General features: G+C 38.4%; 101 protein-coding genes, 2 pseudogenes and 1 riboswitch (1 of these 104 cut by a window edge). Of the genes and pseudogenes, 33 read left to right on the plus strand and 70 right to left on the minus strand.

The features are described 5' to 3' along the window. Positions 1-13: 13 nt before the first annotated feature. The 5 genes from PQ460_RS17940 to PQ460_RS17960 form a co-directional block, all read right to left on the minus strand. Positions 14-769, minus strand: coding sequence for a hypothetical protein (locus PQ460_RS17940; protein ID WP_273615299.1), 756 nt, complete (start codon positions 767-769; stop codon positions 14-16). A gap of 1 nt (position 770) precedes the next feature. Further along, entirely contained in the window at positions 771-2,027 is a 1,257-nt protein-coding gene (locus tag PQ460_RS17945) for an SPFH domain-containing protein (protein ID WP_274170642.1), read from the minus strand. 183 nt (positions 2,028-2,210) lie between these two features. Then, positions 2,211-2,702 carry a ferric iron uptake transcriptional regulator gene (gene fur / locus PQ460_RS17950; RefSeq protein ID WP_373461906.1) on the minus strand — a complete coding sequence of 164 codons (492 nt, stop codon included), beginning with the start codon at positions 2,700-2,702 and terminating at the stop codon, positions 2,211-2,213. A 323-nt stretch (positions 2,703-3,025) separates the two neighbouring features. After that, complete coding sequence (locus PQ460_RS17955) at positions 3,026-4,099, minus strand: SDR family oxidoreductase (RefSeq protein WP_274170643.1); 1,074 nt, start codon at positions 4,097-4,099, stop codon at positions 3,026-3,028. Between the two features lie 70 nt (positions 4,100-4,169). Beyond that, entirely contained in the window at positions 4,170-4,751 is a 582-nt protein-coding gene (locus PQ460_RS17960) for a TetR/AcrR family transcriptional regulator (RefSeq protein ID WP_274170644.1), read from the minus strand. 249 nt (positions 4,752-5,000) lie between these two features. Between PQ460_RS17960 and arfA the strand changes: the two genes are divergently transcribed. The 4 genes from arfA to PQ460_RS17980 all read left to right on the plus strand — a co-directional run bounded on the left by arfA (position 5,001) and on the right by PQ460_RS17980 (position 9,807). After that, positions 5,001-6,488, plus strand: coding sequence for an arabinosylfuranosidase ArfA (gene arfA, locus PQ460_RS17965; protein WP_274172961.1), 1,488 nt, complete (start codon positions 5,001-5,003; stop codon positions 6,486-6,488). A 96-nt stretch (positions 6,489-6,584) separates the two neighbouring features. Beyond that, complete coding sequence (locus PQ460_RS17970) at positions 6,585-7,928, plus strand: ABC transporter substrate-binding protein (RefSeq protein WP_273615295.1); 1,344 nt, start codon at positions 6,585-6,587, stop codon at positions 7,926-7,928. 117 nt (positions 7,929-8,045) lie between these two features. Beyond that, positions 8,046-8,936, plus strand: coding sequence for a carbohydrate ABC transporter permease (locus tag PQ460_RS17975; protein ID WP_204825221.1), 891 nt, complete (start codon positions 8,046-8,048; stop codon positions 8,934-8,936). Positions 8,937-8,964: 28 nt separating this feature from the next. Next, on the plus strand, positions 8,965-9,807 hold the full coding sequence (locus PQ460_RS17980) for a carbohydrate ABC transporter permease (RefSeq protein ID WP_069326116.1): 843 nt from the start codon (positions 8,965-8,967) through the stop codon (positions 9,805-9,807). Between the two features lie 95 nt (positions 9,808-9,902). Here PQ460_RS17980 and PQ460_RS17985 read toward each other — a convergent pair whose 3' ends face one another. Continuing rightward, the gene (locus tag PQ460_RS17985; protein ID WP_274170645.1) at positions 9,903-10,856 is read right to left on the minus strand and encodes an ArsR/SmtB family transcription factor; all 954 of its coding nucleotides are present in this window, start codon (positions 10,854-10,856) and stop codon (positions 9,903-9,905) included. A 173-nt stretch (positions 10,857-11,029) separates the two neighbouring features. Between PQ460_RS17985 and PQ460_RS17990 the strand changes: the two genes are divergently transcribed. From PQ460_RS17990 to PQ460_RS18010, 5 genes are all read left to right on the plus strand, one after another. Then, entirely contained in the window at positions 11,030-12,511 is a 1,482-nt protein-coding gene (locus PQ460_RS17990) for an alpha-N-arabinofuranosidase (protein WP_274170646.1), read from the plus strand. Between the two features lie 19 nt (positions 12,512-12,530). After that, positions 12,531-12,818: a DUF6171 family protein gene (locus tag PQ460_RS17995; protein ID WP_274170647.1), complete on the plus strand. Its 288-nt coding sequence runs from the start codon at positions 12,531-12,533 to the stop codon at positions 12,816-12,818. Positions 12,819-12,897: 79 nt separating this feature from the next. Continuing rightward, entirely contained in the window at positions 12,898-13,425 is a 528-nt protein-coding gene (locus PQ460_RS18000; RefSeq protein WP_274170648.1) for a hypothetical protein, read from the plus strand. Positions 13,426-14,895: 1,470 nt separating this feature from the next. Beyond that, positions 14,896-15,282, plus strand: a complete 387-nt coding sequence (locus PQ460_RS18005) for a hypothetical protein (protein ID WP_274170649.1) — start codon at positions 14,896-14,898, stop codon at positions 15,280-15,282. 20 nt (positions 15,283-15,302) lie between these two features. After that, the gene (locus PQ460_RS18010; protein WP_274170650.1) at positions 15,303-16,349 is read left to right on the plus strand and encodes a ParB/RepB/Spo0J family partition protein; all 1,047 of its coding nucleotides are present in this window, start codon (positions 15,303-15,305) and stop codon (positions 16,347-16,349) included. Positions 16,350-16,616: 267 nt separating this feature from the next. On the opposite strand, the gene PQ460_RS18015 is transcribed toward PQ460_RS18010, so the two are convergent. The 3 genes from PQ460_RS18015 to PQ460_RS18025 form a co-directional block, all read right to left on the minus strand. Further along, positions 16,617-19,886 carry a S8 family serine peptidase gene (locus PQ460_RS18015; RefSeq protein WP_274170651.1) on the minus strand — a complete coding sequence of 1,090 codons (3,270 nt, stop codon included), beginning with the start codon at positions 19,884-19,886 and terminating at the stop codon, positions 16,617-16,619. A gap of 395 nt (positions 19,887-20,281) precedes the next feature. Beyond that, positions 20,282-23,512: a S8 family serine peptidase gene (locus PQ460_RS18020; protein ID WP_274170652.1), complete on the minus strand. Its 3,231-nt coding sequence runs from the start codon at positions 23,510-23,512 to the stop codon at positions 20,282-20,284. A gap of 322 nt (positions 23,513-23,834) precedes the next feature. Continuing rightward, positions 23,835-24,389 carry a GbsR/MarR family transcriptional regulator gene (locus PQ460_RS18025; RefSeq protein ID WP_274170653.1) on the minus strand — a complete coding sequence of 185 codons (555 nt, stop codon included), beginning with the start codon at positions 24,387-24,389 and terminating at the stop codon, positions 23,835-23,837. 333 nt (positions 24,390-24,722) lie between these two features. On the opposite strand from PQ460_RS18025, the gene PQ460_RS18030 reads away from it, so the two are divergent. Both PQ460_RS18030 and PQ460_RS23570 read left to right on the plus strand, forming a co-directional pair. Further along, the gene (locus tag PQ460_RS18030; protein WP_274170654.1) at positions 24,723-25,925 is read left to right on the plus strand and encodes a quaternary amine ABC transporter ATP-binding protein; all 1,203 of its coding nucleotides are present in this window, start codon (positions 24,723-24,725) and stop codon (positions 25,923-25,925) included. Continuing rightward, positions 25,918-27,753: pseudogene (locus PQ460_RS23570) on the plus strand (glycine betaine ABC transporter substrate-binding protein). Before PQ460_RS18030 ends, PQ460_RS23570 begins: the two are co-directional and overlap by 8 nt. A 132-nt stretch (positions 27,754-27,885) precedes the next feature. Here the strand turns inward: PQ460_RS23570 and PQ460_RS18045 are convergent. From PQ460_RS18045 to PQ460_RS18055, 3 genes are all read right to left on the minus strand, one after another. Next, the gene (locus PQ460_RS18045) at positions 27,886-28,044 is read right to left on the minus strand and encodes a hypothetical protein (RefSeq protein WP_161594229.1); all 159 of its coding nucleotides are present in this window, start codon (positions 28,042-28,044) and stop codon (positions 27,886-27,888) included. A 54-nt stretch (positions 28,045-28,098) separates the two neighbouring features. After that, positions 28,099-28,545, minus strand: a complete 447-nt coding sequence (locus PQ460_RS18050) for a NucA/NucB deoxyribonuclease domain-containing protein (RefSeq protein ID WP_204825230.1) — start codon at positions 28,543-28,545, stop codon at positions 28,099-28,101. Positions 28,546-28,736: 191 nt separating this feature from the next. Further along, positions 28,737-30,425 (minus strand): methyl-accepting chemotaxis protein, encoded by a 1,689-nt coding sequence (locus PQ460_RS18055; protein WP_274170656.1) that lies wholly within the window; start codon positions 30,423-30,425, stop codon positions 28,737-28,739. A 435-nt stretch (positions 30,426-30,860) separates the two neighbouring features. Between PQ460_RS18055 and PQ460_RS18060 the strand changes: the two genes are divergently transcribed. Next, positions 30,861-31,637 carry a sporulation protein gene (locus PQ460_RS18060; RefSeq protein ID WP_273615282.1) on the plus strand — a complete coding sequence of 259 codons (777 nt, stop codon included), beginning with the start codon at positions 30,861-30,863 and terminating at the stop codon, positions 31,635-31,637. 174 nt (positions 31,638-31,811) lie between these two features. On the opposite strand, the gene PQ460_RS18065 is transcribed toward PQ460_RS18060, so the two are convergent. After that, positions 31,812-32,573 carry an MBL fold metallo-hydrolase gene (locus tag PQ460_RS18065; protein WP_273615281.1) on the minus strand — a complete coding sequence of 254 codons (762 nt, stop codon included), beginning with the start codon at positions 32,571-32,573 and terminating at the stop codon, positions 31,812-31,814. A gap of 117 nt (positions 32,574-32,690) precedes the next feature. Here PQ460_RS18065 and PQ460_RS18070 point away from each other — a divergent pair, with 117 nt between their 5' ends. From PQ460_RS18070 to PQ460_RS18080, 3 genes are all read left to right on the plus strand, one after another. Beyond that, a complete protein-coding gene (locus tag PQ460_RS18070; RefSeq protein ID WP_274170657.1) occupies positions 32,691-33,101 on the plus strand; it encodes an Lrp/AsnC family transcriptional regulator in 411 nt (136 codons plus the stop codon). Positions 33,102-33,172: 71 nt separating this feature from the next. Beyond that, positions 33,173-33,490, plus strand: coding sequence for a hypothetical protein (locus PQ460_RS18075; RefSeq protein WP_273615279.1), 318 nt, complete (start codon positions 33,173-33,175; stop codon positions 33,488-33,490). A 208-nt stretch (positions 33,491-33,698) separates the two neighbouring features. Further along, the gene (locus tag PQ460_RS18080; protein WP_274170658.1) at positions 33,699-34,814 is read left to right on the plus strand and encodes a PsbP-related protein; all 1,116 of its coding nucleotides are present in this window, start codon (positions 33,699-33,701) and stop codon (positions 34,812-34,814) included. 94 nt (positions 34,815-34,908) lie between these two features. On the opposite strand, the gene cls (PQ460_RS18085) is transcribed toward PQ460_RS18080, so the two are convergent. Further along, positions 34,909-36,363 (minus strand): cardiolipin synthase, encoded by a 1,455-nt coding sequence (gene cls / locus PQ460_RS18085; RefSeq protein WP_274170659.1) that lies wholly within the window; start codon positions 36,361-36,363, stop codon positions 34,909-34,911. Between the two features lie 279 nt (positions 36,364-36,642). Between cls (PQ460_RS18085) and PQ460_RS18090 the strand changes: the two genes are divergently transcribed. After that, a complete protein-coding gene (locus PQ460_RS18090; RefSeq protein ID WP_274170660.1) occupies positions 36,643-37,428 on the plus strand; it encodes a DeoR/GlpR family DNA-binding transcription regulator in 786 nt (261 codons plus the stop codon). Positions 37,429-37,454: 26 nt separating this feature from the next. After that, positions 37,455-38,594, plus strand: a complete 1,140-nt coding sequence (nagA, locus tag PQ460_RS18095; protein WP_274170661.1) for an N-acetylglucosamine-6-phosphate deacetylase — start codon at positions 37,455-37,457, stop codon at positions 38,592-38,594. 144 nt (positions 38,595-38,738) lie between these two features. On the opposite strand, the gene groL is transcribed toward nagA, so the two are convergent. The 9 genes from groL to PQ460_RS18140 all read right to left on the minus strand — a co-directional run bounded on the left by groL (position 38,739) and on the right by PQ460_RS18140 (position 50,968). Next, positions 38,739-40,379 (minus strand): chaperonin GroEL, encoded by a 1,641-nt coding sequence (groL, locus tag PQ460_RS18100; protein ID WP_204825240.1) that lies wholly within the window; start codon positions 40,377-40,379, stop codon positions 38,739-38,741. 85 nt (positions 40,380-40,464) lie between these two features. Next, positions 40,465-40,746 carry a co-chaperone GroES gene (groES, locus tag PQ460_RS18105; protein ID WP_069326136.1) on the minus strand — a complete coding sequence of 94 codons (282 nt, stop codon included), beginning with the start codon at positions 40,744-40,746 and terminating at the stop codon, positions 40,465-40,467. A 290-nt stretch (positions 40,747-41,036) separates the two neighbouring features. Beyond that, a complete protein-coding gene (locus PQ460_RS18110; RefSeq protein ID WP_274170662.1) occupies positions 41,037-46,400 on the minus strand; it encodes a diguanylate cyclase in 5,364 nt (1,787 codons plus the stop codon). Further along, entirely contained in the window at positions 46,400-47,569 is a 1,170-nt protein-coding gene (locus tag PQ460_RS18115; RefSeq protein ID WP_273615272.1) for a small-conductance mechanosensitive channel, read from the minus strand. The genes PQ460_RS18110 and PQ460_RS18115 overlap by 1 nt, the downstream gene beginning before the upstream one ends. A gap of 342 nt (positions 47,570-47,911) precedes the next feature. Beyond that, positions 47,912-48,679: a twin-arginine translocase subunit TatC gene (gene tatC / locus PQ460_RS18120; RefSeq protein ID WP_274170663.1), complete on the minus strand. Its 768-nt coding sequence runs from the start codon at positions 48,677-48,679 to the stop codon at positions 47,912-47,914. Positions 48,680-48,744: 65 nt separating this feature from the next. Beyond that, positions 48,745-48,978: a twin-arginine translocase TatA/TatE family subunit gene (tatA, locus tag PQ460_RS18125; RefSeq protein ID WP_273615270.1), complete on the minus strand. Its 234-nt coding sequence runs from the start codon at positions 48,976-48,978 to the stop codon at positions 48,745-48,747. A 173-nt stretch (positions 48,979-49,151) separates the two neighbouring features. Beyond that, positions 49,152-49,649 (minus strand): MogA/MoaB family molybdenum cofactor biosynthesis protein, encoded by a 498-nt coding sequence (locus PQ460_RS18130; protein WP_204825245.1) that lies wholly within the window; start codon positions 49,647-49,649, stop codon positions 49,152-49,154. 121 nt (positions 49,650-49,770) lie between these two features. Beyond that, on the minus strand, positions 49,771-50,292 hold the full coding sequence (gene moaC, locus PQ460_RS18135) for a cyclic pyranopterin monophosphate synthase MoaC (RefSeq protein WP_274170664.1): 522 nt from the start codon (positions 50,290-50,292) through the stop codon (positions 49,771-49,773). A gap of 52 nt (positions 50,293-50,344) precedes the next feature. Further along, positions 50,345-50,968: a 5-formyltetrahydrofolate cyclo-ligase gene (locus PQ460_RS18140; RefSeq protein ID WP_274170665.1), complete on the minus strand. Its 624-nt coding sequence runs from the start codon at positions 50,966-50,968 to the stop codon at positions 50,345-50,347. A gap of 246 nt (positions 50,969-51,214) precedes the next feature. Between PQ460_RS18140 and PQ460_RS18145 the strand changes: the two genes are divergently transcribed. After that, positions 51,215-53,158 carry an ABC-F family ATP-binding cassette domain-containing protein gene (locus tag PQ460_RS18145; protein ID WP_274170666.1) on the plus strand — a complete coding sequence of 648 codons (1,944 nt, stop codon included), beginning with the start codon at positions 51,215-51,217 and terminating at the stop codon, positions 53,156-53,158. 625 nt (positions 53,159-53,783) lie between these two features. Here PQ460_RS18145 and tsaD read toward each other — a convergent pair. The 11 genes from tsaD to thpR form a co-directional block, all read right to left on the minus strand. Next, the gene (tsaD, locus tag PQ460_RS18150) at positions 53,784-54,863 is read right to left on the minus strand and encodes a tRNA (adenosine(37)-N6)-threonylcarbamoyltransferase complex transferase subunit TsaD (protein WP_274170667.1); all 1,080 of its coding nucleotides are present in this window, start codon (positions 54,861-54,863) and stop codon (positions 53,784-53,786) included. Positions 54,864-54,865: 2 nt separating this feature from the next. Next, on the minus strand, positions 54,866-55,372 hold the full coding sequence (gene rimI, locus PQ460_RS18155) for a ribosomal protein S18-alanine N-acetyltransferase (protein ID WP_273615264.1): 507 nt from the start codon (positions 55,370-55,372) through the stop codon (positions 54,866-54,868). A gap of 15 nt (positions 55,373-55,387) precedes the next feature. Further along, positions 55,388-56,224, minus strand: a complete 837-nt coding sequence (tsaB, locus tag PQ460_RS18160; RefSeq protein ID WP_274170668.1) for a tRNA (adenosine(37)-N6)-threonylcarbamoyltransferase complex dimerization subunit type 1 TsaB — start codon at positions 56,222-56,224, stop codon at positions 55,388-55,390. Then, positions 56,221-56,718: a tRNA (adenosine(37)-N6)-threonylcarbamoyltransferase complex ATPase subunit type 1 TsaE gene (tsaE, locus tag PQ460_RS18165; protein ID WP_274170669.1), complete on the minus strand. Its 498-nt coding sequence runs from the start codon at positions 56,716-56,718 to the stop codon at positions 56,221-56,223. Before tsaE ends, tsaB begins: the two co-directional genes overlap by 4 nt. Before the next feature lie 160 nt (positions 56,719-56,878). Continuing rightward, positions 56,879-58,309 carry a cardiolipin synthase gene (gene cls / locus PQ460_RS18170; RefSeq protein WP_273615261.1) on the minus strand — a complete coding sequence of 477 codons (1,431 nt, stop codon included), beginning with the start codon at positions 58,307-58,309 and terminating at the stop codon, positions 56,879-56,881. A gap of 220 nt (positions 58,310-58,529) precedes the next feature. Beyond that, positions 58,530-59,306 (minus strand): ABC transporter permease, encoded by a 777-nt coding sequence (locus tag PQ460_RS18175; RefSeq protein ID WP_274170670.1) that lies wholly within the window; start codon positions 59,304-59,306, stop codon positions 58,530-58,532. Beyond that, positions 59,303-60,259 (minus strand): ABC transporter ATP-binding protein, encoded by a 957-nt coding sequence (locus tag PQ460_RS18180; RefSeq protein ID WP_273616252.1) that lies wholly within the window; start codon positions 60,257-60,259, stop codon positions 59,303-59,305. Before PQ460_RS18180 ends, PQ460_RS18175 begins: the two co-directional genes overlap by 4 nt. Before the next feature lie 278 nt (positions 60,260-60,537). Then, positions 60,538-65,139, minus strand: a complete 4,602-nt coding sequence (gltB, locus tag PQ460_RS18185) for a glutamate synthase large subunit (RefSeq protein ID WP_273615259.1) — start codon at positions 65,137-65,139, stop codon at positions 60,538-60,540. Between the two features lie 589 nt (positions 65,140-65,728). Continuing rightward, the gene (locus tag PQ460_RS18190; protein WP_274170671.1) at positions 65,729-66,415 is read right to left on the minus strand and encodes a metal-dependent hydrolase; all 687 of its coding nucleotides are present in this window, start codon (positions 66,413-66,415) and stop codon (positions 65,729-65,731) included. 133 nt (positions 66,416-66,548) lie between these two features. After that, positions 66,549-67,376, minus strand: a complete 828-nt coding sequence (locus PQ460_RS18195) for a cell wall hydrolase (RefSeq protein WP_274170672.1) — start codon at positions 67,374-67,376, stop codon at positions 66,549-66,551. Between the two features lie 275 nt (positions 67,377-67,651). After that, entirely contained in the window at positions 67,652-68,224 is a 573-nt protein-coding gene (gene thpR / locus PQ460_RS18200; protein WP_274170673.1) for an RNA 2',3'-cyclic phosphodiesterase, read from the minus strand. A 203-nt stretch (positions 68,225-68,427) separates the two neighbouring features. Here thpR and PQ460_RS18205 point away from each other — a divergent pair, with 203 nt between their 5' ends. Then, the gene (locus tag PQ460_RS18205; RefSeq protein WP_274170674.1) at positions 68,428-69,381 is read left to right on the plus strand and encodes a D-2-hydroxyacid dehydrogenase; all 954 of its coding nucleotides are present in this window, start codon (positions 68,428-68,430) and stop codon (positions 69,379-69,381) included. Positions 69,382-69,522: 141 nt separating this feature from the next. On the opposite strand, the gene PQ460_RS18210 is transcribed toward PQ460_RS18205, so the two are convergent. The 5 genes from PQ460_RS18210 to PQ460_RS18230 all read right to left on the minus strand — a co-directional run bounded on the left by PQ460_RS18210 (position 69,523) and on the right by PQ460_RS18230 (position 75,775). After that, the gene (locus tag PQ460_RS18210; RefSeq protein ID WP_273615254.1) at positions 69,523-70,470 is read right to left on the minus strand and encodes an MsnO8 family LLM class oxidoreductase; all 948 of its coding nucleotides are present in this window, start codon (positions 70,468-70,470) and stop codon (positions 69,523-69,525) included. Between the two features lie 62 nt (positions 70,471-70,532). Beyond that, on the minus strand, positions 70,533-71,945 hold the full coding sequence (locus tag PQ460_RS18215; RefSeq protein WP_273615253.1) for a deoxyguanosinetriphosphate triphosphohydrolase family protein: 1,413 nt from the start codon (positions 71,943-71,945) through the stop codon (positions 70,533-70,535). Positions 71,946-72,225: 280 nt separating this feature from the next. Then, positions 72,226-73,119 (minus strand): ABC transporter permease, encoded by an 894-nt coding sequence (locus PQ460_RS18220; RefSeq protein WP_273615252.1) that lies wholly within the window; start codon positions 73,117-73,119, stop codon positions 72,226-72,228. An 11-nt stretch (positions 73,120-73,130) separates the two neighbouring features. Further along, entirely contained in the window at positions 73,131-74,135 is a 1,005-nt protein-coding gene (locus PQ460_RS18225) for an ABC transporter permease (RefSeq protein ID WP_273615251.1), read from the minus strand. 20 nt (positions 74,136-74,155) lie between these two features. Next, a complete protein-coding gene (locus PQ460_RS18230) occupies positions 74,156-75,775 on the minus strand; it encodes an ABC transporter substrate-binding protein (RefSeq protein ID WP_274172962.1) in 1,620 nt (539 codons plus the stop codon). A 484-nt stretch (positions 75,776-76,259) separates the two neighbouring features. Between PQ460_RS18230 and PQ460_RS18235 the strand changes: the two genes are divergently transcribed. Then, positions 76,260-78,170, plus strand: coding sequence for a 5'-nucleotidase C-terminal domain-containing protein (locus PQ460_RS18235; RefSeq protein WP_274170675.1), 1,911 nt, complete (start codon positions 76,260-76,262; stop codon positions 78,168-78,170). Between the two features lie 370 nt (positions 78,171-78,540). Here PQ460_RS18235 and PQ460_RS18240 read toward each other — a convergent pair whose 3' ends face one another. From PQ460_RS18240 to PQ460_RS18340, 21 genes and pseudogenes are all read right to left on the minus strand, one after another. Next, complete coding sequence (locus PQ460_RS18240; RefSeq protein WP_273615249.1) at positions 78,541-78,816, minus strand: holin; 276 nt, start codon at positions 78,814-78,816, stop codon at positions 78,541-78,543. Positions 78,817-78,921: 105 nt separating this feature from the next. Beyond that, on the minus strand, positions 78,922-79,887 hold the full coding sequence (locus PQ460_RS18245) for a glycoside hydrolase family 25 protein (RefSeq protein ID WP_274172963.1): 966 nt from the start codon (positions 79,885-79,887) through the stop codon (positions 78,922-78,924). 420 nt (positions 79,888-80,307) lie between these two features. Then, a pseudogene (locus tag PQ460_RS18250) lies at positions 80,308-80,715 on the minus strand (phage holin family protein); the annotation flags it as partial. Positions 80,716-80,820: 105 nt separating this feature from the next. Beyond that, positions 80,821-80,940, minus strand: coding sequence for a CD1375 family protein (locus PQ460_RS18255; protein WP_274170676.1), 120 nt, complete (start codon positions 80,938-80,940; stop codon positions 80,821-80,823). A 1-nt stretch (position 80,941) separates the two neighbouring features. Further along, entirely contained in the window at positions 80,942-81,370 is a 429-nt protein-coding gene (locus tag PQ460_RS18260) for a hypothetical protein (protein ID WP_274170677.1), read from the minus strand. 15 nt (positions 81,371-81,385) lie between these two features. Further along, a complete protein-coding gene (locus tag PQ460_RS18265; protein WP_274170678.1) occupies positions 81,386-83,956 on the minus strand; it encodes a hypothetical protein in 2,571 nt (856 codons plus the stop codon). After that, positions 83,946-84,542 (minus strand): YmfQ family protein, encoded by a 597-nt coding sequence (locus PQ460_RS18270; RefSeq protein WP_274170679.1) that lies wholly within the window; start codon positions 84,540-84,542, stop codon positions 83,946-83,948. The genes PQ460_RS18265 and PQ460_RS18270 overlap by 11 nt, the downstream gene beginning before the upstream one ends. Continuing rightward, on the minus strand, positions 84,535-85,674 hold the full coding sequence (locus PQ460_RS18275; RefSeq protein WP_274170680.1) for a baseplate J/gp47 family protein: 1,140 nt from the start codon (positions 85,672-85,674) through the stop codon (positions 84,535-84,537). The genes PQ460_RS18270 and PQ460_RS18275 overlap by 8 nt, the downstream gene beginning before the upstream one ends. A 1-nt stretch (position 85,675) precedes the next feature. After that, complete coding sequence (locus PQ460_RS18280) at positions 85,676-86,134, minus strand: DUF2634 domain-containing protein (RefSeq protein WP_274170681.1); 459 nt, start codon at positions 86,132-86,134, stop codon at positions 85,676-85,678. Further along, on the minus strand, positions 86,127-86,498 hold the full coding sequence (locus PQ460_RS18285; RefSeq protein WP_274172964.1) for a hypothetical protein: 372 nt from the start codon (positions 86,496-86,498) through the stop codon (positions 86,127-86,129). The genes PQ460_RS18280 and PQ460_RS18285 overlap by 8 nt, the downstream gene beginning before the upstream one ends. A 31-nt stretch (positions 86,499-86,529) precedes the next feature. Beyond that, complete coding sequence (locus tag PQ460_RS18290) at positions 86,530-87,513, minus strand: XkdQ/YqbQ family protein (RefSeq protein WP_274170682.1); 984 nt, start codon at positions 87,511-87,513, stop codon at positions 86,530-86,532. Next, entirely contained in the window at positions 87,510-88,154 is a 645-nt protein-coding gene (locus tag PQ460_RS18295; RefSeq protein ID WP_273615242.1) for a LysM peptidoglycan-binding domain-containing protein, read from the minus strand. The genes PQ460_RS18290 and PQ460_RS18295 overlap by 4 nt, the downstream gene beginning before the upstream one ends. A 38-nt stretch (positions 88,155-88,192) precedes the next feature. After that, positions 88,193-90,121 (minus strand): tape measure protein, encoded by a 1,929-nt coding sequence (locus PQ460_RS18300; RefSeq protein WP_274170683.1) that lies wholly within the window; start codon positions 90,119-90,121, stop codon positions 88,193-88,195. A gap of 46 nt (positions 90,122-90,167) precedes the next feature. Then, the gene (locus tag PQ460_RS18305; protein WP_274173006.1) at positions 90,168-90,290 is read right to left on the minus strand and encodes a hypothetical protein; all 123 of its coding nucleotides are present in this window, start codon (positions 90,288-90,290) and stop codon (positions 90,168-90,170) included. 35 nt (positions 90,291-90,325) lie between these two features. Further along, the gene (locus PQ460_RS18310; protein WP_273615240.1) at positions 90,326-90,760 is read right to left on the minus strand and encodes a phage tail assembly chaperone; all 435 of its coding nucleotides are present in this window, start codon (positions 90,758-90,760) and stop codon (positions 90,326-90,328) included. Positions 90,761-91,026: 266 nt separating this feature from the next. Further along, positions 91,027-91,434 (minus strand): phage tail tube protein, encoded by a 408-nt coding sequence (locus PQ460_RS18315; RefSeq protein WP_273615239.1) that lies wholly within the window; start codon positions 91,432-91,434, stop codon positions 91,027-91,029. Between the two features lie 94 nt (positions 91,435-91,528). Further along, on the minus strand, positions 91,529-93,007 hold the full coding sequence (locus PQ460_RS18320) for a phage tail sheath family protein (protein WP_273615238.1): 1,479 nt from the start codon (positions 93,005-93,007) through the stop codon (positions 91,529-91,531). A gap of 1 nt (position 93,008) precedes the next feature. Beyond that, positions 93,009-93,263 (minus strand): YqzN/YkzM domain-containing protein, encoded by a 255-nt coding sequence (locus PQ460_RS18325; RefSeq protein ID WP_274170684.1) that lies wholly within the window; start codon positions 93,261-93,263, stop codon positions 93,009-93,011. 69 nt (positions 93,264-93,332) lie between these two features. Beyond that, complete coding sequence (locus tag PQ460_RS18330; protein ID WP_274170685.1) at positions 93,333-94,241, minus strand: hypothetical protein; 909 nt, start codon at positions 94,239-94,241, stop codon at positions 93,333-93,335. A gap of 520 nt (positions 94,242-94,761) precedes the next feature. Then, positions 94,762-94,914 carry a hypothetical protein gene (locus tag PQ460_RS18335; RefSeq protein ID WP_274170686.1) on the minus strand — a complete coding sequence of 51 codons (153 nt, stop codon included), beginning with the start codon at positions 94,912-94,914 and terminating at the stop codon, positions 94,762-94,764. Between the two features lie 128 nt (positions 94,915-95,042). Then, on the minus strand, positions 95,043-95,549 hold the full coding sequence (locus PQ460_RS18340) for an ArpU family phage packaging/lysis transcriptional regulator (RefSeq protein ID WP_273615234.1): 507 nt from the start codon (positions 95,547-95,549) through the stop codon (positions 95,043-95,045). 418 nt (positions 95,550-95,967) lie between these two features. Here PQ460_RS18340 and PQ460_RS18345 point away from each other — a divergent pair, with 418 nt between their 5' ends. Beyond that, a complete protein-coding gene (locus PQ460_RS18345) occupies positions 95,968-96,405 on the plus strand; it encodes a helix-turn-helix domain-containing protein (RefSeq protein ID WP_204825285.1) in 438 nt (145 codons plus the stop codon). A 166-nt stretch (positions 96,406-96,571) separates the two neighbouring features. Then, positions 96,572-96,985: an ImmA/IrrE family metallo-endopeptidase gene (locus PQ460_RS18350; RefSeq protein ID WP_204825286.1), complete on the plus strand. Its 414-nt coding sequence runs from the start codon at positions 96,572-96,574 to the stop codon at positions 96,983-96,985. Between the two features lie 102 nt (positions 96,986-97,087). Here PQ460_RS18350 and PQ460_RS18355 read toward each other — a convergent pair whose 3' ends face one another. Together PQ460_RS18355 and PQ460_RS18360 are read right to left on the minus strand one after the other, a co-directional pair. Next, entirely contained in the window at positions 97,088-98,515 is a 1,428-nt protein-coding gene (locus tag PQ460_RS18355; protein WP_274170687.1) for an alpha-L-fucosidase, read from the minus strand. A gap of 113 nt (positions 98,516-98,628) precedes the next feature. Further along, positions 98,629-99,342 (minus strand): metal-dependent hydrolase, encoded by a 714-nt coding sequence (locus PQ460_RS18360; RefSeq protein WP_204825288.1) that lies wholly within the window; start codon positions 99,340-99,342, stop codon positions 98,629-98,631. 337 nt (positions 99,343-99,679) lie between these two features. Between PQ460_RS18360 and PQ460_RS18365 the strand changes: the two genes are divergently transcribed. Then, a complete protein-coding gene (locus tag PQ460_RS18365; RefSeq protein ID WP_274170688.1) occupies positions 99,680-100,612 on the plus strand; it encodes a M23 family metallopeptidase in 933 nt (310 codons plus the stop codon). A 135-nt stretch (positions 100,613-100,747) separates the two neighbouring features. Here the strand turns inward: PQ460_RS18365 and PQ460_RS18370 are convergent, their stop codons facing one another. Continuing rightward, positions 100,748-101,596 (minus strand): EcsC family protein, encoded by an 849-nt coding sequence (locus tag PQ460_RS18370; protein ID WP_274170689.1) that lies wholly within the window; start codon positions 101,594-101,596, stop codon positions 100,748-100,750. Positions 101,597-101,849: 253 nt separating this feature from the next. Continuing rightward, complete coding sequence (locus PQ460_RS18375; protein WP_273615229.1) at positions 101,850-102,017, minus strand: hypothetical protein; 168 nt, start codon at positions 102,015-102,017, stop codon at positions 101,850-101,852. Between the two features lie 246 nt (positions 102,018-102,263). Here PQ460_RS18375 and PQ460_RS18380 point away from each other — a divergent pair, with 246 nt between their 5' ends. Both PQ460_RS18380 and PQ460_RS18385 read left to right on the plus strand, forming a co-directional pair. Next, entirely contained in the window at positions 102,264-102,677 is a 414-nt protein-coding gene (locus PQ460_RS18380) for a hypothetical protein (RefSeq protein ID WP_273615228.1), read from the plus strand. 93 nt (positions 102,678-102,770) lie between these two features. Continuing rightward, positions 102,771-103,448: an AIM24 family protein gene (locus PQ460_RS18385; protein ID WP_274172965.1), complete on the plus strand. Its 678-nt coding sequence runs from the start codon at positions 102,771-102,773 to the stop codon at positions 103,446-103,448. Between the two features lie 71 nt (positions 103,449-103,519). Here the strand turns inward: PQ460_RS18385 and PQ460_RS18390 are convergent, their stop codons facing one another. The 6 genes from PQ460_RS18390 to fosB form a co-directional block, all read right to left on the minus strand. Continuing rightward, positions 103,520-104,119: a hypothetical protein gene (locus PQ460_RS18390; RefSeq protein WP_274170690.1), complete on the minus strand. Its 600-nt coding sequence runs from the start codon at positions 104,117-104,119 to the stop codon at positions 103,520-103,522. A gap of 263 nt (positions 104,120-104,382) precedes the next feature. Beyond that, complete coding sequence (locus tag PQ460_RS18395; RefSeq protein WP_274170691.1) at positions 104,383-104,679, minus strand: hypothetical protein; 297 nt, start codon at positions 104,677-104,679, stop codon at positions 104,383-104,385. A gap of 39 nt (positions 104,680-104,718) precedes the next feature. Beyond that, positions 104,719-104,976: a hypothetical protein gene (locus PQ460_RS18400; RefSeq protein ID WP_274170692.1), complete on the minus strand. Its 258-nt coding sequence runs from the start codon at positions 104,974-104,976 to the stop codon at positions 104,719-104,721. 29 nt (positions 104,977-105,005) lie between these two features. Then, positions 105,006-105,335 carry a hypothetical protein gene (locus PQ460_RS18405; RefSeq protein WP_273615225.1) on the minus strand — a complete coding sequence of 110 codons (330 nt, stop codon included), beginning with the start codon at positions 105,333-105,335 and terminating at the stop codon, positions 105,006-105,008. A gap of 31 nt (positions 105,336-105,366) precedes the next feature. Then, positions 105,367-106,038, minus strand: a complete 672-nt coding sequence (locus PQ460_RS18410) for a VOC family protein (RefSeq protein WP_274170693.1) — start codon at positions 106,036-106,038, stop codon at positions 105,367-105,369. Between the two features lie 198 nt (positions 106,039-106,236). Beyond that, positions 106,237-106,632, minus strand: coding sequence for a metallothiol transferase FosB (fosB, locus tag PQ460_RS18415; RefSeq protein ID WP_420540664.1), 396 nt, complete (start codon positions 106,630-106,632; stop codon positions 106,237-106,239). A 462-nt stretch (positions 106,633-107,094) separates the two neighbouring features. Beyond that, positions 107,095-107,138: riboswitch (PreQ1 riboswitch) on the plus strand. Positions 107,139-107,359: 221 nt separating this feature from the next. On the opposite strand from fosB, the gene queC reads away from it, so the two are divergent. The 8 genes from queC to PQ460_RS18455 all read left to right on the plus strand — a co-directional run. Continuing rightward, positions 107,360-108,043 (plus strand): 7-cyano-7-deazaguanine synthase QueC, encoded by a 684-nt coding sequence (gene queC / locus PQ460_RS18420; protein WP_274170694.1) that lies wholly within the window; start codon positions 107,360-107,362, stop codon positions 108,041-108,043. Further along, the gene (gene queD / locus PQ460_RS18425; protein WP_204825297.1) at positions 108,040-108,528 is read left to right on the plus strand and encodes a 6-carboxytetrahydropterin synthase QueD; all 489 of its coding nucleotides are present in this window, start codon (positions 108,040-108,042) and stop codon (positions 108,526-108,528) included. The genes queC and queD overlap by 4 nt, the downstream gene beginning before the upstream one ends. Positions 108,529-108,686: 158 nt before the next feature. Beyond that, positions 108,687-109,418, plus strand: a complete 732-nt coding sequence (gene queE / locus PQ460_RS18430; protein ID WP_274172966.1) for a 7-carboxy-7-deazaguanine synthase QueE — start codon at positions 108,687-108,689, stop codon at positions 109,416-109,418. 87 nt (positions 109,419-109,505) lie between these two features. Beyond that, positions 109,506-110,003 carry a preQ(1) synthase gene (queF, locus tag PQ460_RS18435; protein ID WP_273615221.1) on the plus strand — a complete coding sequence of 166 codons (498 nt, stop codon included), beginning with the start codon at positions 109,506-109,508 and terminating at the stop codon, positions 110,001-110,003. 682 nt (positions 110,004-110,685) lie between these two features. Further along, on the plus strand, positions 110,686-112,404 hold the full coding sequence (gene alsS / locus PQ460_RS18440; RefSeq protein ID WP_274170695.1) for an acetolactate synthase AlsS: 1,719 nt from the start codon (positions 110,686-110,688) through the stop codon (positions 112,402-112,404). Between the two features lie 83 nt (positions 112,405-112,487). After that, entirely contained in the window at positions 112,488-113,204 is a 717-nt protein-coding gene (budA, locus tag PQ460_RS18445; protein WP_274170696.1) for an acetolactate decarboxylase, read from the plus strand. A gap of 343 nt (positions 113,205-113,547) precedes the next feature. Then, complete coding sequence (locus tag PQ460_RS18450) at positions 113,548-114,510, plus strand: S8 family peptidase (protein ID WP_274170697.1); 963 nt, start codon at positions 113,548-113,550, stop codon at positions 114,508-114,510. 387 nt (positions 114,511-114,897) lie between these two features. Further along, positions 114,898-115,343 carry the 5' end (the start) of an MFS transporter gene (locus PQ460_RS18455; protein WP_273615218.1) on the plus strand. The gene runs 811 nt beyond the window's last position, so 446 of the gene's 1,257 nt are visible here — the first part of the coding sequence; its start codon is at positions 114,898-114,900; the stop codon falls past the right edge of the window.

Below are 115,343 nucleotides of genomic sequence, written 5' to 3' on the forward strand. Positions count from 1 at the left end.
CTATTTATGTGTATCAAGACTTTACAGTAATAAGCTTACGATTACGTTGTTGCAGTACAGTTTGAACTGAATCAAATAATGCTTTTACATTCTGTACTTGCTGAGTAGCTTTGTGTTCGTCTTGCATTTGGCTTTGCATCATTTGTTCTTGTAAACGTCTGACTTCATGCATTAACTGCTCTTCTTCTTGCCAAATATCAGGATGAGTCACAGGATCACTAAAGCGTACATTTTCTTCAAGATTAGTGAGTAATTGTTTGAGTTCGCTGCGATAAGGTTCTTGCCAACCTTTTAATTGCAGATTCGATTCGCTAAGTATAGAACGAATTTCTTGAATACCGAGCATTTGCAATCGTTCTTCTTTATCAATGCCACGTTCTGTCTGCATAAACCAGATCAATAACCCACCAATTACAAAAACAGCACCAAACGTAATCAATTGAATCCAAATATACAAGCTAGCCGGTACAGCGATCACTAACCAGAGCACTACAGCATACAGAATCGTTAAAGCTTGATACAAAACAGCTACAACAGCCAATCCCATAAAAGCAGGAACTGTCTTTTTAAATTGTTCTGCTCGTAATGCACCCCAGCCTGCTAAAGACCATACACATGTTTCTGCCAACACAATCGTAGCCAATGACACCCAGAAGCGAACATCTAATATATGAAAAGAAGCTAACAGAAAAAAGCCAATCACTGTAATCGTCAAAATAACACCGTATAGTAATGTGATGATTTTGATTCCTAAGCGGTTATCAGTCATATTATTGTTCTCCTTCTGGTGTGACCCGTTGACCACATTCAGGGCAGAACTTTTGACCTGGCTGAACAGCATGCCCACAACTACTGCATGTCATCACAGCTGAAGCTCCACATTCCGGACAGAATTTGACGCCTGCTTTGAGTGCTGTCCCGCAACTACGACAAGGCTTAGCAAATGCTTGTCCACAGCTTTTACACGCTGTAGCGTTTTCTGGATTATCTGCTCCACAGTGTTCACAAGAGTGATATTTATCTCCACAATGAGCACAAAATTTGGAACCTGGTGTTAACGGTTGACTGCATTTATCACAAGTTTGTGTAGCTGCCGAATTGGATGATGTAGAACTGTTAAATTGCACATGACCTGATCCACCATTAATATCCATTACGCGTCCAAGACCTGCCATTCCTTGTCCAAAAGCACCACCCAGACCAAAGCCCATCCCCATGCCTAGTCCAGCACCCATCACTCCTGCTTGTGTACTACCTTCATTTTTGGCGGCACCTTCTAACGTATCAAAGCTACGTTCTTGCTGATAGGTATATCCGACAATATCCATTTCAGCTTTGCGTGCTAAAGCTTCTTGCAATCTTTTGACCGAGGGATCGTCATCCGGTGTATTGACTGAATCCATATACAGATTAACAATCTCAATCCCAAAGTCTGCGAAAACCGGCATCATTTTTTCTTTTACATGATTAGAAATTTCGCTTATGTAAGCATTAATTTCCAGGATACTGATCTGCTTGTGAACCAGATAAGAAGAAATACTCTCATTGATATTCATTAACAATAGTCCGCGGAAATAACGTGAAATATCTGCCTGATCAAATTGAGCTAATGTCCCGACCAATTTCACCAAAAATTTACGTGAATCTTCAATGCGAATACCCATCTGTCCAAAAGCACGTACTGGAATAATAATTTTATACTTAGGGTCTTGTAGTTGAATCGGTGCCGTTGTGCCCCATTTCATATCTAAATTGCTAATTCGATTCACATACCATATTTCTGCTGCAAATGGAGAATGTCCACCAAACGGAATATTAACAATATTATTAAGTAGTGGAATATTGAGCGTGCTCAGTGTATGTCTGCCTGGCCCAAAAGTATCAAATGCTTTACCGCCTTTGTATAATATAGCTTCTTGAGATTCGTTAACGATCAGTTGCGTCCATGTGCCTAACTCTTCATTAGGATGTTTCCAAGCATATACATCTGGTGTTCCGTCGTATTTTATTACTTCTACTAATGCCATCTTTCTTCCCCTTTTCTCTATCTTTATATTCGTATTATTACATACGTACGACCTATGAGATAAGTCTCAATTTTGGCAAATGAAGGACAAACTGTTATTTCGCACTATCCTTTATTTCGGTTGCGTATTTGTGAAAATAAAGATAAACACAAAAAAAAGAGCCATTCATGGCTCTTTCTGGAATTAAGAAACTGCTTTGCATTTGTTGTTTGCTTTATTTTTGTCACGTTCTTTGACCCGACACTCTGTGCAGATACCCTGAAAATCAAGACGATGATCGGTAACAGTAAATCCATATTCACGTTCAATACGCTTTTCAAGCGGTAGCAACCAATCATCCATAATTTCTTCTACATTTCCACATTCTGTACAGATCAGATGATGATGCAAATGAGGGCTATTTGCTTGACGAAGATCGAATCGAGCTGCTCCATCGCCGAAATTCACTTTCTGAACGACATGAAGTTCAGTCAACAGATCAAGTACACGATACACCGTCGCCATACCAATCTCAGGAAACTGCTCTTTTACTAATAAAAATACTTCTTCCGCACTTAAATGATCTTTTTCATGTTGGAGTAATACTCGAATTGTTGTTTCACGTTGAGGTGTTAGTTTGTAGCCTTTTGATTTTAAGCGCTCTTTAATCCGGTTCAATTGTTCTGTCAGTATCATTATGTGTTCACACCTTCCGGTTAAATTTGCAAGATATCTACAGATTCTAAGATGAGCATAATCTGGTTTTCACGATAAATCTATATGTTCTAGCACAACTTGTTATGCAATTATTATAATACGATAACAATATATAGTATTTATACTTAGAATAATTATAATTCTATAATAACTAAAATGTAGACGTCTTGTAAAGCATATTGGATAAAAAAGTAAATTTCTTACGCAAAAAAACGTCAATAAAAAAAGATAAAATCTAAAATCGATTTTCATCCTTTTCTTGACGTTGTTATTACAAGCTATTCTATCTCTATCGTTGTCATTTATATATGAGTCTGAAGTTGAAGACGAGCATGTAGATTATGTATCACTTTTTGCAATCCATTGATGGTAATTGTAGATTGAATACCATATTTAGCTTCGATCTGGCGTACAGATTCTAATGGATAGTTTTGATTAACAATAAAATCAATAGAAGCCGCTGGCACACCTAACTTTTGCCCAAGCGATGTACCCAGTATATATTTGGCTAAGTAAGGCGGAACAGACCATATCGGTTGAGGAGCATTCAATTCTGAACTGATTAGCTTCACCAATTGCTTCATGTCATATGTATGTGCAGGGCGATTTAATAGATAGTATGCTTGCATATGAGGTAACTGTGAATGTTGCTGTTCCGATAATAAGCAGATCAGAAAGTCAGCGATATAATCGACATGAACTAAAGGCAACCAATGATGCTTTCCACCCGGTACAATACGCATCTTTCCTTTACGTACAGCATCGACTACGATTCCTAATCCTCCTAATTGCGGAGTGTCTCCTGTCATTGAATCTCCAATCACCACTCCTGGATGAATAATCGACAATGGAAATTGATGTTGTAATGATTGCTTACGAATATAAGCATCGGCTTTGAATTTCATCTGTTCATAAGGGGCTTCATGTTGTAATAACTGATCCAATCGTTCTGGAAACTGTATATGTTCTTCGGTAACCGGGCTTTTGTAACCTACAATATGAATAAATTGTTTTAAAAGTTGTGCTTGATGAATCTGGCTTGCCAACTCTGCAATATGAATAGCACCTTGCATAAAAGCAGACTGGGCTTGATTGGAATGAAGTAAAATATCCATCGGTCCGCCTGCATGAATAATCGTATCAGCTTGCATCGCTAGGCTCCAATCTTCATGAGACAATCCCAAATGTGGTAATCCCAGATCTCCTTCTATCGCAATAATTTGTAGGGTATCACTCCACTTATGTAATCTTCTCCATTCTTGCCATCGTTGTAAAGAACGAACCAGTACAATGATGCGGTAATTGGTTGCTAAACATTTTTTCAAAATTGCCTTTCCAATAAACCCTGTAGCACCTGTCAAAAATAAAGTATCCATATTGTCTCCTTTTGATGTTTATTAATTTTTTCATTTTAGTACCGATCTGTACTAATATATTCAAAAAAAATCACTTCAGCATCGCTGCCAAAGCAAAAAGTGATGATCGAATCATTTGTGGATTTTGATGAACATGACCTAAAAAAAGTCCTCCTTCTATAGTAGATACGATTAATGAAGCAACAGCGGGTGGTTGCAACGAATCATTAAATTCTTTACGCTGTATCCCTTCAATGATCAATTGTTCTACGACTATCACTTGCTGTTCGAAAAAATGCTTGATCGTATTTCGAATATGTTCTGCTTCAATCGGTGTCTGAGTGTATAACGTCAAAAATGGACAACCTCCCAAACAATCGACTTCTTCCATGATTAGAAGTTCAGTAAATCGTTGCAGACGTTCCCATACAGATTGATCATGCTGAGCAGCGATATGTGCAATCTTCTCCGTATACTGTGTAATCAACTGATGAATAATAGCAGCTAACAGTTCTTCTTTACTTGCAAAATGGTAATAAATATTAGTCTTAGAGACTTTGCTTACTGCTACAATCTCATCCATTCCTGTTGCTAAATATCCTTTTTGTAAAAACAATTCTGTGGCTAACTGCATAATCAGATCACGATTTGAGGTTTTATTTTTTTTTGTCATAATTAGTACTATACGGTACTAAAATTAATATAGTCAACTGTTATTGCTTTGTGCAGGTCTATCATTTACATTTTTATTTTAGTTAATGTTTATGTTAATTATTAATATTATTATTGACTGGATAAAAAATATATGCTACATTTGCTTTGTTAAATTATGCAAGAAGTATCCAAATGAAGCGTTATCATTAATGATGATCGATGATAGAAAGGATGAATATTATTGTCACAGTCTAACCTCAAAGCTAAGATGGTCGTGGATAAAGCTTTCCGTATCGCCGAAATTGATAAACGCATTTATGGTTCCTTTATCGAGCACTTAGGTCGTGCCGTATATGGTGGTATATATGATCCTTCTCACGCGTCCGCAGATGAAAGCGGTTTCCGAAATGATGTCAAACAATTGATACAAGAGCTACAAGTGCCTATTATTCGCTATCCTGGCGGTAATTTTGTATCCGGTTACAACTGGGAAGATGGTGTTGGCCCTGTTGCTTCTAGACCGAAACGCTTAGAACTAGCTTGGAAAACAGTTGAGCCTAACGAAGTCGGTACAAATGAATTTATGAAATGGGCTAAAGAAGCAGGTTCGGAAGTGATGATGGCTGTCAATCTGGGAACACGCGGTATCGATGCTGCTCGTAATCTTATCGAGTATTGCAATCATCCGGGCAACTCTTATTACAGCGATCTACGTAAGCAACATGGAGCTAGTGATCCTTACAATATCAAAACATGGTGTCTTGGTAATGAAATGGATGGCCCGTGGCAAATCGGTCACAAAACAGCCGATGAATACGGTCGATTAGCATTAGAAACCGCTAAAGCGATGCGTCAAGTTGATTCTAGTATTGAGCTGGTTGCTTGCGGAAGTTCCAATACAGGCATGCCTACGTTCCCTGAATGGGAAGCTACAACACTGGATCACACGTATGAAGCGGTTGATTATATTTCACTTCATCAGTATTACGGTAATCCTACCAACAATACAGCAGATTATCTTGCTCGCTCGATGGATATGGATCATTTTATTCATACCGTTATCTCTACATGTGATTATATTAAAGCGAAAAAACGTAGCAAAAAAACAATGAACTTGAGCTTTGACGAATGGAACATATGGTATCACTCTAATGAAGCAGATAGCAAAATGGACCCTTGGAGTATTGCTCCACCACAATTGGAAGATGTCTATAATTTTGAAGATGCGTTGTTAGTTGGAAGTATGCTACTTACCTTCTTACGTCACGCCGATCGTGTCAAAATGGCTTGTCTGGCTCAATTGGTCAATGTTATCGCTCCGATTATGACTGAAGATGGCGGACGTGTATGGAAGCAGACGATTTTCTATCCATATATGCACACTTCTACATTTGGACGTGGTGTATCCCTCAAGCCTGTTGTTGATTCTCCTAAGTATGATGCTAGTGATTATACAGATGTTCCTTACTTAGATAGCGCTGTTGTGTATGACGAAGAAAACGAATACTTAACGATCTTTGCACTGAACCGTCATTTAAGCGAATCGTTAGATTTGAATTGTGATGTGCGTTCATTCGAAGGTTACCAGATTGAAGAACATATTGTTCTTGAAAACGATGATCTCAAAGCTGTAAATACAGCAGATGAAGAAAAAGTTGCGCCACATCGCGGTGGTCAATCTCAACTAGATGATGGCATGTTAACCGCTCGCCTTGCTAAAGCTTCGTGGAATGTAATTCGTCTACGTAAAGCCTAAGCTTCGCCTTATTGCCTAAAATCAACAAGGGCATGATTTGAATCTGTACAGTGGTCTATGAATTACTTTTTTGAAATTAAAGGGGAGGTTTAAACTATGTTGCGTCAAAAAAGTTGGCTGATTGTCTTGGCGAGTGTGTTGATGTTGTCTTTGGTGCTTGCAGGCTGTGGAGGTTCTAAAAAGAATTCAGATCCAAATCAATTAACATTTATGTTCCGTGGTGGACCGGATGAGCAAAAAGCATATAATGCGGTAGTCGAAGAATTTAAAAAAGATAATCCTGGAGTTACGGTCAAAGTGATTCAGACGACTGGTGATCAATATGCTACTAAATTACAAGCAGCGATTACAGGAAACAGTATTCCTGATGTATTTTTCTACAATCCTGCTGACCTTAAAGCATATGTAAATAGCAATATCCTATTAGACATTAGCAAGTATATCGAAAACAACAAAGAAGTTGACCTGAAAAACATGTGGGCTGATGGCGTGAATTTCTATCGCTACGATGGTAAAGAAGTGGGCAAAGGCGCACTATACGGACTACCAAAAGATTTGGGTCCTTTCTCCCTCGGCTATAACAAAACCATGTTTGAAAAAGCAGGCATCCCTCTGCCGGACAAAAACAAACCTTATACATGGGATGAATTTATCAAAGTCAATCAAGAGCTAACCAAAGATACCGATGGCGATGGCAAATTAGATCAATTCGGTACTGGACTTAACGTACAATGGGCGCTGCAAGCGTTCGTATGGAGTAATGGCGCTGATTGGATTGATAGTACACATACTAAAGTGACAATCGATGAACCTAAATTTATCGAAGCTCTTCAATTCTTTGCAGATATGCAGAACAAATACAAAATCACACCTGCTATTGAGCAAGCACAAACACTGGATACGTACCAACGTTGGATGAGAGGCGAACTTGCATTCTTCCCTGTTGGACCTTGGGATCTAAGCACGTATGATCGTGAATTGAAATTCGATTATGATCTGATTCCTTACCCTGCTGGTTCTACTGGCAAAACAGCAACATGGATCGGAAGTCTAGGTATTGGTGTATCTAGCAAAACAGCCAATCCTGAACTTGCTGCTAAATTAGTAACCTACTTGTCTGCTTCAAAAGAAGGTCAAGAAGCGTTAGTTAAATCTGGCGTACAGATTCCTAACTTGCAAGATATGGCGAAAACATGGGCTGCTGATACATCAACCAAACCAGCTAACAAAGAAGAATTCCTCAAAATCGTAACTGAGTATGGCAGACCATTACCAGGTCAATATACGTACAATGCAGAATGGTATGACCTTTTCTTCACAGATATTCAACCAGTAATCGATGGTAAAATGTCTGCTGCTGATTATGTCAAACAAGAACAACCAAAAATGCAAAAACTACTTGATCGTGCCGTAGAACAAGATCAAAAATCTAAAAAGTAAGCTGTACCTGCTGTAATAAATCAGAGCCATTTTGAATATGGTGAAAATGATGTTAGCTTTCCCTAGATCCAGATGGGACTAACATCATTTTCATTCCAGATGAATTAGGGGTGAATTATGAAAACCAAATCTAATCTGTATCGTAAAGAAAAATATTTTGGTTATTTGTTTATTTTGCCACCCGTTGTCGGTTTCTTACTGTTCACACTTTATCCTGCACTATATTCGGTATATGGATCATTTACCGATTGGAATGGTCTTGGACAGATGAACTTTATCGGGTTGGATAACTTTAAAGATATTTTGACAGATGATTTCTTCTACAAATCAATGTTCAATACCTTATTCTTAATGATTGGTATTCCGATTGGATTGGTTATTTCTTTGCTACTAGCACTTGGACTTAATCGTAAAATTCCAGGTACCACTACATTTCGTGTGATCTATTATGTACCGGTTATCTCTTCACTGGCTGCAATCTCGATCCTTTGGCAGTGGGCATATAACGGGGATTATGGACTTGTGAATCAATTCCTTGATCTATTTGGTATCAAAGGCCCTAACTGGTTAGCAAATACGACGACTGTCAAACCAGCGTTGATTATTATGACGATCTGGAAAGGTCTTGGATATTCAATGCTTCTATATCTGGCTGCTCTTCAAAGTGTGTCTCGTAGTTACTATGAAGCGGCTGAATTGGATGGTGCAAGTGGATTCAAAATGTTCCGTCACATTACATGGCCGATGGTGAAGCCAGTTACGTTCTTCCTTGTCGTTACGAATATTATCGGGGGATCACAGATCTTTACCGAGATCAATATTATGACACCTACAGGTGGACCGGAGTACTCTTCAGCTACAATCGTATTCTATATCTGGCAAAAAGCTTTTGATAACTTACAAATGGGTTATGCTTCCGCAATGGCTGTTATTTTAGGACTATTTATCTTTATCGTTACATTAATTCAGTTCAAAATGAATGAGCGTTCAAGCTTTGATGTCGATTGATTATTAGCTGTAAAGGAGTGAGTACAGAATGGTTCATACGAAGCAACAAAAGATAAGCAATGCGTTCATTTTTGTTTTACTCTGCATAGGAGCTATTGTTATGATCGCTCCGCTACTTTGGATGGTATCTACTTCTTTTAAAGACAGACAAGATGTATTTGCACTTCCACCTAACTGGATTCCGGCTGTGTTTCATTTTAATAAATACCAAGAAATCTGGACAGCAGGTCCATTATTAAGCGGTATTATCAACAGTCTGATCGTTGCTTTAACCGTAACGATTATCGGAACGATTACATCCAGTCTGGCAGCTTTTGCTTTTGCCAAACTACGCTTTCCTTACAAAAATCAAATCTTTTTACTATTGCTTTCTTCAATGATGATTCCGTATCCAGCAGTCATGATCTCTCAATTTATTATGTTCTCTGAATGGGGATGGGTAGATACGTTACTACCACTGATTGTACCGGGATTATTCGGTAACATTATTATGATCTTCTTCTTGAGACAGTATCTGTACAGTATTCCTAATGCGATTATTGAAGCTGCCAAAATCGATGGAACCTCATACTTCGGCATTTATGCCCGTATTATTTTCCCGTTGATCAAGCCAGCGATCGCCGCTCAGTTAATCTTATGGTTTATGGGGATCTGGAATGATTACTTACCTCCTATTCTCTATCTGAATTCTCCTGAAATTCAGACGTTACAGATCGTTATTGCTAACTTTAACGCCAACTATGCGATCCAAAGTGATTACCCGTTAATTATGGCGGCATCTGTTGTATCGTTGTTACCAATTTTAATTATTTTCTTGATCTTCCAACGTCAGATTATCGAATCTGTGGCGATCTCAGGGGTAAAAGGATAATCATTACCCCCTCTCCATCTGTTCTAAATCATTGTTAACAACACAAAAAAACGGCTAGAGCCTATGCTCTGTAGCCGTTTTTTTGTATGGTTTGATTACGATTGTGGTTCTGCTTCGCGTGCACTGGCATTCGCAGAATGAATTAATTTGTCATAATATAATCGGAACACAATATCTTGATTATAGTTACCAAATCCTCTACCGAACAGTGTTAACCCACCGACATGTTCAGACGAAGGATCAACAGCAATACGTAATGTCCATTGACGATCACGTACATTGACCTGATCCAGATTCACATCAGACAACTTTTGTCCATCCATATATGTACCATCTCTGGATACAGTCAGATGCTTGAGTAGTCCATATTGATTTACAATATCTGGCCACCATTGTGGATTGTACTTACCACGCTTATCTCCGTAATCGCCTGGACTTGTCCATGTTCCTAATTTCACTTCATTTAAATAAAATGTAATGTCTGAAGGAAAACGGTTATCTGTCAAAGGAGCTTCTGAAGAAATCTCAAGTGAAACTAATAATTCTAAAGGATTTTCGGTAGACAACAAAAAGTTAGGAATCTTATACTCTATAAATCCTTCACTAAACCACAAAATTTTGGCTTGAAAACGTTCTGCATCAAAAAAATAACGGGTATCATCTACTTGCCCGATAAACTTCTCGGCTGACGCTAAACCACAAGTCGGTTCTACTTTGAGGTCTGTATAATGTCCTATTGAAATTTCACTTTCATGGTATTGGCGTAAATGCTCGACTTTGTTCGGAAAGTTAATCTGCGCTTCCTCTACTTGAAGTGAACATATTTTTTGTACGCCACCTTTACCAGGTTGCATACTGGTTGAAATAATTCCTGCTTTTTCTAGCTTTTTTACATGCATAGATACAATGGCACTGGTTAAACTTACTGCTTCCGCTAGTTCACGAATATTCATAGGTCGTATAGCAAGTAATTGAATGATTTTGTGCCTTACACTGCTTGCGAGTGCTTCATACACAGGCAATGATTTATCCGAAATATCCAGATTCATATTCAGGCTCCTCCAATACCAAATGTGTGTAACGTAAACGAATACCTTTCCACTATATCGTTATGTTAATAAAAATACAAACGTTATTCTATTTATGTCGCAAAATTATATTATATATTATCAAAAAACGTGTTATTATCGTCATGTAAGCGATATCAAGGAGGTATATATATATGATTAATATGAATATGAATATTCAAGATATCACAGGGAAAATCAGTCGGCATATCCACGGACAATTTGCTGAACATCTAGGTCGTTGTATTTATGAAGGCATCTGGGTAGGTAAAGATTCACCGATTCCTAATATCGAAGGCATGCGTATTGATGTGATTGAAGCGTTACGAAAACTACATATTCCCGTTCTGCGCTGGCCGGGAGGTTGCTTTGCAGACGAATATCATTGGAAAGATGGAGTCGGCCCTGTAGACCAACGTGCTCGTATGGTCAATAACAACTGGGGTGGCGTAGAGGAAAATAATCATTTTGGTACACATGAATTTCTACGATTATGTGAGTTACTTGAGACAGAACCTTATATCAGTGGCAATGTAGGTAGTGGTACAGTCCATGAAATGCAGCAATGGGTGGAATATATGACGCTGGATGGACAATCTCCAATGGCAGACTGGCGTAAACAGAACGGTCAGGAAGAACCATGGACATTGACTTATTTCGGTGTCGGAAATGAAAACTGGGGTTGTGGTGGTAATATGCGCCCTGAATATTATGCCGATCTCTACAGACACTATTCTACGTATGTTCGTAACTATGGAGACAATCAGATATACAAAATCGCTTGCGGAGCCAATAGTGATGATTACCACTGGACAGAAGTGTTGATGCGCGAAGCTGGACACTTAATGAACGGATTGAGTCTACACTACTACACCCTTCCTTCTGGTGATTGGACATCAAGCAAAGGTTCATCCACTCATTTTACAGAAGAAGAATGGTTTACTACGTTCAAAAATACATTGTATATGGAAGAATTGATTATTAAGCATTCCAAAATTATGGATAAATATGATCCTGAGAAAAAAGTAGGCATGATTATAGATGAGTGGGGAATCTGGACAGATGTAGAGCCAGGAACCAATCCAGGCTTTTTATATCAGCAAAATACATTGCGCGATGCTATCGTCGCTGGAGTGAACTTAAACCTCTTTTATAAATATGCTGATCGGATCAAAATGGCAAATATTGCGCAGATGGTCAACGTACTGCAAGCAATGATTTTGACAGAAGGCGATCAATTGATACTGACTCCAACCTATCATGTATTCAATATGTATCAAGTGCATCAGGATAGCGAGAGAATAGACTTGCAGTATACTAGCCCTAAATATACGATGGGTGCTCAATCGATCGATAAAATCAGCGCAGCGGCTTCAAAAGACCATCTGAATCGTGTTCATCTGACGATCTGTAACTTGAGCCACAATGAAAGTGAATCGTTCTCTTGCCAAATTGAAGGTTTCACCCCTGCTGATATTCAAGGCAAAGTATTAACAGCTTCAGCACTGAACACACATAATACATTTGAACAACCAGAACAGATCGTACCGGTAGCTTTGGATGTTTCTTTTGCCAAAGACGGCACGCTAACTTTTGAGCTTCCAGCGGCTTCTGTCGCAGCGATTACGTTGATCTAACAGAGAGGACGGTCTGCTGATGCCAGCAATCACTCATGGGTGCAAAGGTTGTAACCGTAGCCCTCAATTGTCTGAAGAAAAGATTGAAGTATTGGTCGCTATAGCCATCCAGCACAAACAGCCACATGAGCTAACACCTGAACCTATACAACAAGCACGTATGAATGCCTGTCTGTCTTGCCCTTCTTTACAATACGGAACCACCTGCAAACACTGTGGATGTCTTGTTCATATCCGTACACGCTTGGCTGCATCTTATTGCCCTTCTCCTTATGGATCACAATGGGAAAAAGAAGATGTGCTATAAGACATTCTAAGGTATAATGCAAACGGGAATGGTTAAGTAATAGAATCACAACCCGTATTGAATTCTTGGAGGTCTGGATATGACAACACATCAAATTGAACAATTATATGTTGAAGGTATTATCAATGACGATACACTAACTGATATTTTGCACCAATGGGCTGTTGTGCCCCTACTGTATGATGATGGTCATGAGATCAAAGTGGAAGATTATTTCAATCATTTGGAACATTCATTGGGTGTAGAAGCTTATGCTGCTGCTCAATCCCTATATGAGCTATCTGTACAAGCTTCTCGCCGTTTTGCAGAACCGGATGTATATGAAGTGTTGCAAGACTGTATCAGCTTACAGGAAGACCTGTGGATGACGAATGTTCTGACATTGGGAGATTGGATTTACTGGATGGAACAAGCGGCTCAAGGGCAACTGAATCTGCCTGTAGTTGATTTCCATAGTCTGTTCGAAGATTTGCCAGAAGGATATATGATTCAAGATTTTCATGATGATCTATTATTTATGCTTGAGCAAGAAGATCATCCTAAATATCAGGAAGCGTTACAGCAACAACAATCTTTGTATCACCAACTAGGTGTGTCTGCTTCGTAATCAATAAGCTGTAGGTTCTACCCTCACATTCCTTATTTTGCTATTATTCGGTTCATTTTATGCATAATGTACAGGATATAGACAGCATAAAGTAAAAAAACACTTGTTTAACTAAACAAGTGTTTTTTACTTCTAGAGCCAACTAAACAAAACATATCAGTTTCACAATAAATAACAAATAGCGAAAACTTATAAAAGATTAAGTTAGAGTTCATTAAAGCAGTTATCACTATAAAGGCTACAATTCAATTCCTACGTATGTTCATTTCAGCCTCTTCTGTTTGACACCATATTAAAATAAAAATCATCAGTAATGATTCCTAATTGCATCTATAAATAACATTCTTTTATGTTCAAAAAAAGGAAAAAATTCAACTGAACTCTTATTCTACGTCTAGCATTAAGTGTAAATTGTATGTACTCATCTATAATTTTCTTTATAAAACCTTACGTTTTCGATTGTAAGCACTCTATTTCTTACAAAACAGTCTTACAGTAATACCAATTCACTAATTGATATGTGGATTGAAATTCTAGACGTACCGTCCTATCCAATGTACTAACTATTAGGCTATCAACTTTGTACTGGTCTAATCCATATATATTAAAAGTTGAGAATTTCTATATAATTTCCGCAAATCAACTATAGATTCATGAAGATTTGTTTGAGAATATATTTCTATTAATAAGGATTAATAATAAAAGAAATGAAAAAATTGTATAGGTATTATACTAGCAAATTCATAGGAGTAAATTTAAAGATTTGCGACCTTAAAACCAAAATTATTAAAATATTAAAGATAAATTCCACAATCAAAAAAATACAATAAATTACATTAATAGATAATTTTATCGAAATTAATTAGGTACAAAGATACATTTATAAAACAAGATAAAAAAGGTACAAAAGTCTCTAATCGACAATAAATTCATGTTTATAATTAATGTAAATAGATCTTTAAATTTATTTAAATGATTATTAAGAATTATTTTTGAGCTTATTTATTGAAAAATTTAAATATTTTTGTCGTTAAAAGTCGAATCGAATCATTGTAGAATATACATACCAACTAAAATATTATGATATACTAGTTTTAAGCAAAATAAAGAATTTAAGTTAATAAATTTATTAACCTATTATTACTTTGAGCCTAATTTTTTTATAGGGGTGATTTCTAAAAAACAATAACTCCATAATTAGAAGCAACTTGTATTTGGAAAAGCTGTAATTGAAACAAGAAAAAGAATAAAATAACCTTGAGTAAAATAAATCTCAAGGTTACTGGGAAAAGTCGCACAGAAGTAGTCTAAATTGCTTCGCCAAAAGCAAATTTAGGTACATAGAATGTTCTGCACATATAAATTTAAACTATTCATAGTATAACATTCCTCTTCTGTGTGTCAATTCCCTCCCTTACATCTTGAATAGACATAATGTTGTTCATAAAAAAGTTTAGGGAGGTTTATTACATGGCATTACTTTGGAACAGCGAGCTTACTATTAAATTAGAAAAAATATTATTAAATATAGGTAATGATCCTAAGACTTTAAGAAGTATAGCAAAGGAATTAGGAGTACAAATTGAGAATGAAAGTCATCGTAATTCTCTTCGATACAGAATGAAGAAAATAACTAAAAAATCACCTGAATTTGAGTATTTCGGATACGAGGGTAGAGGCTATATTATTGCTATTTATACAGATGATTTTGAAAGAATTCTATCATTTTACAAAAATAGATTAAATGGATTACAAACACTAGTCAATAAATTTGAAAATGGTTCTATTAAAATTGGAAAGAAAAGAAAAAATCAACCAGAACAATTAACTTTATTTGACATTGATGCTATTAATTGAGAAAGGCATGGTAATAAATTATGGAAGTAAAAAATATACCTTTAAAACTTATTGAAGAAGATAAGGATCAACCTCGTTACAATTTTGAGGAAGAAAATTTAAAAGAATTAGCTGAAAATATTAAAATGGTGGGGCTCTTAAGCCCCATCAAAGTTTTACCACTAGAGAATGGAAAATATAAATTGATATTTGGTCATCGCAGATACAAGGCATGTTCTCTTTTGAAAATGGAAAATATACCTGCTATCATATCTCAAAATGAATCTGAAATAGATATTTACCTACAGCAACTCACAGAAAATATACAACGAGAAAACTTTACACCTGTAGAAGAAGCGGAAGCCTTCAGTAAATTAATGAATGATGTAAAATTTAGAATGTCAAAAATGATGTTGGCCAATAAATTAGGAAAAAACCAGCAATATATTAGCAAAAAGCTTGAACTTTTGAATTTCGGGAGAAATGTGCAAGTATTAATTCATGGAGAAAAAAGAATCATTGCTAATAAATTAGCTGAGGAACAAGTATTACCTTTAAAAAATGTAGCAAAAGAATATAAAGATGCGTTAGCTTTTAAAATTTCTGAGGAAGAAATCCCTGTAAATGATGTTAAAAAACTTGCTGAACTTTTCACAACAGATGACATTAGTCATGAAAGTAAAGAGTTTCTTTTAAACGAGCCTATGTTTAAAATATTGAATATATGGAACGAATATACAGTGGATAAAAAGCGAAAATTAACTTCTCCTAAGTATTCAAAACCACAAATTGCTAACAATTCTTTGAGTGAAATAGATATCGCTGAAAATTCTTTAATTTCTTCTGATTACTCTAATATTGAAATTGTTAAACGCTTAAATTCACTTTTGAATAATTTACCAGGTAACCATGAAATTTCTCAAGAAATCTTATCTTCAATGGATTCTATAAAAATATCAAATAAAAAAGAATTTATACACACTATTGATGCCCTTACTGATTGTCTAGCTGGTCATCTTAACGAATGGAAAAAAATCAAAGCAAAAATTAGTATTACAAAATTAGAAGTTATCAAAAATGATAAATAAATTAGCTAAGGCAACAAATAGATTGTAATCTTGCTATTAATAATCATATTTATTGTTTGACTAATTCAAAAATATTGCTTTTAAAGTATTTTTGAATACCTCATATTTATTGTTCTAAATCTATAAGCAATGGGCTATTGTTTTAATCGGACAACCATACTAAATACTTGCTTTCAATCATTTCACATCAAAAAAGACGCTCAGCTAATAGCTAGAGCGTCTTTTTGTTAGATATTACTTATTTGGCGTGTATATGCTGCTTCAATATTACTTTTTAGGAGCAGTAATTTTAACCAAAGCATTTACAGTTACTGTTGCTGTTGGATCAGTCACAGAAGTGATTTGAACTTTCAACTTCGCCATACGTGAACCGGATGCTGGATACTTGATTAATACACCATTGTTATCTACATATTTCGGATCATCGCTAGACAATACTTTGTAATCTACACGATTATCAGTTGGTAATGTAAATACAGATTGTCCAAGGACATTGTTACCATCAATGATGTAGTTAAATGGTTTTTTCGCTGTTGCAATACGTGTTTTCTCTGTACCTACAATACGGTATTGAGCAGAAGATGTGTAAATAGAGTTGCTATCTACTGAACCTGTTGGAGATACATTGTAAGCAGCCAATTGCAATTTGTACGTGCCTGGCTCTAATGCTTTAAGAGATACTTTACCATTTTCAGTAGCCATAATTACATTATCAATATCATTGAATTGGTAGTATCCTGGATCAAATAAAGGATAACCTTCTTCTGTTGGAGTCTGTACATATTGAGCCGCTGTTCCTCTAAGCTCATCATCCAGACCGTATACATTCAATTCAATAACATTTGAATTTTTGGATGTTAAATGGAAACCAATATCCGTTACATCTTGTTTGCCATCCAAGCGAATATTCGTGTTACTTACGGTTACTTCTTGAATACCCAAGCCTGTATCCGGTAATTCAGTACCTACATGAAGTACAAACGGTAAATGCAATGTAGGATATCCGTTCGCTGTTAATACTACTTCGCCTTCATAAGGCCCTGTTGCCGCAGAAGCATTAGGTTTCACAGCTAATGAGAATTCTTTTGTTGAATTGCCGCCTAGCAAGATCGAACCGTTAGCATCCAATCCTTTCAGTGTAGCACTGATATTGCTTACATCCGGTGTTGACGTCGAATTGTAAGGATCAGAAGTTACATCAGAATGCAATTTGATGCTTGCTTTGTAAGACACAGATAATGAAGAAGTGTTTTTCAATTGTAGTTTTTTCGTTTGTTCTGCACTACCTGGTTTTAATACGCCAAATGCAGCAGAAGAACCATAGTTAGTGACTGTTTTCTTATTCAAGTTTTTGTCTAGAATCACGATAGGTTCTACCGTTTCTAGTAAAGCTGGTGAATAGACAGCTGCTGCTACATTTGCACGTCCAGCACCTTGAGAATATACATCATATTGTTGATCATTTTCATCTTTGATCACATCTGCTGTATTCACCAATGCTGCACGAATATCAAATGGTGTCCAATCTGGATGTTCTTGCTTGAGCAATACAGCTAGACCTGCGATATGCGGGCTTGCCATACTTGTTCCGTTTTGACGCGTATAGGCTTCTGCATACGAAGCATCTTTGATAAATTTACCATAAGCAGGAATCGTTGATTCAATACTTACACCTGGAGCTACAAGATCTGGTTTGATACCTAGTAATCCATCTTGGTTCGGTCCACGTGAGCTGAAGTCAGCCATCGTATCGCCACGTTTTTCTGTTTTTGGATAACTGCTTCCGAATTTGAATGTTAGCGCATCAGCAGAAGATTTCAATGCTTCTCTTGCAAGAGCACGTCCTTCTTTACCAGCCATATCAAATGTTGGAATGTATTCAAAACCATCACCCAAGAAAGCGCTAGAACCGATCTGTCCATCACGTCCACTTACACTTTCAGACAAATCAGCTTGCAATGGATCAGACGCTTTAACATTACCGTTGAAAATGATTGCTGCTTTGGCTCCATTTTCTTTGGCTACTTTGATTTTGTCTACGAATGTAGCACTACCACGCGAGATCAGAACCACTTTATCTTTTACATCTTTTCCTACATAATCACCGACTAGACCTAATCCTACATAGACACCGTCTAGTGGAGAAGTACCCAGTATTCTTTGGAAATCTTCATTTCCTGTACGCCAAGCCATCAAGTTCAATCCATACGATTGACCATAAGCATCTGCGGTTACTGTTGTAGTGTCATCAGCATTATGATAATTGACTGCCGCTGCACTTACTGCTTCTGCTGTAGCATCAGCTTCAGTTTTGTATACAGATGCTGTTACTGTCGAAGTAAACTGTTTGGTAGGGATTGTAGAAGCTCCTACAGAAATCGCTAACTGAGACGATGCAGGTGAACCCATAGAATAGTAGTAATATCCTTGTTTGGCTGCATTACCATTCGCAATAACAGCAACTACACCGCTAAGTACAGCATTGTTGATCGCGATAACGTCCGGTGAGTTTACATCTTTTTCAGCATCAGAACCTAGAGACAAGTTGATAACGTCCATACCGTCTTTAACCGCACGTTCGATACCATCTATTACCTGTGCAGAAGAACCTGAAGAACGTCCTGTTTCTGCGTTACGTCCTAATACTTTGTATACATAAAGGTCTGCATCATAAGCGATCCCTTTTTGTACAATATCACTTGTTTTGTTAGCGGCACGACCTACGATTGTCCCAGATACGTGAGTACCATGCGATGTACCTGCAAATCCTGTACCGTATGGATCATCTTCGATTGCGATTGGTGGTTCTTCATACGGATCGTTATCTTTTTCAAAAGAATCGTATCCGCCTTTATAAGCGCCTTTCAAATCTGGATGCTCATAATCGACACCTGTATCAATAACGCCGACTTTGACACCTTTACCTGTCAAACCTTTTTGCCAAGCTACAGGCGCACCGATTAAGTTCAAAGGTGAAGCATCATATGTAGCAGTTGTTGCTGTCAACGAAGGAGGGTCTTGCACGGGAATCGTGTAATACACACTATTTTCATAGATAGATTTTACACCTGGCAATTCAGCCAATTTAGGAATTTGATTCGCTGGAATCGAAACTTCCATCCCGTTAAGAACAGTGTTATAGCGATAGTTCACTTTTAACAAAATGCCTTGTTCTTTAGCGGCATTGACGATAGCCGCTTGCTGAGAATCAATCGCTCTTTCTGTTGATTCGGTTGCAAAGCTACGAACGCCTGCTTCAGCTGCATATTGACCTACAGCAACTGGCTGATTGGACAACTGCACAATAACGCGAACCACTTTACTGGAAGTTACATTTAATTTAGGAGAAATAACCGGTGCTTCGTTAGAAGTCTGATTTAGTAAAACACTTGGTAGATTACGTCCTATTTCATAAGGAGAGGATGCTGTGCCTGCTTCAGCTGCGAAAGAAGCAGTCGGCGATAATAAAGTACCTACAGCAAGAACTGCTGCCATGGAGACAACAGAAAATTTACGGATAACGTGTAACTTCGTCAAATGATTTCCCTCATTTCGTTAAGTTAGATAGAGTACTCGATGATTTTTTTACCGAACTTAAAAGTAGCCCCAGAATTAAACCGTTAACATCTTACTTTTTGTGTGAGCTATAGTAACCTCCTTTACGAAGAATGTGAGGAAGATTTTGTAACATAAAATTATATTACCACCTGAATTAACCAGTGGCTAGATATTTTATCCATCTATAGACAAAATTTGCGTTAGTTATAATGAAATAATGATTTTTTATCAATCTTTACCCATTAATTAGATATATATTACATTAAATGGAATAAAAAAGAACCTTCCATATCGGACTAACTTACCTGACGGTTTTGTTAGTTTCTACATGAAAGGTTCTTTTTGTCATAATAATTGTTATTTACAGCTTTTGATTATTTGGCATTTGCTTTGATTTTGATCAATGCTTTGACTGTTGTTTTGACGGTAGGATCTGCTACTGATTGAATCTGAATATTTAATTTGACAATACGCGATCCAGATGTTGGATATTTTAAAAGTGTTCCATTGTTGTCTACATACTTCGCATCGCTTGAAGATAATACTTTGTAGGTGATGCGATCTGTATCTTTCAGTGCAATGACTGGCTTACCGATTACCTGTTGTCCATCCAGAATATACCGAAATGGTTGTTCCGCAGTATGAATCCGATCTTTCTCTGTTCCTGTAATCCGATAAGATGAATATGCAGGATGAACCGACTCAGGATCGGTCACACCTTGTGGGCTCACATGATATACAGCTAATTCTAATTTGTATTGTCCCGGTGGAAGTACTTTCAGCGAAGTTCCGTTATTATCAGCTACCATTACTACATTATCGATATTATTAAAGTTATAATACCCTGGCTTGTATAGCGCATATCCTTCATCTGTAACAGGTTGTACGACCTGCGCCAGTGTTCCTTGAGCAACATCGTTCATATCATATACATTCAATTCCATTACATTGGAATCGGTAGCTGTCAAATGAAAACCGACATCTATACTGTCTTGCTTGCCATTCAAACGAACATTTCGATCACTTAATGTCACTTCTTGTATCCCTAGACCAGCATCAGGAAGACTGGTTCCTACATGGAGAACAAAGGGTAAATGCAATGTAGGATACCCATTCGCAGTTAATACCACTTCTCCTTCATAATCTCCTGTTACAGCTGTAGCATCCGGTTGAACGGCCAGAGCAAACTCTTTTGTTGATTTGCCACTCACTACAATCGAATCGTCTGGATTTGTTCCCTTTAACCTTGCAGCAATATGGCTTACATCTGGTGTGGATACAGGTTGATACGGATCTGAAGTAACGCTTGGATTCATGTGTATACTAGCTTGATATTGAATACTGGTTGTCGATGTATTTTTGATCTGTAATGTTTTGGATTGTTCTGCTCCACCTGCTTCGATTACGCCAAAAGCAGCAGACGAACCATAATTCGTCACTGTTTTCTTTTTCAATTCTTTGTCCAAAATTGTAATCGGTTCTACCGTTTCAAGAACAGCCGGAGAATAGACAGCATCTACTACATTGACACGTCCACTTCCTTGAGAATAGACATCATATAAAGTACCTTCTGCGTCTTTGAGTGGTGTCGCTGTATTCGCTAGTACTGCTCGAATATCAAAAGGAGTCCAGTCAGGATGTTCTTGTTTTAACAAAGCTGCTAATCCGGCTACATGAGGACTAGCCATACTTGTTCCATTTTGCCGTAAATAAGCTTCTTTGTATGAAGCATCTTTAATAAATTTGCCGTACGCTGGAAATGTGGATTCAATATTGGTACCTGGTGCAACCACATCCGGCTTAATTCCAAGCAATCCATCTTGATTAGGGCCGCGAGAACTAAAATCAGCTATCGTATCTCCTATTGAAGATGTTTTGGGATACTGATTGCCAAATGTAAATGTTAATGGTGTAGCCGGAGATTTCACAACTTTTCTTGCTAATGCACGTCCTGCTTGTCCTGCCATATCGAAGCTTGGAATATACGGATACCCATCTCCAATATAAGCTCCGCTTCCGATATTTCCGTCTCGCCCTGCGATATGTTCGGATAAGTCAGCTACAGTGGAATCATTGACTTGAGCATCACCATTGAAAATAATAACTGCTTTGGCTCCTTTGGATTTGGCAAGTGTGATTTTGTCTGTAAATTTAGAACCTCCACGTGACATCAACACCACTTTATCTTTTACATCTTTGCCTTTATAATCATCATCCAATCCCAAGCCAACATATACACCTTGATACGAAGCTTCTCCCAAATATTGAGCGAAATCATCTTGTTTGGTACGCCATGCGATTGCATTTAATGGATAACTTTGTGCATACGTATCTTTACTAACTGTATCCGCACCATATACAGAAGCTGTAACAGTCGCTTGGTATTGAGTACCGGGAACGGTAGAAGCTCCTACAGAAATCGCTAATGGCGAACTAGCTGGAGAACCTAGCGAATAATAGTATGAGCCTGGCGCCGCTGCATTGCCGTTCGCAACCACGACCACGACACCGCTTAATACCGCATTATTAATAGCAATCACATCTGGAGAATTGACGTCTTTGTCTGCATCTGTACCTAACGACAAATTAATAACATCCATATGATCTTTAACAGCATGTTCAATTCCATCGATAATTTGCGCAGTTGTACCTGTAGAGCGTCCAGTCTGCGAATCACGTCCTAATACTTTGTAGACATGCAGTTCAGCATCATAAGCGACTCCTTTTTGCGCAATTTCACTGGTCTGATTCGCCGCTTGACCGACGATTGTACCGGATACATGTGTACCATGCGATGTACCTGCAAATCCTAATCCTTGCGGATCGTCTTTTACAGATAAAGGAGGATCTTCATAAGGATCATTATCATGATGTACTGAATCATATCCTCCTTTATAAGCGCCTTTCAAATCAGGATGTTCATAATCAATACCTGTATCAATAACACCGACTTTGACCCCTTTACCGGTTAACCCTTTTTGCCAGGCAATCGGAACGCCGATAAGATTGAGCGGTGAAGCATCATATGTAGCACTTGTTGCAGTAAGCGAAGTGGGTTCCTGTACAGGAATGGTGTAATAATTATTATTTTCATAAATCGACTTGATCCCCGGAATTTTAGCCAAAGCAGGAATCTGATTGGCAGGTATCGAAATCTCCATTCCATTTAGTACAGTGTTATAGCGATAATTAACAGTCATCTTAATTCCTTTAGCTTGAGCAGCAGCACTAAAATTAGACTGCTGTGAATCTATCGTTGTAGCTGTAGACGCCATTACTTGCTTATCTTCTATAGATGAAGTGGTTAAACTTTGTGTTCCTTTATCAGCTTCATATTGATTGACAGCAATAGGTTCATTATTTAGCTGTACAATCACGCGAATGATCTGATTGGATTTTACATTGATATTAGGCGAAATGATTGGAGCTGAATCAGCAGACGAATGCAGTAATGATCGATTCGCAGTTGACGTTAATTCATACGGAGAAGTGATCGTGCCTATTTCAGCAGCAAAGGAACGGGTCGACGATAACAAAGTACTTACGGTAAGTAATGCTGTTAGTGTAATCATAGAACAGGTACGCATAGCTTTGACTTTATTCAAATGATATCCCTCTTTTCAGTGACTAACGTTCACTTATTTCTTCCTTACAATCGTTTGACATAAATTAGACAGACGTCACAACCACTTTGCAAATACAGATTTATTTGCTTTTTTATTATGCCAATTTTGTAATACAAAGCTATATTACCATCAGATACCATGATCGACCAGACCTAATATATAAATATGTATAATGTTTTGATAGTTATATTTGGATAATTATATTCTAAGTAAATAAAATAGTGATTACTTGTATTAAAACAAAAAAACCACCTTTACCTGATCAATAGGTGAAAGTGGTTTTATTTTATAGCTCACTATTCTATTCTTCTTTAGGCACAAAATCGAAAATCTGTCCTTCTTCCATCAGATCAATCAATCGATCTAACCACATATAATAGCGAACCGCTTCTTCCATTTTTTCTTTATCTTTGTTCAATACTTCTGTAGCAGGTGAATCGCTATCCAATTCTACAATCAATTTATCGATTTCTTTGATTGATTTGCGTAATACTAAAATATTACTTTCTACCGATTTGCGCCATTTAATTGCAAAGAAATCCGTAAATGTCTGGTACCAATCATATTCGACTTCATACAAGTCTTTACGTGATCCTTTTTCCCATACTTTATTGACCATACGTAAATCTAATAAATTACGAATACCGGTGCTCATACTTGTTTTGCTCATTGCCATTTCTGTTCCCATATCATCTAAAGTCATAGGCTTGTCTGCAAAAAAGAGCATGCCATATAAATGGCCTGTCGATAATGTGACTCCATATAAATCCATATTGCGTCCTATCACTTCAATAACTCGTTTTCTTACTTTCTCTACTGCTTCTTGCTGTGATTCATTTAATTGGTCCAAGCTCATGCTTGCACACTCCTATTCTATATATACAGTTTATTCTTTATGATCTGAATTTTAAGTTTCCTAAATCATTTTAAAAAAGATATTGTCAAAAGTAAAGTTTCAAAATGAATAGCATCGGTGAGTATATGAGAGAATATTAAAGTATTCCATATAAACTTTCTGTACAGTTTTTTCTGTACATACTAAATATACGGGTTTTACGGTTGATTTGCAAACTTATATTTGTTACAATGAATCTCGTTGGTTTGCAAATGATGAAAATAATCATTTATTTTCTGTAAATATAATGTTTTTCATCTTTATCTTCCTACTATATAAAAGGGGTGACAAATAGTGTCTATTTTAGAAATCAAAAATGTAAGTAAGTTGTTCGGTCCTAATGCAGAACAAAATGCCAAATTATTGGATCAAGGCTGGACGAAAGAAAAAATGGCGAAAGAAAAACAGATTACTGTTGGTGTCAATCGTGTAAATATGGAAATTGAAGAAGGCGAGATTTTCGTTATTATGGGATTGTCCGGTAGTGGTAAATCTACATTGGTTCGTATGTTCAATCGTCTGATCGAGCCTACATCCGGTGAAATTCTGGTGAATGGTAAAGACCTTCGCAAAATGAATAAAGAACAACTTCGCAATGTGCGTCGCAAAACAATCAGTATGGTATTTCAAAAATTCGCTTTATTCCCTCATCGTAGTGTTCTCGAAAATGTGGAGTATGGACTTGAAATTCAAAAAGTGGCTAAATCTGAACGTCGTACCAAAGCAGAGACTTCTCTTGAATTGGTTGGACTTAAAGGCTGGGAAAACAAAATGCCTGATGAATTAAGTGGTGGTATGCAACAACGTGTAGGTCTAGCACGCGCTCTAGCAAATGATCCTGAAGTTCTTTTGATGGATGAAGCATTTAGTGCCCTAGATCCACTGATTCGTCGTGATATGCAAGATGAATTGCTTGAATTGCAAGACAAAATGAAAAAAACAATCATCTTTATTACGCATGATCTGGATGAAGCGCTTCGTATCGGTGATCGCATCGCTCTTATGAAAGACGGAGCTGTTGTACAAATCGGTACACCGGAAGAAATTATGATTCAGCCTGCTAACTCGTATGTAGCACGCTTTGTCGAAGATGTTGATTTGTCTAAAGTATTAACTGCTGCTCATGTCATGCGCAGACCAGAAACAATTACATTGGATCGTGGACCTCGTGTAGCGCTTGAATTGATGCGTGAACGTGGTGTATCTAATTTATTTGTAATAGATCGTTCCAAAAAATTACTCGGTATTATTACCGCAGAAGATGCTGTAACAGCAATGAAAACACAACAAAAACTAGAAGACATCTTAATTCGCGATGTGCCTCAAGTTGAACCGGAACGCATGCTAAATGAGTTGTTTGAATTAGTCAGCACAGCTAAATTGCCTGTTGCTGTAGTAGATGAACGTGATCGCTTAACAGGTGTATTGATTCGTGGAGCCTTACTTGGTGCACTTGCCGGCGAAGTAGATAATGGAGAGGTGAATGAATATGCCTAAGATTCCTTTAGCACAATGGATTCAAACGTTAGTAGATTGGCTGAGCCTGCACTGGGCAGGATTTTTTAAAGGCGTATCTAACATTATTAGTTATGTCGTCGATATTTTTACGTATTTCTTTATGTTGCCACACCCGTTCTTATTCGTCATCATTGTCGGTATACTCGGTTATATTGCGAATAGATGGTCGCTCGCTATATTCTCAGCACTTGGATTTTTACTGATTTACAACCTGGGATATTGGACAGAAACGATGAATACATTAGGTCTTGTTATCACGTCTGCTCTGATCTCCATTATCATCGGTGTTCCACTCGGTATTATGTGTGGTTCTAGCAAATTAGCTGCACAGATCATTACACCGTTACTTGATTTTATGCAGACGATGCCAGCATTCGTATACTTGCTACCGGCTGTAACATTCTTCAGTCTAGGTGTTGTGCCTGGTGTAGTTGCATCTGTTATTTTCGCTATTCCACCAACGATTCGCCTGACTCATTTGGGAATCAAACAAGTTTCTGAAGAATTGGTAGAAGCGGCTGACGCATTTGGGTCAACCGGTGGACAGAAACTATTTAAAGTTCAATTGCCATTAGCATTACCAACAATTATGGCAGGTATTAACCAAACGATTATGTTATCTCTATCTATGGTTGTTATCGCATCGATGATCGGTGCTCAAGGTATCGGTGCTGTTGTATACCGTGCTGTAGGACAACTTAAAATCGGTGAAGGTTTTGAAGCAGGTCTAGCTGTTGTTGTGCTTGCTATCGTACTTGACCGTCTTTCTCAGAGCTTATTCAAAAGCGGTCGTAAACAACGCGCTTAATAGTAACTCACTAACTACAACAGCAACATTTGAAAATATGAATAAAAGGGGCGAATTATACGCATGAAAAAGCATAAAAACTTGCTGCTTTTCTCCTGTATTATATTGATCATGATCATTTCTGCCTGTAACCCGAACCGTCAACCATTTCCATCGTTCCCGGGCAGTAAAACAACCAATAGCTCCGATGCTATTGGCGATCAAGTCGGTTACCAGATTATCGGTATCGATGCAGGTGCAGGCATTATGAAAGCTACACACAAAGCGATTGAAGATTATAAATTAACAGACTGGACATTGGTTGAAGGTTCTAGTGCAGCGATGACAGCTACACTGGATAAAGCAATCAAAAATGAAGAGCCTATTATTATTACAGGTTGGACACCACACTGGATGTTCAGCAAGTACGATCTTAAATATTTAGATGATCCGAAGAAATCATACGGAGATGCTGAAGAAATTCATACCCTTGCTCGTAAAGGATTGCAAAAAGATGATCCAACAGCTTACCAATTTTTAGACCGTTTCGAATGGAGTTCTGATGAAATGGGTGAAATGATGGTAGCGATTCAAGCAGGTACTGATCCTGCTGTAGCTGCTAAAGATTGGGCTGAAGCTCATGCTGATCGTGTAGATGAATGGACGAAAGGCTTGAAAAAAGCGAACGGTAATACATTAACGCTAAGTTATGTAGCTTGGGATTCTGAAATCGCAAGTACCAATCTTATGAAATATATTTTAGAAAATAAATTAGGTTATAAAGTCACTGCTCTACAAGTAGAAGCAGGCCCTATGTTCACCGGTGTTGCTAATGGTGATGCAGATGCTACTGTAGCTGCTTGGTTACCACTCACACATGCTGACTATTGGGAAAAATACAAAGCCAAACTGGATGATCTTGGTCCTAATATGACCGGTGTCAAAGTAGGTCTTGTTGTTCCTAAATATGTAAATGTGGATTCGATTGAAGATTTGCAACCTCAAGCTGCTGCTAAATAATCTTTACCTTTGATAACATTTACTTTTATAGCATTTAAATATAAAGACAAAAAAAGCTATCTTTGAAATCGTCAGTGATTTCAAAGATAGCTTTTTTAATGCATTACAATAGCAGTCTATATCGATTGAAGCTTATTCTGGATCATCTTTGGTATCGTTAAGTTTTTTAACCCACAATCCAAAAGCAATACAAGCTACTACTATCATTACTGCATACAATAAAATGTAAGGTGTGTGTGCATTAAATTCCATAAATAAAGGCAACACAGCCGGCAAAATAGAAGTTCCCATCAGGTATTCCTCCTTTATAAATTTTCAATAACGAATTTTTAATCAATCCTTATCTTATTTTACCTCAAATAATACCCTTGTGCCATCTGAATAATTGTCTAATTGGTTACCTATCCATGAACCTGCGCCTCGATTATCTGAAGGTTTGATATAACGAATATCTGCACCTTCTCCACCTTCCTGACACATTGCCATAGGCCACTCATCTCGATCATAGCCTTTTTTGGTAGCTACTCCTCGCAAAGATAGCTGACGATTTGCTTTGGCGCCCCCACGATCTATCGTACAGATCGCAGAATGTCCTTCTGCTATAGCATCTTTAATGTGAGCTGCGGTCTTAGGATAACGATCAGCAGGCACAACAAGGGTATAATCAGCTTGTCCATTTGATGCTTGGTTAGGATTTAGTATCCCACCTAGATCAACATGTCCATTCACTAGATAAATAACCCCTGCTAGAATCGCAGTAACCACAAATCCCCATATTTTTTTAGAAGACATCAATCGTTCCTCCTGTTGTTCTGATCTCCTTATTATAACCTGTCCTCCAACTAAATAGGAACAGACGTTTCATATATCAAAAAAACACAAAATTCTTCTATCTAAAAGACGAACTCTGTATCATTAGTTCATCTTCTATACAGAAGAATTTTGTTATATTTTGCTTACTTATTTATCTATTGAATCTAATCTTATACGCGGAACTTCGCAACTTCACTCTGCAAGTCCATAGATAGATGGCTTAACGATTCTGCTGCATTGGAGATTTCGCGCATAGATTCTAATTGGATCGTTGAAGCTTGTGTCGCTTCTTTAGAATCTGACGTGATTTGTTGAGAAAGACCTGCAATTTGACGCTCAGAATCTAGAATTTTAGACGAACTGGATGAAATTTGATTAGATGCCGCCGACACTTCTTGTACCTGTTCTGTAACAAGCTGGATCGCACTTTGTACATTTTGGAAAATAGTACCCATTTGTTGTACAGCTTGAGTACCACTTTGTACTTCTTTGGCGCCCTCTTCCATTTTACTTACAGCATGAGAAGTTCTTTGAATAATATCTTCGATCTTTTCGTTGATCTGTCTAGCTGAGTCATTTGAATATTCAGAAAGTTTTTTCACTTCACTCGCAACAACAGCGAATCCAAGACCATGTTCTCCTGCACGAGCAGCTTCGATAGAAGCATTCAAAGAAAGCAAGTTAGTCTGTCCAGCGATATCACGAATCACTTGTACAATCGTAGCGATCTCTTTCGATTGCTCTGCTAATTCATAAAGTGCTGTAGCTGTTGCCTGTACAGTCTGATCTACATTTTTCATTTGTAATACAGTTTGCTCTACATTGCTTCCACCATGTTCTACATCACTCAATGCTTTGGAAGAAGAGTCAGCTACTAATGCTACAGATTCAGCAATACGATAAATATTGTTTGTATTTTTTTCTAACAATTGTTGGTTATCCATGACTTGTTGTAATTGACGTCCTGCCGAAGATGAGATTCCTGTTACAGTAGTTGTAGCTTCATCTGCTGTTTTTACAGATTCTTCGGATGTCGCTGTTAATTCTTCTGAAGCCGCAGCCATCTGCTCTGCACTAGAACCGATAACTTGCATCAATCCACGTAGATTATTTTTCATCTCATTAAACGAAGTTGCCATTTGTCCCAATTCATCTTTACTTGTAATTTGAAGATCAGCAATCGTTAAATTACCATGAGCGATTTCTTTAGCACCTTCAGCGACAAGAGCAATTGGTTTAGAGAACATACGAATGACGAAGTATGCAATTAGAATACCAACAATCACAGCAATCACACTGATAATCATTAAAGTATACAATGTTACATTTGCACTATTATTCGTTTCGACCTGTGCTTCTTTTAATAGATTAGCATGATATTCTTCCATTTGTTGTGCTTTATCTGCTAAAGATAATGCCATTGGAACACACTGTTCTTGTACCATTTTTGTATAAGCGGCTACATTATTTTGTTGTTTATATACGATAAGTTGATCTGTAATACCACCATATTGAGTTTCAAGATCAGATAATTCTTGTAACATTTGCGAAGCTTTGGAATCGTCTGCTAACTTTTGTTGCCATGTAGCGATATCTGCAATTAATTTTTCTTTGTTCTGCTTGAACATGTCTAATTGATTGGTATCCCCTGTAAGTAAATATCCTCTTAAATATTTCGTCTGATCGCCTGCCAAATAACGAAGATCTTTAATCGCTAATATGGTCTGTACTCGTCCATTAAGCAAATTTTGATAATTTTTGCTTGCGGTGTGAACTTCATATCCTCCAATAGCGCCTACAAGCAAAACGATAAGTATCATAATAGAAAAAACCCCTGATAATTTCTGTTTAATATTCATTTTGCATACTCCTCTACTTTCATATCCATTGCCCACAATTTAAAATTACAATTTCAGGAAATCGTTGATAATAATATTATCGGTTTAATCAAGATATGTAACATAAGCATTTGTACCTATTTTTCGATAAAAAACGACATTTTGCGCATTTTATATATTATTTATTTTTCTTGAAATACATTTCTAATCCTTTACAGTTAATATATCCAACTTATTACTCCTTTTCTCAATTAGTAACAAACTTTAAGCCTACATCTTAATACCTATATTTATAATAGATGAAACATGGTTACTTACTTATATTTGTCGAATAATTTTAGGTATTAAAAGAACAGATCATAATATTTTATAAAAAAATAAGAAACGTCTGTATGAATCTGCCGTATATGTTCATATCTGAATTAGCAATTTATTATACAAAAGGGGAAATGTCCAATGTCATTCTTTAACAAAATGCTTGCTCGTGTAGGCGTAGGCGCTGCCAAAATCGATACTATTTTAGAGCGTACAGAGTATTATCCTAACGAAGATATTAACGGAGTGGTTCATATTCAAGGCGGTAACGTCGATCAAGAAGTTGGTAATATCTATATTAAAGTGATGACTGAATATATTCGTGAACATGATGAGAAAAAAGAACATGTACAATATGCGATGGCTCAATACAAAGTGTCTGACGAAATGATTGTGAAAAAAGGACAAAAGTTAGAAATCCCGTTCTCCTTTATTTTACCGTCTCAGACTCCTATTACTTTTGATCGTCAAAAAGTATGGTTGCATACCGGACTAGATATTGGCATGAGCCTTGATCCGACCGATCACGATTATATTACCGTTCATCCTCACCCTTATATGGATACCGTCTTCCATGCTACCGAGTTGTTAGGATTCCATTTCCACAGTTCATCAGTAGAATATCTATCCCGTTCTCGTTATGGTGTACCGTTCGTACAAGAATTTGAATTTACACCAGGACGCGAATTTAGTAATCGGATTACCGAATTAGAATTAGTCATGCGCCTAGAACCTCATGGACTACAAGTACTGGTTGAAGTGGATCGCCGTGGACGCGGACTAGGTGGATTATTCGCTCAAGCATTTGATATGGATGAGCGTCATGCATGGTTAGAACTGCGTGAAAGTGAATTAAATCGTGGCGCAGAATATATCGCAGACAAATTAGAAAATTTAATTATTAAGCAAAGTCGTTAATAAGCAGACATTGCTAAGCATTGATAAAATATAAGCACACTTAAAAGGACGATCTACGCAAATTGGTGTAGATCGTCCTTTTTTTACTTAATCGCTTCTAATTTTTGATCTAACTTGATTAGAGGTGTGAATACTTCCAATAGTAAAGTTCCTCTATTCCTATCATTGCTAATCTTATAATGTGTATGCTTCTCCATCTTCTGGCACTAATAGTTGAGAAGAGAAATCTTTTTCAGCGGCAAATCTTCTCAATTCTTGTCTGGATAGTCCCCAATGGTTCGCTGCTTCCATATGAACAGCCATGATCGTTGCAGTCGGTGTTGCTTGATGAACTTCATACACATCTTCTTTGTCCATAATGATTGGCCCACCTTCCAGGAGTTGATTGGCTCCTGCATTCACTACAATCACTTCCGGGTTGTGAGTATGAATCGTTTCTTCTACGCTCTGATACCATACCGTATCACCGGCTATATATAATGTTTTCTCCTCTTGATGCTTAAACACTACTCCAGATACATGCCCCATAAGGTTCACCAGATCTCCTCTACCATGCTCCCCCTTTGTTTTGGTCAATTGAATACCTTCAAATACAGTATCTTCTTGCAAAACCTCTACATGTTGAAAACCAGCACTTCGAACTTTGTTTGCATCTTCTTCGTTTTGAGTGAACAGTTTTACGTGTTTTGGCAATACTTCTTTGGCAGTATCATCCCAGTGATCCAAATGTAAATGAGTCACAATCACTGCGTCGATATGGTCGATAATGTCATTTATAGGCACAGGTAAATTTTGTAACGGATTATGTTGATCTTGTCTTGCTGAATTTGGGAACGGAGGATACACACCTTTTTCCGCCAAAAAGGGATCAATTAGAAACTTTTTTCCTGCATAGTTGACGATCAATGTAGCGTTGCGTATGAGCTGTATATTCATGTGTGTAACTCCTTTTGTTTGATTTACATACAGTGTATACTATTGAAACATTGCAAATACATGGTATAAATAAAGTGTTTTTACCGTTTAACTTTATTAATGAAGGGATTTGAAAGAATGTTGGATAATACGGATAGGCAAATCTTAGAAGAGCTTTCTAAGAACAGTCGAATCTCTATGAAAGAACTAGGAGCAAAAATACATTTAAGCGGACCTGCCGCTTCTGCACGAGTCGAAAAACTAGAAGCTAGTGGAATGATTGAAGGATATACGATCAATATTAATCAGATCAAGATGGGGTATTTTATTCATGCATTGATTAATATTTACACCAAAAGTACTCATCATCAGCCTTATCTTTCTTTTCTAAAAACACAAGAACCTTATGTGATCCATAATTATAAAATCAGCGGAGACAGTTGCTATATTCTAGAATGTAAATTCCCATCTAATGAAGAACTGGATAAATTTCTTATTCAATTAAATGAGCATGTTAATTATAAATTATCGATTATTATCAATAAATAAAGAACTTTCGTGTATGCACAGAAATCTATAGCCTATGATAGAATAGTTATAGTATGAAAGGAGCTGATATTATGTCTAAATTTTATATGGTTAGAGAAGAAAAATATTCTAGTTATATTCAAGAGACGTTGAATCAGTTGATCCAAAAAGAACAACTTGCGTTATTAGAAGCAGGTCATCAAACAACCCATCAAGATAAAGTTCTATTGTACTGCTCCACTCATCACGATGAAGAAGATACTCCTTATAAATATATTTATTACTTAAATGAAACGGCTAGAATCATTTTTGAAATCCATAACATTCATCTTACGTATTCAGCAACGATTCCTGAAATCGCCCTTCCCCCTCATTGCTCTAAGCTAATAGAAGCGATACGATCTGTATAAAACAAGCGCACTCCATGTATTGGGGTGCGCTTGTTTTTGTAATATCTAATATAAAAAAGAATGACTCTTCATATTCTTCCTTAATTTGCCGATAAAGATAGTGTTATGTATATTTTGTAGATACATGGCTACATTTATTTTCCGACATAAGGCACAAGTTATATTCTCAGCCGATGAGACAATACACATATAAGGGGTTATTATTCAAATGTACAAAAAAATCGTACCAGTCATTTTACTATCTGTAGCTTTAACAGCTTGTGGATCTGCTAACAAAGGAGCTACTCCAGCAACTGAAAGTAACACAGTAGCAACCAACGAATCTGCAACAACTGCACAAGCAACTACCACAGAATTCAAAACTTATGATGCTGATCTATTTTCGATAGATTATCCTGCATCTTGGAAAGAATATGATACTTCTAATCTCAATCAACCTTCTGTTCAAATAGCATTTGTAGATCCTACACCCAAAGCTAAATTTGCTGACAATCTAAATGTAACAATGGAAGCTTCCAATATTACTGCTAAAGCTAATTCTGAACAATTAATAAATTTTTATGAAACAAGTGCAACATACATGGAGAACTTTAAATTAATTGAATATAAAGATAATGATAATAACTCTGGAGTTCTTGTAGGCGAATATACTCAACCAGAAACTAAAGAAAATGTTGTATTAACTCAATACTTGGTTCCTTCCAACGGAAATTTTTATGCTATTTCTTTAAGTTTGGGTAAAGCTTCATATGATAATGGTGGAAAAGCTATGGTTGACCAAATGATTGAATCATTTACACTAAATGATGAAACAAATACAAATAATGAAGTAACTGCTGAACAAGCAACAAGCTCTGCTCAAACAGTAACAGCTGATATGATGACTGAAGTTGTACCTAATGTGGTAGAAGATGGTGCTCTAGATGATTCTACCTATAACTATATTGTAGACAATTCTAACCTATTTCCTGCAACTACTGCTGCTGACAAGAAGCTAGCTAAAGCGGAAGTTGATTCTACTATTACTTCAAAACACCTTTTTAAAAATATCAATCCTTATTTAGACACTATGGTTTCACTTACTGGTGATATTATACAAGTTCAAGAACAAGAAACCGCTTATGGTACAGTTGCAACGATTCACATCTCTGATGAAAATGATAATTCTATTGTAGGCATTTATAAAGGTTCTACAGGTGACATACTTGATGGAGATAATGTTACGATGAGAGGTGTACCTACAGCATCTTATTCTTTTGAGAATGTTGGTGGCGGAACAACGAATGCTGTATTATTAACTGTTTCTACTATCCAAAAAAATTAATTATAAGCAAATAAAAGCAATTTCTAGAGGTTATCTAGAAATTGCTTTTTTGTTATACAAACAATATTAATTATCTACACTTGATTGTTATTTTTTACAGAATAGGTGAAAGCAACCTGGAAATACCTTCTTTAAACTTGATGATCCATGATCTATTCTGGTAACGCTCTAATGTAAGTTCACTACTCACTAGACTGTCTTGATCAAATAAATCATGGAGTTGCTTCGCGATCTGCTCATCGTACACAATCGCATTAATCTCAAAGTTCAACCTAAAGCTACGAGAATCAATATTCATCGTTCCTACAGAAGCCACTTCTTCATCCACCACAATCGTTTTAGCATGTAAAAATCCTTTTTCATACAACAGAATTTTAGCTCCATAATCTAGTAATGTCCCTACATGTGCCCATGTTGCCCAATAGACAAACGGATGATCTGGTTTGTTAGGGATCATAATTTGCAGATCAATCCCTGAGATAAGAGCAATTTTACACGCATCCATAAAGCTCGCATCTGGAATAAAATAAGGGGTCTGAATATAGACATTCTTTTTAGCCGATAAAATCAGCTTAATATACATATTTTTGAGATGTTCTGTCTCCGAATTAGGTCCACTGGACACGATCTGGATCATACTGTTACCATGATGCTTTTCAGAACGGTATTCAAATTCATGATAATCTTCTTTTTGTTCTTTACGAGCTTGATGCCAATCTAAAATAAATCTGCCTTGAATATGGTTAACTGAATCGCCTTCTATTCTAAAATGGGTATCTCTCCAATAACCAAACTTTTGATCTAATCCAAGATATTCATCGCCGACATTGAATCCACCAATATACGCAATCGTTCCATCAATAATGCAAAGTTTGCGATGATTTCTATTGTTAATACGGAAGTTGATTAATTTGAAAAAGGAAGGGAAAAAAACTTCGACTTCTCCACCTGCTAACCGTAGCTCTTTAAAAAAGGAACCTGAGATTTTCTTAGAACCTACTTCATCATAAAGTAATCTTACTTTTACACCTTCTTTGGCTTTTTGAGTTAAAGCATCTCTTAATCTTTTGCCAAGTACATCAGGTTGAATAATATAATATTGGATATTGATTTCTTGAGTAGCTGATTGAATATCTTGGAACAAAGCATCGAACTTAACATGACCATCGTCGAAAATAACGATCTCATTGTCATTCGATAATAAAGCATTGGTTGATCTAAGATTGAGTGTGACTAATTCATCATATTTGGAAGGTATCGGAAATTCATGAGACTGCTTATCTTGTAGTGTAAGTAACTGCTTATCGACTTCAGCTTGTACAAATCCGCGTTCTTCCGCAGAAAGCCCGTAGAAATTTTTCTTTTTAAGATTACGCCCCAGAAAGATATATACCAGAAAACCGACGATCGGAATAAAAAAGAGAATCATCAACCAAGCCCATGTATAGCCAGCATCTCTTTTCTCAAAAAACAGAAATCCGATCGACAACGCAATATTAATGACGGTAACGATTGAAACGATTAGTGTGACTACATTTCCATATTCCATATGTACGTCCCTTCTTATAAAGTCACTTAAACTTCATCTATTAACGTAATAAAACGTCTTTGTATGACTATACAATCCTAATATAGTTAGTTTAAAGCTTCAAGTCATGAATCACAAATAGATATTACATTGTTACATCATAATTACACTATTATGTTAAACATGATGTACTTTATCATATTAGCACATCCAAAATGCTTATAAATCATTAATTATTTTAAAATAATACTTGAATATCATTAAATAAAAACATAACATTACTTAAATGAGGTGATTATAATGTATCAAGAAGAACGATTACTGAAAATACTAGAATATTTAAAACAGCATCAATCGATGAGCGTAGCTGAAATATGTACTGAATTTGAAATATCTAAAGATACAGCTCGTAGAGATATTGTTAGATTAGTGCAAGAAGGAGTCGTTATCCGTACTCATGGAGGAGTCTCATTACCTCAATTAAAAAAAGAAATATTATCTTATCAAGATCGTCTGATTGATGAAGCCGAACCTAAAAGAAACATTGGAATGTTAGGCGCTCAACTTATTCAAGATCATGAAACGATTATTTTGGATGTATCCACGACTGTACAATTTGTCGCAGAACAAATTAAAGCTCAACATCTCACCGTTATTACTCACTCTATTGATAATGTAGGTATCTTATCAGATCGAGAAGATATGCAAATTTATTTGCTTGGTGGTTATTTAAATGTAAAAAACCGTTCTTTATTTGGTCCTTCTATTCTTGATAAACTGAGTCAGATTCGCGCAGATAAAGCTTTTATTGGGGCTGTAGCTATCGGTTCAGATGGTATCTACTACTCTTATGAAGAAGATGCCCGGGTGAAGCAGGAAATAGCTAGAAGATCAGATCAAGTCATTGTAGTAGTAGATCATACTAAATTTACAAGTAAATCATTTTATCGATTAGATTTTGATCATGTAGATATTTTAATTACCAATCAGCCTGTTCCTAACCCATTAAAAGAAATACTTAGTCAGAACAATATTACGGTTATTATTGATCAAGAGGATGAACATAGAATAGATTATAATGACTAAGTCATATCATAAGGATGAGCATATCTATGTATACTATTTTGCAAAATGTAGAACTGGTACTTCCAAATGAAACTTTAACCCTTGTTCATGTAGGAATCCAAAATGGAAAAATTGTAAAGATGGATACAGCCCCTATTTCTACACATGAACAATATCAACAAATCGATTGTAAAGGATATCGGTTAATCCCTGGCATGATCGATGTTCATATTCATGGAGCCCATGGTTTTGATATGATGGATGGTCGTGAAGAAAGTATACAAGAAGTGTCTCGTACATGTGCTTCTACAGGATGTACTTCTTTTCTCGCTACTTCTGTCAGTTCTACAATTGAAGATCTTTTAGCGATGATCGACAATGTGAAACGTGTCGCCGGTCACGAAGTAGGCGCTAAGATCGCAGGCATTCACTTAGAAGGGCCTTATTTAAATCCAATACGTAAAGGTATGCAAAATGAAAAGTATTTACGTCATCCTGATCTAGAAGAAATGAAGATGATCTTTAAAGAAGCCGACTCTCTGATTAAAATGGTGACGATTGCTCCAGAGTTACCGGGAGGGATGGAACTAATCTCATTTCTCAAAGAACAGGGTGTTATTATATCTATTGCTCATTCGGATGCGACTTACGAAGAAGCTAAAAAAGCATTTGCAGCTGGTGCAAGTCATGTTACACATTGCTTTAACGGGATGCGACCGATCCATCATCGTGATCCAGGAATTGTTATCGCTGCTTTTGAAGAAGAACATGTTAGCCTTCAAGCGATTGTAGACCATATTCATTTGCATCCTGCTATTATTCGATTAATGCATCGTTCAAAAGGTGCTGAAGGTATCGTTTTGATCACAGATGCTTTACAAGCGATGGGTATGGGAGACGGGGATTATCTGTTTGGAGGTCACCATGTAACGGTAACCAATGGCGTGGCTAGATTACATGATGGAACACTAGCTTCAAGTACAGTTACGATGAATGAGGCACTTCGGTATACGGTTGAAACAGGAATTTCTTTGACAGATGCTGTACAGATGGCATCCACTACGCCAGCACGTATTCTGGGTCTACAGCAAAAAGGAGCAATTGCAGTAGGTATGGATGCAGATTTAGTGCTACTGGATGATGACTTTCAAGTACAATGGACTATGATCGATGGTCAAATATTATAATAGTATTACATAAAAAAGAAGCTTCTCAAAAGTTTATGCAACTAATGAGAAGCTTCTTTTTTATAAATTTATTATGGTCGAAATATGGTCAGTATAATGATAAAACAGTTCAAAATCCTTTTATATCAAGGATTCTTTTCTGTTTTACATCATTCCACCCATTCCTCCCATGCCACCCATACCGCTCATATCAGGAGCGCCACCAGCGCCAGCAGGTTCTGGTTTGTCAGCGATAACTGCTTCTGTTGTTAAGAACATAGCTGCTACAGAAGCTGCATTTTGTAGTGCAGAACGAGTTACTTTCGCAGGGTCAACGATACCCGCTTCAAACATGTTTACCCATTCGCCTGTAGCTGCATTGTAACCAATACCAACTACTTCTTTTTTCAGACGCTCAACGATTACAGAACCTTCTTGTCCAGCATTCGCAGCGATTGTGCGGATAGGCTCTTCAAGAGCACGTAGTACGATGTTTACGCCTGTTTGCTCGTCGCCTGTAACTTGTACAGCAGATACTGCTGCATATACGTTCACAAGCGCTGTACCACCACCAGATACGATACCTTCTTCAACCGCAGCGCGAGTTGCGTTCAAAGCATCTTCGATGCGTAGTTTGCGCTCTTTCAATTCTGTTTCTGTTGCTGCACCGACTTTGATAACTGCAACACCGCCAGCTAATTTAGCTAGACGCTCTTGCAATTTCTCTTTGTCGAACTCGGAAGTTGTTTCTTCCAGTTGGGAACGAATTTGGTTCACACGAGCATCAATATCCGCTTTGTCTCCAAAACCGTCTACGATGATTGTGTTTTCTTTGGTTACACGTACTTGACGTGCTGTACCCAATTGCTCGATTGTTGCTGTTTTTAGGTCTAGACCCAATTCTTCAGTGATCACTTGACCACCTGTAAGAGCAGCGATATCTTGCAACATAGCTTTACGACGGTCACCGAATCCTGGAGCTTTAACAGCTACAGCATTGAATGTACCACGCAATTTATTTACAACAAGCATAGCCAATGCTTCGCCTTCGATATCTTCAGCAACCAATACCAATGGTTTGCTTTGTTGTACTACTTTTTCAAGCAATGGCAAGATTTCTTGTGTGTTAGTAATTTTTTTGTCTGTGATCAAGATATATGGATTTTCTAGAACAGCTTCCATTTTATCTGTATCTGTAATCATGTATGGAGAAAGATATCCACGGTCGAATTGCATACCTTCTACGACTTCAAGTTCAGTAGCGAATCCACGAGATTCTTCAACAGTGATAACACCGTCTTTACCTACTTTTTCCATAGCTTCAGCGATCAATTGACCTACTTCTTCGTCAGCCGCAGAAATAGATGCTACTTGAGCGATAGACTGTTTGTCTTCCACATGTCTAGAAATGCTTTGCAATTCTTGAACAGCAGCACGAACCGCTTTTTCAATCCCTTTACGGATAACCATAGGGTTAGCACCAGCAGTTACGTTTTTAAGACCTTCACGAATCATCGCTTGAGCCAAAACAGTAGCTGTTGTTGTACCATCACCAGCAACATCGTTCGTTTTAGTAGCAACTTCTTTTACTAATTGAGCTCCCATGTTTTCGAAAGCATCTTCTAGTTCGATTTCTTTTGCAATTGTTACACCATCATTTGTGATCAATGGGCTACCGAATTTTTTCTCAAGAACAACGTTACGTCCTTTAGGTCCCAATGTAACTTTTACCGCATTTGCAAGAGCATCTACACCACGAAGCATTGCGCGACGAGCATCTTCACTGAATTTAATTTCTTTAGCCATAAGAATAGTTACCTCCTTGATATTTTAAAATCATTATAATGACAGATCGGCGTATACCGACTGTGTAAATGTATATTCGTTGGTATTAAGATAGAATAGCGTGAATATCGCTTTCTTTCATAATCAAATATTCTTTACCTTCGAATTTAATCTCTGTTCCAGCATATTTGGAGAAAAGGACACGATCGCCTTCTTTTACTTCCAAAGGAATACGCACTCCATCTTTTAATTGACCGCTACCTACAGCAATAATTTTGCCTTCTTGCGGCTTTTCTTTAGCAGAGTCTGGAAGGACAATACCAAATGAAGTTGTTTGTTCCTGTTCGATCGCTTCTACCAATACACGTTCACCTAAAGGTTTGATCATGAAAAATAGCCTCCTTAAAATAATATATTGATTTGTTTCATGTGATGGTTGTTATTTATGTAATTAGCACTCGACACCTTTCAGTGCTAACAACCAACTTTATGATACTCAACTTGAGCGATAATTTCAAGTCTCTTTGTGTAAATTTATAAAAGTTCGGTTCAAAATAAGAAATAACGCACCATACAATCACTCTTACAATTACCCAATCCCAGGGAATAAAACATCATTCTGGTTATAAAAAAAGAAATCAACGTGATTTGGATATCTTCACGTTGATTTCTTTTGCTTTATAAAACGTTGATTGTAACGCAGTTTCTACCTTTGGTTTTGGAACGATATAACGCTTCATCTGCCAGTCGATAAATCTTTTCTTCAGTCAGTTCATCATCTACCGCGGTCACAACCGCCAGACCTACCGAAACAGTAATATACGGGCTAGCGTCATTTTGATTATGAGGAATACGCAATTCTTCGATACAAGCACGCAATGATTCAGCAAATTCATGAGCTTCTTCAATGCCTGTACTAATATGCAAAATAGCAAATTCTTCCCCGCCCAGACGAAAAGCCATATCTGTTCTTTTGCGCATCTGAGCTGTTAGTGTAGAACCGATCATCCGTAATACATGATCGCCTTCATAATGACCATACGTATCGTTGTACTTTTTGTAATGATCGATATCTAACAACATAAAAGCAAGCCCTTTTTGCTCTTTAGCTGCTTTTAAGATTTTGTGCACAATACGATCGTTAAAGTGTCGACGATTATACAAACCTGTTAGATCATCTATAATCGAGATACGTTCAATTTTCTTTTTGTCTGTAATATTATGACCGATAAACGTATACCCTATAATCTGATTATGATTCAAAATAGGCTCGATAATCATAGCTAACCATAACAGACTTTTATTTTTTTTCGGTTGAATCAATTCGCCATTCCATGTATTTTCTTCATTCATCACAAAGATATCGTAAGAACCTTCGCGGCGATCTTTGGAATATAAGAAATGGTGCTTAGTACCGATCAATTCTTCGCGTGCATACCCGGTCATAAGACAGAATTCTTCGCTGACCATCGTAATTTCGCCCAGCAGATTCGTTTGAACGATAATTACATTTTTATCTACAATGTTAAAGTATTTACTTAGTTCTTCATTTTTGATTGCCAATTCTTCTGTGCGTTCTGCCACCAGGCTCTCCATATTGGCATAAAGACTAGCATTTTCTATAGAATAGACCATGTCTCTGGATAACAAATTAATCATTTTTAGACGCTCATTGGTAAATGCACCTGTCATCAAATTATTTTCCAGATAAATAATAGCAATCAATTTGTTCTGATTGTATAACGGCATACATAATACAGATTTAGGTTGATGTTCTGTAATATACGAATACGCCGCTAGTCCGATTCCAGAGCGAGCATCGCTATGAAGCAACGTTTGCCCACTATGGGCAACATAATCAATGATTTCCCATGGGAAATGGTGATGTTGTTCTCGGTCTTGATCATGGTGCAAGACAATATCCATTTTATTGCCTGCATGATTGTATTCCCCTTCTACCCACAGTGAGAAGTTGGATTGCATAATCATACAACCGCGTTCTGCACCTGCATTCATAATCACAACTTCCATGATTTTTTGTAGCAATTGATCAAGATCAATTTCTTTGGAGATCATCTGTGATGCTTTGAATAACAAATGAATATCGATATTATCGGTAGAAGAAGTGAGTGTAGTCTCTGTATGTGATGGAATCCACTGCACATGATACATCAAGTCTTGATATTGTTTTTCCAGATGTTCTACTTTGGCTTTGGCACCCCAGACCGAATAATAATAAGAAGCTTGCTTGAAAAAGTAAGCCGCCAATTCATTTAACGTTCTGGATTTGTAGAAACGGGCAATTTGTTCGCTTGCTATCGCTTTGTAACGCGTAAAATTACCATGTCCACTAGAGGATAACGCAAGATGATAATATTTTTCTGCTTCTTTGTATTTGCGATTGATCCGTAACCATTCAGCTTTCATCATATGTTGCTGGGTTAAAAAGTTATGCGGAAAATGAATTGCCCATTTTTTCATTTTTCGGTACTCTTTGCGCATACGTAGACGGGCAGTCTGCTTCTCTCCTACGCTTAGCTCATCATAACAAGCTGCAATATTCATAAACGTATAAAACGAGAACTCTTCCAAAAATGTTGAACCTGCCAGTGTCCCAACAACTTTGTAAGCTTTATCGATATATTCCAGCGCTTGCCGATAATTTTCAAAAATAAAAGCAATCTGGATTTTGTTAATATAATAAATAGCAATTCCCGAGTAATAATTGGCAGCCGTCAACTGCTCCAAATACGCTTGTTCGCTAAAAGAATCATCGTCAAATGAATCGGTCTGCTTCAATTCTCCGGCAAGTACGCGAAACTTCTGACGTGATAGATGGGCGGTTGCTAGCGCTTCTTTGTATTTGGTATTTTCGATCATAGATATCATCTGATCGCTTTCTTGCAGATACTTTTCAATTTCAAGTGCTGGATTCCAGAGATTGATATAATAACAAGCATGCGCTAGATACAACATATCACCAGACAGTATACTGGAATCAATCGCTTGACTATACTGTTCTTCTAACAGCTCCCACTCATGACTCCAACTGTAGCAAAATAAGGTATATAACACTTTAACAAGGCTACGCCACTGTAGATCATTGAACTTCTCATTAATATCGATCGCCAGTTTTCCATAATCTTTTGCACCTTTGAGATCGCCCATACCTGACAATAGCATCGCATATCCGATATAGGCACCTGCTGATTCAGGCCCATTTCCATATTGGATCGATAGATACGTTTTTTTCAAAACAGCCCATGCAAATAGTGTCTGTTCGCCTGAAATAAAAGCAGGCGGAATAAAACTTACTAACAAGCGCATTACTAATTTGATTTTCTCATCTTGCACTTCAGGGCCATGCAATAATTGATGAGTTGTTTTGCCACGAAGCTTTAGTTTGACGCGTATAATCTCTTTGCCTACAATCGCCATATTCAGCTTGGTCGGCACAGACATACCAAGACTCGCCAGACCTAATTTACCAGCATCTATCGCTTCTTTCATCATTCCAAGATACATATAATGGTTAGACTGCATTTCATAGATGGTAGCGAGTTCGAGCGGTGTCTTTACATGATTGATTAATACAAGACTGGCTTGATCTGCCGACTCCAGTTGATGAACAAGATAAGAACATTCGCTATACAGATAATACAGGTCAAATGTAGTCTGATAATCTGTTGTCCAACTGTCCGTATCCAAAAGGCTGAGTGCCATTTCAAGAAACTGGCATGCAATCTCATAACCAAATGCTTCTTTTGCACGCTTGGCAGCTCGAAGATTGATCTGAATAATTCGCTCACGCTCTTGAGTCGATTGAACTAACGATATTCCTTTGTTCAAATGCCCTGCGATATCCATACTATTTTCACGCACTTTATCGACTGACCAGTGATCTAACAATAACCATCCGATCTGTAGATGTAGACTTTGACGACTCTGTGGATCTAGCATTTGATACAATGCTTGCTGAAGCTTATCATGTCCGAATGCAAATGGAACATCTAACTGCTTCAATTCGATACTTACTTCTTCTACACTGCTTAGCATTTGATAATTGGAATGCAGAGGTGTAATAATATCGTCTTGAACTGCCTGGGTTAAAGACTCTATGATCACTGTAGGGGTAGCATCGCTGACCAGATGAAGAATTTGCCAATCAAAACTACGACCAATAGCAGCAGCTAATCCAAGAATATGTTGCATGTGTACAGGCAATGTTTGCATTTTACTAATCAGATAATCAATCAGATCTTCATTCATCGTCATCTGTGTAACTTGCGCCTGATTCAGATTCCATGTGCCTAATTGATCATCAAAAAAGATCGCTTTATTTTTGTACAAATCTTTTAAAATTTCATGGATAAAAAAGGGATTCCCTTTGGTCTGGTGATAGATATTGTCGCGTAAAGGCTCAATAATGGTCGCTGTTGTTGTACCTAATGTATCTTCGATCAGATGTTGTACATGCAGTGCAGATAACGAAGTCAATTCAATATGATGCACCATTGCCTGTGCTTCTATCTCCTGCAACGCTGTCGCTAACGGATGACCAGGATTGACTTCATTAGCACGATACGAACCGATAATAAATAGCTTTTTGAGACTGCTACTTTCCATCAATCGTCCTACCAATTGAATACTGGATACATCTGCCCATTGTAGATCGTCTAGAAATAAAACCAGTGGTCGTTGTCCTGCGGTTAACCCTTCAAGAAAACGTATAAATGATAAGAAAAATCGATTGTTTTCTTCTGTAGGATTGAGTGGTTCTAGCATCGGCTGTATACCGAGTATTTGCTCTAATTCAGGCAACCATTTGGTGATAACACCTGCATTGTTACCCAGACAATTACGAAGAGAATGCTGTAGTTGTTGCTTTTCTTCAGGCAGTCCTTTGAGATACTGCACCAGCAATGTACGAAAAGCTTGAATAATAGCACTATACGGAATATTTTTGTTGTACTGTTCGAATTTTCCTTGAATAAAATAACCACGTTCTTGTGAAATAAAGCTGTGTAGCTCATTTACAAAAGAAGTTTTACCTATTCCTGCTTCTCCAGATACTAATGCCAATTGAACTCGCTCTTGAATCCCTTCGGTCAAAATGCGTTTCATTTTACTTAACTCTTCATCACGTCCATGCAATCGTTGTGGAATATGAAATAGACTTAAACGGTCTTCATGTCCGATCTGAAAATCAGCTTGAGGATCATAGCATTTTCTAAGATCCGCTTTGATCCCGTAGGCACTGCGATAACGATCCTCCGGTGATTTTTCTAACAGTTTCATAATGATATCCGATAATGGACGAGCAATTTCACCATTTGAAAGCTCATACGGTGAGATTGGCTTTTTGGCTATAATCGCATAGATCTGTTCTACAACTGACTCAGCAGGATGTGGCTTTTGCCCGGTAACCATTTCGTACAATACAACACCTAGAGAATAAAAGTCAGAACGGTAATCGATATTACGATTAATCCGTCCTGTTTGTTCAGGTGAAATGTATGATAATGTTCCTTCCATCACGCCTGCATTTTGAAATTCTTGCTTTTCATTGGTGAGTTTGACAGATAGATCAAAGTCGATAATTTGAATCTGATCGCTTTCACGGTTCCAGATTAAATTAGCAGGTTTGAGGTCTTTATGAATAATCTGCTGTTCATGGATACGTCCAACAATATCAACAATTTTGATCGCTAAGCGCAAAATCGTTGATATTTCTAACGGCTCATCCCGGATTATATTGCGTAGCGATTGCCCATCGATATCTTCCAAAGTAAGTACAAAAAAACCACCGCGTTCTTCAAGTTGAATCGGTTGGATTACACCGTCTACTGCACCTTTCAGTTCGGATAGCATTTTGTATTCTTTTTTAATACGCATCACTGCTTCATATGTGGATGCTTTGGCTCCTAGAACCTTGGCAATAACTGTTTGTCCGGAAAGATTATCAATGCAACGATAGATCGCCTTACTTCCATGATCGGCGATCTCTTCAATCACTGTATATTTTTGATCTTTCCATATCATTAGTGTTCCCTCGCTTTATCCCCTGTTCCTACAATTTCAAAATTAGGATCAAATTTAAATACATATGCACCTGTTAGCCAAATAACCCAACAATTGACGCCAAAGAATAAATAACCGAAATAGCCCAAAATAGGCATTTCTGAAAAGATATGAATTTTATCTAAATAAGGAACAGAATATTTCCAATAATTCGGATTGACTGGAATCCCCTGATTAAACCATTCACTACCAAAGTTCCACATTTCCCAGAAGAAACCATTCGCTACGGTAGCAATCGCTATTAACAGAAGCGGCGACCAATTACCATTCTTAATCGATGTAAATGGTGTCCAAAAACCGATTAATCCCATAGCTGCTGATAACATAGGCACCAATGCCACCCATAATACAAAGAACAACTCGAACGGGAAATATCCCATTGCAAAAGCAAGGATCAACCCTACGATATAGAACCCTATAAGCAATGGTTTGTTTAAATGAATTTTAGGTCCATTGCTGTACCTCTTTTTCAAAGCTGGAAACGTCTGAAGCAATAAATACCATTCGATAATCGCTGGTAATACAGTAGTATACGACAACGCAAACCAAAAAATATTACCAAAGTTCGAAAATACATCTTTATTTGGATAATACCAATTTTCCATAACAAAAAAGTTCAAATATTCAAACGCAAACCAACTAAAACAAGAAACAATTGCCAGCAACTGCATTATGTATAGCTTGCTGGATAAAAGAGAAACCCCGTTATTTCTTTTGTATACGATACCATCCAAAATTAAAATAAATGCCCACCATAATGGTACAAAAGTATACGGTTCAAGTAAACTTACAAATCCTGCGCGAGACCATATAATAAACCAGCAGATCAATAATATTGGAAAAGCAGCCCAGAACCAGATCGGAAAAGCTACTTTTGATCGGACAACACGTACCGTTTTCTCTTTTTTAAATCCAAACAAACGTGGAAATAACAAAAAGGCAAGTATAAAAGCAGCAATCACACATGCTCCTATAAAATAGATTAAGTTAAATCCAGGATCTTGTACATTATTCTGTACAGGAAATACTCCGTATCCCGGAGGTAATCCGTCCCATTTTGCCAGACTCCCCAGTAATGGCAAAATAAAAATCAACGCAAATGTAGTCAATAAAAACGATATTTTTTTCATGATATTTATCCCCTTTTTCGTTCCTTCCCTTACCATTTTAGTACAACCACTCTGTACAAATACTGAACAAAAGTCGCTCTTTTTTGCTTTATCTATGCTTTTTTGCAGTATTTGTCATATTTTGACGATTATTTTGTTTTCCTTTCTATATTCCAGAATAATTTCTATTTTCTCTCTTCTATTTATAATAGTTGCTCTTCAAAAAAGATAGTGATTTTTTTAGAAAAATGCACATTAAAAAAGAGCATTTTGACTAGCTTTGTCTGATTTGTCAGATCAACGCTATTGCAAAAATGCTCTTTTCTTTTGATTGATATCTTAATATCACTTGTTGAGTTGAAGTTAGTCGTACTTTTGCAGTTCTTCATCGAGCCTTATAGCGTCTGATCGTTGTTGCTTACGATAAACGATCCCAGACAAAATAACACTTAATTCATATAAAAATAACAATGGAATAGCAACTAAAATATCCGATACAAAATCCGGTGGGGTAATCACAATAGCTATAAATACGAGTACAAGATAAGCGATTTTTCGTAATTTCCGCAAAAGTGCTGGATTCAAGATACGTAAAGTCGTCAAAAACATAATCAAGATAGGTAATTCAAACAGAGCCGCTACAGGAAACACGATATTGGACATAAAAGTAAAGTATTGCACCACTCCATACGTTTCAGCAAGTCCCATATTCCGAGTCACATTGGATGTAAACGTCAGCGCCATTGGAAATACAACATAATAGGCAAATAAAACGCCTAACAAAAACATCATAAATACAAAAGGAACATAACGTAATGCCGCTCGGCGTTCTTTATCTAAAAGTCCTGGACTTACAAATGCCCATATCTGGTATACCGTCACTGGTAGAGTTAGCAACAAAGCAACTACCATTGCAATTTTCATATACAACCCGATACCGTCCCAAAATGAGAATACATGAAATACCAGATTTCGTGCGGTCTCTGCGGCTACTAAATACTGATAAATCGGTTGAGCTACAAATAGTCCCAAAATCATCCCTAGAAACAATACAGCAATAATAACAATCAATCTACGCCGTAACTCTCCTATATGTTCGATCAAAGACATCTGCTTTTCAGGATTATCCATATGTTCCTCCTATCTCAAAAGAAAATCCCTTCCGTAGGGAAGGGATTCGGAATCGTCTACATTCTTTAACGTTTATCTTCTGGTTGAGCAGGTGGAATCACTTCTGCGGACTGGATCGAGTCGGTACGAGTCTTAGATGTTGTATCTTCATCTTTCATCATATCGCGTGTACCTTCCTTAAATTCACGGAAAGTTCGTCCTACTGCACGTCCTAATTCAGGTAATTTGTTCGGACCAAATAAAATAAGCGCCAATACAATCAACAATATAAATCCAGTAGGTCCTATACCAGTTAGCATTCGGTATTCCTCCTTATTCATGAGACAAAGCGTGCTTTGTCTGTTTCATCATAGCATATCGAAATGTACACTTCATCTTTAGCCCTATTATAAGTTAACGACAAAAAAGCACAATTCTTTAAGCAAAAAAATTGTGGAACATCAATCACTCTGCTGTATACACTTCATCAGTCTCAACGCTCATCGGTATTGCTGTACTGTCCGGTAATCATTAACAACGCTTCAGGTAATTGATCCATAATTGCTGCTAGATGCTCGTGTACACCTTTGGGAGTGCCTGGCAAGTTCACAATCAGACTACGTTCACGAATACCACAGATCCCGCGAAATAGCATTGCCGAACGATTCTTTTTCATTACTGTAGCTCGCATCGCTTCTGCCATGCCGGGTACTTCGCGTTGAATGACACGACGTGTGGCTTCAGGGGTTACATCACGCTGAGCTAGTTCTGTTCCTCCTGTGGTTAATACCAAATCAGCATTGAAGTACTCTGTCATCTCAATCAATGCAGCAATGATCTCATCAGGCTCATCAGGCACGACCCGGTATTCAACAATTTCTCCACCTAACTCTTCTTCAATTAATTCGCGAATGACTTGTGCACTGGTGTCTTCTCTTTCTCCTCGTGCACCTTTGTCACTGGCTGTAAGAATAGCTGTTCTCCAAACCATGCTCTCACCCTCCCCGTCTATCTGGCATATTCATCTATTGATTACAACTATTTTCATGTGTTCAGGTGGATCACTATTCTTACTCTATAATATTCGGCTAAATGCTACATATGGATGACTTCTATTCTTCTCTTTTAAAATCTCCACTTTTTCCGCCGCTTTTCGACCACAACATCGTTGGCCCAATCACCATATCTTTTTGTAATGCTTTACACATATCATATACGGTTAAAGCAACCGCTGATGCTGCTGTCAAAGCTTCCATTTCGACGCCGGTTTTGCCTTCTGTTTTGACTTGTACTTTGATCTGAAGTTCATCATGATCGTTATCGTCAAACATAATATTTACACCGGTCAATGGCAACGGATGACACATTGGAATCCAATCGGATGTACGCTTTGCCGCTTGAATACCAGCTACCTGTGCAACAGCGAGTACATCTCCTTTGCCGATTTGCCCTGCTTTGATCGCAGACAATGTCGTAGGGAGCATTTTCACTGTTGTTACCGCTATAGCTGTACGTGATGTACTTTCTTTATCTGAAATATCAACCATTCGGGCGCGACCTTGCTCATTAAAATGAGTCAATTTCCCTGTCGGTGTTGGTAATCCTTCGTACTCTTGATTGTGGTTATCAGTCATGTATATTCATCCCGCCTACGATCTTTACTGGTATTGATACTATCTACTATTTCTATTTATCGATTAGCACATATTCAGACGCCATAAACAGCACGTCGATACGGAAATCATGCGATTCCATAGGAATCTTTTCCGTGATTTGCGTGCCAAAAACAAACGCTCCGCATACCGGCAAATCAGATAAATGTTGCTGTAACTTGGACATAAAACGATCATAATATCCGCCACCGTAACCGATCCGTCCACCTTGTCGATCATAACCAAGTCCCGGTACAAGTATAAGATCAATCTGATCCCATTGCGATTCTGGTAATGCAGACAAATGATGTCTCGGTTCAGGAATACCATAAGCACCCGGTTCGATATCATGAACACCTGTAATTGGGTATACATGAAATAGTGCATCTTGCTTTGCATCAATTCGTGGAGCAAGTACAGTATCTCCTGCTTGCCAGCATTGATGTAATAATGGCATCGTATCCGGTTCATCTCGATATGCTAGGTAAGTAAATATAGTTAACGCAGATTTCTTTTTCTGTTGACGCAGTTGATTCATATATGATGCAGCAGCAGCACAAATGTCTGCTGATTCTTGTATTCGTTGTTCAGGAGTTAAAGCCATACGCTTACGCTTTAATTCTTGTCGTAAACGTTGTTTATTTGAGATCATTTCCATCGTTTACCTCCTAATACAGACCAGGCTGTCATAGGAATAATAAGCCTGAATGACCATTGCAAATTTCGCAAAAATCCCGATAGTGACAGTGTATCATTCTTCTTTCCAAAAACCAACTTCACCTTCTATTAAAAATGATCATACGGTGCAAATTAACATCCTTTCATGTAAACTAAATACAATAACTCTTTTTATACAAATATATGATTGTCCATTATATAGATGATGTGGAGGCTCGATAAGTCAATGTTACTGCAAGCAAATGGAATTACAAAACGATATGGAATTACCCCTATTTTGGAAGGCTTAAATCTACAAGTCGAAGAAAGAGAACGGATCGGTCTTGTTGGAGTCAATGGCGCAGGCAAATCCACGTTGCTCAAAATTATTGCTGGTGAAATGTCTTACGATAGTGGACAGATTTTCCGCAACAAAGAGATGACGCTTGGTTATCTAGCGCAAAATAGCGGATTGCATCAAGGGAGTACGATCGGCGAAGAAATGCGTTCTGTGTATGCGAACTTGATCGATACCGAACAAGAATTACGGACAATGGAACAGCAGATTGCTGATCCTGCTATGATGGAAGATGATAAAGGATATGCCGATCTACTTGCCCGCTATGCTGAACGCTCGGAATGGTTCCGCGAACAAGGTGGATATGAAATGGATACTCGTATTCGCAGTATTTTACATGGTATGGGTTTTGGTGACTTTTCCCAAGATACTACTATTGATACGTTAAGTGGCGGTCAGAAAACAAGACTTGCTTTAGCCCGTATTCTTCTACAAGCGCCTGATCTATTAATGTTGGATGAACCGACCAACCATCTGGATATTGATACATTAACATGGCTAGAAGATTATTTACGCGGTTATTCTGGCTCATTAGTAGTCGTATCGCATGACCGTTATTTTCTAGATCGCTTAGTTACAACGATTGTTGAGATCGAACGTCATCGTTCCAAACGTTATACCGGTAACTACAGTCGCTATATTGATATCAAAGCCGCTGAATACGAAACAGCTATGAAGCAGTTCGATAAGCAACAAGGCGAGATTGCTCGTATGGAAGCTTTTGTGCAGAAAAATATTGTAAGAGCTTCTACCACCAAACGTGCTCAAAGTCGTCGTAAAGCACTCGATAAAATGGATCGATTGGATCGCCCTGCCGGTGATCTCAAGAAAGCTAACTTCTCATTCGGTGTCTCTGTGGTATCCGGTAAAGAAGTATTGCGTGTACATCAGCTTACGTTGTCCTATGAAGATAAGCAGAAATTATTTGAGCCGATTTCATTTGAATTAAGACGTGGAGATATGGTTGCGCTTATCGGACCTAACGGAACCGGCAAAACAACTATGCTCAAAGCACTTATTGATGAACATGAACCTGATACAGGCAAGATTGAATGGGGAGCCAAAGTAAAAATTGGTTATTATGATCAAGAACAAGGTCATCTGAATCCAAATAATACAGTACTTGAAGAAGTATGGAGTAGCTTCTCCCATCTGGAAGAAGTGCGTATTCGTACAGTGCTAGGTAACTTTTTATTTAGCGGTGAAGATGTACTCAAAAAAATATCTGCGCTTAGCGGTGGCGAAAAAGCGAGAGTATCTTTAACCAAGTTGATGTTGCTTGATGCAAATATGTTGATTCTGGATGAGCCTACCAACCATCTCGATTTGATGAGTAAAGAAGTATTGGAATCAGCATTGATGGATTATGAAGGCACCCTACTATTTATTTCGCATGATCGGTACTTTTTAAATAAAATGGCTGAACGAATCTTAGAACTTCGACCGGAAGGCTTAACTGCTTATCTGGGTAATTTCGATGATTATTTAATCAAAAAGCAAGAATTACTTGAAATAGCGACAGAAAATGCGTTGCTACAATCCAAAAATAATTCGACTTCAACAGCTACCACTGAAGAATCTGTTGCTAACTCTTATGAAGAAAGCAAACAAGCCAAACGAGACGAACGTAACCGTCAACGCCGTACAGAACAATTGGAAAAAGAAATCGCGGATTGGGAAGAACGTATCGGTGAATTAGAGCAACAATTGACGCTACCTGAAGTCTACCAAGACTATGAACAAGTACAAAAACATCAAGCAGAAATTGCTGATTTGCAACAGTCTTTGGAACACGCTTATGAAGAGTGGGAGACATTAGCTGTAGAATCATAAGCTATTTTGTCAATACTTGTACACGGAATTGTAAAAGATCAAAACATTTATTAAAATCAAGTAAAAAAGTTTACGAACAAAGTTATCCACAAAAATAACGATTTATTCACTATAAAAAATGACCCATAAGGGTCATTTTTCACTGTTATTATACTATTTTCTGTCCATATCCATATTTATCCACCGAGTTATGCACATTATCCACAGATTTTGAGCAAATAAGGTGATAAACATATCCCCTATTTCATGATTTTGAAAAAGCTTCGTATAATCACTTATTTTGTACTTATGCACACTTTGTGGGGGATATGTGGATAACTTTGTTAACATCTTGACAAATCGCTCTTCATTCTAACGTTTTCTGTAAACGCCTGATTACACAAACATGCAATTATAATTACTGTGGCATATCATCTATGCAGTAGAATATATATAACATAATTACTTACTTCTGCTAACAGATTATTTTCACAATTTATTTATTTGTCACTCTGATTCTATTTAAAAATAATGCTTCCATATTTTCCAATTATGATTCTCTTTTGATTCTGTAGCGCAACTTCAAAAAAACCGTTATCTCCTTAAAAGAGACAACGGTTTTTTATATTTTGATATAAAATTCGTATTAATCAATACTATTTTCTGTTTGTGGAACAGGTTGATACGTAACTGACCATTTTTCAAGCGAAAAAGAAGGTTCTGCTTTCATATCTAATGCAGTAAATTGTTGATGTTTCCATTTCAGATACGCAGCCGCTCCGATCATAGCAGCATTGTCTGTACAATATTCAAATGGTGGAATCAATAACTGAATCTGTTCCTTTTCACAACGCTCGGTTAGATTCGCTCGTAGTCCACGATTCACAGCTACACCGCCGCACAATAACAACTGCTTGGCTCCATACTGTTTGACAGCGCGTACTGCTTTTTCCACCAATACTTCAACCACTGATTCTTGAAATCCACGTGCAATCTCGCCTATCATCGGTTCTTCGCCACGCATCTTTTTCTGATTGACTACATTAAGAACAGCCGACTTCAATCCACTAAGACTGAAATCATATGAATCTGCTTCTAACCATACTCGTGGCAAAGCCACTGCCGATCCTGCTTCCATCGCCAGGTTATCTACATACGGGCCACCAGGATAAGGGAATCCCAAAGCACGAGCTACTTTGTCGTAAGCTTCACCTACAGCATCATCACGTGTGCTACCGATCAATTCAAATTGACCTTCTGATTGTAATAACACCAACTCTGTATGTCCACCGGATACGACCAGCGCCATCGAAGGATACTGGATATCTGCGGTTAAATTGTTAGCATAAATATGCCCTGCGATATGATGTGTTCCGATTAATGGTTTGTCCAGCGCAAATGCTAAACTTTTCGCCGCCATAATCCCTACTAATAATGCGCCTACCAGACCAGGCCCTTGTGTAACAGCGATAGCAGAAATGTCTTGTAACGATACGCCCGATTCGTTGATCGCTTCTTCGATCATCAATGTGATACTTTCCACATGCTTACGTGAGGCTACCTCCGGCACAACACCGCCAAACGCTTTGTGCGTCTCAATCTGACTTGATACGAGATTGGATAGCACGATTTTACCATCTCGCACAATAGACACTGACGTCTCGTCACAGCTCGTCTCTATCGCTAGAATATGGCATCCTTCACTTTGTCTATCTTGTTGCATCATGTTTATTCCACGCTTCCTTCCAGCTGATCTTGCGCGTCTGATAGCTCACACCACATAATCATGGCATCTTCATTATTATCAGAATAATATCCTTTGCGAATACCTGCATTGGTAAATCCAAGCTTCATATATAATTGCTGAGCAATCTCATTAGAGACACGTACTTCAAGTGTCATGCGTATCATGCCTAATTCTAGCGCCCAGTTCATCAATTCAATTAACAACCCTTCACCCAGTTTGCGTCCACGATAGGCTTCTCGAATTGCAATATTAGTCACATGCGCTTCATCCATAATCGTCCACATGCCTGCATAACCGATCGTGCGTCCATCGATCACCATAACCATATAACGGGCAAAATGGTTCATCGTCAATTCATTGCGGAACGCTTCTTCTGTCCAGGGCAGTGTGAACGCTTCATGTTCAATCTCCATCACTTCTGGAATATCGTCAATCGTCATTTTACGTAGCACAGGTTGCTGTTGATTCTGCTCGTACAATAATGCCATGAGCACACTTCCTTTCTATTTCGATTGGCGTAGCAAATTCGCTTCTGCTTCTGACAACTGGGTGTAATTAGGCAATAGATGATGCGTCTCATCATATGTTTCAGTGAAAAGAAGACTTGCTCCTATTTCTCCTGCACAACCTGCATCCAATCCACACTCTACTATAGTCAGTCTGCCTTTTACTATATCTCGTAGTTGCTCTGCTCGTTCTTGATGATTCGGTGTTTCACCTACGATCAAAATATGATCCGGGCGCTCTTGTTCAGATACTGCTTGATATTGCTCTGCTATTTGATTCATCCAGTGATCCATTAGCATAATGCGATCTTCTTCTAAACGATGGGGCAAAGATAGAGTCTGCTCTGTCTCAGTTATGTGATTAGCTCGAAACTCAAATAACGACGTATATACTTGAGCACGACGACCATCCATCAATGGAATAATCCAGAATGTTGATTCTGCCTCATCTGTTGTTGAAGCTGAATCTGCTGATGTTGTATTAATGTATTCTTGATATCCGCTCCAAGCCAGTGCTGCTAGGCTGGAAAAGCCTACCACTGGAATATTTAATGTCCATGCTAATGTTTTGGCTGTCGTTACTGCAATTCGGATACCTGTATATGAACCAGGGCCTACGCCTACAGCAATACCAGTTAATTCATTGCGTGCTGTGTTGGACTGTTCCATTAGCTTCTGAATTCCATTGACCAGACCTACCGAATGATTACGATCGGCATAACTATTTTCAGCTACAAGTACTGTATTGTCTTGCATCACAGCTACATTCTGAGCAGCTGTAGATGTATCCAAAACCAAAAACCGCTTGCGCGGCTGTTCGTTGATTTCACTCATTGATTGTCACTAACTCCATTCTGTATTAACTCACGACACCATGCTGAATAAGGCTCTCCATAACCTGTACAGATGAACTTGCGTGTATCGTCTTCATTGACTGTAATCTCAATCTGCAAACGCTGAGCTGGCACCAATTCAGGAATAATACTTGCCCATTCAACCAGTGTAGCACCCTGTCCGTAAAAGTATTCATCTAACCCCAGATCAGCCGCTTCATCTTCACTAATCCGGTATACATCCATATGATAAAAAGGCATACGTCCTTCATATTCCTTAATGATCGTAAATGTGGGGCTATTCACCAACGCAGTTACACCTAGATAAGAAGCAAATGATTTGGAAAAATGCGTTTTGCCTGCACCCAAATCTCCATCTAGCGTAATGATCGTACCCGGTGCAGAACGTTTTGCTAAAAAAGCAGCCAATTGATCGGTATCTTCCAAGCTTTTGCTTATAAATGTATATGATATTGCAGGTAATCGTTCAGACATGTGTTCCTCCATTAAAAGGGCAACCGACAGATCATCTATACTTGATATCTATCGTTTGCCAAATCTTTTGATAGAGCGATTATACCATATTCTTGAGCCAGTTCCTTGTTAAGATCACAGACTGTTGCAGAAACATGCAAGTGGATAGATAGGTGCTATTTTATAAAAGAGGTGACAACATTCGTGATAACGTCTCCATCGTTTTTTGCATACGAGATCGCTTGATAAATTGCTCATAATTCAAAAGACGACTATGTTCCAGATCACGTTCAAAATCTTCCATCAACCGCTCAATCGTAGACTGCTCTGCTAACACAGCAACTAATTCGAAATTGCTATAAAAGCTACGCATATCCATATTAGCTGTACCTACTGAAGCCAATAGATCATCAATAACCATCACTTTAGCATGGACAAATCCTTTTTCATATTGGTGAATACGTACTCCTGCACGCATCAATTCTTGCATATACGATAATGACGCATAATGTACAACCTGTGAATCAGATACTTTAGGAATAATAATATCGACCTGTACACCACTAACAGCGGCTGTTTTGAGCGCGGTATAGATACCTGCATCTGGAATAAAATAAGGCGTGGTAATACAAATACGTTGCTTCGCTACAGCAATTGCACTAAAACACAACTCTTGAATAGCATCCCAGTTCCGATCAGGCCCACTGGATACAATTAATGCGCGTTCATTGCCTGCACATTGATGTTTTGGAAAATAGATTGAATCTGTGATCCGTTGCCCTGAAGCAAATTCCCAATCTTCTAGAAATACCGTTTGCAAAAAGTAAACAATATCTCCGCGTGTCTCCAGATGAGTATCCCGCCAGTATCCCAGCTTAGGGTCATAGCCCAGATAATCATCTCCTATATTTAATCCACCCATAAATCCTACTTCACCATCAATCACCAAAATTTTGCGATGATTACGATAATTGACTTCACGCTGAATAAACGAAGTAAACGGAGGTAAAAAGAAATAAAATTCAATTCCTGCGGCTTTTAACTGACGCACAAATTTGTATTTCAAATGATAACTTCCTAATCCATCACATAACATTCTAACTTTGACTCCTGCTTGTGCTTTGCGGATTAGAATCTCGGTAAATTCTTTGCCTATCATATCATCTCGAAAAATATAAAACTGAATATGGATATGATGCTCTGCTTGCTCTAACGCTCGCAACATAGCTGAAAAAGTAACTTTTCCATCTGTTAGCACTTTAATATCATTACAAGCAGTGATTGGATTTTCAGTTAAATGAGACAATAATCCGAATAAACGCTCTTCGTTTTCAAATTTCGGATTACCCATATCTTGTGCATGACGTATCACATGAGATTGTCTCCATAGACGATGACGAACTTCGCGGAAAATAATCGTTCCTTTTTTGCGAATCGTACGACGAATCCGATAATTACGAGCTACAAAATAATAAAGTACAAATCCTAAAAAGGGCACACAATATGAAATAAACATCCACGCAACTGCTTTGGATGGACGACGAAACTCAAGAATTAATATAATCCCTGTTTGAAAAATAAAAATAAGGCAAATCAGCACAATCCAAATCATATGATGCTTCCTTTCTGTACCACTTTTCTTGAAAACCTATTATCTATCAGCAAAACTATAATATCCTTTAGCTTCACTGTTATAGGTTAATCACTTCCTCTATCCTTATAACCAACTCATTGTTAGTTGATTCAACAATTAAAATGTAATTATTACCATATCAAAAAGCACTACTCTTCCGAAGAAGAATAGCGCTATGTTGATCATTATTGTGTACCACTTATGCTCGAACATCTCTTTTGACAAAAGAAAACCATGTTATTGCGATAAACACGATCATATACACAAGCAATACACCTAAAGAGAATCCTAATGAAGTCACACCAAATGTGCCTGTAGGTGAATTAAAATACTGTGTCAGATCCAAATTCGTAGATAATAAATACTTCACAACTCCACGATCTTCCGGCTCAAGGAATAGTCGGAAAATGCCATTCAATGTTCCGCCAGAGAAATACAGCAAAATCGAAATCATAATCGCTAACGCTGTAGAACGGAATAACGAGGACAGCATAAAGGCAACAGTGATTAACACTAAAGCGCGAATATAATTATATACAATCGTCAGTAAAAGATCAGGTGTAGGCCCTGATAGAACGCTACTGCCTGTCGTTGGAAATAAAATATAAGCAAAAATCATATTTAAAATAACAAATAGGATTGTAGCTACTAACGAAAATAAAATCACAGCAATATATTTAGATAGTAAAATTTTCCAACGATCCCATGGACGAATCAATAACAGCTTAATCGTTCCTCTTGAAAATTCACTTGATACCGATTCGGAAGCAATAATCAGCGATAACATAATAACAATAAAATACAAAATAAATGACTGATATAGTACACCTGATGCTGTAAACTCTACATCGATTAGTTTGAGAAAAATCGGCACCATCGGTGAACCGATAATCATTAAAATGCTCAAAATCCATGTTGACTTTTTAAGTACAATTTTGAGATTCTCATTATGTACCAGTCTCCAGAAATTCATCATAATTGTCCTCCTCGCGTCAATTCTAAGAATTGATCTTCTAAGCTACGTTTGATCGGACGAATCGAATACACAGCTATACCATTTTGCACAAATAACGTATTCAGTCGTGCTACTTCTTGACGATCTGCTTCAATCGTCCATGTATTGCCTTCCACTTTGCCAGCTGATGCTAATTGAGCAGCTAATTCAGGTTGATCCAGTTCAAATACAACCGTTACTTTTGCTATCAGATCCGCTTCTGCTTCTTGAGTCGTATGAAGTTCACGTACATCTATTAATTTCCCGCCATCAATCACAGCAATCGCATCACACATCAATTCCATTTCAGCAAGCAAATGACTGGATACAAACACAGTCGTTCCTTGTTCACGAGTCAACGCACGTAAATAATCTCGTAGCTCTCGTATACCCTGCGGATCAAGTCCATTGGTAGGCTCATCCAGAATTAATAACTTGGGACGATGTAGCAATGCTTGTGCGACTCCTAGACGCTGGCGCATACCCAGTGAATAGGTGCTTACTTTTTCATGAATACGTCCTGTTAAGCCGACAAATTGAATTACCTCATCAATTCGTGCTGGATCTACACCAGGCGACATACGAGCATATTGCATTAGATTTTGTCTACCTGTCATATACTTGTACATTTCGGGATTTTCGACAATCGCGCCTACTTTGGCAATAGCTTCTTCAAAATGAGTACGAATACTTTGACCTTCGATCAAAATATCCCCTTCTGTAATGCTCATCAGCCCTACCATCATACGGATCGTCGTCGTTTTCCCTGCACCGTTAGGGCCTAGAAATCCAAATACTTTACCTGCTGGAATATCTAGAGTTAAATGATCGATTAACGTTTTGCCACCGATTACTTTACTTACATTTACAAATTGAACTACAGGTAGATGACCTGCTGCATAAGGGACTTTGGTGTCTGTGAGTGGCTCTTTCATATGCTGTTCTGTAGAAGACATGATTGTATCGGAATTGGATTCCATCTGTTTTCCTCCTGCTCTATGTATCAATCTCAATAATGGATACGTGCTCCATCTTTTACCCAGTGTATCATAGTTCAAGCTAGACATAAAAAAAGAACCTGTTCACTGGAATATTCCAGTAACAACAGGTTCTTCAATCCATTATTTAGATAACCATTACTTGAGATGCTTTAATCCTTTTCTATTCTATAACATCGAAAAGGGCTAACAACCATCCCAATGATGCTAACATGCTACGCACCGGAACGTGCCAGTTCACGCATATTGGCTTCAAAGGCTGCAAGTAATGCTGCTTCGCCTGTTAGACCTGTATCGTGAACTTTTTGAATTTGCTCGGTCATCCGTTTGTAGTCTTTAGGGATAACACGTACAAAGTCTTGAGATTGTTGATTCCAGTCTTGCAATACACGTTGTCCTGCTTGGCTACCCGTATACTCCACATGACGTTCGATCAGAGATCGTACTTCTTCCAGTTCAGCTGCATCTTCAATCGATTCAAGTAGAACCATTTCAAGATTACAACGCTCTACAAAGCTACGATCTGGATCAAGCACATAAGCAATACCGCCAGACATCCCTGCTGCAAAGTTACGTCCTGTACTGCCTAGAACAACAACCCGACCACCCGTCATATATTCACAACCATGATCTCCTACGCCTTCAACGACTACATTTGCGCCAGAGTTACGTACAGCAAATCGCTCACCAGCGATACCATTAATATACGCTTGGCCGCTTGTAGCGCCATACAGAGCCGTATTTCCGATAATAATATTATCTTCTGCTACAAATGTAGCTTTGGCATCTGGACGAACGACTAATTTACCACCAGACAATCCTTTACCTACATAGTCATTACAGTCGCCTTCTACTTTGAGCGTCATTCCTTTAGGAACAAATGCGCCAAAGCTCTGACCTGCTGATCCTTTGAAGTTAAATGTGATTGTATCTTCCGGTAAACCTGCTGCGCCATATTTACGTGTGATCTCGCTACCTAAAATAGTACCTGTCGCCCGGTTCACGTTGCAGATCGCAAGGTCAGCTTCTACACGCGTACCATTTTCAAGAGCTGGAGTTGCCAGTGGAACCAATTGTTGCATATCCAATGTCTCTTCCAGTTGGTGATTTTGTCTTTGGATTCTGTAGCGTTCACTACCTTCTGCAAGCTTAGGCTCATGAAGCAATACAGATAGATCCAGACCTTTTTTCTTCCAGTGTTCTGCCGCATCGACAGCGTCCAGACAATCCATACGTCCTACCATTTCTTGAACAGTACGGAAACCAAGTTCAGCCATAATTTCGCGGAAATCTTCAGCTACAAATTTCATAAAGTTTACAACATGATCAGGATCACCTGTAAAGTTTTTACGAAGCTCTGGATTCTGTGTCGCTACACCTACAGGACAAGTATCCATCTGACAGACACGCATCATAATACAGCCTAATGCTACAAGTGGTGCTGTAGAGAAACCATATTCTTCTGCGCCCAATAGAGCAGCTACCGCTAGATCACGTCCGCTTAGCATTTTACCATCGGTCTCCAACACAACACGATCACGAAGATTGTTCATAATCAATGTTTGTTGTGTCTCCGCTAGACCGAGTTCCCACGGCAAGCCTGCATGACGAATAGATCCTTGTGGAGATGCACCTGTACCGCCATCATAACCACTTACCAAAATAATATCTGCACGACCTTTAGCAACACCTGCTGCGATCGTACCTACCCCTACTTCAGCTACCAATTTTACATTGATATCTGCGCGTGGATTTGAATTTTTGAGATCATAGATCAATTCAGCCAAATCTTCAATCGAATAAATATCATGATGCGGTGGTGGTGAAATCAGACCTACACCCGGTGTAGAACCCCGAACTTCAGCAACCCACGGATACACTTTACGTCCTGGTAATTGTCCACCTTCACCTGGCTTCGCACCCTGTGCCATTTTGATCTGAATTTCATCGGCATTGACCAGATAATTCGATGTAACACCAAAGCGTCCAGAAGCCACCTGTTTGATTGCACTACGACGTGAATCTCCATTCGCGTCTGGAACAAAGCGTGCAGGATCTTCGCCGCCTTCACCGGTGTTACTTTTCCCACCGATACGGTTCATCGCAATAGCCAGACTTTCATGAGCTTCTTGACTGATCGAACCGAACGACATCGCACCTGTTTTGAAGCGCTTGAAGATCGATTCCAGTGGCTCTACTTCTTCCAAAGGAATAGGTGCACCATTTGGTTTGAATTTGAGCATCGAACGCAATGTCAGACGTTGCTCATTTTCACCTTCAACCAATGCTGCATATTTTTTGTACAATTTATAATCGCCCGTACGTACAGCATGTTGTAATAAATGGATCGTTTGCGGGTTGAATAAATGTTTCTCCCCGTCATTACGCCATTGATAATCTCCACCCGAATCGAGCACTTTGTCATTGCCATCTTTGTCTGTAAACGCACGATTATGCTGAGATAGACTTTCGGCTGCAACTTCTTCCAAACCAATACCGCCAATACGAGAAGCGGTCCAAGTAAAGTATTGATCGACAAAATCTTGCTTCAATCCTACAGCTTCAAAAATCTGTGCGCCACGATAAGATTGAATCGTCGATATTCCCATTTTAGACAGAATTTTAGTTACGCCTTTGGTAACACCTTTAACATAGTTTTTCACAGCTTTTTCATGTGAAATTCCACGTAGTAATCCTTGTTTGATCATATCTTGCAACGATTCAAATACCAGATACGGATTGACAGCACTAATACCGTAACCTAATAACAAAGCAAAATGATGCACATCACGAGGTTCACCAGATTCAAGCAACAAACTGACTTTCGTTCTTGTTCCTTGACGAATCAAATGGTGATGCAAACAAGCGACAGCAAGCAATGAAGGAATAGCTGCATTTTCTTTATCTACACCACGATCGGAAAGAATCAAGAAATTATGACCTTTACGAATAACACGATCTGCTGCTGCACATAGATTATCTAATGCTTTACGTAATCCTTCTGCACCTTCTGCTGCTGTATAGAAAATAGGAATAGTCATCGCTTTGAATCCAGGGCGACGAACATGACGGATTTTGGCAAAATCTTCGTTCGACAATACCGGTGTATTCAAAATAATCTGACGGCAACTTTCCGGTTGTGGATCTAATAAATTGCGCTCCGGTCCAATCGATGTTGCTGTTGACGTTACAATCTCTTCTCGAATCGAATCAATCGGAGGATTGGTTACCTGTGCAAACATCTGCTTGAAATAATTGAATAGTCGTTGCGGACGATCAGACAGTACCGCAAGCGGTGCATCATAACCCATTGAACCAATCGCTTCAGCACCTGTAGATGCCATAGGCTCTAGCACTTTACGCAACTCTTCAAATGTATAACCGAACGATAATTGCAATTGCTCAATATTGCTATGATCCGGTTGAATCGCTTCCGGTGCGTCTGGAATCTCATCCAGATTCATCAAATGCTCTTCAAGCCATTCGCCATACGGTTGCTCGGAAGCAATTTTATCTTTGATTTCTTCGTCTGAAATAATACGACCTTCTGCTGTATCTACCAGCAACATACGTCCTGGACGCAGACGGTCTTTGTACAGAATATCTTCTGCTGGAATATCCAGTACCCCTACTTCAGAAGACAAAATAATACGGTCGTCTTTGGTAACATAATAACGTGCTGGACGTAGACCGTTACGGTCAAGTGTCGCTCCGATCTGAATTCCATCGGTAAATGCCATTGCTGCTGGGCCATCCCATGGTTCCATTAGACAACTGTGATATTCATAAAATGCTTTTTTCTTCGCATCCATGCTGTCGTGGTTACTCCATGGTTCAGGAACCATCATCATAGCGACATGTGGCAATGAGCGTCCATTCAAATACAAGAACTCTAACGTATTATCAAACATCGCTGTATCAGATCCATCTGGATTGATAACCGGACGAATTTTGTCAATATCATCACCGAATACTTCACTCTCGAAGAGCGATTGACGAGCATGCATCCAGTTTACATTTCCACGCATCGTGTTAATCTCACCGTTGTGAATCATAAAACGATAAGGATGAGCACGATCCCAACTTGGGAATGTATTGGTACTAAAACGAGAGTGAACCAATGCCATTACAGATTCAAACTCTTCATTGCGTAGATCCAAATAAAACTCGCCTACTTGAATCGTGGTTAACATCCCTTTATAGACCACTTTGCGACAAGACAAACTTGGAATATAGAATGTTTCTCCACCCGGTTCACTTGCAAAGCGAATATGACGTTCTGCTAAACGGCGAATCACATATAATTTACGTTCAAACGATAATTCATCTTGAGATTGTAACTCTGAGCTACGTCCAATAAAAAATTGGCGAACGACTGGCTTCGCATCTTTTGCCGATTTGCCAAGTGTACTGTCATCTGTAGGCACAGTACGTACACCAAGAAGAACTTGTCCTTCTTGCGCAATAATGTCTTTCAGCATGTCTTCATGACGGTTACGTAGTTCTTCATCACGGGAGAGGAACACCATCGCTACACCATACTGACCTTTTTCAGGCAATTCAAAATCAAGTGCTTTTGCTTCTTTAACAAAAAAACGATGAGGAATCTGCACCATAATACCGGCTCCGTCACCGGAATTTGGCTCGCTACCCTGACCGCCACGATGCTCCATATTTTCAAGCATTGTCAGCGCCTGGCTAACGATCTGGTGACTCGGTGTTCCTTTGATGTGTGCAGTAAAACCCATACCACAAGCATCTTTTTCAAATTGAGGATCATAAAGCCCCTGTTTTGGAGGCAAACCAGTAATGTTCATAATACGCAACCTTTCTATTATGAAGTGAGATGTCAAGAGAACAGCCAGTGGACGGCACTACGAGGACGACAGTGAATATCGCAATTTCAGAGATAGGGTATAACAAAACAGGCTGCTCTTCCAATCATCACGACCTGTATACGTAAATTGACGATACAGATGGTTGGAAGCAGCCTATCTGAATATGATATTAGAAATGAATAGTAGAAGTATAATTATCCGAATCTCTGTTAGTAGAGATTATACGTAGCATAAGCATGTTTGCTTTTACCCTGGATTAGTTATCTCATTTTAACACTGACCTGACATCGTGGCAATTCAAAATTTTTATAGTTCTGATAAAATATTATTTTGCGTCAAAGCATTAGTGCAATAACGTATCGCATTAGCTTCTTAACAATATAGTGTATTATTATACATTAAAATTAATAATTAATACATACTTTTTATCTATTATTTTATCGTTATTTTTGCAAACAAATAAAGCCTACCCTTTTATAGTAAAGGTAGGCTTTTGATTTGGATACTGCTTTATACTATTTATCTAAAGATTCATTCTTTTATTACAAAGTGAATCGGCTGGCACGAATTAGATCTCTACACTTTCACCGATCGCTAATGGCAAACCTTTCATGCCTTCACGCTCTAGCTCTTTTGCAAACGCATCAGCATCTTGTTCGATTGGCGGGAATGTATTGTAATGAATCGGAATCACTTGATCCGCTTTGATCCATTTCGCCGCGATCAATGCATCTTCAGGGCCCATCGTAAAGAAATCTCCGATTGGCAAAGCAGCTACATCAATCGTATTCAATTCACCGATTAATTTCATATCTCCAAATAGCGCAGTGTCTCCTGCATGATATAGCGTTTTACCGCCCATCGTTAACAGAATACCGGCAGGCTCTCCCAGATAAATATTTTGACCATTTTCTTCAATCGATGAAGAATGGAATGCTAGCGTGTATTTTACTTTGAACCCGTCGAATTGTTTGCTACCGCCAAGGTTCATTCCTACTGTATTTTCAACACCTTTGCTTGCTGTGTATTGAGCCAATTCTACGACTGCAATCACAGGGCAATTGTTGTTATTAGCAATTTCGACTGTATCTCCAAAATGATCGCCATGACCATGAGTTAAAATAATAGCGTCTACTTTAATATCTTTTGGAGCAACATTTACATGTGGGTTTCCTGATAGAAAAGGGTCAATAATAACTGCTTTTCCATCTTGTTCAACCAGTAAGCAAGACTGACCATAATATGTGATTTTCATAAATAAATGCACCTCCGAAATAAATTAATATACCCGCATTGATTTTATCATTCTCGCCAATGAAAGTATAATTCCTCTACTTCTTATAAACTAGAAAACAGCAAACTAAAACAAACCAGCTTATTTCATGGTTTTATTTAAAGAAAGTATGATGTCCAATTTGTACTACTTTGGTACGGGTACGTTCAATCGTATCATCGGTCGCCAAAGACAATGACACAAAATAATACGTATTATCAGGTACTTCTTTATGACCGGATAGAGCTGCACTTACTGCTTGAACAGACTCAGCATTAGGTTTCACACGATCAAATCTACCGTTGTTTACAGGCGAAAACTGGTATCTTTGATAAATCACATCTTTGATAGTTTTGGGAAAATTAGCTGACCGTAGCCGGTTTAAGACAACGTTGGCAACTGCCACTTTGCCTTCGTACGGTTCGCCTTCAGCTTCTGCCATAACGATACGTTCTAACAGTAGCCGATCTTTACTAGACATTGCGTAGGTCCAGGTTGCTTCGGATTTCTCCTTCTGGTTAAGTAGCTCGGTCCGAGTAAAGTATAAGTGGGTTGGAGTTGAATGATTAATAGACGAACTTGCCGTTACAATGCCAGACGATGCTTTCGCTTTGGCTGAACGTGCGTTCGCTGCTTTCAATTTTGCTTGTTTCGCCAATTTTTTAGCTTTAAGAGCTTTGGTCTGTGCTACTGTTGTTTCTGCTTTGACTTGCTTAATCACTTTTTGGGTATGTGTATTATTCCAGGTGACAAAGCTTAGACTTGTCCTTGCTTCAAGCGGAGATGCAGACGCCACTACAGGCTTAGTTCCCCATATCGGCAATTGAGTAAAAGACTCTTCTTTGGTTGTACGGTTATCCATCCAGAAAGGCATAGACATTACAAATATAAAAAGCACGCCTAGCAAAGGCGTAATCCATTGGTTGCGTTTAATAAACTCCATTTTTTTCCTCCAATATTGTTAGCTTACTCCATCCTCTATGTAACCTATCCGATTTCAATTGAATACACCAACATTCAAATTTTGAATCATTTTTTCAATTTATGATTCAGTCGAATATACGATTACAAGCCGAAGTTACTAATCTAATTTGAATTTTCTTATTGCCGAAAATTCGATTTCCATCCCGCCTTCAATTACAAAATTGCAGCAGAACGTATAGTAGTATAGTTACTTATCTTTTGTCAAATTGACAAAAAGCCAATATTAGGCATAGGTTACTCTTTCACTAAAGGAAATGTAGCAATATTCTCATATGAGGGTTGATGTCCTATTCGTATTTTGCACAATACAATCTCTGTGACTTGCCATCCTATAGGTGGCAACTGAAAGGTATGATCCAGCTCTGAAAAAGGAATTTCACCTTTATATTTGCGAGCTATTGTAATATGCGGTCGATATGGACGATCATCTATTACATATCCCAACTCTGTACAAGCTTGTCCAATCTGCTGCTGAAGAATATGCAATGATTGAAGATCACCTTCAGGATGTACCCACCACACTCTGGGTGCTTCGATCAGACCAAATGTATCTAATGATCCAATCTGTAATGCAAATGATTGGGTCTGTGCTGCTATTTGAGCAATGGCTTGTTGTAATGGTGGAATCTCTTCTACCCATACATCACCTAGAAACTGAATTGTGATATGTAAATCCTGTGCATGTGTCCATTTGCGAAAATTATATTTCTCATGTAACAAAGTACTCCAATCACTTAAAGATTCTGCTGCTTCTTGTCCGATCCGCAAAGCAACAAACATTCGCTCTTGTCCTGCTTGTGTACCCATGATCCATATAACCTCCTTCATACTAAAATCACTTTTAACGAACACACGTTCTATCATTACTTCCACTTAGTATACACCAAATGATATAAATCTGCAAAACACTACATTCCTTTACTGCTTCTAATTTGGTGTGCGGGTTATTATTTGATATCATTTAAAACAGAAATAAACATTCAAGCTTTACTACTCGAGGAGGGAATCACATGTCTACCATTGTCTTTCTACAAGAACTAGATGAAGCTCAAAAACAACAGATTCAAAAGGCAGCACCCCATTATGATTTGAAAGCTGTTCCTGCCAAACAAGCAGATGCTTCCCTTTTTCAAGATGCCGAAATTATTGTAGGATGGTCTAAAAAGCTGGCTGATTATATTCTTGCCGAAGACTGTCCGGTTAAATGGGTTCAAACCTGGTCAGCAGGTGTGGATAATATGCCTTTAGACAAGTTGAGTCATAAGCAAGTTCAATTGACCAGCGCTAACGGTGTACATACCGTTCCAATTTCAGAACAAATTTTTGGATATATGTTGTCATTCTCTCGTAACTTTCATCAAGCGATTCGTAATCAGAGTCAACAGACATGGGATACGAGTGGAACATTTACCGAACTTAAAGGAAAATCGATTGCTATTGTAGGTGTTGGTAATATTGGACAAGAAACGGCAAGACTTGCTCAAGCATTCGGTATGCATACAATCGGTGTTCGTCGTTCAGGTAAAGCAACAGAACATATCGAACAGATGTATACGATGGATCAATTAGACGATGCTTTGGCTGAAGCAGATTATGTGGTGAATATTTTGCCACTAACAGATGAGACAAAGCAGTTATTTAATCAAGAACGTTTTGCAGCGATGAAGAAAAATGCTATTTTTATAAATGTGGGACGTGGTTCTACAGTGGACACCGATGCATTGGTTCATGCTTTGGAAGATCACGTAATTGCCGGAGCAGGGCTTGATGTGTTTGACCCTGAACCTTTACCTGAAGATCATCCATTATGGAAAATGGATCAAGTGATTATTACCCCTCATATTGCAGGTAGTAATGAACATTATACAGAACGTGTATTAGATATTTTCCTAACGAACTTGAAAGCTTATCAGAACGATCAGACTCTTCCTATCAATCTAGTTGATTATGGTAAAAAATATTAATTAAAACAATAAAAAGACTCGTTCCCAATAAAAGGACGAGTCTTTTTTGTAATGAAAAAGTATGATTTATTCAAAAGTTCGTTTATTTATTCAATCGCATTTATCTTTTGAATATAATCTATACTTTTATTTTTTAGCATTTTATAACAACGAAACAGAAGATACCGATTGATTGGCTTCTGCAATTTTTTGATACACATGGATACGTTGATCGTACGTTTGCAATGGACAAATGAGTAGTAGTTCGTCCGCCTTATATTGAGTTTGCAATTGTTGTAACTGCTCTATAATATTTTCGGTGCTTGCTACAATCGGAGCTGGAATTTCGTCAGTACTTCCGCCCGGCGCTTGAGAATGACTTTTCCAATGCTCATATAACTGCTCCGCTTCTGTTTGCGTATCTGCGCAAATAACAGAGATTGCCATCATGACTTTAGGATGAGACTGTAACGATGTAGCTTGATATTGTTCAAGATAATGTTGGATGGCTTTCTGACCATCATTATCACTCATAAAGTAACCAAATACATATCCTGTTCCATATTCAGCGGCTAGACCTGCACTCTTAATATTGGTGCCAAGTAACCAGCATTCCGGCTCTTGTGCAGGAATCGGTCTAGCAAAAACTTCTCCGCCTTCAATCTCATATTTATTTTGCAACAAATGAGTAAGGTCTTGCATCAACGTAGGCATCTGAGCCACATGTTCTAAATAATTGCCACTAAGTGCAATCGAAGCATGAGCAGATCCACCGGGTGCACGTCCTATACCAAGATCAATTCTGCCTGGATATAGCGCTGATAACATCCGAAACGTTTCTGCGATTTTGAGTGCACTATAATGAGGCAATAATACACCGCCAGAACCTAGACGAATGGTTGAGGTATGCGCTCCGATATAAGTGATTAATATTTCAGGTGCTGTACAAGCAAGTCCTGCCATATCGTGATGCTCTGATAACCAGAATCGCTCATATCCTTGTTCTTCTGCCATTTGTGCTAATCGTACAGATTGTTGTAATGCTTCTTCAACCGATACGCTTTCTAATACAGGTGACATATCCAGAATGCCAAGGGGTAATGCTTTCATGGTTTCACCTCTTCTATGATGTTTCTTCTATAATATAGTTTTTTGTAAGAACATAAATAATATTAATCGAGATCGTAAATAGACCCGACTTTGAGACCGTATAATTCATTATATATTTTCTCGGCAAATGCGTCGGTCATTCCAGCAATATAGTCAATGACCATTCGCTCCCATGTCCATACAGGATTCGGGCTTAATTGATCACGTTCAAATCGTTGCAACCAATCCGAAGGAATAATAGACACAGACGATTCTTGATCAAGAAAAGCATCCCACAAGCGACGAATAATCCACTCACTGCGTTTTTGCAATCGCTGCACGCGTAGATCACGAATCATCGTCACCCAGGCAAAACTTTTGAGTACACTTACAGTTCGTAACAAATCTTCGTCTTCCGCTTGATCATTGATAAAAGTGACCTTTTTCCAATCACCATCATCAATTACACCCAGATGACTGACAAAATGACTCACCCAGTACGCTTTGACCTCGCGGCGAGTACGAGAGTAATCATGATCACAAACAGGCAACTTTTCACGCCAAATGCGCAAGTATGCTGTTAAGACTTCATCTACTTTAGCTGCTATACTTTCACGACTCCATCCTAACCAGAAACGATCTTCAAGGGTCATGATTTTTTCGATAATTAATTTATGCGTATATGGATCATGCATAAAATGTTCATGAACTTCTATTTTACCTGCTTTGATCCCATCTTCTAAATCGTGAGCCGAATAAGCGATATCATCACACAAGTCCATCAATTGAGCTTCCAGTGTAATTTTACGATCTGGAATTTGCCACTGCTGACGAATCTGGTTGATATATTGCCACTCCCGATGGTACAGTCCTTTTTTATTAACGATTCCCGTATAGGGATATTTGTTAATACCAAGTAGAACAGCATCACACAGATTGAGTCCATCTAAATTTTCACGTTTTTCCAAAAACATAATCAAACGAAAATTATGAGCATTGCCTTCAAAGTGTTCATATTTTTCTCGCATTTGCTGACGCACAGCTTCCCGTTCAGCAGAAGTTACTTTTTTGCCTTTTAATGCTTTTTGCGTTTTCTCGGTAATTAAATTTTCCAATATACTTTCCAGTACTTCTTCTCCCTTATGTCCAAACGGCGGATGCCCAAAATCATGAGCAATCGAAGCACATTCTACTACTTCAGGATGAATAATTAGCCCGGGATTACTAGCAGATGATTCATCAATTTCAGGATAACGGCTGAGTAGACTTTTGGCTGCTTGTCTGGCGATCTGTGCCACTTCCAAAGAATGAGTCAATCGTGTACGGTAATAATCACCGGTTCCTGCTCCAAATACCTGTGATTTTCCTTGTAAACGACGAAACGTTGGAGAATGAATTAATCGCGAATAATCGCGTTCGTAAGCTTCGCGGGAAGCTTCATGTTTATCCTCTGTGTATTGACGGTGTTCACGCATTGATTTTAAATTATTTTCCATATGGTTTCTCCTATATCTCTATATCTATTGGCTATACATGGTTGGAGTGATTATACACATTTTTGCACACTTCGCAAAGTAACGCATTTTCACAAATACATGCCTAATTAGATGGTAAACTATTTATACCCATTTTACACTGAAAAATATACGTTACAAAATGACTGTATATATAGAAGAAAAAATTTAGAGTTATTCTATTGGATATCAAAAAAGAAGATATACGAGCCTACAATCGGTTCGCATATCTTCTTTTCATTTGGTCATAATCATTCCTAGATTAGCGCTTCATCCTCGGATCAAATGTATCACGTAATCCATCGCCCATTAGATTGAATCCAAGCGACGTCAACAAAATCGATACTCCGGGAAAAATAACTGTCCAGGGAGCGGTCTGAATAAACTGACGTGAATCAGATAACATCTTACCCCATTCAGGTTCAGGTGGTTGAGCACCCATTCCTAGAAAGCCTAGTCCTGCGGCTTCTATAATCGCTGTTGCCACTCCGAGTGTTCCTTGTACAATAATCGGCGTAAGACTGTTCGGCAAAATATGTCTAAATAAAATCCGTACATCTCGAACACCTGTTGCACGAGCAGCTGTAATAAATTCTTCTTGCCGTAGCGAAAGGACACGTGATCGCACCAATCGACCATAGGTTGGAATATTGACGATTGCAATCGCATACAGCGCATTTTGCAGAGAAGGCCCTAATATCGCTACAATCGCAATCGCTAACAGGATAGCTGGAAACGCTAGCAATATATCGAATACACGCGAGATTAACATATCTACCCAGCGACCATAAAATCCTGCCAGTATGCCTAAAAATGTACCGATAATAATAGAACCGATCACAGATACAAAGCCGACCCATAATGATATACGTGCTCCATATAATGTACGGGTCAAAATATCTCTACCAAGATCATCTGTACCAAACCAGTGTTCAGCAGATGGCGCTTGCAGACGTTCTGATAATACTTGTGCTTTGTAATCATAAGGCGAAATCAGTGGTGCAAGTAAAGCCAGTATGATGAAAAATACGACAATTGCTAATCCGACCACAGCTGTTTTGTTACGCATAAATGAACGTATGCCATCACGCCACGGCCCAGACTTTACATGTTTGACGTTGCCACCTGATCCGGTATTCAGGGTTGCTTGTGTCATCAGATCACCTCTTACTTGTACTGGATACGTGGATCAAATAAAGCGTACAGCAGATCCACCAGCAGATTAATAACAACAAAAATGATAGCAATAATTAATATGCCTGATTGGATTACCGGATAATCACGATTGCTAATTGCTTCATAAATATATCTGCCTACACCTGGCCAAGCAAAAATCGTCTCGGTCAGTACAGCTCCACCTAGAAGTGCACCTGTTTGTAGACCAATAACAGTCAAGACTGGAATAAACGCGTTTTTTAGTCCATGTCGATAGACTACATAAAATTGAGATAACCCTTTGGCTTTGGCTGTACGAATATAATCAGACTGCATGACTTCAAGCATACTGGAACGTGTCATTCTTGCGATAACCGCCATCGGAATTGTTCCTAGTGCTACAGAAGGCAAAATAAGATGTTTGATCACTGTCCATAACTGTGCTGTTTGCCCTGAAATAATCGCATCGATTACATAAAATCCAGTTACCGTTTCTAATGGTTCGCGTACATTCACACGCCCGATCGAAGGTAACCAATGCAATTTATTGGCAAAGATCCATTGCTCCATTAATCCTAACCAGAAAATAGGCATAGATACGCCAACCAACGCAATAATCATACAGATATAATCAAACCACGAATTGTGTCTCCAAGCACTGATAATCCCTGCATTGACACCAATCACTATTGCAAATAGCATACTGGCTACAGTGAGTTCCATCGTTGCCGCCAGGTAAGGACCTATTTCTTGCGAAATAGGCTCCTTTGTGCGGATCGAACTTCCTAGATCACCTGTTAGCAAATCTCCTAAATAAGCAAAATATTGTTCTAACCACGGACGATCTAATCCCAACTGTTCACGCAAAGCTTGCTTTGACTGTTCTGTTGCTTTTTCCCCTAGAATCGTATCTGCCGGATCACCTGGAATCGCATGGATAATCGAAAATACAATAATAGTCATACCTAGCAATACGGGAATGAGTACAATCAGGCGTTTAAAAATGTAAGAGCCCATGCTGATCACCTACCATGCTTTTATTGTTCGATGTATACATTGGTGTATGCTTCTGAGCCGGTTGGTGAAGGTACATACCCTTTCAATTCAGCTTTGGCTGCAAGTAATGGCGTAGAATGTACCAATGGAACCCATGGCGCATCTTTTTTCACAATCACTTGAGCTTGTTCATACAATTTACTACGCTCTGCTTGATCGGTTTCTTGTTGAGCTTTGACAATTAGATCATGGAATTCTTCACTATCGTATTGACTATAGTTGTTACCACCAATAGAATCTTTATCAAGTAATGGATAGAAGAAATTGTCAGGATCACCATTATCACCCGTCCAACCAATAATAAATAGATCGTCTTTTGTACCGTTTTTCAAATCTTCCAAATAAGTTGCCCACTCTGGAGATTCAATTTTTACTTTCACACCAATTTGTTCAAAGCTCGCTTGAATCACTTCAGCTACTTTACGTCCATCTGGCATGTAAGGACGTGGTACAGGCATAGCATAGAACGTTAATTCTTGATCAAGTCCATTCGGGTAACCTGCATCAGCTAGCAATTGCTTAGCTTTCGCTAAATCATACGGATAATCTTCAACCGATTTGTTATATCCCCATAAGGTTGGTGGAATTGGATTGACCGCTGGTTCTGCTTGTCCTGCGAAAAACGCATCAATCAGACCTTTTTTGTCAACAGCATAATTTAGTGCTACACGTACTTTAGGATCATCAAATGGTTTTTTGGTTGTATTGAAACCGAGATAAGCGACGTTAAATGGTGGACGGTTGATTTTTTGTAGTGCTGGATTAGCTTCTAATGTAGCTAAATCATCTGGACTTAAATCTTCCATCATATCTATTTCGCCGTTTTGAAGGGCATTGTAACGAGCAGTGTTATCGGGAATAGAGCGGATAATGACTTGATCCATTTTTGGCAATCCTTCTTGCCAGTAGTTAGGATTTTTGTCGAGTGTGATCGAATCGCTACGTTTCCATTCTTTGAATACAAATGGACCTGTACCGACTGGATTGGATTTGAAGTTTGCTTTTTCATCTTCGATTGCTTTTGGACTAGCAATACCGAAGCAAGTCATCGCTAGATTTTGTAGAAATGGAGCTTGTGGTTTATTCAATTTGAAAACAACCGTTGTTGGATCAGTTGCAGTTACACTTGCAATTACGCGATCTTCTTCCGGTCCAAACATGGAATCATAATAGTCGAAAGAGTCACCTTCAAATTTGTATTTACTTTTGGTATCGCCCCAGCGGTTGAAGTTAAATACAACTGCATCAGCGTTAAAATCAGTACCATCATGGAATTTGACACCTTCACGTAATTTGAAAGTATACGTTAGTGCATCATCTGAAATCGTCCAACTTTCTGCGAGTGATGGCATAACTTCAGTTGTTCCTTCTTTGTAATCTAACAGTGTATCAAAAACCTGTTGTGCAATTTTGAGCGATTCCCCATCAGTAACGATTGCTGGATCGAGTGCGGCTGAATCTCCACCCCGTCCTACTATTAATGTTCCGCCTCCAGTAGCAGCGGTCTCTTCTGTTCCATTTGCTTCTGGTGCTGTTGTAGCTGATTTGTTTCCGGTACAACCTGCCAACAATAAAACAGACGCAAACATCAACGTAAACATCAACAATAATCCCTTTTTCACAAGCAACAAACTCCCTTCTGAATTAGAAAATCATGGATACGTACTCAATCCTTTTTATCCAGTATATTCTCTTGTATATGTATTTTGAGAATGTTGGCTAAAATTGGAATTGACCACAGGTTGAACTTAATTTACATCATTGTTACTTGTTTGGCAATGTTTTTTCACATAAAACGTTTATTTGTTACAAAAGGCTACATCAAACGACAGTAATATCAAATTATTGCGTTTATATTATATTAAAATCCTTTTATATGCTGTTAAATTGACTTCTCATTATCAACATACTTTGATTTTAAAAATGAATGATATCAATGATTGTTCTAACATAATGTATATAATGTCATATTAACTAACTTTTCTTAATATTTTTTACAAATAGTTTGCTCAAATCTAGTGACACCGTTAACAATTAACTGATAGAATAAGGAGAATACCAAATAAAAGGGGGCATTTCATTTCTATGTTTACAAAGAAAACGTTTTTATCATTTGCCGCGTCAGCATTGCTGACTCTAAGCTTTTCAAGTGTTCTATCTGCGGCTGCACCTTCCACACTAACGATAGAAGGTATTAATCAGCAGGCTCAACAAGATGCTGGTACTGGAACACATATCACTCTCTTACATACGAATGACGTTCATGCTCACGCTACAGAAGCTACGCCTTATATGGGCTATGCCAAACTTTCTGGAATCGCTAATTTGTATCGTGAAGCGAATCCGAATACGTTGTTGTTAGACGCTGGAGATCAGATTCATGGTACTTCTTTTGCTACATTGGTTAAAGGCGAAAGCGTCATCCAAACGATGAATCTAATGGGTTATGCAGCGATGGAACCCGGTAACCATGAATTTGATTATGGGTATGATCGCTTGCTAGAACTTTCCAAAATGGCTAATTTCCCGATTATTTCTTCTAACATTGTCGAAAAAAATGGAAAGGCTCCTTTTGAACCTTATATTATTCGTGAAGTAGACGGAGTCAAAATCGGTATTTTCGGATTGGAAACGCCTGAGACTGCATACAAAACAAATCCTAAAAATGTAACGAATATTGAATTTACCGATCCTGCGGTAGCTGCTAAAAAAATGGTTGCTGAATTGCAAGGTAAAGTGGATGTCATTGTTGCTCTAGGGCATTTGGGCCTGGATCAATCCAGCACAGATACAAGCTTGAAAGTGGTTAAAGAAGTTCCAGGCATCGATGTATTTATCGATGGTCACAGTCATACATTGCTTGAAAATGGACAGACTGAAAATGGAACACTGATCGCTAGTACAGGCGAATATGGTGAACATATGGGCGTTATCGATCTATGGGTAGACGGCGGTAAAGTAACGAAGAAACAAGCTTATGTATTAGACGAAAAAGCAGCAGCAAATGTTACTCCAGATCCGAAAGTTGCTGCACTGGTTGATTCTATTCAAGAATCACAAAAATCGATCCTTGAAGAAACGGTTGCTGAATCTTCCGTTAAACTAGACGGTGAGCGTACTCAAGTTCGTGCAGGTGAAACGAATCTTGGGGATCTGTTAACAGATGCTATGCGCAAAACAGCAGGTACAGATGTAGCGATTACGAACGGCGGAGGTATTCGTGCTTCAATCGCTGCGGGTAAAGTAACCAAAGGTGATGTGATCACTGTTCTTCCTTTCGGTAATCTAATCGTTTCGATCAATGTAACAGGTGCTGAACTGTTAGCGGCATTGAACAACGGTGCTAGTGATTTCCCGAACGAAAAAGGAGCATTTACTCAAGTATCTGGAATCACGTACAAAATCGATACCGCTAAAGAAAAAGGCAAACGTGTCCACTCGGTAACAGTAGGTGGCAAACCACTTGATCTCAAAGCAACCTATAGTCTTGCAACTAACGACTTTATGGCTGTTGGTGGCGACGAATACACAATGTTCAAAGGTAAAGCGCAAACGGGTATCTATGGTTCATTAGATGAAGCATTGATCGAATATATGCAGTCTCTGGGCAAAGTAAATATCAAAACAGATGGGCGGATTGCAGAAGCAGCTACTCCTGCTTCAAGTACAGGTGAAGCGACTACACCTGCGACTCCAGTGAAGCCGGTTCCTGCCAAACCATCTACAACGAAGCCTGCAACACCAGCTAAACCTGTTCCTGCTAAGCCTTCTACAACCAAACCCGCTAAGCCTGCTAAACCAACACCAGCCAAACCGGTTCCAGCAGCAAGCGATGTATATGTAGTTAAAGCCGGGGATACACTGTATTCAATCGCTGTAGATCATGGTACAACATGGAAAGTACTACGCGATCTGAACGATCTTACCAATGCACACTGGATTTATCCAGGTCAAAAAATCAAACTACCTGCTATGACTGCAACAGCAGCATCTTAAGCTAAGCTCTTGGTAAAGATGCTATAAGAGCAATCAGGTATATGTAAAATAAAGAAGTTATACCATCCTGCATAATGGTAACTTTCAATGTAAAAAGTAAAAGGATCTGGATTCTTCCAGATCCTTTTTTTGTTGTCTATTGAGATTTTTTTGTTACCTATTTGAAAAATGAACAATAGTACATATAGCGGCAGTATTCAAGAATGAGTCGAATGTTCTTAATCGTATTATTCTCTAAATAGCTATAGATAAGACCTTTTTAGCATAGATTAGATAGGTATTACTAACTTACCGATATAGTGATATACAAGTGGTCGTTTTCCTATACGTACACACATTTCTCAGATCATATAATCTGCATAGTTCACTATTACATACTTTTACTGGTGCCTGCTTTTGGATTAAAAGCTAATTCAAATAATCCTGTTGCAGACAATCCAGCAAGTCCACCTGCCCACAGACGAGGAACCAATCCCAATTCTGTAAATGGATAAGCTGCTGCTCCAATGCCTACACCAATAATAATCCCAATCACTGGAATCCAATTTTTCGGTGTAGCGACTGCGGTTTTGAGTGCTTGTACAAGTGCTAATACGATCAGCGACAAGGTAGAAGCAAATGCTAATACATTATTTAATTCTTCCATATCCTAACTCCTCTCTATTTCTAAAAGTTTATTAGTATCACTTTTATTTTGTTTATTTGGTTATAGCTATTTATTAGTAGATCTATTCATATCATGAAGATGGTATTAAATCAGACCTTTACGGTGTAATACGGTGAGCAAACGATAAAAGTCGTAACTGCCGCCTTCTGCATCTTGAATCAGCCCACTAGCTAATGCGCTATCCACCGCTTCTTTGGCCCAAGTAGGAATATCCATTTTTTGAGTTTGCTCGATCCGTTGGATACGTGTATCTACTTTGGTAATACTGGTTTTGAGTAGATCACGACTGTCTGTTAATGCAGCAATACGATCTGCTTGTGCTTTGACAGTAGCTTCTAATGCTTGAAAAGCTTTTTTCTCTTCTGCGGTCATCGGTTGTTCTCCCTCCTCTACTGGTTCATGATCTTGCTTGTGACGATAAGTGGATATTAATTGTGCTAATGTGCCTTTATAAATATTGAGATCTACATTGCCACCGATTCCATTTACATATCCAGAATCTGAGTACTGCCAGAAATCCCATGATTTCCATGCGGTACAATCGTCAGGAATACGGGTGTTACTGTATCTTGCGATCCATAATGAATACTTGCTGAGTGAAGTATCAAAATGAGCAGCAAACGCATTACCTGTGTAGATCATAGGTTGAATCGTGGTTAAGCGTTCTACTTCTTCTAGAAAAGCTTTAGCAATAGCATTAATCGAGCTTTTACTTAGTCCACCCGGGTTATTTTCGTAGTCCAATACAGGTGGAAAATCTAATACTTTCGCTCCGCCAATCTCTTGCAGTCTTTGGACAAAATGAGCAGCTTCTTGCTGTGCAATACTGGTACTGGTAGCATTCAGAAAATGATACGCGCCTACTAACAATCCAGCAGCTTTTGCGCCTTTGATATTCGCAATAAATCTAACATCTTTATTACGCGTACCTTCAGTCGCTTTGATAAAAGCATACTGTTTGCCTGCAGCTTTGACTTTGTTCCAGTCGATATTTCCTTGCCAGTGCGACACATCAATGCCCTGTGCACCATCTGCTGTTTTGGCTTGCAATCGATTCACCTTCTCTCTGGTGTATTTATGAATTTACTTGCATTTAAGCTACATCTATTCTGCTATTGCGCAAATAAAACATAGTATCAGGCTCAGCTCTACTTGAAGCGAATACTGAGACGTAGATATGAATGCAATATATTATTCTGGAAAAATGAAGTTTTCTAACGTGTTTTCTTTGCGTACAAATTGCTGATCTCGTTCTGCTTGTGTCATTGGAGATAATTCGTCGGTAATGGTTAGATCGTCGTCTTGCTTGGGCTTATCCTCTGCTACTGGATCAGATGGACGATTATTGTTGGATTGGTGAGATTCCGGATTGTTATGGTGATCTGACTCAATCTGTCCATTCGTTGTCGGTAAGATGGTTGCCGAATGGCTTGTTGAGCGTTGAGAAGAAGAGTTAGCATCTTCATTCGGTTCATCTTCTCCACTATGAGATTCGAAGATTTTTACAGCATGACGTAACACTTTAGGCATAGGTACACCCATCCGTCCCATATTTTCGATCACAGATAACAATTCATTCGCTAAATAGAAAAAGATGACAGCATCTTGAAAATAATGCAGATCACCTACCGCTTTATCAATAAAATGAGCGATCGTAACCATAACAAAAATAGCAACTTTGCGAGCAATTCCGCGGTAACCTGTTCGACTTTTTAATTCTCCATTGATCCATGCAGCTGCCCATCCTGTTACCCAATCGACGATGACAAGCATCAATAGTAGATTGATCATTACACTCCACTCCCCGAAAAAGTACCTGATCATGGCCCCCGCACCAGTCGATACCGATTTGACAATGGCTTCAACCTCCCCACCCATGGACCTTTCCTCCTGTTATTGTAGTATGTTGTTTTGTTTAGGTTAAAAAAGAGCCTCCAGGCGAAGTGCCGGAGGCTTTGGGACTTGGTTTATTTATACTTGTATTTAGGCTTCTTTTACATTATCCAATAATTGTTGTACCTGATTGCGCATTCCTTGATACGTAGGCACATCTTCTATTGTTTTCAATCCTTTTTGAATGAGACTCACATAAATGGCAGCCATATTATTTGCCACCTCCTTCAATAGAAGTCATACTGGCTAATTGTTCATATAAATCAGCAACAGCTAATTGTAAATTCGTGGTCTCTTGTTGAGAAGCTGTTAACTTTTCGAATGTATCGGTAAGTGCCAGCTGGGTATTCGTAAGTTCTTGCTGCATTTGAGTAATATCTGTTGATGGTGGGCTAGTCGATAATTTTTTTAATTCATCAATCTCTATTTGTGTTAGTCCTTCCACCCATTGATTATGATCCAAATCCCATTTTGGTTGATACAGACCACTTGGAACACCAGTGCCAATAAGATAACTAGTAATCGGAGAATCCGTATCTGATGGATCGGTATAAAAAGGGACGATACCGCTAAAGGTATCGTCCTGAATAACATCTTCGATATATAGACCATTTGCGTCTACTTTAGGTACAGCTTTCATAGAACTAACCTCCTTTTAGTCTAAAGGATAACTAAATCCTTCAAATGAAATATAAAGTTGAGCAGTATTAGTAACAAAAGAGACTCTACCATTAGAAAAGAAATCGATAGCTACTGTTGAACTTGTAGATGCTGTGTATGAGCCAAATGTAGCTGTAAAACCTCTTTTTGTACGATATTGTTCTGGCATTGTAAAAATTAAGCCTGTTGGTGTTGGAGTACCCCCGCGTAAAATACCTTGTAAATAAACCCGATTCCCTTCGATTCGATATCCAAATCCTAATGCACCTTCCCATCCAAGAAATATTGTAGGTGTAATCCAAGTCGAAGTATATTGATTTATTTTTTTATTTTCAACAATAGAAAGACGTGTATTAGATTGTTGTACATCTTTGATCAGTTCTTCTAGTATTGTTTTTTCGTTAAGAGCATAGGACCCTATAAAGTTAGTTAAAGGAGATCTTTCATTAGTAATATAAGTGATTGTATACGTTGCTTTGGGATCATAATTGTTAGAATTGATAGGAATATAAGCATCTCCACCACCTTGCGCTGTAAGACTTTCTCCATGATTACGAATAAGCCAAGCATTATCTTGCTTATTATTTTTATATACTTTTAAAATTCGAGTCGTTTTGTAAAAAAGCGATGAGCCATTTTGGTTAATAAACCAATTATCATTTGGCATATTTGGTTTAGCAGTTTCTCTTAAAATAATACCTGTTCCAACCTCGACTTGATTACTCCTTTCTTTTAAAAGAAGTTCACCTTCTGTAAGAAGCGGTTCAAGATCAGGTTTGTTTAATCTATAGACTAGTTGATATGAATTAACTTCTCTGGATTGCCGATAAACAATTCCACTTGTCTCTGGCTTAACTAAAGGTACAGTAGTAGTAGCACCAGAATAGTTAATATTGTTATAACTAGCTAGTGGAGTCCATGCCTTATTTGTTCCATCTGTACGATTATAAGAAGTATTACCTGAACTATCTGAACTATCATACATTTTCCAACCAAGAAAATAAGCTTTAATCTCATCTGATGTTGGTGTGTAAGTATCACTCCAACCACTGTCTGCTATAGAAATAGATATATAAAGATCTCCTGCTGCTGTAATTGCATTTGTATCAGGAATACTTCCTGTACTTCCTTGTAGTATTAATTTTCCATCAAATTTAATAGAAATACCACTTGCTACTAATGCACCAGTAGTCAATCCTGAAATTTTCACTTGTCTACTTCCATTTGTAGCTTGTGCGTCACCAAGTACCCATTTTTTATCACCATCTAAAATTATCTTTTTCCATTTAGATAATTTAAAATATTGTCCATCTTTTTCAAATACTTCATCTGCATTAGCTCCTGTGACTGGATCAGCATACAGATCTGTTTGTAGTGCTAACATAGAATCTTCTCGAGGGACAAATGCGTTCGCTGTAGTTCCAATATTCAGCATTAGATTAGAAAGATTAACAGCAGTTGTACTTGTTCCTAAGACTCTTACTTCAACTACGTTTACTCCAACCGGTACTTTAAATGTAGCAAATATTGTTCCACTACCTGTACTATCCGCTAAGGCTACAGAGCCGTTTGTATTATATACAAAAATGCGCCCCGTCGAACCACTCGAAACAGCAGACAATGTATACGTAGCGCCTGGCACAACAGCTACAGAATTATGAATAATCTTATTAGTACTACTTACATCAACACTGTACCGATTATTTATAACTGGTGTTCCTTCTGTATTTGACCATTCTTGCAAAGCAGGCAACAAATTTTCACCGTATGCAATCACATATGGATTTCGTACAGGCGAAATGCTATCCACATAAGGATAAGCAGCAGCAATTTGTTCGGATGTCATTGTAGCAAGAGTGGCATATTCTGCGTCTGAAATTTCATATAGACGTAATCCGTCTGCATATCCTGCATTTCCAACTGCACTCGCATTAAGTCTTGCAATAGGATAAGCATTGCTCACATTTCCTCCAGCAGTAAATGGAATGTATACAAACTCCCATTTATTTTTAGATGTAGTTACAGGACTTTCGATAGCAGTGTTTTGGATGACTAACTTCATGCTTTGCCCGGTTTCATTGTAAAGGTGTCCTAAAGCTATATATTTTTTCCCGGAAACTAAGTTGACAACATTCTTCCCAAATCCGTCCGCAATACTATTAGCGACAGTTGCTGTAATTTTAAGAGCATTGCCACTTGTTACACTTTTATTATTATCTACACTCAGTGTAGATTGATAATTGCTAAATCTTGTTATATTTTTGGTAGGTGTCCAATCAGATCCAGTTAAGTTTAACAAGGTACGACCTTTTACATTTGTTAACTGAAAAGGTGAAGTTTTCTCAGCATTTATAATTTGTAGCCCAGGCTGTAATGTAATATCTTTGGTTTTCACTGTATTCAAACGTGGTAAAAGATTACCATCCACTTTATTAGTCATGTCTTGAGCATAGGTATCGACTCTGTCCCAATTATCATTTAACATCGTATCAATATTAAAATACTGTTCTCCATCGGCAACTGGATCTACCTTAAGCAATTTCAATTTATCTGTATTACTCGACATTGTGTATACCTCCTGCGAAATCTGACATTTTTTTACCATCTAGTTCTTTAATTTTCATTTGTTGATGAATTTCTTTTATTCTTAAATAACGGAATACATAACGTGCTACTAAATGAGCTGGCTTGATCTGCTCAATCATATTTTGTAAGTCTGATAAATTTGGTGGTACACCAATCGTATCTACAAAAGTAATCGTAAATGCCCATTGTGCAGGTTCAAAAGAAATATTTACTGCACCTCGTTCATAAGCAGCAGCTACATTTTTGACCAGTTTACCTGAAAATTTACCGCCACCACGTAGTTTGGATTCAACCACTGCGCGTCTTTGCTCTAATGGCTTGTTGAGGTTCGTTTCAATACCTAATTCAGCTTCCCAACGGGGTAATCCCCAGGTTGCTGTACGGACAAAAAATTGCTGGAATGTTTCTTCCAGCGCTTGATAGAAATGATCCATTTCATATCCTTTGGTATTCATATCTGCACGTATCACTCGTGAAGTCTCATAGTATGCAGGTAAATAAGAAAACAATTCAGCACCTTTTACACTGGAAAAAGAAAAAGGAGCACTACCAGGCAGATTACTCATGAACGGTCACCGTCCCGAGTACTGCTACTTGATTAGCGCTCATTTCAATATTTTTGTCACTTGTACCATTCACTGTTAACTGTGCATAATCGATGATCGGTGGAATATCCAATAAAATAGCAGCAATGCGTGTATACCTCACAAGCGAATCTGTAAAAGCCAACTGCTTGAGGTAAGCTTTTACTCCTTGTTGAATTAAATTCTTAACTTCGGCGACTGAAGCAGTACTAGCAAGTGTTAATGTAACATCAATATTCATCGGTACTTCTTCAGCTGGCATCACTGTAATAATGGGACCTGCTGGAGCTGTTCCTTCTCCTTGTCCATCTTGTGTAGGATCAATATAATTTTGTACTGCTTTTACAATATCGGTATTGGCTGCACGCTTATCTGTATCCAATACATAAATACCTACCGTGCCCGGGCCTTTCCATAAAGGAATCACTCGTGCTCCGCCGACTCCAGCAATTTCACCAGCCCACTGCATATATTGTGCTTTGTTGCCACTAGTTCCTTGATTACGCACTTTCGCATAAAACCGTTCTAGCAAAGACATATCAGATTCGATATCGGCTCCACCTTTGATCTCTACGGTATTGGTCACACCCGTAACACCATTAAGCGAAGTAGATACAATGGTAACAATACCTGTAGGCACATTGCTTGCTTTGCCTGCAACGACTGCACGAACAGGCACGGTGGCTTTACCTGTACTATCCAAAATACCAGCTACAGTTGTCTCATATTCCAATGACGCTTCGCCTGAATTTTCATCTGCTGGCGTAGCAACTATAGTCCCAATAGGGATAGGTTTACCGACTTCACCTGTAAATAAAACTGCGCCGGATGCTGTTACTGCTCCTCTACGAGTCACACCATGCTCTGCTGCACGTAAATCTAATTCATCGGAACGAAAATTCTCATCTGTACTGGCTACCGTACTAGCGAATCCACGTCGTAACAATTCTTGTGCCCAAATAGCTGCTTCAGATAACATAAAAGCAACCGGTGCTTCTGCATCCCAAATAAAAGAACCTTCCGACTTGTCTAGATCAGAAGGTACTCGTTCTAGCATACGCTGCATAATATTTTCTTCTGTTTGCTCCGTTAAATACTGAGGAAGTTCTGCCAAGTTAGATCACCTCACTTTCCAAAATTTGTGTATCTTCTTGCACACTTGTAATCCGGCAGGTAAATACACATTGATCGTCTACCCATTTAAAAGTAAACTGATCTACACTTTCTGTGCGCTCATCGGTCAATAATGTTTCGGTAACCATTCGAGTAATCTCACTCTCCATGATTGCATACCCGTATCCTTGACCTACTAATTCTTCTAATTCACTTCCATAATCACGAGAGTAGATTACATGCCGATAACGAGGGGTCAAAATAGCTTTGTGGCACCACTGCACCCATGCTTCTTTCTCATCAGCAATCGCTACTTTACCACTAGGAGTAAGCACAAAATCACCCGCATCATAGTCATAACGCCAACTTTTGCCGAATATGACTTCTGTGCTGTCTGTTACTGTCGTCTCTGCTTCATCTCCCCAAATAAAAGCATCCGTATCAGGAAAAAGGTTAGCCATTGCCACTCACCACCTTGCATACAATAACAACGTCATTACCACTATTTACACGCAGAGCAAGTACTCGGTCGCCAGCTTTGAGACCTTTGTTCAAGTGAAGTACCGTTTCTTCTACTTCGACTTTATCGAACACAAAATCACTTTTCGTTGCTGTCCCACCGTTCCCACCTTGACCTAAAGGATAGGTACGTCCTACATCAGTACGTTCTGGCATTTCAAACATCCCTGGCAATTCAGCGATCATATAATCTTGAATTTCATGTTTGAAATCATCTAACTTTACTCCTGAGCCAGTCATTGTTCCAAGTACTGCACCTAGACCACTTGTCGCTTGCTGGGTATGCTTGGACATGGTGGAGCGCATCAGATCTGCGAAATGTCCATAAGGATCTTTTTTACTCAAGATAAAACCTCCTTCTCACATAATCTGCTGTACCTAACTCTAATGTCATTGTTCCAGGATTGCCTAAATCATGACTAGCAGATGTAACCAATAGTTTCATACCGCTTAAAGTTACAGCATCTCCAGCACGAATCGTATTGATATCTGGTGCAGTAATAGTAAATGTCTGTTGAATGCCTGTTAAATAATTTTTAGCAGATTTTTTAGCTGCATCTGCTGTTTTAATCTGATCATCATTAATCATTTTTTGCAGAGTTCCTAATTCTTCAGTTCCTTTTTCCTCAACAGCTAAAACTTTAGAGGGCACTTCTTTATCTCCACTAGATTCTGAAGTTGCTAATATTTTCACTTTAGTTACAGCACCTTCTAGTGTACGCATTTGAGTTAAATCGATAAGACGATCTAGCTCAACAACTTCACTATTACTTCCAATCTCAAATAAACTCAAACCTTTACTTGTCATTCGTGGATGATACATAGTACCTCCAGATTTAGCTGTTTCTTTAAGGTCTGCAAAAATCATTGAAAATATAGTCTGAGCACGATAAGCTGCTTTTCCCAATTTAACTTTTGTATCTGGTATATCACCTAATCTAATTTGCCAATCTTTTGCATATTTTTTTAAGCGTTGACTAGCTGTCTGATCTTTAGGTAAAAGGTATTCATCTTCCGATTTTTCTAAATAAATCATGCGATCATATACAGTCATAGATAACCTTTTTGTTCCACTATTGGAACTTTCGACTTCCCAAATCACACCTAAATCGAGTATCGGATGATATGCTTTTTGATTAAAAGGAATACCGCTAATCCGAATATCCATCCCTGGAGCAATAGTAGGTAATCCTAATTTAGAAGATACTGCTAAGCGAACACTAGCTTGATAAGCTATTTGATCTAAAGAATCTTTCATACTCAGTGTTTCTACTAAAGAAGTGATATCATACTTGTCTTTGATAATAACTTTATAGCTCATGTTGGCATCACCAACTTTTGTCCAGGTTTGATTTGATTAGGATTCGCACCAATTAACTTAGTATTTAATTTGTAAATATCATTCCATTTAGAGCTATCACCAAGTTCAAGCTTAGCAATTTTAGAAAGAGAATCTCCAGATTTGACAGTATACGCTTTATTGCTAGTTTTAAGATCAGCACGAGAACCAGATTTGTTTGTAGTTTTACCATTCTTACTGGTTTTCTTTTGTTTTACTTTAGCATCACGCCATGTGCGGAAAGTGAGATCAAACGAAATATCACCTGGTTCTCCGCCTTTAAAAGAACTATTAAATGAAATTAGATAAATAGGGACATTTATTCCTGTCGTAGTGATCATTAATTGCATAGGATGATCTGAAATAAGAAGTTCATTTAATTTATTGATTGCTATATTCGGTGCAGGAATATTTTTATATTGGCAATATGAAGGATTATATTCTTTTGGAAAAAAAGAAGAAAAACTAATTTCTTTTACTTTATCTCCTTGAACAAAATCAAACTCTCCATATTGCAACATATTTACTGTTTCATATCCCTTTGATCGAGAGATACTTATTTCTTCTGGATTTACAGGAAAATGAAAAAAACGACGTTTACCATCAATCAGAAAAATATCCACAGTAATCCTCCTTTCTTATAAAAATTATAAAGTTTACACTACATAGGTAATGGGGTAGCTTTTGAAGGATTGGGCTTCATATTTTGCATAGATTTACGAAGCTCATTCGCAATACGATGACCAATCTGTAAAGCTAATCCTTCATAATCCAATTCGTTTTCTTTGACTGTTACTTGAACGGCTCCTGTTGGGACAGTAATCGATACTTTATTAACTACTTCAGACTTAAATTCTTTTAGCATGCCTGAAATAGCTCCCATTTGTGTTTCATTGATTTGAACGGCTTTCGTTGCATCTCCACCTGGACCTTTGCTTGCAGGTTTATCAGAATTAGTTGCTGCATTTTTAACTATTTGGGCAGCAGGAGTTGTCATTGCGGGGTTAGCTGTATTGGCATTAGTCGCAAGCATCGGGTTGTTAGGTTGTTGAGCTACTTGAGCTACTGCTGGAGTAGCAGCAGCTTCTTGTTTAGCCTTATCTCCACCACCAAACCAACTCATAAATCCATCTTTCAATCCATTGGCTTTGTCTGAAAGATAATCTTTGACACCTGTAATGCCATCACCTACTGCGCTAACAGCAGCTTTACCTAGATCACTACCACCAACCAATCCACCTAATTTCTCTCCAGCCCAACCACCGACCATAGAACCTGCCCAAGTACCAATACCCGGTAAGATAGCTGAACCAATTACAGCACCTAGAGCTGTTCCTGCGGTACTACCTACAGCGGAACCAACTGCCTCTCCTCTATTTTCCTCTGAAGAAGTAGCGATATTGACCATGTCTGATATAAATCCTAGTGGTTTCAAGATCTTACCGCCACCGTCCGCCAGTCCGCCACCGACCATTTTCAAAAACTTATTATTACTTCCAGATAAATGTTCCGAAAGTTTACCCATGCCTTCTTCCATATTTGGTAATCCGGCTGGACCTGAACCATCCATACTAAAAAAGCCTGATAAAGCACTTTTGATTTTCCCTCTTCTACCGCCTGTAGCAGTATCGTTATCACCATCAGTAGCAGTATCATTTGGATTGGTTCTATGAAGGGTTCTATTCCTAATTGCATCTGTAGTTCTAGCATTTAATACTATTCTACGTTGTGCAGGGTTTGCATTATTGGGCGGATTAGGTGAATCAGCAGCTGGCGAAGGTCCTCCTGTAGAAATTCTCTGATTTCCAAATCGTCCTCTTCTCACCTTTTTACCATTTGCTGCATTATCACGATTTGGATTATTTGCAGCTGGATTAGGTTGATTGATGAGACTAGAAGCCCCACCTGATCCACCTTTGTCTGAACAACAGCAGCAGCATTTTTCACTGCTCCCATTGGCAGCAGCATCGCTATTTGAATTACCATTTGTATCTGTAGGAGCTTTCTCACCCAAAAACTTCTGAAAGAATTTGTCTCTTACTTTATCTACTCTACTTTCTCCTACAATATTTTTAATTCCATCGAAAACTTTATTACCTGAATCAATATAATCTATAGTTTTCTCAGCCCAATTTTTAGAGTCTTCTTTTGCTGCTGAGCTAGTCGATTTATTAGTCAGACTATTATTAGAAACATTAATTAAACTAGGACTCATATTAACTGTAGCAGGGGCTACTTTTGAATTCGGTAATTTAAGACCTTTGATCGTAGCATTAATTTGTTGTTGAACCGTAAAGTTACCTGACGCGCTAATCATTTGGCTTTTAACATTACTTAATTTTTTAAGCAATCGATCTAATGCTGGAGAAGCTTGATCATTCAAACTTACCTGTAGTGTAATTCGAGTACTAGCCAATTTTGAAGCTGCGCGAGAAATATTATCAAAGTAACGAGTAGTAGATTTTAATTCGTTATTCATTTTGATAATATTCTGATATCTTGCACGTCCCAATCGATCAGATGATCGCTGAATCTGATCAAAGTATCTGACTGTTGCTTTCAATTGACTATTATCTATACTTTCTGCCATACATTCACCTCCCTGTTTACTCAAAGGAATTACTAGTAAATATCTTTTATCTTCCCATTTGGCTACTGATCGATTGTAGTTCTTCTTGCGAAAAAGCTAGCAATAGCGAGCGCTCGCCTTGAGACAAATTCCAAAACTCTCCGGGACGGAGGTTGTGCCGTACCCACATGTGATACAGCATCGTTGTGATCCCGCCGGAGTGGATTAGTTTTTTAGGTCATCAAGCTCCACACCGAAGCCAGATAGTTCAAGGACTTTATCGCCGACTGCATCCAGTTCACCTGCTAGCAACATACGACGAACGGCTTGCTCACCACCGGATAATTTCAAGCGACTGGTAATACGCGGATCGCCCCATCCATTCAATTTCAAACCTTTGACTTCCAATTGAACCGTCGCTTCAGAGATCAATAGTGCGTTAAATGTTTCACTATCTACTTTTTCTTCTGTGCGACCTTTGGTCGTTTTGCGAACCGTACAACGTTCACGAATACTATCCACTTTGCTGGAAGTCAGTCCACGCAATGTCATTTGCAAGTCCAGACGTTGAATACCTACTGTTTCTTCTGGTAATTTGTCTGCTGCTTCAAATAGGCTGTCCAAGATTTGTTCTTCTGATAAATTTTCGTTCAAACTCATGATTATGTCCTCCTCAGGATCGTCAATAATAGTGTTTTGCTACAAACAGAAAAATGATTTCATATTCAGTCCACGCCAAGTAGCGACAAAAGAAGAAATAGCTAATAAGTTCTTCTCTTGCCGCTTACCCTATAGTGGAATAAGATATAAAAGCTTATAAATATCCAAAACAGTAATAGTAAAAAGTAGCCTTTTTAGCCTTACCTATTCGCATACTAATTTACTCATACACTGTAAAGTTATTGAGTAGTTTATAAATAGTTGAATTAGTTCGCTACAATCGGATCTAGCAACTCATATCCTTCAAACGTAAACGCTGTTTCTTCTGGAACTTCTTCACCAGCTGTCCAGTTCGCCAATTGAATTTTGTCTGGCATGCAACGGATCAAGCGAACACGCTCATGACCATACGATTCAGGATCGTCTAGTTTGGAAATAATATCGAATTTTTGGAAACCACGTACCAACATATCGGAAGTCACTTTATAACCAGTCATTGTACCTGTACCTTTTTTGGAACCATTTTTGTGTACTTTCCATTCGTTACCAACTAAATTCAGCTCACGTTTTTCAATTTCTACGCTTGCTTCCAGTTTGTTGATATGCGTTTGCCATACCCCATCGATGTGCAATTGTCCGTGTGTACCCAGAATAACTCTTGAAGCGTCTAACATATATATTTCCTCCTTCGATTTTCGGTTCTTATTTTTGTTTGTAAAGGGAATAAGCTATACCTAAATGAATAGATATAGCGCTGACGACTACTATTTATTGCACGTAAAATGTGCCAAACAATTGCTCCATGACATCTGTCAATTTCACATTCCATTGCAAGAATACTTGGTCTGCTTCTGGACGTAAGATTGGAGCTGCGCCATAATAAGCAGGATCTAAGATTACATCGAAGCCAGATGCTTCAATAACACTACTTTGCGCCAAAAGATTCAGATATTCTTTCATTGCACCAATAAGAGCAAGGCGACCTTCTTCAGTGTTATTCACTTTACCGATATAAGAATCTTCTGCCGCGCGTTGCAAGTCACCATTGATCGCATCCATAACACGAATCGAACGGATTTTTTTCCAAGCATTATTTTGTCCAGCAGCCGGAATCACAAGACTATTCACCCCACGAAGAGCTTTCACTTGACGACCATCATGGAAGAAAATAAACACACCATTTTTTACAGCTTGTTCTTGCTCAGAACGTGTCCAACGACGAGTCACATCATCGAAAGGCGTAATATGGTACGTTGTCGATTCGTTTAAACGTTGACCTGCAATGAGACCTGCTACATACGCACTTGTTTGTGCAGAAGTATAATCTGTTGTACCAATGCGCACACCCGTACCTACATTGATAATACCTTCGTAGTTCAATGAAAGAGAACGTGTTGCTGCAATCGTAGCTGCTTTGGAAGATAGATCATCTGCTGCTGTACCACCGACTACTGCAACCGTATGTTTACCCTCACTACGTACACGTTTGATCCAAGCGGCAAAGCTTTTCAGTAAAGCAGGATCAGCAGCAAAGTCTAATGCCAACACATCGAATTCTTCACTTTCAAGTGCTGCTTGTGCTTCAATATAGTCAGCATTAGCTAGACCTGCGTTACCACTTGCGCCCCCTGCAAATGCAGCGTTCGCTACGTTAGCTGGAATACCACCATCTACTAAAGCTTTTGCTGTAATCCATAGATTATCTGTATCTTCGTTGATCGCTTTGGCAAAAGAAGATGCTTTTCCATCTTTGGCTACAAATGTGCGTACCAATTTGGTTCCTTCATATAGACGAATTTCTTGTTGAGTACTGTCTGTTAAGTTCGGCTGAACTGTTACAGTAAAGCCATTACCACGTGTACCGGTATATTTTGTATCCAATTGAAGCACGTTAGCGCCTGCTGTGCCTTCTGTAGCACCTGCCGCTTTCAATACTAGACTAGAAGATTTAGCTGTATCATCTGCCAAACGGTAAGCTAATAATTTTTTAGGGCCACCTAGCAATGCCAAATAGAGTGAATTGTAAGCTGTTGCTCCATTTTCGCTGTCTCCAGAAAAATGTTGTGAGATCGCTGTTTCACTACCAATTTCCACAAACTCTCCTACAGGTCCCCAGTTTCCTTTGACCAAAACAACCACTGTACCACGATTACCTGCTTGAATTGCTGAAGCAGCTGCTGCCTCAAAATTCATATATAAACCCGGAAGTACCGGTTTGTTCGTGCTTTCCCATGTGCCACTTGCCATTTTACTTCACCTTCTCTTTCATAAATTGTTGGATTTTTTGTGTAGCTTCTTCTACTGAAAATAATGTTTCGGAATCATCGTAAAACACACCATGCAATACTTCAGCCTTTACTCCAAAAAGCTCATCTGCATGTTGCAGAAGTTCAGTCAGCGTATATTGAGGCTGACTTGCTTGGGAAGAGGACTGCTCCGTATCTTCATGTACTGGAGTGCTGCTTGTTTTAGCAGTTACACTCTTTTTGCTGACATTTGCCATCAGAACACCTCATTTTCTTAGCATGACTATGAAATGAGTAAGCTTGCACTTATTCGCTTCAGCATACATTTAGTAATCTAAAACAGGTTTGTTGGTCACTTCGCGAATTAACGGTGCATTAGGTAATTCTCGCTGGACACGACGCAACAACGTTAAACGAATCTGTCCATTCAAAAAAGCATCTGCTTGTAAATCTACAGATGCTTCACTTACCGTTAAATAACGTCGATCAGCCAGATCGAGTGGGATTCGTGTCTGTGAACTCAGACGTTCTACCAACCCGGTCGCTATTCGCTGTGTTTCTTGTGCATTTCGCCCATAGACATGCCCTATCCATTGCTTGCGCACATCAAAAGCAGAAGTTCCTGCCGCCGCAAAGTTACTTGCAGTCAATCGCCAGAGCACAGCAGGAGCAACATAACCAGCAGGCCACGCTTCCTTATAGATTGTCCACTCATTGCCTAGTTGTTCTTGTGTCCAATCGTGTAAGGCGGTGAGCCATGAATCAGGTTGTCCAGATTCAAGTGTTGCAGACGGATTGGCATCAGCAACGCTGGAAGTCAGAAGCGCATTATTGCTAGTGGATGTATCTAATGGTTCAGGAACATAGATACCAAATCGTATCGCTCGTGTAGCTAATCCACTGAGTGTATCGATTCGGTCACTGTCCGAAGCACCAAGATAGATACATGTAAATGCATGCCCTTCTTTATCTTCCAAACGCACATCATGTAATGCTTCAATCAATTGTTGTGTCCAAGCTTCTACTTGTTCAAAGCCGCCATTACTCACCCGGGCGTAGGGCCAGACTTTAACAATCCGGCGATAACCTGCCCAAGATGACTTCTGTACTTCTTCTGCAAAAGTAACGACTGCACAAGAACCTGGCAAAATCAAATCAAGTGGCGGAAGGTCGTAAACCTGACCTTTCCATTCTGGAATAATCTCTGCCAGCTTGGACTTGATCGTAGCTCGCATCTTAGGAATATTGTTCACCTCCTTTATCCAGAAATATAAGCAAAGGAATCATCTCACCGCATGAAAAAAAGACTGAATCTCTAGGATCAGTCTGTACATTAGCGTATGTGCTTTCGGTTGATTGTGTTCCTTTTGCTTCATTTCCGATAATACAATCTTACCTCGTTTTTCTCCTAATGGAGACGGTGTATCGGACGAAAAAAGGACGGTTAATAGATGACTTACGGTGGTAAAAAGAAGAGGTATTGGAAACCCTCTTGATAAGCTTTATTTTCGTTGATATAACAGGCTTTATAGCGCTTTTTCTGCCTGATTGAATTCTTTTCTTCTATATAAATGAAGGTTAAAACAATTTAGCCCTATTAGTGAATCAAATCATATTCGTTGTGTTATTCTCATTATTCCGCTCCATTTCGAATATAATACTGAAATCTATTATGAAAAGCGTACATAATAAAAACAAAAAAACGTCTGCTTGTAAGCAAACGTTTAGGACGACTTATATATGATTGAATATTACTTATTTCACTGGATGATTGCCTGCCGATGTATCTACAGCGTTGGGATACGATTGACTGGCTACTTTGCGAGAAAGTACAATATCGACTGCACATACTAGCACAGATGCTGTAGCAACTTTGATCCACCATGCAGGTTTTACTTTTAGGCTCATGATTCTTCCTCATTTCTATTGAGATCTGTCTAAAGGTAACACAATCTATGAGTTCTATTCCACTTTACCGTTGGACTCTCTATCTTCCTTATAATGATTATATGAATCTGTGCTTTATCATATAATCATTATGAACTATAAGGAACTTCTGTACTGCGACGGGTCCGGTTTTTTTTCGGCATCAATTCATCTAATTTGATCATTCCTGTATCAGCAAGTGCTAACGCCATTTTGTAAAAAGCTTTGGTTCTGACTTTAACATACGTATCTTTGCTGATCGGCGGATCGAACAAATAACTGTACACTTTATAATCGAATACATCATCGTGTTTGAGATAACGCTCTTTAAGCAACAATTGCTCGCGTTCTCCCAAACGCTCTACAATCGCTTCTACTCGTTCACAATAAGCACGACGTGCGGCTGGTGTATCTACATTATAGATCGCAGCATTTGCTGTAGAATCGCTAGTTACATTTGTAGGGCCATGCATCCGTTCTTGATAAGAAGCAGTCATCGACGTTTCACGCATTTCAAATGTGATTGTTTTGTAAATCCGATATTTTTCAAATACCGCTTCGACAGCAGTACGAGTTTGGCGGCGATCTAATTCAGGTAGAGCAGTTAATAAATTCATGAGACAACACTCCTTTAGTAGGGTTAGTATAGTTATAAAGTAGAACGGAGCTAACAAAATACAACCAACTGGCAATATTCTTGCTATTTCATCCATTACCTTTTGGCAATATTTTAAACAATAATGACTTTCTCTCATTCTATAAACTGATCAAAAATTCCAATTTATTGATCTTGTTCGTATCTTGTTCGTATTTTATGTTTTTACAATATCATACCGGAGAATATTGGTAAAATCGGAAATAAAGCGATTTTCGCACAAAAAACATATATTATCTCGCTTTTACTCACAAACCCATACCTTTTGGCAAAGAAATAAAAGAGTGTGTTTACCTAATGGCAATACTAGGGTATATTATAAGTGTTCTTACTTTCATTGAATATTTCGCAAGTGTACCTATAGAAAGGGTGTATTGTCGGTGGATAATCTTTCATTTGGTCTATATTTGAAGCAAATACGTGAGCAAAAACACTGGAGTATTAATCAGTTGGCAGAGATCGCCGGCATCAGCACTTCACAAATTTCGCGGATCGAAAATGGTAGACGTGGTGTGCCTAAGCCACAAACGATCGAAAAACTAGCCAAAGCGCTAGCTATTTCTTATTCCGAAATGATGGATCAAGCAGGATATTTGCGCCCTGAAGAAGCGGAACAAATTCCCGAGTGGGCTAGTTCGCGTGATAAAAGAGATTTCAAAAAAATGTTAGAGGAAGATGGTGAATTAATGTTTGATGGAGTGCCACTGGATGATGAAGATAAGCAACGGATCAAAGATGTATTAACCGGTTTGTTCTGGGAAGCCAAGCAAATGAACAAACGAAAACCTCTTTCTTCTGACGATTCTACATCCAAATAAACACTTTATCTTATATATAGTAAGCAGTTACGTATTCTATAGAAGAAAGGCGCTTTTACTGCCAAGCGCTTGAACGAAAGAAGTTTTGCTTTGTAAAAATCACTTTCTTATCAGACTAGAAGAAGTCGCGCTTATTCGACTAAGCGCTCGGAGGTGGCTTGTAACGATGGAAGAGAACGCAGCTCATCTGGTCCGCAAATATAAAACCAATTGCCCTTTTGAAATTGCTGAAGCGCTCGGCATACATATTCGCTATATGGATCTTGGGAAATCAACCAAGGGATTGTATTACAAAAAATTGAGACGACGCTTTATTATTATTAATGAAGGGCTTTCGGATCAATGGCAGCGATTCGTATGTGCGCACGAACTAGGACATGACCGACTGCATAAAGGCATTAATCGCTTTTTTTTAGAAGAACATTCTTACTTCTGGCCAGGTAAATTAGAAAGACAAGCCAACTATTTTGCGATTACATTACTAACAGTTGGACAAGAACAACGAATAGGAGAAACGACCGAAGCTTTTGCTAAACGAACAGGCATCCCACCAGAGATGTATTATTTTTTTGATTATTAATCGAACATACGTTCTTTTTAACGTTTTTAAGCTTATATTGACTACAAAAAAAGAGTGGTTTAAGATAACCACTCTTTTTGCTGTACAGATCTAGATTATCTTTTAAGATTGTTGAATACGAAATACATGAGCAATTGGCGCACTTGTTACATCGGTTACAGATGCAGGCAATTTCACCACAATACCTTCTTCATTTTGTTCAAAGTCTAATCCTTCAATGACTTCTTCGCCTAATAAATCGATACTTGTGATCTGTTCCATATAAGGAATACTGATCGTAGACGGAACCACTATCGCTTCGTTCGCATATAAATACGACGCATATACGGTCTGCTGAGCTGCTTTACCTGTAAATGCCCAGCCTTGTGTATACACAGGCGCAATACTGCGTGTTCCATATACAGCTTCTCCATACACATTGAGCCAAGCGCCCAATCCTTTGATCCGATCGATAGCTCCTTCTGGCAAACGTCCATCCGGTTGTGGCCCTACATTCAGCGCTAGATTACCACCTTTGGCGACAATCTCCATTAACATATGCACTAATTCACGCACTGACTTGTAGTTGTCTTCATAGCGGAAAGAAAACGAAGTTCCCATCGTCACACAGCTTTCCCATGGAATCGACATCGCATGTTCTGGAACTGTCTGCTCAGGGGTTACTATATTTTCATAAGCTCCTCCTACAGTACGATCTGCTGACAATAACCACGGTTGCTGTTTACGCGCTTTTTCAACCACTTCACCCAGACGAATATCTTGATTGCCTTTACCCGGTCTAACCCATCCTGCATCTAACCACAGTACATCAATCCGTCCGTACTTCGTCAACAATTCCAAAATCTGCTCATGTGTAAATTCAACAAACTTTTCCCATAACCATGGATATTGAGCAGGATCGTATGAAGGGCCGCGCCATGAATTTTGTCCACGTTCCATGCCATCTGCCCAGTAATATGGAGTATGCCAATCCGCTTTGGAGAAATAAGCAGAGATTGCTAATCCTTTTTCCCGAAAAGCATTGAACACATTGCCAACAATATCGGCGTATTTGTGTTGATGAAAAGGAGTGTCTTTGCCTGTAATACGATAATCGGTTGTGTGCGTATCCCACATACAAAATCCATCATGATGCTTGGTTGTAAAATTTAAATATTTGAATCCACCTTCTGCCGCAAGTTCTGCCCAGACTTCCGGTTGAAAGCGGATCGGATTAAATGTTTTGTTCAGATCGAAATACTCTCTTTTCAATTCTTCTTTGTCCGGTTGCCAATCGATCCCGTCTCTTGACCAATCGCCATCATCATCACTAAGCGCCCAGGATTCGACTACCCCTAGCTGTGAATAAGGCCCCCAATGCATCATCAGCCCTAGCTTCTGATCTTTGAACCATTCTAATCGTTCCAAAATGAACGGATCTTCTGGCTTAACCCAGGATTCCTCACTGCTGTAATTATGTACCCCACCCTGTACTTCCATCAGCTTTTCCATCAATTCACGTTCTTGTTCATTCATCGGTTGCTCACTCATTGCTTTTTCCCCCTGTCGCTTAGTTATAGATTGAAATGCTTACTATATCAATTGGCGATACAGAGGGAACTTCCTGCAAGATTCTTTTATGATTGTGTATACTTTTTTTCGTTCTACCCTGATAACTTCGGTAAAAAGACGATCCCTAGCAAAATAAGTGTTAATACGATACATATATTTTCAAATTTATCGCCTTTTTTGGTTCCTGTGCTCATCAAATTAAAACGCAATCTCCATTTAAGCGGTGGCAATAATTTTACGCCTCGATTAGTTAGAGAATCAGCTAATAAATGTAGAAAATAAGAAACTCCACCCGCTATCCAGATACTTTTGCCTAGATGAGCAGTCGTTCCATACAATAACGCTGACCATGCGGCTGTACCATAGATCGTATGAGTTAATCCCCGGTGAGGTAAAAAGGTACAAATAATCAGCAAACTACCTGCCATATAATTCCATGGAGCTATATCTCGGCCATAAATAATCATACCGACTCCAATCATAAACATCACAAATTTGCGCAAAGAACGAACAGGCAAAAAAGCTATAAAGACAACAGCGACTGCGATCCCTATATCCCACGGCATTCCAAAAAGCCCTTTCCACAAAATCCATACGACCGATACAAGCATAATCGTCTGTAATACGCGCAATAGAGGTTCAGATAATGTTTTGGAGACAAGCAGTGAATTAGGCTCATCGATATCGGGTAATAAAGAACTAACAGCCGCTGCTACAACAGCTGCTGATGTCACCGGTATTCCTGCAAGTGTCATCAACGAAACGGTGACGCCGGTACTAATAATAAAATGCGATTTACCCATCATAATAAAAAAATCTTCCTTTCTGCCAAGCACATCCAGTTATTCATGTTGTTTTGTAAATGAAATGTTTGATTTGTTAGATGAATGTTAAATTTTTACTATTCACCTTTTTATCCTGATTATTCATAGTAAGATAGCTATAAAGACATCACATAAGAATTCGATCACATTTTCTACCATCTTTTAAAGGAGCGTTCATATGGGAACATTATCAAAATTGCTCCGTATTACATTATATTGTTCACTATTGAGCCTGATGCTTACCAGTTGTAATACAGACCATCTAGCTTCTTCATCTGTAACTAGCAAATCATTCAAGATACAGTCAGGAGAACAAATTATGCATAAAACTTCGCAATCTGTGCGTGTCACACCTAGCGATACATCAGAATATCCGATTCATCCCGATCATCTGGCAAATGAATTAGTTAAAGGAAATTATGAGCAAATTTATTCTCAGACATCTCAAGCTTTTAAAGAAGAAGTATCATGGGATACGTTTCTCAAAGTTATTTCTTCGTTTGGCGATGATGCCAAAGGGTTCCAAGCTATATCTGAACTCAAACAAGACCATACGATTCGCAAAGTCTGGGTAGACGAACAACAACGTCGCGGAATCGTTGCTGTGTTCGCTGATCAGCTGCCTGATTATCCAGATCATACAATTTTAGGCTTACGTGTAAACGAGCTAGAAAAGTATCCTGCTACAGATCATATACAGACTCAAACGATATTCAGTCCACCTGTTCAGCAAAACTGGCAAGTGGTCTGGGGTGGCTCTAATACATTGATCAATTACCATTATGAATATCCGAATCAACGTTATGCTTATGATCTTATCGTTACTCAAAATGGATCTTCTTACCGTGGTAATGCAAAAAAGAACAGTAGTTACTTTGCTTTTGGCCGACCGGTTACTGCACCTGCTGATGGCAAAATCATTAAAGTCGTGAACGATATTGCAGATAATACTCCTGTAGGTTCAACAAATGAACAACAGCCTGCTGGTAATTACGTGATCATTCAACATGCTGATCGTGAATACAGTATGCTTGCTCATTTTCGTCAACATTCGATTACAGTACAAGTCGGTGATACGGTGAAACGTGGACAAGTGATCGGACAATGTGGTAATTCTGGCAATTCCAGTGAACCTCATATTCATTTTCAAGTGATGGATCAAGCCAATTGGGCAGATTCTACTTCGTTACCTGTACAGTTTGTCAATAACATTTCACCTATTCAAGGCGAGGTTATGCATCCCTCATTATAGCACGTATGTTCGCTTTTGTATAAAAGAGAAAGACAAGCGTTATCTCCAGCACGAGATGGAGAACGCTTGTCTTTGTTTACAATAATTAGCTATTCATATGTTTAGCATAGAACCTGCTCAATCAGATCTATTCTATTACATTTTTTCTAATGAAGGAGAACTTGTTTCAGCTTGTTGTAACTCTTGTAGACGTTCTTGAATACGACGTTTGCGATACAACATTTTACCTGCTTCTGCGACACTTTCAAGTGCGGTATGGTTCGTAAATGCGCCAAAAGCAATCCCGGCAACAGGGATCAATTGAAATAATTTTTTGATCCCAAAATTATCACGATAGGTGGTGATGACTTCATGCCACCCTTTCATTTGCGAAAATACTTCTTTGGATGTATCTGCATGATCAAAATCTGATAATTCTGCTAAAATTGATTTTTTGCCTACTACATCAGAAGAAGCGAATTGCAGACATTTCATAATAAACAAACGCTCTTTCGGATCTTTTGGATCATAACCGTAACATAATGCAATCTCTTGTAGTATTTTGAGCGACATCCCAATCATTGCTGGAATATCTGCCGAAATAGTGAAAATACCGCCTATGCCTGTTGTTGCTCCTTGAAGCGCTGCCCAGTTGGAACGATTTTTGGATAAAGAGTCTGCTGTTTTGTTCATCACTTGCAAAGGCAATTGAGATGCTTGTGATATCGTTAGCTCTTGCTCAGCTTGACCTTGTTCTTTAGCTAGACGTTGCAGGACTGCTTTGGATGAAATTAGATATGTTCCTCCACTTTGAATAAAACGTCCTAACTCATTTAAGACTACTCCTAATTTGTTACGGATCATTTTAGGTGTCATTTTATCGAGGATCATAAAAGGAATACGTCCCAATCTGTCCCAAAACATAAGACCACCTTGATTTTTTTCCCACTTTTTAATCTGTTGTAATGCTTGTTCAAGTTCAGCCTGACTCTCCATAGTGTTCATCGTATTGGGCTCCTTCAATCCATAATTAATGCTCTATTTTATTTATTATAATAGATATTAAGCAGTTACTACACCTATGTTACCTATTTATTTATCAAAAAAAGCCCTATAACCATTTTCTCTATCTACAGAAAAAATAATTATACGGCTTATTGTCTTTGTAGATGCTCCGTACACATAATTTTAGATATAAAAAAGCCGCGGGTCGTGGATCTCCGCGTCTATCGGTGATACTCATTATATTAATGTTTATTTAGATAGAAGATATGGCTTGATGTTGATTCGCTTTATCTGCTTGATTGTCTTCTTCACGTAAAGGTGCATAAGTGACACGATCTAATACCAAACCGTCGCCTACTGGCTCGCCATTTACTGTAATTTGAATCTTTCTATAATTATGATCAAAGTTAGAATTGTACATTTTTCTTTCACTCCTAGTATAGTTAATCTTCGTATTTGTATGTGGTGGAACTGGAAATTTTTCTTGGCCTGTCTTAGTATTACCCGTATTTAGAAGAAGTTAAACATCTTTCATATGTTTTTGCCGGAAATGTATCTGACTCATATAGAACAAAATGTATTTTTTCCTGTAAACCATGTAATATTAGGGTATATGTATTATGATACATCTTTACACTGAATCTATTGAAAAGAAAGGGGGATCACAATGCCAAAAAGGACTCAACCGTTACGAATATTTTTGGTCGGCTTCATCGTATTATCAGGGCTATTTACAAGCCAGACGATGGCACATGCAGGTTGGTGGGAAGACTACAAAAATGGGATTGAGACTTTTACGAATTTGCCCCAGGAAGTGAATGAACTCAAACAAGGGTACGATCAAGCATTAAATAAACTTGATCAAGCTCAATCGAATATAGAAGCTTATCGCACAGAAAATGCACGTCTGGCTGAACAAAATGCTTTACTCGCACAAACGGTAGAACAACTCAAACAATCGGAAGCTGATCGTGCACAAAGCGCTCGTTTTTGGAAAGGATTGGTCTTTACTGCTATAGGGATAGTTGTACTTTTCTTTATATCTACCCGTCTGATCCGTTTTGGCTTACGTCGCCGTTAATGATACGATTGATCGAAAAGAAAACAGTGACTATGTTAATTATAAATTTCAGGAGGAACCCTTTTGCACTTGGAATGGCAACAATCAACCAAAATGCCTTCGTCCGGACAAGCGGTAACGATTGTACTAAATGAAGCGGAAAAATTGCATATGCTCCATCCCGGTCAAGTGATAGCATATACCGGCCCTTCTGGAGGACGCAGTGATCGCTTTATGGATGTCAAAGGAATGTACCGCAAACGTAATCTGATTCGAGCTGACTTTACAGGTTCATGTCGATTTATCGCTTCTCTTCCCCCCGGTTTTAATTTGATGCCTATTCCTATTAGTGGTGGTAGTGATCTTCTTTATGATTTTCGACACCTTTTTTATTATACAGATGGTATCAAAATGCAAACCCGACTCTTACAGTTCAAAAATATGCTAATTACTCGTGATGCGATCAAAGTAAAATTTAGCGGTGAAGGTGAAATCGGCATTTTGACCAAAGGTGCTGTTGTTGAAATGAAACTTCATCCTACCGAACCTTTATATGTAGATGCTCGTAGTCTACTTGCTTATCCTGAGAATGCTCAATTGAAGTTAAGTGTCTATGGTAATCATCTGGCTAGCCAGCATATGCATTATCAATGGCAAATGACAGGTAATGGCTCGGTACTGATTCAAAGTGGGCATGATAGTGGCGAACTGGAAAAGCATTTGCAAGGCGATGGATTGTTCAAGCGAGTGCTACGTGAAGTGATTCCTTTTGGTGGCATATTTATTAAATAATAAGTTGAATCCAAAAATGGATCGATTAGCACACCTTGTTATCTCAGGTAGCTATTCGATCCATTTTGCGATTAACGAGCTCCATTATCCCATAATTCAAACTCGGGTTTGATCCATTTGTTAAGCTGTTTGAACTGCTTCTGATCAATATATGCAATCAATAAATGATGATCTTGCGGGCTAGCGACAAATTGTCGTTCAGGATTACGTGTGCGATCCAGCGCAATCATATGATCAAAAAAGCTTTTATCGATCCATTCATTTTTATAATCCAAATTCCATTCTATCCGTTCTCCCTGATAGATAAACGAAAACAGTACATTGCGTTTCTCATGATCGACACAACTGCGAATATGTTTCATTTCAAGGGCGCCATCGGTCATTTGCACCATACGCTCCGCCAGTTGAGTATAAATATCGGTATCTTCTACCGCTTTGAGATCCACATACCAGATATTACTTGTATGATTTGCCCATTCTTCTTCGATCAATGTCTGCCCGCCCAATGCGATCAATAGATGCACATAAGGCTTCTCCTCAAACCAAGCTTTATCTTTACCACTCATTAAATGTTCAAGACTAATTCCTTCATTTACGGTAATACCTGCTTCTTTCAGACGTGTCCACTGATCAGCTAAAGGAACCGTTTTGTTACGAAAAAAACCAATCATCATACATCTCCCTTCCATATGTGCTGTCTATTATAAGCTACGATGTGTACAATTATTGCTGCATCAAAATCATGCCGCCTGGAACTCCTACTTTCTCTCATTAGATATATGAATATGGAATAGCTCTTCTTTTGCATATTATCCTATAATAACCCTTTACGCCAAGTGTTATAACTCCATTGTATGTAAAAATAACAAAAAATAGCTAACATCCTGTCTAATGATGACGGATATTAGCTACTTCTTCATAGGTTGTCTATGATTTACTCGGAAGCAGGGTTTTCTTCATTCGCTTCATAAAAATCCCAAACCGCATCAATAATACGATCAAACGTATCATCATCTTCACTAATCAGCGTTTCCAGTGCCAGAATTTCTTCTTCTTTACCGGGTTCATTGAGAAAGTGCAAGCTATAATCCCACTCTTTGCCACGTTTGGTGAACAGTGTCACTTCATAAGGTTCTGCATGCCCTTCGACGACTAATTCCACTTTGCCAATATACCCTTTATCCGGTTCAGGCACTTGCTCCAATTGAGCATTACGTATCGTGATATTCATTGTATATTCTCCTTTGTTGATGAAAATCAGTTGTTTGTTTTATTGTAACATGGTTTGATCAATATATTTATACCAACCTATATCGATCACTTCTTTATCATTCGGTTCAGAGAAATCTTCATATTTAAACCTTGAGCTCTTTTGTCTAAGTATAAAATCTTCAGGATGAGCCCATTCTGTTTCGCACTCATTGCAATACACAAAATATTTTGGAATGGAAATTTCTTTAACAATCACAACCCATCCTTGTGAGCAAACACAACAATTTCCAATCGGATATTTTTCAAAGTAATCCAAATGAAACCCTCCTTAATTATTGAATATTCTTAAAAATCGTGAACATCTGACCATACAAAATCTTCTTCAGTTAAGTTTTTTGTATCCATATCTTCTAATGTTTTAAAAAAGTATATAATCGTGTCTTCCAATGCTTTATCTATAGAATGACCAAAACCTGAAATCCAATCAGGCTCATGATCTATCTGACTTCTAACAGCGACATTTGGTGAACCAAAATATCCACCTGTACTGCTCTCTCTTATTTTTATTTTAAATTTAAAAAAAGGTAGCTTTTCCATTGCATGTATATTAAATTCAGCGACTACTTTTTCTATCTTATTTACACCATCTATTTTAATATTTTTCCAATCCTCCAAATGTTTATCTCCTTCTACTTAGTTTTATAAATTATCTGCGATAATAATCCAATTGTTGTTCCAAGGTTCCTGTATGGAACTCTAATAAATGTCCATCAGGATCGCGGAAGTAGATAGATTTGTTTTCCCCATTTGGATTATGCTGATGACTTTCTTCTATTGTTGCACCTGCTTTTAATAATCTTGCTTGTAGCGTTTCTATATCTTCTTCTTTTACTGAAAAAGCTATATGAGTATAGGACTGTTTACTTTCTTCTTTTACCATATTTTCTTGCAGATTTAATGTCCACCAAATTCCTGCACTTTCAAAATAAGCTATGTTAGGTCTTACTAATAAAGGTTGTACGCCAAAAACATGAATATAAAAAATTACTGCACGCTCCATATCTGCTACAGAAAAAGTGATATGTCCTATGCTACGAATAACAGGCTTATCCTCTTTATCTAAATCAACATCAATATTTTTCAACTGTTCTCTCAAATCCCAATTTTCTGGTCTACGTGTAAGAAAGTTAGCCCATGTACCCTTATATCTTAACCAACTTTTGCGATATTCTTCTACAGTCACAGGCTCACTTGCTCCATCATCATCGAAACCTGCTTGAAAAAAGCAACAAGAACATATCTCATAACTTGGAGCATCACCTTCCCATTGCGGTTCATCCAATTGATCATATCCACATACAGCACATATATATTTCATTACTATTCACCTAGTCCTGTACAAATTTTAAAATCAAACCTATAACATTCGTAGTATTCATTCTCTATTTTTAAAATCTTATGTTTATTTGAGCAATTCAACTCTAACTCTCATCTACGATTAAATAATATTAATTAAAATATTGATCGTATGTTCCAATCCTCCAAATGTTTATCTCCTTCTACTTAGTTTTATAAATTATCTGCGATAATAATCCAATCGTTGTTCTAACGTCCCTGTATGGAACTCTAGTAAATGTCCGTCCGGATCGCGGAAGTAGATAGATTGCCCTTCTCCTTCTGGATTGCGCTGACGGCCTTCTTCTATTGTTGCACCTGCTCTTTGAAGCCTAACTTGTAAAGTTTCTAAATCTTCCTCTTTTACCGAAAAAGCAATATGAGTATATGATTGGTGAATCTCTTGTCTTGGTATATCTTCTTGTACATTCAATGCTAACCAAATACCTGCTATTTCAAAATAAACAGTCTTCGGTTTGACTAATACAGGCTGAACAGCAAATACATTAATATAAAAAGTCATTGCATGCTCGATATCAGCTACAGAAAATGTAATATGTCCTATCCCATGAATAATAGGCTTATCCTCCTTATCTGGATCAACATTTATATTTTTTAATTGCATTCTTGCATCCCAATGCTCGGGCTGATTTTGATATGATCCTCTCCATGGGCTTCCATTCTCTAACCAACGTTTGCGATATTCTTCGACACTAACAGGGTAACTCGCTCCATCGTTATCAAATCCTGACTGAAAATAGCAACAATCACATATTTGATAACTTGGCGAATCACCTTCCCATTGCGGTTCGTCCAATTGATCATATCCACATACAGCACATATGTATTTTTCCATCGATTACTCCTTTAAAATCTTTATAAATTATTTAGTTCTAATCATGCATCATTGCTTGCAAATATGCTATACTAACGAAGCAGTTTTTTTAAGTTTTATCCTGAACAGAAGATAATCCGTGGTGTCCTGCAAAGAACTACTTTCTGCTGATAAAGTAGATAACGTGGTTCCGTACAGAGCAACGCGGGAGAGGTTCGCGAACTCCCTCTATAAAAAACTATCAATCCTGATTAATGCAACGATTAAAAAAGATCATTTGTGTCTTTTTTAGCATTGATATGAGGTTTGTTTTTTGTTGGACAGGTTCATGGAACTCTCTTCTTCCCGAAGGACGACAAGATGTAGTATGTAGAACACTTTGCTAATTAGAATGATACAGATTCTTTTGACCAAGTGATTTTCATGCTGATGTCTTGATATCCCTTTAAGGAAATGGAGAGATTTTTTTATGCTTAAAAATGAAAAAGCGGTCGTCGTTTTCAGTGGTGGCCAAGATAGTACAACCTGTTTGTTCTGGGCAAAAGAACAATTTGCTGAAGTAGAAGTGGTAACGTTCAACTATGGTCAACGTCATAGCGCAGAGATCGAAGTCGCTACTCAAATCGCTAACGAATTAGGTGTTGAGCAAACGATTCTCGATATGAGTCTACTCAACCAATTGGCTCCTAATGCGCTAACTCGTTCGGATATTGATATTACGCACGAAGAAGGCGAATTACCAAGCACATTTGTGGATGGACGTAACTTGTTGTTCTTGAGTTTTGCTTCGATTATGGCCAAACAAAAAGGCGCGCGTCATATTATTACCGGTGTCTGTGAAACGGATTTTAGCGGATATCCCGATTGTCGTGATATTTTCGTCAAATCACTTAATGTAACGTTGAATCTATCCATGGATCATCAATTTGTGATTCATACTCCTTTGATGTGGCTTGATAAAGCTCAGACATGGGAAATGGCAGATCAATTAGGTGCTTTTGATTATGTACGTGAAAAAACGTTAACTTGCTACAACGGTATAGTTGGCTCCGGTTGCGGAGAATGTCCTGCTTGCAAATTGCGTCAAGCTGGACTGGATCGTTATCTGGCAGAACGTCAACAAAACAACTCTACTGAAGGTACACGTCGATGAATCAACCGGGCCCTTTCCGTATCGTCGAAAAGTTGCAGCAGTATGGTACAGATATCCAACATGAACAGCTCCGCTACCATCGTAGACGGGTGCTTATCAATAAAGAATTTACATTTGATGCGGCGCATCATTTACATGCCTATGAAGGTAAATGTATGAATCTGCATGGTCATACGTACCGGGTGATTTTTGGAATTAGTGGTATTCCGAGTGATAATGGAATCGTTGTAGATTTTGGCGATATTAAAGACATTTGGAAAGCACATATCGAACCTTTTCTGGATCACCGTTATTTGAATGAGACACTACCTCCGATGAATACAACGGCTGAAAATATGGTCGTGTGGTTATATGAACAAATGGAATTAGCATTACAAAGTGAGCCTTATGCAGCTCAAGTCGAAGGCGGACGTGTAGAATTTGTACAATTGTATGAGACACCAACCAGTTACGCAGAAGCAAGACGGGAGTGGATGCAAGCATGAGTACAACCTTTAAAGTAAACGCCGAGCAAGTTGCCAAAGCGAACCAGTTAGCCAGCTCAGATGCTAACGACCATCATCATTCCGAACACACCACTCAAGCCAAAGTAGCTCCTATTCCTGTACTGGAGATTTTTGGACCTACTGTACAAGGTGAAGGAATGGTGATCGGGCAGAAAACGATGTTTGTCCGTACAGCTGGTTGCGATTATCGTTGTAGCTGGTGTGATTCTGCTTTTACATGGGATGGCAGTGCCAAAGATCAGATTATGCGCCTTAGCGCTGAAGAAGTGCATGCTCAATTGTTTGAAATTGGTGGCAATCGCTTTAACCATGTGACAATCTCAGGCGGGAATCCTGCATTGCTTCCTCAATTAGGTGAGCTGGTGAAGTTGCTTGCTGAAAAAGGGATTCGCACCGCTGTTGAGACTCAAGGTTCCAAATGGCAAGATTGGTTGACCGATATTAATGAAGTTACGATCTCTCCTAAGCCACCAAGTTCAGGAATGACAACAAATTTTGAAATGCTAGATGATATTATTCGTCGTCTGGAACACAATCAGATTAGTCGCTATACCGCTCAAGCGCAAGAAACGTCTTTATCTTATGCAGGAACATCACAGTTTGCTCATTCGTTTAGCCTTAAAGTGGTTATTTTTGATGAACATGATCTGGCTTATGCAGAGAAAGTACATGTGCGCTATCCGAATGTATTGCTTTATTTACAGACGGGTAATCCGGATGTGACCAGTGCAGATGATCAGATTGCTGCTTCTTTATTGAAGCGTTATGAGTGGCTGATCGATCAAGCGATGGAAATGCCTGCTTTTAATGATGCTCGTATTTTACCGCAACTGCATACACTGGTATGGGGCAATAAGCGCGGAGTGTAGCAGATCATAATATACTTCATTTTTTCACGTAACATGCTAGAAGCAGTAAATTGAAAGTCATTATATATTTAGAGGAGATTTGTTCTTATGTCAGGAAGACAACCAGATGAAATGCAAGATTTAACATTGCTCGGCAATCAAGGCGTCAAATACAATTTTGAATACGATCCAAGTATTCTTGAAAATTTTGATAATAAACATCCTTATCGCGATTACTTCGTCAAATTTAACTGCCCTGAATTTACAAGCCTTTGCCCGATTACAGGACAGCCAGACTTTGCTACAATCTATATCAGTTATATCCCTGATCAAAAAATGGTTGAAAGTAAGTCACTTAAGCTCTACCTGTTCAGTTTCCGCAATCATGGTGATTTCCATGAAGACTGTATGAATATTATTTTGAACGATCTAGTTAAATTAATGGAACCTCGTTATATCGAAGTCTGGGGTAAATTTACGCCACGCGGCGGGATCTCTATCGATCCATATACGAACTATGGCAAGCCAGGAACCAAGTATGAGCAAATGGCAGAGCACCGTATGATGAATCATGATATGTATCCTGAAACGATCGATAATCGTTAATTGTAATATGAAAATGCTCTATAAATAGAATTTTGCTTGAAGCTAACGTGTTATTGCGTTAGCTTTTTTTGTTATTTTTCTATGATAAAGCATATATTATTTTGTCGATTTATGGTGTTCACAAAATATACTAAAAATATTTTATTTCCAAATTATCTTTAAATTCTTTACTTTCTCTACTTCATTTTAACTTCCATAATGATAGAAAAACCTATCCCTATAGTCGGAATAAGCGTATGAACAATCTGGCTAACACCTTATCATTATTCTCTTTTATATATAACAATTTGAATATAAAAGTCACTTATAATTCTTTTTAACAATCCTTCTGCGCTCAATGGTAGCCGTACATATGATCTTATAATGATATTAATTTGTTATTCATTTATTTCCATTAAAATAGACTATTTAAATTCATTTAAAAATCAACAATCTGGTATTTATGATATTTCATATTCAAAAACTATTGTTACGAAAGCGTTATTTTAAATTTCGCTATAATTATATTCTGTGATTTTTAACTATTTTTTATAGTATTTTCTGGTATCGCTTCCATCAAATATTTAAAATTTTAACAGTTGATTTTACTTTATTTGGGAATAAAATAGGTAATGTACTCTTTTCCATACTTACAAGAAAGTACAGAAAAGAAAATGATTATTTTCATAAACAGAAAAAGGAGATGGACAGATTGAGTACAGAAACCAAAATTAAAACAACGAATCCAACCGACGTAGCGAAAACAAAGGTGACAACAGGTGCTGATGTTGTTGTTGATAGCCTTATCGCTCAAGGAGTTGAATATATCTTCGGCATTCCAGGAGCTAAGATTGATGCAGTATTTGATGTTTTGCAAGATCGAGGTCCACAATTAATCGTATGTCGTCATGAACAAAATGCTGCTTTTATGGCGGCGGCAATCGGTCGTTTAACAGGGAAACCTGGCGTATGTCTTGTGACTTCAGGTCCAGGCGCATCTAATTTAGTCACAGGTCTTGCAACAGCCAATGCCGAAAGTGATCCAGTAGTTGCTCTTGCAGGTGCAGTCTCCAGAACAGATCGTCTTAAACGTACTCACCAATCGATGGATAATGCAGGATTGTTCGAACCGGTTACCAAATACAGCGTTGAAGTCGAACATCCTAACAATGTAGGCGAAGCAATTACGAATGCGTTCCGTGAAGCTTCTGCTTCTCAACCGGGAGCTGCTTTTGTTAGTTTGCCGATGGATGTACTGGTAAGTGAAGCTAAAAAATTCAATTTCCATACAATGCATACACCACAGCTTGGTACAGCACCTACTCATCTGATTGATGAAGTGGCTACAGCGATTCGCCAAGCCAAATTGCCTGTTATTTTATTAGGTATGAAAGCAAGTAGCCCTGAAGTAACACAAGCGATTCGTGAACTGATTCGTGATACTGATATTCCAGTAGTCGAAACATTCCAAGCTGCTGGCGCTATCTCGCGTGATCTCGAAAAACACTTTCTAGGTCGAGTCGGACTGTTCTGTAATCAACCTGGTGATCTACTACTCAAACAATCTGATCTAGTGCTCACTGTGGGTTATGATCCTATCGAGTATGATCCTCATTTATGGAATCAAGAAGGTCAACGACTTGTTTTTCATTTAGATAATCGCAAAGCGGATATTGATCATTATTATCAACCACAAAGCGAATTGATCGGTAATATTGCGCTTAATATAGAAGCGTTATCTACACAGTTGGAAGGTTTACGCCTTTCTTCACAATCGCTTGAAGTGCTTGCACGTTTACATCATAAACTAGAACAAGATGGTCAAGGATTCCATTCTTCGCATCCAGATCTTGTTCATCCGATAGAATTTATGAAAACATTACGCGGTATGATCGGCGATACAGTCACTGTGGCTTGCGACGTTGGCTCCCATTACATCTGGATGGCACGTTACTTCCGTTCTTACGAACCTCGTCGTCTGTTGTTTAGTAACGGTATGCAGACGTTAGGTGTGGCGATGCCTTGGGCAATCGGCGCTTCATTAGTACGTCCGAATGAAAAAGTAATTTCGATTTCTGGTGATGGCGGCTTCTTATTCTCTTCGATGGAACTAGAAACGGCTGTCCGCTTAAATACACCACTGGTGCATATTGTATGGCGTGATGGTGCTTACGATATGGTTGCTTTTCAACAAGTGATGAAATACGGTCGTACCTCTGGTGTCGATTTTGGCAAAGTCGATATTGTAAAATATGCTGAAAGTTTTGGCGCATTAGGGCTACGTGTCAATCGTCCTGAAGAGTTAGAAGATGTACTCCGTCAAGCGATGGCACATCAAGGTCCTGTTGTTATGGATGTACCTATTGATTATCAAGATAATATCAAATTAGGTGAAAAACTATTGCCTGATGCGATCAACTAATACAGATTTATTGATCTCAACAATCGTATAACAATTATTTATGGATAACATTGGATTTTATTTGAAAAAGGAGTCAGACAGAAATGGGAAATCACGTAATATATCAAGCTTCAACAATGATCGCTTTACTCAGCGGTATGTATGATGGTTCAGTCACATTTGGCGAACTCAAAAAACATGGTGATTTCGGCATTGGTACTTTTCATCAATTGGATGGTGAAATGATCGCTTTTGATGGTAAATTCTATCACCTGTATCCAGACGGTAGTGCTCAGCAGGTCGGTATGCAAGAAAGTACACCGTTCTCGACAGTGACTTTTTTTGAAGAGGAAAAAACATTCCAGATCAATCGCACACTGACTCGTCAACAATTGGAAAAAGTACTGGACGATCTACTGGATAGCCCTAATATTTTTCATGCAATACGTATCGATGGTCAGTTCCGTGAAGTCAATACACGAACTGTACCGCATCAACAAAAACCGTACAAACCGTTTATCGAAGTAACCAAATCGCAGCCCTCTTTCCATTTCCCTAATACAGGCGGAGTGATTGCAGGCTTCTGGACACCAGCATTTGCTCAAGGAATTGGTGTAGCAGGTTATCACTTACACTTTATTAATGATGAGCGTAATGGTGGTGGTCATGTGCTCGACTTTATTGTGGATCACTGCACGATTTCAATATGCAGTAGCGAAGATTTCCAATTGGCTCTTCCACATGATCAAGAGTATTTACATGCCAATCTTGAAGCTCCTAATTTGGAGCGCGATATTATGACTGCTGAAGGTGCTTACTAAATCAACACACTTTATAGTGTTTGATGAATATTTTTGATGCTAGACCAGTTATACCCTCCCTATTACTTAACCTACCTTTCTTTTGACGAAGAAGAGGTAGGTTCTTTTTTGTATTGTTTTTCGTCAATTTTTAACAATTTTTGTATATATAAAAGCAAAAGAAGTTCAATATCTAAGGCTATAGCAACTGTGTTGGGCTCTTTATTATTGTTACACTGTACCTATATTCGAATATACACTTTTGTTGATACTTCCATCCTACCTTATCGTTCGTTCATGCAAGTAAGCTTTCAAGCTTTATTGTTGTTGATCTGATCAGATATGATTTAAAGGAGGGTAAAACATGGAACGTAATATGCGTATTATTCCTTACGAAGTGATTGCTCATGCAGAACAAGTTACTGAAACACCAACAGGTGTAGAAATGATTCAAGCTCCGCAAGTCTGGGACACTACCAAAGGTGCAGGTATTACTGTCGCTATACTCGATACAGGCTGTGATACAGATCATCCTGATCTACAAGGTCGTATTACCAAAGGACGTAACTTTACAGATGATGATCAAAGTAACCCTGATATCTATGAAGATTATAATGGTCATGGTACTCATGTAGCAGGTACGATTGCAGCGATCCAAAACAATACAGGTGTAGTCGGTGTAGCTCCAGAAGTGAATTTACTCATTGGTAAAGTTTTAAATAAAGATGGTTCCGGTCAAATTGACTGGATTATTCAAGGAATCGAGTATGCTATCGAGCAAAAAGTAGATATTATTTCGATGTCTCTTGGTGGGCCTGATGATGTACCTGAATTACATGAAGCGATTCAAAAAGCAGTCAACAGCAATATTCTAGTGATCTGTGCCGCTGGAAATGAAGGCGACAACGATTCTAATACTGACGAATATGGATACCCTGGTTATTATAATGAAGTCATTAGTGTAGGCGCAATCAATCTTAATCGCCAATCTTCCGAATTTTCGAACTCGAATAATGAAGTTGATCTAGTGGCTCCAGGTGAAAATATATTATCGACATATTTGGATGGTAAATATGCCACACTGAGCGGAACCTCTATGGCTACTCCTCATGTATCCGGTGCGATGGCGTTAATCAAAGTAATCGCGAATCAAAGCTTTGAACGAGAGTTAACAGAGCCTGAACTTTATGCTCAATTGATCAAGCGTACGATTCCTCTCGGTGACTCTCCTCGTCTCGAAGGAAATGGAATGGTCTATCTGACTGCTCAAGAAGAGCTTGCCAAATTATTCAAACCACAGACTATTGCTAGACTGTTAAATATTTAAATGCATCAGATTCATATTCTGCGTATTTATGTCTACTTTAGTGTAGATGTAGATACGTTTTATTTTTTTCTAGAATGAACCTGTATGTCATTTCTGATATACTGATAAAAAGACAATATCGGTAGATCCGAATTGTACTTTTAGCTTTACAAATAGCTATACAATACATATGTATGTTGGAGGTGTTAGGACTAAGCCAGTGAATGGGTGAATATCCATTTAAGCTGACTTTACATTGTTTTCTGCTCTGATCCTGCTTGGGACCGAGACGGAAAAGATGATCGCCATGTGATTCTTTTTTGGACTCAGTGCCTTTTTAGTGATGAACTAAAAGGTTTTTTTGTGTTACAGCGTGTATATTATACTGAAAAAAGGAGTATTATGAACATGTCGTTGCCATCACTCACCAAAAAGATAAACAATGCTTCTCCCGGTTCTACAGCGAATCAGACAATATTCGGAGTTTTACTTGCAATCTCCCTTGTTCATTTGTTTAACGATTCGATGCAATCGGTCATTCCAGCTATTTTTCCTATTTTAAAAGAAACGATGAATCTCAGTTATACGCAAATTGGTTGGATTGCGTTTGCGATTAATTTTACCGCTTCTATTATGCAACCTGTTGTTGGTCTTTTTTCAGATAAGCGTCCTACCCCTTCTCTCCTGCCTATCGGAATGGGATTTACATTTACAGGCATGTTATTACTTGCTTATGCAAGTTCTTATTCAGCAGTGTTGCTAGCTGTAGTATTTGTCGGATTAGGGTCAGCAACTTTTCATCCTGAAGGTTCCAAAGTGTCTCATATGGCGGCCGGGAATCGAAGAGGATTGGC

It is taken from the genome of Paenibacillus sp. KACC 21273 (genome assembly GCF_028736095.1).
GTDB classification, from domain to species: Bacteria; Bacillota; Bacilli; order Paenibacillales; family Paenibacillaceae; genus Saccharibacillus; species Saccharibacillus kyungheensis.

Coding starts and splice junctions, on each gene's coding strand:
- PQ460_RS18410 (WP_274170693.1), bottom strand. CDS start 106,038: ATGAAATATATATGTGCTGTATGTGGATATGATCAATTGGATGAACCG.
- PQ460_RS18205 (WP_274170674.1), top strand. CDS start 68,428: ATGTCTACCATTGTCTTTCTACAAGAACTAGATGAAGCTCAAAAACAA.
- queC (WP_274170694.1), top strand. CDS start 107,360: ATGCTTAAAAATGAAAAAGCGGTCGTCGTTTTCAGTGGTGGCCAAGAT.
- PQ460_RS18110 (WP_274170662.1), bottom strand. CDS start 46,400: ATGATATGGAAAGATCAAAAATATACAGTGATTGAAGAGATCGCCGAT.
- PQ460_RS18310 (WP_273615240.1), bottom strand. CDS start 90,760: ATGAGTTTGAACGAAAATTTATCAGAAGAACAAATCTTGGACAGCCTA.
- PQ460_RS17975 (WP_204825221.1), top strand. CDS start 8,046: ATGAAAACCAAATCTAATCTGTATCGTAAAGAAAAATATTTTGGTTAT.
- PQ460_RS18130 (WP_204825245.1), bottom strand. CDS start 49,649: ATGGTTTGGAGAACAGCTATTCTTACAGCCAGTGACAAAGGTGCACGA.
- queD (WP_204825297.1), top strand. CDS start 108,040: ATGAATCAACCGGGCCCTTTCCGTATCGTCGAAAAGTTGCAGCAGTAT.
- PQ460_RS18075 (WP_273615279.1), top strand. CDS start 33,173: ATGTCTAAATTTTATATGGTTAGAGAAGAAAAATATTCTAGTTATATT.
- tsaB (WP_274170668.1), bottom strand. CDS start 56,224: ATGAGTGAAATCAACGAACAGCCGCGCAAGCGGTTTTTGGTTTTGGAT.
- PQ460_RS18390 (WP_274170690.1), bottom strand. CDS start 104,119: ATGATTGGTTTTTTTCGTAACAAAACGGTTCCTTTAGCTGATCAGTGG.
- PQ460_RS18255 (WP_274170676.1), bottom strand. CDS start 80,940: ATGGCTGCCATTTATGTGAGTCTCATTCAAAAAGGATTGAAAACAATA.
- PQ460_RS18380 (WP_273615228.1), top strand. CDS start 102,264: ATGCCAAAAAGGACTCAACCGTTACGAATATTTTTGGTCGGCTTCATC.
- PQ460_RS17955 (WP_274170643.1), bottom strand. CDS start 4,099: ATGGATACTTTATTTTTGACAGGTGCTACAGGGTTTATTGGAAAGGCA.
- PQ460_RS18370 (WP_274170689.1), bottom strand. CDS start 101,596: ATGAACACTATGGAGAGTCAGGCTGAACTTGAACAAGCATTACAACAG.
- rimI (WP_273615264.1), bottom strand. CDS start 55,372: ATGGCATTATTGTACGAGCAGAATCAACAGCAACCTGTGCTACGTAAA.
- PQ460_RS17985 (WP_274170645.1), bottom strand. CDS start 10,856: ATGAATCTGGATATTTCGGATAAATCATTGCCTGTGTATGAAGCACTC.
- PQ460_RS18320 (WP_273615238.1), bottom strand. CDS start 93,007: ATGGCAAGTGGCACATGGGAAAGCACGAACAAACCGGTACTTCCGGGT.
- PQ460_RS18290 (WP_274170682.1), bottom strand. CDS start 87,513: ATGAGCTATAAAGTTATTATCAAAGACAAGTATGATATCACTTCTTTA.
- PQ460_RS18230 (WP_274172962.1), bottom strand. CDS start 75,775: ATGTTTACGTTGATGTTTGCGTCTGTTTTATTGTTGGCAGGTTGTACC.
- PQ460_RS18140 (WP_274170665.1), bottom strand. CDS start 50,968: ATGGAAATGATCTCAAATAAACAACGTTTACGACAAGAATTAAAGCGT.
- PQ460_RS18215 (WP_273615253.1), bottom strand. CDS start 71,945: ATGGAAAATAATTTAAAATCAATGCGTGAACACCGTCAATACACAGAG.
- PQ460_RS18360 (WP_204825288.1), bottom strand. CDS start 99,342: ATGATGGGTAAATCGCATTTTATTATTAGTACCGGCGTCACCGTTTCG.
- groL (WP_204825240.1), bottom strand. CDS start 40,379: ATGGCTAAAGAAATTAAATTCAGTGAAGATGCTCGTCGCGCAATGCTT.
- PQ460_RS17995 (WP_274170647.1), top strand. CDS start 12,531: ATGCCAGCAATCACTCATGGGTGCAAAGGTTGTAACCGTAGCCCTCAA.
- PQ460_RS18010 (WP_274170650.1), top strand. CDS start 15,303: ATGGAAGTAAAAAATATACCTTTAAAACTTATTGAAGAAGATAAGGAT.
- PQ460_RS18005 (WP_274170649.1), top strand. CDS start 14,896: ATGGCATTACTTTGGAACAGCGAGCTTACTATTAAATTAGAAAAAATA.
- alsS (WP_274170695.1), top strand. CDS start 110,686: ATGGACAGATTGAGTACAGAAACCAAAATTAAAACAACGAATCCAACC.
- tatC (WP_274170663.1), bottom strand. CDS start 48,679: ATGGATAATCCTGAAAAGCAGATGTCTTTGATCGAACATATAGGAGAG.
- PQ460_RS17990 (WP_274170646.1), top strand. CDS start 11,030: ATGATTAATATGAATATGAATATTCAAGATATCACAGGGAAAATCAGT.
- PQ460_RS18190 (WP_274170671.1), bottom strand. CDS start 66,415: ATGAAAATCACATATTATGGTCAGTCTTGCTTACTGGTTGAACAAGAT.
- PQ460_RS17970 (WP_273615295.1), top strand. CDS start 6,585: ATGTTGCGTCAAAAAAGTTGGCTGATTGTCTTGGCGAGTGTGTTGATG.
- PQ460_RS18260 (WP_274170677.1), bottom strand. CDS start 81,370: ATGAAAGCTGTACCTAAAGTAGACGCAAATGGTCTATATATCGAAGAT.
- PQ460_RS18335 (WP_274170686.1), bottom strand. CDS start 94,914: ATGAGCCTAAAAGTAAAACCTGCATGGTGGATCAAAGTTGCTACAGCA.
- PQ460_RS18265 (WP_274170678.1), bottom strand. CDS start 83,956: ATGTCGAGTAATACAGATAAATTGAAATTGCTTAAGGTAGATCCAGTT.
- PQ460_RS18065 (WP_273615281.1), bottom strand. CDS start 32,573: ATGAATATACAGCTCATACGCAACGCTACATTGATCGTCAACTATGCA.
- tatA (WP_273615270.1), bottom strand. CDS start 48,978: ATGCTAACTGGTATAGGACCTACTGGATTTATATTGTTGATTGTATTG.
- PQ460_RS18305 (WP_274173006.1), bottom strand. CDS start 90,290: ATGTGGGTACGGCACAACCTCCGTCCCGGAGAGTTTTGGAATTTGTCT.
- nagA (WP_274170661.1), top strand. CDS start 37,455: ATGTATACTATTTTGCAAAATGTAGAACTGGTACTTCCAAATGAAACT.
- PQ460_RS18175 (WP_274170670.1), bottom strand. CDS start 59,306: ATGATGAATTTCTGGAGACTGGTACATAATGAGAATCTCAAAATTGTA.
- PQ460_RS18145 (WP_274170666.1), top strand. CDS start 51,215: ATGTTACTGCAAGCAAATGGAATTACAAAACGATATGGAATTACCCCT.
- PQ460_RS18080 (WP_274170658.1), top strand. CDS start 33,699: ATGTACAAAAAAATCGTACCAGTCATTTTACTATCTGTAGCTTTAACA.
- tsaE (WP_274170669.1), bottom strand. CDS start 56,718: ATGTCTGAACGATTACCTGCAATATCATATACATTTATAAGCAAAAGC.
- PQ460_RS18220 (WP_273615252.1), bottom strand. CDS start 73,119: ATGACACAAGCAACCCTGAATACCGGATCAGGTGGCAACGTCAAACAT.
- PQ460_RS18355 (WP_274170687.1), bottom strand. CDS start 98,515: ATGAGTGAGCAACCGATGAATGAACAAGAACGTGAATTGATGGAAAAG.
- PQ460_RS17940 (WP_273615299.1), bottom strand. CDS start 769: ATGACTGATAACCGCTTAGGAATCAAAATCATCACATTACTATACGGT.
- PQ460_RS18025 (WP_274170653.1), bottom strand. CDS start 24,389: ATGAGCTTGGACCAATTAAATGAATCACAGCAAGAAGCAGTAGAGAAA.
- PQ460_RS18240 (WP_273615249.1), bottom strand. CDS start 78,816: ATGGAAGAATTAAATAATGTATTAGCATTTGCTTCTACCTTGTCGCTG.
- budA (WP_274170696.1), top strand. CDS start 112,488: ATGGGAAATCACGTAATATATCAAGCTTCAACAATGATCGCTTTACTC.
- groES (WP_069326136.1), bottom strand. CDS start 40,746: ATGATCAAACCTTTAGGTGAACGTGTATTGGTAGAAGCGATCGAACAG.
- cls (WP_274170659.1), bottom strand. CDS start 36,363: ATGGAATATGGAAATGTAGTCACACTAATCGTTTCAATCGTTACCGTC.
- PQ460_RS18115 (WP_273615272.1), bottom strand. CDS start 47,569: ATGAAAAAAATATCGTTTTTATTGACTACATTTGCGTTGATTTTTATT.
- PQ460_RS18270 (WP_274170679.1), bottom strand. CDS start 84,542: ATGAGTAATCTGCCTGGTAGTGCTCCTTTTTCTTTTTCCAGTGTAAAA.
- tsaD (WP_274170667.1), bottom strand. CDS start 54,863: ATGATGCAACAAGATAGACAAAGTGAAGGATGCCATATTCTAGCGATA.
- PQ460_RS17980 (WP_069326116.1), top strand. CDS start 8,965: ATGGTTCATACGAAGCAACAAAAGATAAGCAATGCGTTCATTTTTGTT.
- PQ460_RS18300 (WP_274170683.1), bottom strand. CDS start 90,121: ATGGCAGAAAGTATAGATAATAGTCAATTGAAAGCAACAGTCAGATAC.
- PQ460_RS18350 (WP_204825286.1), top strand. CDS start 96,572: ATGGAAGAGAACGCAGCTCATCTGGTCCGCAAATATAAAACCAATTGC.
- fur (WP_373461906.1), bottom strand. CDS start 2,702: ATGATACTGACAGAACAATTGAACCGGATTAAAGAGCGCTTAAAATCA.
- PQ460_RS18340 (WP_273615234.1), bottom strand. CDS start 95,549: ATGAATTTATTAACTGCTCTACCTGAATTAGATCGCCGCCAAACTCGT.
- PQ460_RS18045 (WP_161594229.1), bottom strand. CDS start 28,044: ATGGGAACTTCTATTTTGCCGGCTGTGTTGCCTTTATTTATGGAATTT.
- PQ460_RS18235 (WP_274170675.1), top strand. CDS start 76,260: ATGTTTACAAAGAAAACGTTTTTATCATTTGCCGCGTCAGCATTGCTG.
- PQ460_RS18050 (WP_204825230.1), bottom strand. CDS start 28,545: ATGTCTTCTAAAAAAATATGGGGATTTGTGGTTACTGCGATTCTAGCA.
- PQ460_RS18315 (WP_273615239.1), bottom strand. CDS start 91,434: ATGTTAGACGCTTCAAGAGTTATTCTGGGTACACACGGACAATTGCAC.
- PQ460_RS18090 (WP_274170660.1), top strand. CDS start 36,643: ATGTATCAAGAAGAACGATTACTGAAAATACTAGAATATTTAAAACAG.
- queF (WP_273615221.1), top strand. CDS start 109,506: ATGTCAGGAAGACAACCAGATGAAATGCAAGATTTAACATTGCTCGGC.
- PQ460_RS18195 (WP_274170672.1), bottom strand. CDS start 67,376: ATGGAGTTTATTAAACGCAACCAATGGATTACGCCTTTGCTAGGCGTG.
- PQ460_RS18325 (WP_274170684.1), bottom strand. CDS start 93,263: ATGGCAAATGTCAGCAAAAAGAGTGTAACTGCTAAAACAAGCAGCACT.
- PQ460_RS18285 (WP_274172964.1), bottom strand. CDS start 86,498: ATGCGCTCCACCATGTCCAAGCATACCCAGCAAGCGACAAGTGGTCTA.
- queE (WP_274172966.1), top strand. CDS start 108,687: ATGGTGATCGGGCAGAAAACGATGTTTGTCCGTACAGCTGGTTGCGAT.
- arfA (WP_274172961.1), top strand. CDS start 5,001: ATGGTCGTGGATAAAGCTTTCCGTATCGCCGAAATTGATAAACGCATT.
- PQ460_RS18180 (WP_273616252.1), bottom strand. CDS start 60,259: ATGAAAGAGCCACTCACAGACACCAAAGTCCCTTATGCAGCAGGTCAT.
- moaC (WP_274170664.1), bottom strand. CDS start 50,292: ATGACTGATAACCACAATCAAGAGTACGAAGGATTACCAACACCGACA.
- PQ460_RS18385 (WP_274172965.1), top strand. CDS start 102,771: ATGCCTTCGTCCGGACAAGCGGTAACGATTGTACTAAATGAAGCGGAA.
- PQ460_RS17960 (WP_274170644.1), bottom strand. CDS start 4,751: ATGACAAAAAAAAATAAAACCTCAAATCGTGATCTGATTATGCAGTTA.
- PQ460_RS18210 (WP_273615254.1), bottom strand. CDS start 70,470: ATGAAAGCATTACCCCTTGGCATTCTGGATATGTCACCTGTATTAGAA.
- PQ460_RS18055 (WP_274170656.1), bottom strand. CDS start 30,425: ATGAATATTAAACAGAAATTATCAGGGGTTTTTTCTATTATGATACTT.
- PQ460_RS18450 (WP_274170697.1), top strand. CDS start 113,548: ATGGAACGTAATATGCGTATTATTCCTTACGAAGTGATTGCTCATGCA.
- PQ460_RS18070 (WP_274170657.1), top strand. CDS start 32,691: ATGTTGGATAATACGGATAGGCAAATCTTAGAAGAGCTTTCTAAGAAC.
- PQ460_RS18060 (WP_273615282.1), top strand. CDS start 30,861: ATGTCATTCTTTAACAAAATGCTTGCTCGTGTAGGCGTAGGCGCTGCC.
- PQ460_RS18000 (WP_274170648.1), top strand. CDS start 12,898: ATGACAACACATCAAATTGAACAATTATATGTTGAAGGTATTATCAAT.
- cls (WP_273615261.1), bottom strand. CDS start 58,309: ATGATTTGGATTGTGCTGATTTGCCTTATTTTTATTTTTCAAACAGGG.
- PQ460_RS18330 (WP_274170685.1), bottom strand. CDS start 94,241: ATGCGAGCTACGATCAAGTCCAAGCTGGCAGAGATTATTCCAGAATGG.
- PQ460_RS18375 (WP_273615229.1), bottom strand. CDS start 102,017: ATGTACAATTCTAACTTTGATCATAATTATAGAAAGATTCAAATTACA.
- PQ460_RS18395 (WP_274170691.1), bottom strand. CDS start 104,679: ATGAATATCACGATACGTAATGCTCAATTGGAGCAAGTGCCTGAACCG.
- thpR (WP_274170673.1), bottom strand. CDS start 68,224: ATGGGTACACAAGCAGGACAAGAGCGAATGTTTGTTGCTTTGCGGATC.
- gltB (WP_273615259.1), bottom strand. CDS start 65,139: ATGAACATTACTGGTTTGCCTCCAAAACAGGGGCTTTATGATCCTCAA.
- PQ460_RS17945 (WP_274170642.1), bottom strand. CDS start 2,027: ATGGCATTAGTAGAAGTAATAAAATACGACGGAACACCAGATGTATAT.
- PQ460_RS18280 (WP_274170681.1), bottom strand. CDS start 86,134: ATGGCTAACCTTTTTCCTGATACGGATGCTTTTATTTGGGGAGATGAA.
- PQ460_RS18225 (WP_273615251.1), bottom strand. CDS start 74,135: ATGGGCTCTTACATTTTTAAACGCCTGATTGTACTCATTCCCGTATTG.
- PQ460_RS18365 (WP_274170688.1), top strand. CDS start 99,680: ATGCATAAAACTTCGCAATCTGTGCGTGTCACACCTAGCGATACATCA.